This window comes from Litoreibacter ponti (genome assembly GCF_003054285.1).
Classification (GTDB): Bacteria; Pseudomonadota; Alphaproteobacteria; order Rhodobacterales; family Rhodobacteraceae; genus Litoreibacter; species Litoreibacter ponti.
This window is the reverse complement of the sequence record NZ_QBKS01000001.1, coordinates 2,276,002-2,388,761: the sequence shown is the minus strand read 5'-3', so window position 1 is coordinate 2,388,761 and position 112,760 is coordinate 2,276,002. Positions and strand designations below refer to the sequence as shown.

The following is a 112,760-nucleotide window of genomic DNA, read 5'->3' as shown; positions in this document are numbered from 1 at the left end:
ATTTCATGATGTGCTCGGCCCCGATGATCGCGGCTAGGAAGCTTTTGGGATTTCGGTTGAGCGTCGAGCAGATCATCAGCCCGCCCGGCTTCAGAAGCGTCTGGCATGCGGTCAGAAAGGCCAAGGGGTCGGCGACGTGCTCTACCACCTCCATGTTCAGCACGACGTCGAATTGCTCGCCCGACGCGGCAAGGCTCTCTGCCGTCGTATGGCGATAGTCGATCTCAAGGCCCGATTGCGCCGCATGAACCTGCGCGACCGGAATGTTACCGCCCGCCGCATCCGCTCCGACGACATCGGCGCCAAGACGTGCCATCGGCTCTGACAGCAGGCCGCCCCCACATCCGATATCAAGTATGCGCAGACCGGCAAAGGGCGCGTCACCGTTGAGATCGCGATCATATTCCGCGGCGATCTGGCTTGTGATATAGTCCAGCCTGCAGGGATTGAGCATATGCAGCGGCTTGAATTTGCCGTTCAGATCCCACCACTCGGCGGCCATCGCTTCGAACTTGGCCACTTCCGACGGGTCGACGGTATTTGTGCTCATGGTACGTCCTTGGATTCTTTTTCATCAGGCATGGTGCCCGGTGGGTCGTGGTTTATATAGGGTCTCATGGACCGATCGTCAGGACAAAACCGCGCTGTGTCGCACCTGTATCCCCCGCTTGATCCCTATGACCAGCGGATGCTGGACGTGGGCGAGGGCCACCGGATCTATGTCGAGCAATGCGGAAATCCCGATGGCATCCCGGTCGTCGTCTTCCATGGCGGCCCCGGCGGCGGGTGTAGCCCAGCGATGCGTCGCTACTTCGATCCGGCGGTTTATCGAATATTCCTGTTCGATCAGCGCGGATGCGGGCGGTCCCGGCCACATGCCAGCGTGCGCGACAACACCACCTGGCATCTCGTGCGCGACATCGAGTTGATCCGCGAGCGCTTCGATGTCGACCAGTGGATCGTATTTGGCGGCAGCTGGGGTGCGACGCTCGCGCTGATCTATGCGCAGGCGCATCCTGACCGGGTCGTGCATCTGGTGCTGCGTGGCGTGTTCCTGATGACGCAGGCAGAGCTTGACTGGTTCTACGGCGGCGGGGCCGGACAGTTTTTCCCCGAGCGCTGGAAACAGTTTGCCGACCTGATCCCGGCCGACGAACAGGATGACCTGATCGCGGCCTACAGCCGACGGCTGTTTTCCGGCGACTTGCCGTTAGAGACCCGCTACGCCCGCGCCTGGGCGGGATGGGAGAACGCGTTGGCCGCGCTCAACGTCGCAGGCGGGCACGGAGAGAGCCCCGCCGACTACGCCCGCGCCTTCGCGCGGCTGGAGAACCACTACTTCACCAACAAGGGCTTTCTGGAAAGCGACGGCCAGATCCTCGCCCGTCGCTCGGAAATCGAGCATATCCCGGCGACCATCGTGCAGGGGCGCTACGACATGATCTGCCCGCCCATTTCGGCCTACAAGTTGGCCTATGGCTGGGCAAAGGCGGATTTGCGCATGATCCGGGCCTCCGGTCATGCCCTGTCGGAGCCCGCAATTACGGCAGAGCTGGTTAAGATTACCGACGAACTTCGCGATAATGAGACCGTAAATCTCTGAAACCGTGAATTTTTCCCGTAAACCGGGTTTACAGCAGGTCTTCAGCCGTTACGCTTTGCTACCAATGGGGATAATTTCGGGATGCTCTGAGAACACGTGGCTGGTCTACTTCGCATCATTTTGCAGCGCCTGGCGCTTGGGGTCGTCACCCTTTTTGCAGTTTCCATTATCATTTTTGTGGCGGTTAACGCCCTTCCGGGCGATTTCGCGCAGGCCATTCTGGGCCAAGGGGCTACACCTGAGGCGGTCGCGGCGATCCGTGAGCAGCTTGGCCTCGATCAAAACGCGTTTACCCGATATGTCACCTGGCTTGGCGGCGTGCTGCGCGGCGACCTGGGTGTTCCCCTTAGCCAAGCGCTGTTTGCCGGCAATTTCGGCACGACCGCGACGGGGACGGATGTGATCACCGTTGTCGAGCAAATCGCGCCCCGGTTGAAGAATACTCTGTTCCTTGCAGGCGTCAGCGCGGCCATTTCGGTGCCGCTGGCGGTTGGCCTGGGTATCCTGACGGCGCTCTATCGTAATTCAGCCTTCGATAAGGCGATGAACGTCTCGACCCTATCGGCGATCTCCAGCCCGGAATTCTTCCTGGCCTACATCCTGATCCTGTTTCTGGCCGTGCTGAACCCGATCTTCCCGTCGCTCAGCAACATCTTCCCCGGCATGGAATTCAGCGACCGGTTGAACAAGACGATGCTGCCTGCCTTGACCCTGACCCTTGCCGTTACCGCGCAGATGATGCGCATGACGCGCGCTGCGATCATCAACCTGCTGGCGTCCCCCTATATCGAGATGGCCCGCCTCAAGGGTCTAAGCCCGATGCGGGTGATCGTGACCCATGCGTTGCCCAACGCCCTCGCGCCGATCATCACGGTGGTCGCGCTGAACCTTGCGTTTCTCGTGACCGGCGTTGTCGTGGTGGAGGTGGTCTTCGTCTATCCCGGTATCGGCCAGCTTTTCGTCGACTCGGTCAAGATCCGCGACATCCCGGTGGTACAGGCCTGCTGCCTGATCTTCGCGGCTGTCTATATTCTGCTCAACCTGACGGCTGACATCCTGTCGATCATTTCCAACCCACGTCTGAGGCATCCGAAATGAACGCGCTTGTTTGGATCATTGGCCTTTTGGCCGTCCTGTCAGCGTTTGGGTGGCTGTTCCGCTTTGCCGGGCAAAAGGCGACGGGCAACGCGCCCTATTTCCGCGATATGACCTTCGGCGTCGCCTTCGGCTACATGCTGGCTGCCGCGGCGCTTCTGTTCACGGTGTACTACTTCTTCCAGCCGCAAAGCGTCGACGGCGTGCCGCAAGCGGGCGTGATCTTCTTCCGCTGGGCCGTGCAGGGCTTGTTGATGTTCGCCGCCGCCGCATGGGTCTTTCGCACGATCTTTCGCAATGTGGGCACTGAAGCGAGCAAGAAGCTGTTCCGCTCCATGCCGCTGACCGCCGCCTTTGGCGTGCTGGTGATCATTGTTTACGCCATCGTTTCGATCTTTGCTGGCGTCATTGCGCCCCACGGTCAGGAAGAGGTTCTGGGCGCTGCCAATGTCGTTGCAGGCGGAAACCCGGCGCTGGGCGGCAATCCGGACTTCCCACTGGGCACCGACCAGATCGGTCGCGATATCCTGTCGCGCCTGATTTTCGGGGCGCAGAACACGGTGGGCATTGCATTCGTGACGACGTGCCTTGCGTTCCTGCTGGGCGGCTCGCTGGGCTTTCTGGCGGCGACACTGGGCGGATGGCTTGATCAATTGCTCAGCCGCGTCGTCGACGCGCTGATGGCGATCCCGGCCCTGATCTTCGCGCTGCTCTTGATGACCATCGCGACCGCTTGGGCGGGGAACGAGAAGTGGCAGGTGACGATCTACATGATCCTGATCATCGCGGTCATCGACTCGACACGGGTCTTCCGCCTGTCGCGCGCCGTGGGTCAGAATATCGTCGTGATGGATTATATCGAGGCCGCCAAACTGCGCGGCGAGGGGCTTGGGTACTTGGTCTTCCGCGAGATGCTGCCCAATGCCTACGCGCCGCTTCTGGCCGAATTCGGATTGCGGTTCTGCTTCGTGTTCCTGACGATCGCATCGCTGTCCTTCCTGGGTGTCGGCATCCAGCCGCCCTTCGCGGATTGGGGCACCATGGTGCGCGACCTGTCGCAGTTCATCAATTTTGCCGCTTTCGCGCCCAACGCTGCCGTAACGCCGTTGCTGGCCGCGGGTGCCATTGCGCTGCTGACCGTGGGGGTCAACTTCGTTGTGGACTGGATGCTGCACAAATCCTCGGGGCTGAAAGAATGAGCGATCCGCTGCTGAAAATTCGCGGCCTCAAGATCGAAGGCCGCTCTGACGAGACCTGGAACCCGATCATCAACGGTGTCGATCTTGACCTGAACAAGGGCGAGGTTCTGGGGATGATAGGCGAATCCGGCGCGGGCAAGTCCACGATTGGCCTCGCCGCCATGGGCTACACCCGCGATGGGGTCCGCATTTCCGAAGGCACAGTCGAATTTGACGGCGTCGAGCTGACCAAGGCATCGGCGGCGGTGAAGCGCGCGCTCCTTGGCAAGCGCATTGCATATGTTGCGCAGTCTGCGGCGGCCAGTTTCAACCCAGCGCATAAGCTGATGGACCAGCACACTGAAGGTCCGGTTCAGCACGGCGTTGCCGGCAAGGCCGAAAGCACGAAGGACGGGATCGAGCTTTATCGGCGCTTGCGTTTGCCCAATCCGGACGAGATCGGTTTCCGCTACCCCCATCAGGTCTCCGGCGGCCAGCTGCAGCGGGCGATGACGGCGATGGCGATGGCCTGCCGACCAGACCTGATTATCTTTGACGAGCCGACCACGGCGCTCGACGTGACCACCCAGATCGAGGTTCTGGCCTCGATCCGCGATATCGTCGATCAATTCGACACCGCGGCGATCTACATCACTCACGACCTAGCGGTCGTGGCGCAGATGGCCGACAAGATCAAAGTGCTGCTGAAAGGCGACGAGGTCGAAGAAGCCGACACCCGCACGATGCTGTCCCACCCAAAGGAGGACTATACCAAGTCACTATGGGCCGTGCGCAGTTTTGAGCGTCCTGCAAAGCCCGCGATCAACACGTCGGCAACGCCTGTCGTGAGCGTCTGCGGCGTGACGGCGGCCTATGGCAAGATCGACGTGCTGCACGATGTCAGCTTCGACATCCATGCGGGCCGCACGGTGGCCGTGGTGGGCGAAAGCGGTTCGGGCAAGTCCACGACCGCGCGCTGCATCACCGGGCTTTTGCCGCCGCGCATCGGGCATATCGAATTTGACGGGCAGAAGCTGCCCCTGAGCTACAAGAGCCGCAACAAGGATCAGCTGCGGCAGGCCCAGATGATCTACCAGATGGCCGACACCGCGTTGAACCCGCGCAAGAGCATTGGCGAGACCATCGGGCGGCCGGTTGAATTCTACCTCGGCCTCAAAGGCCGCGAGAAGCGCAAGAAGGTCGAAGAGCTGCTGGCCGAGATCGAGCTGGAGCCCACGCAATATATCGACCGGCTGCCATCCGAGCTGTCGGGCGGCCAAAAGCAGCGCATCGGCATCGCCCGCGCGCTGGCCGCGGAGCCGAAGTTCATCATCTGCGACGAGGTGACATCCGCGCTGGATCAACTGGTTGCGGAAGGCATCCTGAAGCTCTTGGCTAAGCTGCAGGACGAAAAGGGCCTCAGCTACATGTTCATCACCCACGATCTGGCGACCGTGCGGTCGATCTCTGACGAGGTGGTGGTGATGAAAGATGGCGAGGTGGTGGAGCAGGGGCCAAAGGCCGACATGTTCAAGCCGCCGCATCACGCCTACACCGATTTGCTACTCAGCTCGGTGCCGGAAATGGACCCGGACTGGCTGACCAACCTGCTCAAAGAACGCGGAGTTGATAACATCGGCGATGCGGCAGTTGATAAGATGTAGCACGAATCGCCCCCCACTCTGGGGCTGACAACACGGGCGGGGAAAGCCGCCTGATCTGACAACAATGGGAGAAAATGTATGTCACAGATTTCAAGACGCAGCCTGCTGAAGACAGGTGTTGCCGCGGGCGTTCTGTCCGCGACGGGCCTGCCGGTGCGCGCGCAAGCCAAGAAGGGCGGGCGCCTGCGCCTTGGCCTTGCTGGCGCCAACACATCCGACAGTTGGGACGGTCGGACGCATTCTGACAGCTTCATGATCATGTGCGCCCACGGTGCCGTGTTTGATTGCCTGACCGAAGTCAGCGCCGACGGGCAGCTCACCGGCGAGCTGGCGGAAAGCTGGGAAGCCTCTGCCGATGCCAAGACCTGGACCTTCAAGCTGCGCCAGGGCGTGACCTTCCACAACGGCAAGTCCTTCGGGGCCGACGATGTGATCGAGTCGCTCAACATGCACGTGGCAGAAGGCGCCAAGTCCGCTGCACAGCCGATCGTATCGGCCATCACCGAGATGAAGAAGCTGGGCGAGCACGAGATTCAGATGACGCTGAAGGCCGGCAACGCCGACTTCCCGTTCCTGCTGTCTGACTACCACATCATCATGTTCCCTGCGGGCCAGATTGACGAGGCGATCTCGAAGGGTATCGGCACGGGCCTTTACCAGGTCGAGTCCTTCGATCCCGGTGTCCGTTTCGTCGGCAAGCGCTACCCGAACCACTACAAGGGCGACAGCGCAGGGCACTTTGACGAGGTCGAAGTCATCGCGATCAACGACAGCTCCGCCCGGATGAACGCGCTGATGACCGGACAGGTCGATGCGGTGAACCGGGTCGACTTCAAGACCGAGGCCCTGCTGAAGGCCAACCCGATGGTCGAGATCATGGAAGTGACAGGCAACCAGCACTTCACCTTTCCGATGCTGACCGGCGCGGACCCCTTCACCAACCTGAAGGTGCGTCAGGCGCTCAAGCACTCCGTCAACCGCCAGGAACTGGTCGACAAGATCCTGCAAGGCCATGGCAAGGTTGCCAACGACCACCCGATCGGCCCCGCGAACCAGTATTTCGCTGCCGATCTGGAGCAGAACGACTACGATCCGGACCGCGCCAAGTCCCTGCTGAAAGAAGCCGGTATGGAAGGCCTGAAGGTCGATCTGTCAGCCGCCAACGCGGCGTTCCCGAACGCCATAGACGCGGCCCAGCTGTACCAGAACTCGGCCAAGGCATCCGGCATCGAGATCAACGTGGTCCAAGAACCCGATGACGGCTACTGGTCCAACGTCTGGCTGAAGAAGCCATGGTGTGCTTGCTACTGGTCCGGCCGTGCGACCGAGGACTGGATGTTCTCGACCGCCTACGAGACCGGTGTTCCGTGGAACGACACGGGCTGGGAAAATGCACGCTTTCAGGAGCTGCTACTGACCGCCCGCGCGGAGCTCGATAGCGCCAAGCGCAAAGAGATGTACACCGAGATGCAGATGCTCTGCTCGAAAGAAGGTGGCACGGTCGTGCCGATGTACGCCAACTATGTGGACGCGCATTCGTCGAAGCTGGCCAACTCGGGTACCATCGGCAACGTGTTCCAGATGGACAGCTCCCGCTTCATGGAGCGTTGGTGGTTCGCGTAAGCGCGCCGGTCTGAGAAATAAGAAACGCCCCGTCTGACCGGACGGGGCGTTTTTCTTTTTGGTGCGGACTTGGGCTTAGGCGCCTGCTGCTGCACGCTCCGCGTCGCGCTTTTTCCACGTGCGGTTCATCACCACATACATGACTGCCACGCCGCACAGGAACGCGCCGCCGCCGACCGAGGCCAGCATTGCAAAGTTGTAACCATCCATAACTCGTCTCCTTCCAGAATTGACAGGATGCACGGTTAAGGGGCGATTGGGGCGACTTTCCGACCAGATTACGGTGATTTAGGTGGTGCGGGCGCTGTTGATTTGGGGCTGAAGATTGACTCAAAAGGACATTTTCTTAGTGTTTAAGGCTTAACCACGATTCCAGCTTAAAGAGGATCAATTATGAGAGGACTTTTTCTCGCATCTATTTTCATAGGACTTTTTGTCAGCGTCTCATCCGCTGCGACATTCAATTCAGGTGTCCGAACCACGGCGGAAGATCTTGATACGACCGATATTAGGGTCGTGAACAACCAGGATCGCGGGGTCAGCAATTTTCTGAACCCCATTGATGACAGTCAGGCCGCGAGCCTCGGTCGCGCGGACGCAGCAGCCGATCTGGAGGTCGATCCGACCACGGGCATTTTCAAGCTCGGGTCAAGCGCGACATTCGGGCCAGGCGCACCTTTCAGAGGTCGTGCAACCAGCAGTGCGTTGATTAGCGTAAGCGAGAGTTTTTCAGCCACGACCGCCGGGCAAATTACCTTTCTGTTCGACTTCGATGGCATGCTGAGCGCAAGTGGCCCGAACAGTTCGACGTCCTTTAGCGCAACCCTTAGGGCAACGGCATTCGCCAGTGGCTCAAATATCTTTCAACGCCAAGAAGCGCGGTCCAACAACGTTGTCAGCTTCCTCGACGGGTCTTTGAGCACGATTGTCGGTGGAAGCGTCGCTCCGCCCGCGGACGTGATTTCGATAGATCAGGTGATTCAAGTCACGCTCGATCTGAATGCAGGCCAAAGCTTTGGTGTGCTTTTGAGCCTCAATAGTGGAAGCTCGGGAAGCGCAAATGGTGGGTCGGGCACCAGCGATTTTCTCAGCACAGGGTATCTGTCCTATGTCACGAGCGATGGGTTTAGCTTCACGCAAAACACACCCTCGTTCCTGAGTAACGCCGAAGGCCGTCCCTCGGACGAGCCGGAGCCTGATCCCGTGCCACTACCCGCCACCTTGCCGCTTCTGATCGCAGGTCTCGTTGGCCTGCGGGCACTTCGCAAACGGGCGGCTTAGGTCGAACTCCTGCAAGGCTGTAAATTGCAGCCTTGCAGACTCACGCGGGTTTCCGTATATCGCTGCTCAACAGCGGCGCGCTGGTCTCCACCCCCGGCGCCCACCGAATTCACCAACGGGCCGCGTGCCCGTTTTTTTGTGCTCGCAGAGGACTGCATGTCTGACCTGATCGCCAAAGCCGCCATCGACCGCCGTCTGGCCGAGATCGCCCAACCCGTCATCGAGGGGCTGGGCTATGAGCTGGTGCGCATGCGGCTGATGGGCGGCAAAACGGATGTCGTGCAGGTGATGGCCGACAAACCCGAAGGCGGGATCGAGGTCGATGACTGCGCCAAGATTTCCACCGCATTGTCTGCTATCTTCGATGTCGAAGATCCGATTGCGGGGGAATACAACCTCGAGGTTTCGAGCCCGGGCATTGATCGCCCGTTAACGAGACTTAAAGACTTCGAGATGTGGGATGGCTACGAGGCCAAGATCGAGACCGAAGAGCTGATCGACGGCCGCCGCCGCTTCAAGGGCCAGCTGGCCGGGGTCGAGGGCGACGAGGTTCTGATCACCATCGAAGAAGGCACAATTGGCCTGAAATTTGACTGGCTCACGGACGCCAAATTGGTGCTGACCGACGAGCTGATCCGCGACGTATTGAAGGCCCGCAAGGATGCGGGCGAGATAGATGAAACCCAGTTCGACGAGGTTCAACAGATCGTCGAAGGTGAAGGAGACTCTTAAATGGCAATCACATCAGCCAACCAGCTGGAGCTGCTGCAAACCGCAGAGGCCGTAGCCCGCGAGAAGATGATCGACCCGGAGCTGGTCGTCGAAGCGATGGAAGAGAGCCTCGCCCGCGCTGCCAAGTCGCGCTACGGCGCAGAGCTCGACATCCGCGTCTCCATCGACCGCAAGACCGGCAAGGCGACCTTCACCCGTGTCCGCACCGTGGTCGAAGACGATATGGTCGAAAACGACCGCGCAGAGCTGACCGTAGAGCAGGCCGCCGATTATCTGGACGACCCGAAAGTAGGCGACACGATTGTCGATGAGGTCCCGCCGGTCGAGATGGGCCGCATCGCCGCGCAATCCGCCAAACAGGTCATCTTGCAGAAGGTTCGCGAAGCCGAGCGGGATCGCCAGTACGAAGAATTCAAAGACAAGGCGGGCACGATCATCAACGGTCTGGTCAAGCGCGAAGAGTACGGCAACGTTATCGTCGATATTGGCCGTGGCGAAGCGATTCTGCGCCGCAACGAGAAGATCGGCCGCGAAGCCTATCGCCCCAACGACCGGATCCGCGTCTACATCAAGGATGTGCGCCGCGAGCCGCGCGGGCCGCAGATCTTCCTGTCGCGCACCGACCCGCAGTTCATGGCTGAGCTTTTCAAAATGGAAGTGCCCGAAATCTACGACGGCATCATCGAGATCAAGGCTGTCGCCCGTGACCCGGGCTCCCGCGCCAAGATTGCCGTGATCAGCTACGACAACTCGATCGACCCGGTCGGGGCCTGCGTCGGTATGCGCGGCTCGCGCGTGCAGGCCGTGGTTAACGAGCTTCAGGGCGAGAAGATCGACATCATCCCGTGGAACGAAGACCAGCCTACCTTCCTTGTGAACGCGCTGCAGCCTGCGGAGGTCAGCAAGGTGGTTCTGGATGAGGAAGCCGAGCGGATCGAAGTCGTGGTGCCGGAAGAGCAGCTGTCGCTCGCCATCGGTCGCCGCGGCCAGAACGTGCGTCTGGCCTCGCAGCTGACCGGTCTTGATATCGACATCATGACCGAGGAAGAAGAGAGCGCGCGCCGTCAGGCCGAGTTCGAAGAGCGCACCAAGCTGTTCATGGACACGCTGGACCTCGACGAGTTCTTTGCCCAGCTGCTTGTCTCCGAAGGGTTCACCTCGCTTGAAGAAGTGGCCTATGTCGAAGTCGACGAGCTGTTGGTCATCGACGGTGTGGATGACGACACCGCAGGCGAGCTGCAGGCGCGTGCACGCGACTATCTGGAAGCCCAAGCCAAGAAGGCGCTTGAAAATGCCCGCGAAATGGGGGCCGAGGACAGCCTGATTGAATTCGAAGGCCTGACACCCCAAATGGTGGAAGCGCTGGCAAAGGATGACGTGAAAACCCTTGAGGATTTCGCAACCTGCGCTGACTGGGAACTGGCCGGCGGCTGGACTACGGTGGATGGCGAACGCACCAAGGATGATGGCGTGCTGGAGCCGTTCGACGTGTCCCTCGAAGAAGCGCAGAACCTTGTGATGACGGCGCGCATTCAGCTTGGCTGGGTCGATCCGGCGGATCTGGTCTCCGAAGAGGCTGAGGGCGAAGAAGGCGAAGCCGCAGAGGAGGCCGAGGCCTGATCCCAGGCCTCGGGACACCGGTCATGAGCCGCGGCGGTCGAGATAAAACGGAAGACGGACCCGAGCGGCGCTGCATCGCCACCGGGGAGCTGCGTGATCCAGCGCGGATGATCCGGTTCGTGGTGGGCCCGGACGGCCAAGCGGTGCCGGATGTGTCCGGCAAGCTGCCCGGTCGCGGCATGTGGGTTAGCGCGGACAAGGACGCGCTGCAGGCCGCGATCAAGAAAAAGGCGTTCTCGCGCTCGGCCAAGGAGCAGGTCACCGTTCCGGACGACCTGTTCGCGCAGACCGAGACGCTGCTGGCGAAGCGATTGGTGAACCTGATCTCGCTGGCGCGTAAGGCCGGTCAGGCGGTGACCGGGTACGAGAAGGTGAAGGGCCTGCTGGAAACAGACCGGGCCAAGCTGCTGGTGCAAGCCAGCGACGGGTCCGAAAGGGGCAAATCGAAGCTCCACTCGCCGCCCGGAAAAGACGTATTTATTGGCTGTTTGACCGCTCAGGAATTGGGTTTGGCTTTCGGCCGGGAAAGTGTGATACATGGCGCCTTAACGGCCGGAGGACTCAGCAAACAAGTGCAAGCTGAGGGAATCAGGCTGAAAGGTGTCCGCGGACATAGCGGCGGAAAATCAAAATCCCGCCCGAAAGGAAAAGACGACGCATGAGCGATAGTGACGGCAAAAAACCCCTGGGCCTTAAAGGCGCACGTCCCGGCAACGTGAAGCAAAGCTTCAGCCATGGGCGCACCAAGAATGTGGTGGTGGAAACCAAGCGCAAGCGCGTTGTGGTGCCAAAGCCTGGCGGCTCCAAGCCTTCGATCACCGGTAGCCCGCAAGTGGGTGACCCGTCCAAGCGTCCTGCCGGCATTTCTGATGCGGAGATGGAACGCCGGATGAAGGCACTTCAGGCGGCCAAGGAACAAGAGGCAGCTGATGCCGCCCGCCGCGACGCGGAAGAGAAAGAGCGCGCGGCGGATCGCGAGCGTCGTCGCGCCGAGGCTGAGGCCAAAGAGCGCGAAGAGAAAGAGCGCGAAGACGCGCTGAAGGCAAAAGCCGAAGAAGATGCCCGCAAGAAGCGCGAGGCCGAGGCCGCCAAAAACGCACCGCCCCCGGCGGCTGCCGTGCCGGGCGAGCCTGCGGTCGCGCCTTCGGGTCCCCGTGGTGGTGGCAAAGCTGCGCCCACGCCCGCCCGCCGTGATCGCGACGACCGCGACAATAAGGGCGGCAAAGGTCGCGCCGATGATGGACGCCGCTCCGGCAAGCTAACGCTGAACCAGGCGTTGCGTGGCGGTGAAGGTGGTCGTCAGAAATCCATGGCCGCAATGAAGCGCAAGCAAGAGCGTGCCCGCCAAAAGGCGATGGGCGGCTCCGTCGAGCGCGAGAAGGTGATCCGTGACGTGCAACTGCCCGAGGCCATCATGGTCTCCGAATTGGCGAACCGTATGTCCGAGCGCGTCGCAGATGTTGTGAAAGCGTTGATGACCAACGGGATCATGGCAACCCAGACGCAGACCATCGACGCTGACACCGCCGAGCTGATCATTGAAGAGTTCGGCCATAACGTGGTGCGCGTGTCTGACGCTGACGTCGAAGACGTGATCAAGGAAGTCGAAGACGACGAGAAAGATCTCAAGCCGCGCGCCCCGGTGATCACGATCATGGGACACGTCGACCACGGCAAGACGTCGCTGCTGGACGCAATCCGCAACGCCCGTGTGACCGCGGGCGAGGCCGGCGGCATCACGCAGCATATCGGCGCATATCAGGTCGATCAGGACGGCAGCGAGCTGACCTTCCTCGACACACCCGGCCATGCCGCGTTCACCTCCATGCGGGCCCGTGGTGCGCAGGTGACCGATATCGTGGTTTTGGTGGTTGCTGCTGACGACGCCGTCATGCCGCAAACCATCGAGGCGATTAACCACGCCAAGGCCGCCGAAGTGCCGATGATTGTGGCGATCAACAAGATCGACAAGCCGGAGGCCAACGCTGACAAGGTCCGTACGGATCTGCTGCAACACGAGGTTATCGTCGAGAAGATGTCGGGCGACGTGCAGGATGTCGAAGTCTCTGCCCAGACGGGCCAAGGTCTGGACGAGCTGCTTGAAGCGATCTCGCTTCAAGCGGAAATTCTTGAACTTAAAGCGAACCCCGACCGCGCCGCCTCTGGCGCCGTGATCGAGGCGCAGCTCGATGTGGGTCGCGGTCCCGTCGCGACAGTTCTGGTTCAGAACGGCACGCTTCACCAAGGCGACATCTTCGTCGTGGGCGAGCAGTGGGGCAAAGTCCGCGCAATGGAGAACGATCAGGGCGCCCGCGTGAAGGACGCCGGTCCGTCCGTTCCTGTTGAGGTGCTTGGCCTCAACGGTACCCCTGAAGCAGGTGATGTGCTGAATGTGGTGGATACCGAAGCGCAGGCGCGTGAGATCGCCGAATACCGCGCTCAGGCCGCCAAGGACAAGCGCGCGGCCGCCGGTGCTGCGACTACGCTCGAGCAGCTGATGGCAAACGCCAAGGCGGACGAGAACGTGTCCGAGATGCCCATCGTGGTGAAGGCCGACGTGCAAGGTTCTGCCGAGGCCATCGTGCAAGCGATGGAAAAGATCGGCAACGACGAGGTGCGCGTGCGCGTCTTGCACTCTGGTGTGGGCGCAATTACGGAATCCGACATCGGCCTCGCCGAAGCCTCTGGCGCGCCAGTGTTTGGCTTCAACGTCCGGGCAAACGCCTCGGCGCGGAACACGGCGAACCAAAAGGGTATCGAGATCCGTTACTACTCGGTCATCTACGACCTTGTGGACGAGGTGAAAGCCGCGGCCTCCGGCCTGTTGTCTGCCGAGATCAAAGAGAACTTCATCGGCTACGCCGAGATCAAAGAGGTCTTCAAGGTCACCGGCGTTGGCAAGGTTGCAGGCTGTCTGGTCACCGAAGGTGTGGCGCGCCGGTCTGCGGGTGTGCGCCTGCTGCGCGACAACGTGGTGATCCACGAAGGTACGCTGAAGACGCTCAAACGCTTCAAGGACGAGGTTGCTGAGGTGCAATCCGGTCAGGAATGCGGCATGGCGTTCGAGGCCCATGACGATATCCGCCCCGGTGATGTGATCGAGATCTTCACGCGCGAAGAGGTCGAGCGCTCGCTCGATTGATCTGCGGGACCAACAAACAACAGGGCCGCCCTATATCGGGCGGCCCTTTGTATTTTCGACCTATCGGATTAACTTGAACCCTAGAACAGCAAACGGAGCAAACCCATGGGCATAAACGGCTTACTCGGACTGATCGTCTTCGCCCTCGATGTCTGGGCCATTGCATCGATCTTCAGCGCGAAGGTCGAAACAGGCCAAAAGGTTCTCTGGATCGCGCTTGTGCTGATCTTGCCATTGATCGGCTTCATCATTTGGTATTTCGCAGGACCGAAGCCCGCCAAGTGACGCTCTGGGCTGCGATAGTCAAAGCTTTCAAGTTCGGCAGCAATCTGCTGGATACGATGGACAGCCGTAACCTGAGCCTGATTTCTGCGGGCGTTGCGTTCTACGCGATGCTGGCCATATTTCCCGCGTTGGCTGCCGTCATTGCGCTTTGGGGCGTGTTTTCCGATCCGGCGTTCATCGACGATCAATTGACGCTGTTGCGCCAGTTTTTGCCCGGTGAGGCCTACAGCCTGTTCGAATCCCAAGCCAACCGCTTGATCAACGCCAACGACTCGACACTGGGCTATACCACGCTCGTCTCGATTGGCGCGGCGCTCTGGTCCACACGGGCGGGGGTGGCGGCGTTGATCCGTGGGTTGAATGCCGTCTATTCCGCGCCGCACCGTACCGGCATACGTCGCGCCTTTGCCGCGATGCTTATGACGCTTTGCCTCGTGGGCATGTCCCTTGTGGCATTGGCCTGCATCGTGATCGCGCCAATCGTGCTGTCGTTTCTGCCGCTTGGAAGTCTGACCGGGACCCTGTTCGAGGCACTGCGCTGGGTCCTTGTGATCTCTGTCGTCGTGTTGGGACTTGGATTGGTCTACCGCTTCGGCCCCAATCACAAGACGGAACATCTGCGCGTAGGCTGGCTATCACACGGCGCATTCGTCGCCGTGGTGATCTGGGGTACGGCGTCCTGGGGCTTTTCGCTCTACCTGTCCAACTTCGGCAAATACAACGAGGTCTACGGATCAATCGGCGCGGTCGTGGCGCTTTTGATGTGGTTCTACATCAGCGCCTGGGTGGTGTTACTTGGGGCGACCCTGAACTGCGAAATCGCGCGCCGCCGTCAAAGTAACAGCTTGGCCGCCTCGTAGCGGCTGAGGCTCTCGGCCTGCCGCATGACGGCTTCTACATCGGCGGCGAGGAACGGCACGCTCAGCGCGAAGCCGGGTATCTCTTCGCTATCCATCAGTGTCTCCGGCAGGGGCGGATCGATGAAGATGGTCGGCAGGCTTTGCACGGTGACGGCGATTGCGATCGCAGTCTGGGTGCCCGAGCTGCCATCCGTCATCACGAGGTCAGAGATCACGATGTGAGGCCGCGCTTCTTTCGCCTTGCACACCGCTTCCGCCAGGGACCGCGCGATGCCGACCACCCGGTAGCCGAGCTCCGCCAGGCAGTCGCACAATTCCAGCGTGATCAACGCGTCTCGCTCCAGGATCAACACCCGGCTGGGTGGAGCGCCGCGGTGGGCAAGTTCGGCGCGATTGAGAAGGCGAAATATGTAGGGGCCGGGGAGGTTGAAGATATGGCTCAGCTCCGCCAACGAGAACTCTTCCGTACGTTGCAACAAGACGACCTCCAAAGCGCGCGCGCGGGGCGTTGAGCGAGGGTCAGCCTTCCACGCCATCTGCAGTTGTCCAAAGAGTTGCGCTTTGAGCCGCGGGCCTGCGGGTTCCAATGTAAAGTCGGCCTGTGCAAGATCGACCAAAGCCCGACCGGCCATGGCGCTGCCGGTCAACGCCCGGGCGTACCGCTGTAAGAGCGGGATGGTCTTGACGACACCGTCTTGTAGATGCCGCTCGCGCAAAGTCGGCATGGAGGGGGATCAATCTGTCATTGGTAATGGGCGAACGGCACGCTCACTATAATCCCACGATTAACGCAGTCTTAATTCACTCAAGGGGCAGCGTACGGTGCCCGCTGAAACAGGAGTCAGGCGTCCCGCAGCGTGTCGCCTGTTGCAAAGATCGGCGAGATTTCGGTGCGCTTGGCGTGGGGCGAGGTCCCACGCGCCTCGGCCTCTGCCGCGATGATCTCCGCCGCGGCCTTGCCGATCTCGACCCGGCAGCTGTCCATCGTTGCCAGCCTGCGGGGCAGCCCGTCGATCAAATCAACCCCGTTGAACCCTGCCAGTCCGATCTTTCCGGGCACATCCATTCCCGCCTCAAGACAATAAAGCAGACCGCCCGCGCCGATCATATCATTGGAATAATACAGAAAATCGAGGTCCGGGTGGGCCTTGAGAATGTTTGCGGTCATCTCCCGGCCCTTTCCCAAGGCGGACCCTCCGGAGTAATACTCCTCAGCCGCGAGCGTGAGACCGTTTTCCTTCAACACGGCCTCGAACCCCTCGAAACGCTTCCGCGCGCGGTGGTCGAGCGGCATCTTTGTGCCGAGGAAGCCGATCTTGCGATAGCCTCGCTTCAGGATCTCAGTTGCGGTCTCGCGCCCTGCCCTGACATGAGAAATCCCGACGGCCGCATCGATGGCGTTCCCATCCACGTCCATGATTTCGACGATGGGAACGCCGGAGTTTTCCATCATCCGCCGCGCGGCGTCCGTGTGCTCGAGACCGGCAACGATCAAGCCGGACGGGCGCCAGGACAGCATCTCGAAGATCACGGTTTCCTCTTTTTCCGGCAAGTAGTCGGTCACTCCGACGACCGGCTGTAACGGCGTCGCGTCCAGTACCTTCGAGATGCCCATCATCACTTCCGGGAACACCATATTGGACAGTGATGGGATGATAACGCCGACGAGGTTTACGCGATTGGACGCCAGAGCTCCTGCGATCTTGTTGGGGACATAGCCAAGCTGGCGCGCTGCGTTCATGACTTTTTCCCGCGTCTTTTCAGACACTTCGCCACGGTTGCGCAAGACCCGGCTGACGGTCATCTCACTGACGCCCGATGCCTCCGACACGTCTCGCAAGGTGAGCTGGTGGCGGTAGTCGGGGCTGGAGCGTTCGGCCAATTTACGGTCTCGTTAACTTTCTTGGGTGACGCATGATAGCGCCAATACCGGCCCACTCCAAGCCGCAAACACCGCCACTTTTTGGTTGCCTGACAACAGCTTTCCCGCCCATACAATCCCCGCGCGGCCCCGTGGCTCAACTGGATAGAGCAGCCCCCTCCTAAGGGGCAGGTTGCAGGTTCGAATCCTGCCGGGGTCGCCATGTTTAGATCATCTTGATGGCGCCGGGTTCGACTGCGAGCATGTATCCCTTGCGGGCGATGTTCTTGATCAGCAGCTCGCTCATCATCTGATTGCCGAGATGATCCCTCAAGCGCTTGATGCGGGTGGCGCCGGCGGCCTCGTCGCAGTCTGCCTCAGACTTTCCGGAAATCATCGCTTCGATCTCCAGACCTGATAATATGTCGTCGTCCAGTCGCGCCTCTGCGAGCACGGACAGGGTCTCCAACGCCGCCTCGGTCAGCTTGAACTCCATGTCATTGATCTGCACGATGCGCTCGTCGCGGCTGACAACGAGCGAGTTCACCTGAATGCCGCTCTTCTCGATCTCGCTCAGACGGCGGGCGAGGGTCGTCAGGAACACGATGGATACCAGCGCAGTGATCAACAGCGCGGTGGCGAAAACCATGAGCACGAAGATTATGAATCTGTAAGATGCCAAGGTATCCGAGAACGCCGTGCCGCTTTGCGCGAGGATCTCGAGCAATCGGATCTCTCCGCCCCGCGTGAGCGCGTCATTTTCGACGAAGATCCGCTCCACACGCATATTGAAGGCGTTGGCGTCGGGCAGGTTCACGAATAAAACCAAAGCAGCGACGACAAGGATCGCCACCACAACGGTCATGCCGATCACGATCACCTGTGTCGGTGTCGGAGCCTTAGAAGCGAAGGAAGTATTGTCCGGCATTTGCCTGCCTCCGATCGAGGCCCCGGTCATCGAAGACCGAAACGATGTTGAGCAGGGTCCACCCGGCCGCTTGCAAGCGTGGGGCGACAGATTGTGCTGCCGCTCGGGCCGAACTGCAGGCGCTGTCGGGCAAGGCAATCACGCCGTAATGAAGCTGCAGCGGGTTGTCCTTCTTCGCTTTGTAATCGGCATAGCAGGCGGCGTGCACAGGTGCAGCGGCGAGCAGTCCGACTCCAAGCGCCATCGAGAGAATATAATGTTTCATGGGGTTTAGCATGGGGCCAGCGGCCCTGTTATTCAATATCTGCCCGCGGCGGGAGGGCCGGTTATCCGATAACGATGCGCTGACATTGAGTGACGCGCCACGGATGGCCGAGGCTGATCTTATCGCTCTCCTGCCGCAATGTTCGCGGCCCCAACGAAAAGGAAACCTGACCATGACCCGACAGTTCTTTGCCGCACTCTTGAGCCTTTCAATCGCACTGACCGCAGTCACGACAGCGCCTGCACGCGCGGACGATGATATTGCGAAAGTGCTCGCAGGTCTGGTGGCCTTGGGCATCATCGCCAAAGTCATCAACGACAAAGACAAGGATAAAAGGGTCACGCGTAGCCATCCCCAGACCCACGTATACAAGCCGCACAAGCCGCGCCGCGCCAAGGTTGCCCCGCAGCGCTGTCTGCGCGAGCAGTGGACTCATCGCGGCGTGCGCAACGTCTATGGCGCGCGGTGCATGAAGCGCCACGCACAGCACGCCTTGCCGCAGAATTGCAAGCGAGAGGTCGAAACCCGCAACGGCCTGCGCCGGTTCTATGCGCCGAATTGCCTGCGCCGCAATGGCTGGCGCGCCTGATCCATCCAATGATAATCGAGCAGGAGGGGCGTCCCGGTGTGGGCGTCCCTTTTTTACGGTTGGCGGGTGGGATGAAACGGTTGAATTGCTCGCCCATTTGCGGTCTCTGGCGACATGGGGATACCGGATTTCAGCCATGAGGCGGATTTGATAGCGCGCGGCATCGCCAATGTCGCCGGAACCGACGAGGCAGGCCGCGGACCGCTCGCCGGTCCTGTGGTGGCCGCAGCGGTCATTCTGGACCCAAACCACATTCCCGACGGGCTGAATGATAGCAAGAAGCTCAGCGCCAAGAAGCGGGAAGTCCTGTTCGCGCAGATTATGGAAACCGCTCGATGTTCGATTGCGCAGGCGAGCGTCGGAGAGATCGATGCTCTCAACATTTATCACGCGTCGCATCTTGCGATGTCGCGGGCCGTCGCCGGACTAGGCGAGGTGGGGCATGTCCTGGTGGACGGCAACAAGATCCCTGCTGGAATTTGCGTACCCGCGACGCCGCTCGTCAGAGGGGATGGCAGGTCACAGTCAATCGCTGCTGCATCTATCCTGGCGAAAGTGACGCGCGATCGCCACATGGATGCACTTGCGCAACAACACCCCGGCTATGGCTGGGAGAAAAACGCAGGCTATCCGACTAAGGGCCACATTTCTGCCCTAATTGAACTTGGTGTCACCCCACATCATCGGCGTTCCTTTAAGCCAGTCCACAATATCTTGTGTCATCCATAATTTTCAACCTGTTGAAATATAAAGATTTTGACAGCGAATCGCCTTTGACTCATCCTTAAGCCAACACAGCGTACAAGCCCGACAACGGGCACCAGCTTGAGGCAGTTGAATGGGAAAAATGACGAAGGTGGAGCGCGGAGCGCTTCCGCTGAACACTATTCTTGATGGCGATTGTATCGAGGCGATGCGAGCTCTGCCCGAAGCCTCGATCGATCTGATCTTTGCCGATCCGCCCTACAACCTGCAGCTGCGGGGCGATTTGCATCGTCCGGACAACTCCAAGGTCGACGCGGTTGATAATGACTGGGACCAATTCGCAAGCTTCAAGCGCTACGATGATTTCACACACGCGTGGCTGGCGGCCGCCAGGCGACTATTGAAGCCCAACGGTGCCATCTGGGTGATCGGATCTTATCACAACATTTTCCGCGTTGGGGCCGAGCTGCAGAACCAAGGCTTCTGGATGCTCAATGACGTGGTATGGCGCAAATCTAATCCAATGCCGAACTTCCGGGGCAAGCGGCTGACCAACGCGCATGAGACGCTGATTTGGGCGTCGAAATCCGAAGGTTCAAAATACACCTTCAATTATGAAGCGCTCAAGGCGCTGAATGAAGGGGTTCAGATGCGCTCTGACTGGGTGCTTCCGATTTGTACTGGCCATGAGCGTTTGAAAAACGAAAACGGTGACAAGGCGCACCCGACGCAAAAGCCGGAAAGCCTGTTGCACCGGATACTTGTTGCGACGACCAATCCGGGCGACGTTGTGCTGGATCCATTCTTTGGAACAGGCACCACGGGGGCTGTCGCGAAGAAGCTGGGCCGTGATTTCATCGGGATCGAGCGCGAGAAAGCCTATCGCGATGTGGCCGAAGCCCGCCTGAAGAACGTCCGCAAGTTTGACCGCTCCTCGCTTGAGGTCACGCAGTCCAAACGCGCTGAGCCGCGTGTGCCATTTGGGCAGCTGGTCGAACGCGGAATGCTCTCGCCGGGCGAAGAACTTTGGAGCCTCAATGGACGTCACAAGGCCAAGGTGCGTGCGGATGGCACATTGATCGGCGACGACGTGAAGGGCTCGATCCATCAGGTTGGTGCCGCGCTTGAGGGCGCGCCAAGCTGTAACGGGTGGACCTACTGGACCTTCAAGCGTGACGGAAAGAAGGTTCCGATCGATCTTCTGCGCCAACAAATCCGCGCCGAGATGAATTAGACGCATTATAGAGTTACCGCCTGTGCCTGCGGCTTCCCGCGGCACATAACTGCCCCGCCCTAACCCAAGGTGCGGGGCATTTTTTTCACGAGTCTTCACAGTTTTCGACTCTGGTCAGATCGGAGGGCACCGGATAACCTTCGGGACATATTGAGTGTTAACCAATTCTTGTGGCTGTTTCCGGATGTCTGACCTTTCCCGAATTGAGGCCGAGCTGTCCAAGCTCACCCGTGATCTGGGGGAGTTTCTTCTTTTGCCGCCTTGCGATCGAAGCACGCCGGGTTTTGCCAAGATCTGGCGTCCGATCTCGCGCTATCGCGTTGCGTTGCGCACGGCGTTGCGCGAACGCGGCTCGGCCTTGGCGAACCCCGGGGCGAACAGAGGCTCTGGCACTGAGATCGAGCGTCAGATGGCCTTCAACGCCGCAAGCCGGCGCTTACGGCTTTGGTCGCGGATCGAAGACATGGTTAACAAGCAGATCATGCCCGACCGCCGGTCCTTGATGCCGCCGGAAGAAGAGTTCATGAGCGGCGCCCACAATCACTATGTCAATCACCTGTACTCGGCCTTGCACACGCTCGCTCTGCCCTCGGCCGAGGCCCTGAAAATTCGCATCGCAGATGCCCATCCTGATATTGCCCTGCCCGCCACGCATTTCGAAGCGCTCATGAATGCGGCCTTTCGCATTTGCCGCGCCCAACGCCGCGAGCAACCGCCACGGTTTCTGGATGTCGGCTGCGGGGGTGGCACCAAGGTGTTCGCTGCGCTGCCCTTTTTCAAAGAGTCCCACGGACTTGAGAACAACCCAAGTCAGGCCGCCGTCGCAGCCGCGGTGCTCGAGCGTCTTGATGCGCCCAGAGCGAAGGTGATCGAAGGCGATGCCCGGGCTTTCGCGGAGTACAGCGATTACGACGTCATTTATTTCTTCCGCCCGATCAAGGATCCTGACGGCCTGCGCGACATGGAAGATCGTATCATGGCCCAGGCACGGCCAGGTACAATTCTGATTGCGCCCTACAATGGCTTCTCTGCAGAACGCGACGACATGCGGTGTTCAATGATCGTCCCGACCATGTACGTCGTCGGTATGGGTCCGACCCAAGTCGAAACGCTGCGCCAGCGGGCAGAGCTGATCGGGACGGAAGTTCCGGCCCACGATGCCGAATTGGATGCGTCACTGGGGTACTGGAGGCCGGTCGTCGCCGCCTCCAGCCAGAACGGCTACGCGCTTTAGCGGCACATATACACGTCTTCCCAATTCCGGTTCATCATCTCACGGCGGTGGGTATATTCCGCGCGCTGATTGCGGCGCGCGCAGACCCGATTGGCCGTGAGCTGCGTGCGTGCATGGGCCGTCATGGGATCGGCGGTCGGTGTGATCTGGACCTGAACTTGAACCGCCTCACCGGGTGTGCCGCCATAGAAGGACGAGACCGCAGGTTCGGTCACGCCGGGGTTGGACCCGGACCCACCTCCGCAGGCGACCAGAAGTATCGTGAGACCAAAGAACGCGAGTTTCCACATAACCGAACTACCTTTCCAAATCGAATTTGGGGGCAGTCTGGCCGATTCCCGTGAAGAAACCCTTTATCAGCGCGGCATTGGATTGGAGGCGGTCTTGTAGGCCGACCAATCGGTGATCTCTGGGTAGTACATCGCGCGCCATTTGCGCACGCGCGGGTTCATGATCCGGCGGAATACCGGCGGGACCATCGCGGCCATGGTCATGACCGGATAGCCGAAGGGCAATTGGGGCGCGTCGGCCTCGGTGTAGTTTTGCAGAAGCGGAAAGCGGCGGTCGGGTTTGTAGTGGTGATCCGAGTGCCGCTGCAGATTGATCAGCAGCCAGTTCGACGCTTTCTGAGCCGCGTTCCATGAGTGGCGCGGTTGCACGTGCTCGTATTTTCCGTCGCCAAGATGTTTTCGGGTCAGGCCGTAATGCTCGATGAAATTTACCAGCTCGAGCTGCCAGATCGCCACGAACGCCTGAAACAGGAACAACCCGACACCGGCCCATCCACCCAAGATCAGCGCCAGAAGCAGCATTCCACCCTGCAATGCCGCGTATCGGGCGAACGGGTTCTCAAGGCTGAGCGCGGGCAGCTTCTTGCGGGCCAGCATCGCCTTTTCGGCATTCCACGCGGAAATGAAGCATTCAACGACGACGCGTGGGAAGAAACGGAAAAAACTCTCGTTATAGCGCGCGGTGACAGGGTCTTTCGGGGTGGCGACGTAGCGGTGGTGAACAAGCAAGTGCTCGGACCGGAAGTGCGAATACATCACGGTCGCCAGCAGCAGATCGCCCATCCAACGCTCCAGCTTGTTTTTCTGGTGCATCAGCTCGTGGCTGTAATTAATCCCGACGGTGCCGCTCACGACACCGATGCCGAAAAACAGCGCGATCATCTCGAGACTGGATAGATGATCGGCCCGCGTCGCATAGGCGATCATTCCGAAGATCAGCACGAACTGGATCGGAAACCACAAAATGGTGATCAGTTTGTACCAGTACAGGTCATCCTCGGCGGTCTGAGGGTCGGCATTCTCAAGGTCGAGCCCCACGAGCGCATCAAGGACCGAAAACATCCCCCAGCCGTAGACGGGCAAAAGAAGCAACCACCACCCGCCCTGGCTTGCAGAAAGAATCGCCAACGGGATCATGCTTAACGACAGCCAAAAGGGTAGGGCAGCGGTAGGTTTGCGGACCTGCTCTGCGGTCAAAGTGGTGGTCATGGCGCCTCTCCCAAGCGATTTCCGACGTCTTGATGGTACGGGCAAAAGATTAACGTCTCAATTCACTCGAAGCGATGTTTCGCTACGTCATGCACCTTGCGCATGACCGTCGGCAGGTCCGAGGGGCGAAAATCGCGGGCAGAGACGAAAAATCCACGTGCGGGCGGCACATCGCTCGTCGCGCAGAAGACGTCGAGGATCAGGTGGAAATGGGTGAAGGTGTGTCGTACTTCTGCACCGACCTCATTCCATTCCACTTGCACCGGTGCTGCAGGATCGGGCGCGTCTGACCAGTCGGAGCCGGGCCAGCCCAACATGCCGCCCAGCAGACCCTTGTCGGGCCGAGTTTCCAGCAACCAATCGCCGCCCGAGTTACGCAGCACATAGGCAAAACCGCGCCGGATGGGTTTTGCCTTCTTGGGCAGTTTTCGCGGCAGTTCCGGCGCGATGCCGCTGGCGCGCCCGGCGCAGGGATCGCGCCATGGACAAATGCCACAAGCAGGGCTTTTGGGCGTGCAGATTGTGGCCCCCAAATCCATCACTGCCTGGGCGTAATCGCCCGCGCGTGTCTGGGGGGTGTGTTGTTCAGCCAACGCAATCAATTCTGGCTTCGCGGTGGGCAAGGGCGTTTCCACAGCGTGGAGGCGGGCCATGACCCGTTCGACGTTTCCGTCCAGCACTGTCTCTGGCAGATCATACGCGATGGAGGCGATGGCCGCGGACGTATAGGGCCCGATCCCCGGCAACGCCTGCAACCCCACCCGCGTCTTGGGGAAAATGCCGTTGTGCTCGGACGCGACGACGCGGGCGCATTTTAACAGGTTTCGGGCACGGGCGTAGTATCCAAGCCCGGCCCACGCCGCCATCACATCAGCGTCTTGGGCGCGGGCGAGATCGTTCACCGTCGGCCAGATCGTGGTGAATTTCACGAAGTATTCTTTCACCGCGGCCACGGTCGTCTGCTGCAACATGACCTCGCTCAGCCAGATGCGGTAGGGGTCCGGCGTGATCCCGGCAGCGCGGTCGGCAGGCGAGACCCGCCATGGCATCTCCCGCGCGTGACGGTCGTACCACGCCAAAAGCTCGTCCGAGGACGCGGTCTCACGCAAAGTTTATACCTCCGACATTCCGCTTTTCTCTGACACCCAAGTCATGAGAGGTTAAGTTCCGATGCAACTTAGGGGAAACACTGTGACTCGCAAGCCAGCGACATTCTCTGCGACCAAGCCGGGCGGGCCGCGCCGCGGCCGCAAGGGGTTTGCGTCGATGTCTGGCTTCCTCGAGCCGCAAATCCGCCGCGCCGGGGAGAAGCGTGGCTTCGCCGTGATGCGTCTACTCACCCACTGGACCGAGATTGTGGGCGAGGATGTCGCCCAAATGGCCCGTCCCGTCGATGTGGGCTACGGGCGCGAAGGCTTCGGGGCGACGCTGACCGTGCTCTGTACTGGCTCGACTGCGCCACTGATCCAGCAGATGTTGCCGCAAATCCGCGAGAAGGTGAACGCGTGTTACGGGTATTCGGCGATCAGCCGGGTGCGCGTGACGCAAACCGCGCCCACAGGATTCCGCGAAGGCCAAGCCGCCTTTGAGACCACGCCCAAAGCGAAACCCGAACCAACACCCGAGATAGTAGAAGCCAGCACCGCGCTGGCCCGCGACGTGGAAAGCGACGGCCTGCGCCGCGCATTGGAACAATTGGGTCAGAATGTCATGGCCCGAAAAATCAAGACCTGAGAAGGGGTATCAAGCAGATGAACCGTAACCTTTTGATCGCAATTGTGGGCGTGGTGGCAATAGGCCTCGGCGCATTTTTTGTCATGGGCAACAGCTCGAACGCCGTGCCCGGCGTCACCGCCGTGAACGCGCAAACCGCCGCGGCAGATATCGATACATCGGGGGTCATGGACCCGTTTTTGGGCGATGCTGATGCGCCGGTAACCGTGATCGAATACGCGTCCTTCACATGCCCACATTGCCGGACCTTCCACGAGAACGCCTTCAAGCAGATCAAGAAGGACTACATTGACACCGGCAAGGTGAAGTTCATCTTCCGCGAGGTCTATTTTGACCGCTACGGCCTGTGGGCCGGCATGGTCGCGCGTTGCGGCGGCGGAGATCGCTACTTTGGCATCGTCGATCTGATTTACGAGAACCAGCAGACCTGGACCCAAGGTGACCCGTCGACGATCGCGAACAACCTTCGCAAGTTCGGAAAGCAGGCTGGTCTGGATGATGCCACGATTGAGGCGTGCCTGACCGACGGCGAGAAGGCACAGGCGCTGACTGCTTTCTACCAGAAGAACGCACAGCAAGACGGTATTCAGTCGACCCCGTCTTTTGTGATCAACGGCACGACCCATTCCAATATGAGCTACGCCGATTTCCAGCGCCTGCTTGACGCGGAGCTTTAATCGAAAAGGCGGCTCAGCGCGATATCCAGCGCTGAGCTGTTTTCGAACTGCAGCCGCACGGGCACGGTCAGAACCTTGGCCCTAAAGCTGTCGGGCAATCGGGTCGCGTCCTTTTCCGTTGTTACCAACTGCGCGCGAAGAGCCATCGCCTCGCCTTCGAGCCGGATCATCAACGCCTGCGAAAGCGGTTGATGGTCGGCGAGAGCCTCTGACTTGATGACCTCCGCGCCCAGCGATTTGAGTGTCGCGAAGAATTTTTCCGGGTGGCCGATGCCCGCGAAGGGAAAGACGCGCGCGCCTTTCCACTCCATCCCCGTTTTCAACGGCTCCAGATGACCCTTGAGATGTGGGCAGGGCGGCGCGCCCCATGTATCCAGAAAATGAGCCTGAGCCTTGGGCGGTCCGAGACTGACCAGCAAGTCGGCCCGCGCGAGCCCGACATGGATTGGCTCGCGTAATGGCCCCGCCGGCAGAACCTTCCCGTTGCCAAAGCCCTTGGCCGCGTCGACGACGACCAGCTTCAAATCCTGTATGAGGGAAGGGTTCTGGAACCCGTCGTCCAGCACGATTACATCCGCCCCGTCGTCGACCGCAAGGCGCGCGGCTGCGGCGCGGTCGGGCGAGACCCAGACGGGCGCGAAGCCTGCCAGCAGCAATGGCTCATCGCCCACGGCATCCGCCCCGTGGCGGCGTTCATCGACCCGGGTCGGCTTATCGACTGAGCCGCCATATCCCCGCGAGACCACGTGTGGTTCACGACCCATCCCTATGAGCTTTTGCACAATGGCGATGACGGTCGGCGTCTTGCCCGTCCCGCCCGCATTGATGTTTCCCACGCAAACTACCGGCACCGGCAGCCGCTCCGGCGTGCCCCTGGCCAAACGTCGCGCCGTGCCTGCGGCGTAGAGCGCGCCGAGCGGGGATAACAGGGTTGCGGCCAAGCCCGGGGGACGGTGCCAAAAGAGTGGTGGCTGCATTAGGCCTTCTCCGTGGCGCGATCCAGCACCGCAGTAATCTCTTGCAAAGCGACCTCTGCCGCACGCGCGCCTTGGGAGCTGACTTCCCACGCGGCGTGGGCCATTTCGGCGGATTTGTGCGGCTCGATCAGATTGATGACCGCCTCGCCGAGGCTGCGTGCGTCATAGACCTTGCGTGCGGCCCCGGCCTCCCCCAGCCGCTCATAGATATCCTTGGCGTTCTCGATATGCGGCCCGTGAATGATCGCGGAGCCCAGCGTAGCGGGCTCATAGGGGTTGTGACCGCCGATTTCGACGAGTGACCCCCCAAGAAAGCTGAGAGGCGCGATCCGATACCAAAGCCCCATCTCGCCAAGCGTGTCGGCAAGGTAGATATCCATGACGGCATCCGGGTCCTGACCCTCAGAGCGCACCCCGACCCGCCATCCCTTGTCGCGCAGCATCTGCGCAATCTGGGGCGCGCGTTCCGGGTGGCGCGGGGCGATAATCAACAAAAGGCGCGGCGCGGCGCGGCGCGCGATCCGGTGGGCTTCCTGCGCCATCTCGTCCTCGCCGGGATGCGTCGAGGCGGCGAGCCAAACGGGGCGCGTCTCCAACGCCGTGGCGACCTTCTGGCGCAGCTCGTCGTCACAGGGCAGCGGTCCGCCACCGTCCTTCAGCGAGCCGTTCACCCTCACCTTGTCACGCGAAACACCAAGGCGCTGAAGATGCTGCGACGAGACCTCGTCCTGGGCCAGAAACAGCTCGAACCGGTCCAGCATCGCCCGCGCGGCGCCGCGCAGCCAGCGCCACTTCCGATAGGATGCATTCGACATGCGGGTGTTCAGCGACAACATCGTGATCCCGCGCCGGTGTGTCTCGACAATCAGCGCGGGCCAGAACTCGCTTTCGGTCCAGATCGCGATGTCGGGCTTCCAGTGATCGAGAAAGCGTTGCACGAAGGGCAGGGCATCGACGGGCACGAATTGATGCACCGTTTGGTCCGGGAGCCTCGCCTTCAGAATTTCCGACGAGCTGCGCGTTCCGGTCGTGATCAGCACATTGAGATCGGGTCTCTCGTCGATCAGGCTTTCGATCAGATCAAGTAGTGACAAGGCCTCCCCAACAGAGGCGGCATGAAACCAGACAAGCTCACCCATAGGCCGCGGGCTCGAGGCCACGCCCTTGCGCTCGTCAATTCTGTCAGGGTCTTCCTTGCCCTGCGCCAGCCGGGTCGCGAGCTTCCGCTCGGCGACCGGCCCCAGAAATCGAGAGACCCTGAGATAGAGCGACAGGATGGGCGAAAAGGCCATGCCGAGTGAACTAGTTGCCCAGTTCCTCGGTCGAGGAGGCGGCGGCCTCTTCGTCGCGGAGACGGTGAATATGGGCAATAAAATAGCGCATGTGGGCGTTATCCACGGTCCTCTGGGCCTCTGACTTCCAGGCATCGTAGGCAGAGGCATAGTCGGGGAACATTCCGACGATATGGATGTCCTCGACGTTCTTGAAAGCGTTTTTCGTCGGATCGACAAGCTCGCCACCAAAGACAAGATGCAGGCGCTGGGTCATGGGTTCGGCTCCGGTATTGGTGTGGTTTGGCGGCACTCTAGGCCAAGCATCCTGCGCGCAACAGGGCATATCTCAGGGGGCGGGTTTCAACCGGGCCTGCAGCGCTCCGTGCATGGCCTCACCCGCCGCATGGCAGCCTTTGGTCTTCGGGTGCGGATTGTTGAACCGAAGCGGCGCGCCCAGGCGGTCCGTCACCCGTCCGCCCGCTTGCCGCACGATCAGATCACCCGCAGCAATGTCCCATTCCCAGCAGTCGCGCAGGGTCAGCATGGCGTCGTATCGCCCTTGGGCCACAAGGCACAGACGGTACGCCAGCGACGGCCGAAATTTGCGCAGCATCGGGGGCGTGCCGCCCTGCCAATGCGTGTCATTGAAATTCGACTTGGCGGCGAGCACCGTTGCGCCGTCCAGCGCTGTCGTCTCTGTCGGCGAAATCATCTCGCCGTTCAACGTCGCCGGAGCGCCTTCGTGCGCGGCAAACATCAGATCCATCATCGGCAGGTAGACGGCCGCGGCAGTGACGCGACCTTTTTCGGCAATCGCCAGCGAATGCGAGAAATGCCGCTCTCCCGCGATGAAGGCGCGGGTGCCGTCGATGGGATCAACGATAAAGACCCGCTCATGGTCAAGCCGCGCCGCATCATCTTCGGTTTCTTCCGACAGCCAGCCATAGGTGGCCCGGGCCGACAACAGCTCAGACCTCAGCATCTTGTCGATGGCCAAATCGGCTTCGGTGACCGGTCCCGCGCCGTCATCCTTGTCCCAGACCTCCGGGTCGGACTTGAAGAAACGCCGTGCGATGTCACCACTTTCGCGGGCCGCGTCTATCAAAAGGTCCAGGTCTTCAGTCGCCGGCAAGGGTCAGCCCTTCGACCAGCAGGCTGGGCACGACCCGGGACAGGTGCGTGCGCGCGTCGTTGGCCGGCGTGATGTGGTGCAGCATCTCCAGCAGGTTACCCGCGACGGTACATTCATTCACTGCATATTGCGGCGCGCCATTCTCGACCCAGATACCCGACGCCCCTCGCGAATAATCGCCGGTATTTGGATTTATCGTCGAGCCGATCATCGACGTCACAAGCAGACCCGTGCCCATCTCGGCCATCAGCTGTTCCTTGCTTTGACTGCCTTGGGTCAATGCGATGTTGGAGATCGCGGGGCTCGGCGGGCCACTGGTGCCGCGGGCGGCCGATGCAGTGCTGGACATATCGAGTTTGCGCGCATTGGCCAGATCAAGGGTCCAGCCTTGCAGCACACCGTCCTTGACGATGTCTCTTGGCGCTGTCGCCAGCCCTTCACCGTCAAATGGCTTCGACCTGGATACGCGCGCCCGGTGGGGGTTCTCGGTGATGCTGAGGGTGTCCGGAAGGATCTGCTCGCCAAGCTTGCCCATCAGCCAGCTGGAGCCCCGCGCAATCATGGACCCGTTGGCGGCCACCAGCAAATGCCCGATCAGCGCCCCAGCGACACGCTCGTCGAACAGGACCGGATAGGCCCCGGTCTTGGGGCGCCGCGCCCCAGCGCGCTCCAACGTGCGCTCTGCCGCGGTGCGTCCAATGTGCTCCGGGCTTTCGAGATCAGCCTGAAAAATCCGGCTGTCGCCATAATAGTCGCGCTCCATACCGGTTCCCTCGCCGGTGATGGCGACGCAGGAGACGCTGCGGCTTGAACGCTGATACCCGGCCGAGAACCCATTGCTGGTCGCGAGATGAATGCGGCTTTGCCCGTAGCCTGCCGAAGCGGCCTGAACCTGGCTGATGCCGTCCACGGCCAGCGCCGCGGCTTCCGCGCGCTTTGCATCTTCTTCCAAGGTGGCCGCCGCAGGCTCTGGCGTCGGGTCGAAAAGCTCCAGCGCTTCCGCGGACGTGTTTTGGGCCAATTGGGACGCGTCTGCGAGGCCGATATTGGGATCCTCAGGGGCCTCTTTCGCCATCGCGACGGCCCGCTCGGCCATGGTTTGCAACGTGGCATCGTCAAAGAGCGAGGACGAAACGACTGCCTGTCGCTGACCGATCAGAACCCGAAGACCGATATCGACACCTTCCGACCGCTCGGCATGTTCGAGCTTGCCTTGCAGGACATCTATAGAGACCGAGGTGCCATCCAGCGCCAAAGCGTCCGCGGCATCGGCACCCGCGCGCGCGGCGGCACTCAGCATGCGGTCGGTAAGGGCTGCGAGGTCTTGGGACATGGGGTGGCTCCGGCTTGGGCGTGTCGCTAGCAGGTAGTCCGAAGCACCGGCCACTGCAAGGCGCGGGCTTGCAACCGGGCAAAAGGACAGGCCAGAGTGCGGCGAGAAATGAAGGGGAGGTATCATGGTTGATCTGACTGGAAAGACCGCGCTTATCACGGGCGCAAGCCGCGGGATCGGTGCCGACACCGCGCGCGTGTTCGCGCAAGCGGGTGCGAATGTCGTGCTGATCGCCCGCAGTGGCGACGATATTGCCTCGCTGGCCGCGGAAATCGGCGACGCTGCGCTAGCCTGCCCTATGGATGTTGCGATCTGGGACGACTGGACCAACACGTTAGCGCGGGCGAAGCAGGCTTTCGGCAGTATCGACATTCTGGTCAACAACGCGGGTGTCATCGAACCCATCGCACGGCTGGAAGAAACGGACCCTGACGCATGGTCGAAGCTGATCGATATCAACCTTAAGGGCATCTACTATGGGACCCGTGCCGTGCTGGACGATATGCGCGACGGCGGCTCGATCCTGAATATCAGCTCCGGGGCGGCGTCCAATCCGCTTGAAGGGTGGAGCGCCTATTGTGCGTCCAAGGCTGGCGCTGCGATGCTGACACGCTGTATTCACAAGGAACACGGCGACCGCATCCGGGCCATGGGGCTCAGCCCGGGGACGGTGGCCACCGAGATGCAGGTCGTAATCAAGGAAAGCGGGATCAACCCGGTCAGCCAGCTTGACCCGTCCGTCCATATTCCCGCCGACTGGCCTGCGAAGGCGCTGCTTTGGATGTGCGGGTCGGACGCGGATGAGTTTTGCGGCGAAGAGATCTCGCTTCGCGACGAGGGCATCCGCGCCCGCGTGGGCCTTGGAGCATGATCGAGGTGAGCCGCGAAGATGCTCTGTGGATTATCAAGATAAACCGCCCCGAAAAGGCGAACTCCCTCACCCGTCGGATGCTGCGCGATCTCGCGCTGACTGTAGAGGACGCCGCCGGAAAGGCGCAGACGATCATTCTGACCGGTGAAGGCAAGGTTTTCAGCGCAGGCGCAGATCTCGAGGCGGCCAAGCAGGGCCTTGCGGTCGATCCGATCTGGGAGCGTCTGTCGCGGGCAATTGCAAACTTCCCGGGCCTGTCCATCGCGGCGCTGAACGGGACCGTTGCGGGTGGAGCGATGGGAATGGTGCTGGCCTGCGACCTGCGGGTATCTGTGCCAGGGGCGAATTTCTTTTACCCCGTTATGAAGCTGGGTTTCCTGCCGCAACCCTCTGATCCGGGGCGCCTGGCCGCGCTGGTGGGGGTCTCGCGGGCGAAGATGATATTAATGGCGGGCGAAAAGATCGATGCGATGCAGGCCGAGGAATGGGGCCTCGTCGACCGCTTATCCGATGATCCGCTCAAGGCCGCGCGCAGCCTTGCGGAGGCCGCCATGGCCGCTGATCCAAGGCATGTAGCTGGGATAAAGGCGCTGTTGGATTAATCGGGACTTAAATAATTTTGCCAGTGCACGAGCCGCGAGGTGGAAAAACCCTTGCGTAACTACGATTAACAGACGTTATGGAAAACACTATCAGCATCTGTCGAACCATTGGCAGATCATGCTGAGGCGGCGACAGGAAAACCTAGCTTAGCGGGTCGATCTACTTCAAAACCTGTCCTCTTGCGCGAATTCGGATTCCATTCATTATACTGTGCGCAACGAAGGCACCTGCGTTTCACCGCTAGCGCATGTGCGAACGGGACCGGAAGCTGTGCCAAATAACGAGTCGAAGTCTGATAAAAAAATCCAAATTCTGAACGCCGCCTCAGATCTCTTGAAGCATCACGGCGTGCAGGCGCTGTCGTTTGAAAACGTTGCCGCCGAGGCGGATTTGTCTCGCCAATTGGTCCGGTATTACTTCTCTGATCTTGACGCATTGATCGTCGAGCTGTGCGATTTTCTCGCCGCCGGCTATCGCGACAGTCTGGTCGCGGGCATTGTGAATATCGGGGAAGTCGAACGGCTCAAGTTCTTTTTGGACTTCTTCTTCGATTTGGCCGAAGGGCATCCGATGCCGCGCAATCTGGAGGTCTACGATTCACTGGTGGCGTACTCGGTCGGGTCGCAGGCTTTGAAGGACCGGATGTGCAGCCAGTACAACGTATTGGGTCAGGTCATGATCCATGAATTGGCTATTGCGCATCCAGAGCTCGACAGCGCCGCATGCGAGGAACTGTCCTTCCTCTTTGTCTCCATGATGCATTCGCATTGGAGCTTTGTTGCCAGCCTTGGTTACTCCCGCGACCATAGCAGATTGACCCGGGCAGCGATGGACCGGCTTATCGCGTCTTATCTCGATAATCCGACCTTTGAGCGGGTGATGGAGAAACCCTGGTCGCGCGACGATTAAGTTTGCCCGCTGGGGTTGGCTCCTCAACCCTTCCGTTTCTTCCTGTTTCCGGGCCGCGCTCCGGGGGTGACGGAATGGAAATCCGGCGGGCGTTTTGAAACCCAACTGACGAACTTCGCCAACCGGGGATGCGCGCGCAGCGCTTCAAGGGTGTTGTAGTCGCGGGCGAGGTCGGCCTCGGTCAGGGTGGCGTGAACCTCGTTGTGGCAAATCTGATGAAGCAGCACGACAGGACCACCCTTGCCACCTTTGAGCTTCGGGATCAGGTGGTGCAGGCTCAGCTTCGCCCCGGGCGGGATCGGGCGCAGGCAGAGAGGGCAGATCGGCAGCTCATCCATGCAAAAGACTTCCTTTGGCCGCGGCCTCGGACTACTGAGGATGCTCAAGAGGAATAGGGCTATTGGGGGCCACGACCATGGAGAATTATCCATTTGTCGAGCAGATCATGGGCTACGCGGAGCCCGCGATAGAAATTGCGACGCGCTGGGCCACGAGCCCGGCGGCTTGGTCGCAATTCGCTTTGCTGATCGCGGCCTATTTTCTGGCGCTGCTGGTCAACCGCCGCCTGAGCCGCGCGTTTCGCGGGCTTTTGACGCCCGCGCCGGGTGCAGAGAACATTTTCGCCACCGCGCGCCGCTTCGTTCTGCAATTCCTGCCGTTGTTGCTGCCAGTGCTGGCCTATGCCTTTACGGCGGTGGGTGAGCAGATCGTCCGGTCGCTGTTTGACAGCGGCGCGGTGATTGCCTTTGGCAAGCGAGTGTTCCTGTTCCTGGCGGCGCGCATTCTGGTGCGCGATATCCTGACGGACCCGTTCCTGAAGTTGTTGGGCAAGTTCGTCCTGATCCCGATTGCCGCGCTCTATGCGGTGGGGTTGCTGGATGCGGCGTCGGTCTACCTGACGGAGTTCCGGGTCACGGTCGGCAACATCTCCTTCTCGTTGATGGCGCTGGTGCGCGGGCTGATCGCGGGCTCGCTGCTGTTCTGGCTGGGCCGTTGGTCGAACGACCAGAGCGCCGCGATGATCACCAAGCAGGAAGAGCTGCGCCCGGCGACGCGGCAACTGGCCGTTAAGACGGCAGAGATCGTGATCTTCGGCACCGCGTTCCTTCTGCTGATGAACATCATGGGGGTCAACCTTTCGACCCTGGCGGTGCTGGGCGGTGCGATTGGCGTGGGTCTGGGCTTTGGCCTGCAGAAGATCGCATCGAACTTCATCTCCGGCGTGATCCTGCTGCTCGAGGGCCAAGCGACAGTGGGCGACTACGTGGAGCTCGACGGGGGCGAGGCGGGCACGATCGTCAAGATGACCGCCCGCGCGATCATTCTGGAGACGTTCGATGGGCGCTGGATCGTGGTGCCGAACGAAGATTTCATCGTCACGCGGGTGACGAACTATTCCGACCAGGGATCGGCCAACCGTTACGAGGCGGCGTTCTCGGTCAGCTATGACACCGATATCAACCTTGTGCCGCCACTGATCGAAGCGGCAGTGCAGAAACACCCGGACATTCTGGAAGAGCCGTACCCGGCGGATTGCGAGCTGCGCGGCTTCGGCGACAGCGGCATCGACTTCGCGGTGGAGTTCTGGGTGAACGGGATCGACGACGGGCGGCACAAGTATGAGAACGACGTGTTGTTTATTATCTGGAACACGTTGAAGGAAAACGGGATCAAGATCCCCTATCCGCACCGCGTTGTGGAGTTCAAAGGCGAGATGCCGAAGTGAGCACAGCCTTGGTCGTGGGGGGCGGTCCGGCGGGGCTGATGGCCGCTGAGGTGATGGCGAAGGCCGGGCTGCGCGTGCGCCTGATAGATCAGAAGCCAAGCGTCGGGCGCAAGTTCCTGATGGCGGGCAAGTCGGGGCTGAACCTGACCATGGACAAACCGTTGGAGGAATTCCTGCAGCACCTGCCGGACTGGATACATCCGATGGTGTCGTCATTTGGTCCCGCCGCGGTCGTGGCCTGGGCACAGGAATTGGGGCAAGACGTATTCACCGGCTCAAGCGGGCGGGTTTTTCCGGTTGCGATGAAAGCCTCGCCCTTGCTGCGCGCATGGTTGGCGCGGCTTGATCAACTCGGGGGTGAGATCGAGACACGCACCGTTTGGGACGGCACGACGCCGGATACAGTGACGGTGCTGGCGATGGGCGGCGCGTCGTGGCGACGGCTTGGCTCGGACGGCGCATGGGTGTCGCGGTTTCCAGCGAGTGACTTGGCCCAATTCCAGCCCACCAACATGGGGTTCGAAGTCCCATGGTCATCCCACATGGAACGCCACTTCGGAACGCCTTTGAAGAATGTGGCCTTCGTCACGGAGGGCAAGTCGCACCGTGGCGAAGCGATCGTCTCGGCCCGCGGGATTGAAGGCGGCGGCGTTTACGCTGTGTCGGCTTCGGTGCGGGACGGCGCGCCTTTGATTATCGACCTGGTGCCAGACCTGAGCGTGGCAGAGGTCGAAGCGCGGCTGAATCGCCCTCGCGGCAAGGCAAGCATGTCGAACCACTTACGCAAGGTGCTGAAGCTGGATCCGCTGAAACTGGCGCTCCTGCAGGAGTTTGCACGGCCCTTGCCTGCCGCAGCGGCGGAGGTCGTCAAAGGGTTGGAGATCAGACACACTGGCCCGCGGCCGATGGACGAGGCCATTTCGACCGCCGGGGGCCTCAGGGCGGCGGCGCTCGATGAAAATCTGATGTTGAAATCACGATCCGGCGTCTTTGCCGCAGGGGAGATGCTGGATTGGGAGGCGCCAACCGGCGGATACCTGATTACTGCCTGCCTCGCGACGGGCCGCTGGGCCGGCGAGCGCGCGGCGGAGTACGCAGCGAACGGTGAATAAAGTTCGCGCGGACATGTCTGAACGGAAGGCATGCTGGATGAGGGCAGGCACGCTTTTTCCATTAAGAGTTTGTTACCTCGATTGCCGAAGGTCGAAATGCCTGTGGGTTTACCTTCAATGTCAAACATCTTGTTGGGTAGGTGTAAGTCGTTGACCCAGAAACATAAAGACTGGAAGAGATCTGATTTCGCTGGTCGCGAAGTCTCTTAACAAAGGGTTGAAGTTCGTGCGTGTTTGCCTGATAGCTACCGCCATAAGAGCCTACCACATGTGTCAGGCTGCAGTATTTCGGAGACCAACGGGTACTTTATCCTCGGTTGCGTTCGACATCACTTGATGAGACTGAAACCCCAAAGAATTTGGCGATGAACCATGATATTTGATAGGAGCTTCTACCTCGCGCAAAATCAGGATGTCCACGAAGCGGGCATCGACCCTCAGAAGCACTTCAAAGCGCATGGTCGGGCGGAGTTGCGCAACCCGCATCCGCTGATTGATCTGAAATATATTGCCAGCCAACTTGAAGGCTCTGACAGCGATCCACTGGATGCGCTTTCAAGTTCGGGCTCTCGCGTGAACCCAAGTCCGATTTTCGATGTCTCGTTTGTTGCTGATCAATTGGGCTTGGGATCTGAAAAGACGAGCTACGATATCCTGGAGGCATTCCTTGATCTGCAAGATCGAGATGCGATCAGACCAAACCTGCTGTTCTTGCCTGCGTTCGTCGCCCGACAGATCGAGGTCCCCGAAGGCAGCTCAGCTCTGGAGCAATATCTCGCGGCGGGATGGACCGCGCTTCCGGTGCATCCGCTTGTTGAATTTGACCGAATTTCTGGCTCTGGTCCTCACGGTTTGTCGGAAGCCGATGGTCGTACAATGCTGGAAGCATTGCTGACCAAAGATCTGGGTCTCAGGGCTAGTTGCTCGCCGCTCTTCGATGCCGCCTACTACGCAGCGCACTCAGGATGTGAAGAGGACACTCTGGTCGGATGTCTGACGCACTACTTACGGGAGGGGGAGAACAGAGGTCTCCGTCCAAACCCATACTTCAATCCGCGAACATATGCGGACGCATATATGGGGGGCGGATCTACTTCCGGCGCTTTGGAGCATTACGCGTTAAATGGTCGGGAGCCTCATATAACTCTCGTGCCTGATTTCAGTCATCGTTTTTATCATGCGAGAAACCCAGGCGTTGATGCCTACTCCAGAACGCCTCTGGATCATTATTTGAGACACGGGTTGGACGAAGGGCGCATCCGTCAGCCTTCGCCACCTTGGCTAGACGACTTCGCATCATGGGATTTTGTGCGTGACGACGTCCGATCTGCCTTCTCTGAGGCGCGCACTGCGACGCCGCAGGTTTGCGTCGTTATCCCTGTCTTTGATCAGTTCAACTACACGTTGCGTTGCGTTTGGTCGATTTTGAAAGCCAAGGAGCAAACGCCCATCGAGATCATTATTGCTGACGACGGCTCGACGGATGAGACGGAGCAGTTTTTCGGGTCGCTGCCCGGGCTGACCTACTTCCGCAACCCCGAGAACTTGGGCTTCTTGCGCAATTGCAATGCGGCTGCTGCGCAGTCCAAAGCTCCGTTTGTTTATTTCTTGAACAATGATACCGCCGTCCTTCCGGGTTGGATCGACCGACTGATGGACACGATGGACCGTATTCCCGAGGCCGGGCTGGTCGGGTCGAAATTGGTCTATCCCAATGGGCTTTTGCAAGAGTCGGGCGGTATGATCTGGCGCGATGGTGGTGGTGCGAATATCGGCCGTTATTCTGACGCAAGCGAGCCTGGTTACAATACCCTTCGCGATGTTGACTACGTGTCCGGTGCAGGCATCATGGTCCGACGGACGGCGTGGGACCGTTTGGGCGGATTCGATGAGCGTTATGTTCCCGCCTATTGCGAAGACAGCGATCTGGCGATGGCGCTGCGTCAGCACGGCTACCGCGTGCTAGTGAACCCGAGTTCCGCGATCGTCCATTTCGAAGGCATATCCTTGGGGCGGTCAGTACAATCAGGCATCAAGTCCTACCAAGTCGTCAATCAGCAGAAGTTGCGGGAGAAGTGGGAATTTGCCCTAGAGCGTCACTTGCCCGCTCAACAAGAAGACCCGAGGGAGCTGGGCGAAAATCTGCGCCCGCGCATTTTGATAATCGATGCTGTCACGCCTCGGCCGGATCACGACGCAGGATCGGTCACCAGCGTTTGGTTTATGAAGCTATTGGTGCAACTTGGCTACGATGTCACCTTCGTTGCCCAAAACCTTCTGCGGGATGGCCACTACAGCCAAGCTTTGCAGGATGAAGGCATTGAACTTCTCTACATGCCCTACGTCACCAATCTGGAGACGTATATTCGCAACTATGGCCACCGGTTTGATCTCTTCTTTCTTTATCGGGTCTCGGCGGGAGGGCATTTTGCGAGATCGATCCAGCGTCTTTACCCCAAGACACCGATCATTTTCGATACTGTCGATTTGCATTTCCTGCGGATGGAACGCGAGGCCAAGTTAGGTGGATCGCGCCCCGAAGAGTTGGCACATGCAAACGAGGTCAGACGCATGGAGCTTGGGCTGATCGAAACGACGAATGCCACGATAATTCTCTCGCAAGCCGAACGAGAGGTGCTCCAGAAATTGGGTCATACGGCGTCGCTGAGTGTCATCCCACTTGTTCTGGAAAGCCAAAGAGATGTTGCGCCTCGCAAAGGTCGCACGGGCATCGCTTTTGTAGGGGGGTACCAACACACCCCGAATGTGGATGCGGTGGTCAGCTTCATCGAAGAAATCTGGCCAGACCTGCACGAAGCTTGCCCCGATCTCATATTTCACATCGTTGGGTCACACCCGCCTGCGGAGATTTTGGAGCTTGAAGGGGCAAACGTGATCGTTGAGGGCTTTGTTGAGGACCTTGATGGTTTCTTGGCACAACGGATCGCAACGATTGCGCCGCTGAAATATGGCGCAGGTATCAAAGGGAAAATCGGCTCGTCGCTTGCTGCTGGTGTTCCATGTATTGCCACGACTATCGCGGCCGAAGGCATGGGGCTGGAAGACGGCAAAGAGATACTCATAGCGGACGGAGCTTCGGCCACGATCGACGCCGTAAAAAATCTGATAAAGGACGACAAGGCTTGGAAAGCCTTGTCTCAGGCAGGTCTGAAGTTTGTGGACCGAAACTTTGCGCCGCGCGCAATTCGTAGACAATTGTTTGAGCTATTCGCAAAAGCTGATGTCGTCCCGTTCCGGGGCACCTGTCCTATATCCGGCATGCGAGAAACGAGGCGTTTCGATAGCTGGGACAGACCGAAAAGCTTGCGTTCCGGACCTGACGGCTCCGACGTGGCCGAACGTGTGCTGGCACAGGCGTTGATCTCCAGCTTCCCAGATGCGGGATCTTCATTGCATGATTGGCAGAAAGCACCCACCCAGATATTTGTTCAGGGGGAGTGCCCGGTTCTTGAAAAAGCCCTGAGCGAAAAAGGCGCACTCTCGGAGCTGGAAACAGCAGGATGTGTAGTGGTTGAGCTCGAACTGAGTAATCAAACGGCCACGAGCATCTCAGATATTCTTATGACGCTCCCGTTGGGGGTTTCTGAATTGAAGCTGGCTTGTACTCCGAAGCGTGAAACTCATGCAGAAAGGGTCATTGCCGACGCTGAAGCAATTTCGGAGATCGTTTTTGCACTCAAGGCCTCGGAGCATTGGGACGTCCGAACTGATCGGTTTGCGCTGCCTGATTGTGCGCTCACGGGAACGGTGCTGATCGAAGCGCGGCGAAGACACTCGCCGGATGGAGAAACCTAAATGACATTTGTCTGCCGCGCCCGTGCGCCGTTGCGTCTTGGACTTGCCGGAGGCGGCACAGATGTCTCGCCTTATTGTGACACCTACGGCGGCGCAGTCTTGAACGTGACGATCGGCAGGTATGCTTATGCTTCGATAGCCAGCCGCAAAAAGGGTGAAGGTGTTTCGTTCAGGTCTTTGGACCTAGACGAGAGTGAGGTTATGCCCGACACCGAGCTACCATCGGTGAATGAAGGTTTGGTTCTTCATCGCGCTGCCTATCGTGTCATGATGGAAAAATACCGAGACGGAAAAGCGCTCCCGCTTGAGATTACGACGCATGTCGACAGTCCGATGGGCTCCGGACTTGGGTCATCATCGGCGTTGGTCGTTGCGATCATCGAAGCCTTAAGAGAAGCGTTGTCGGTTCCTTTAGGTGAATACGACGTCGCGCATTTGGCATTCCATGTCGAGAGAGAGGTCGCAGCGCTGGATGGCGGTCGGCAAGACCAGTTTGCGGCTACTTTTGGTGGCGTGAACTACATGGAGTTCGGCGCGAAGAATCAGGTCATCGTGAATCCCCTGAGAGTGTCGCGTCAGATATGGAACGAATTGGAGTCGTCCCTGGTCCTTGCCTTCTCAGGTATCAGCCGGTCGTCGGCAAAAATCATCTCCCATCAGGCCAAGGCGGCTACCAAAGATGCTTCGAAGTCACTTGAAGCGATGCATCAACTCCGTGCGGACGCCCTGGATATGAAAAATACTCTGCTGACCGGCGATCTGAGATCAATGGCCTCGATACTACAGCATAGTTGGGAGGCGAAAAAGCGCACGTCTGACCTGATCTCAAATGCGCAATTGAATGGCCTTTATGACAGTGCAATCTCTGCAGGTGCCATGGCGGGAAAAATATCAGGAGCTGGCGGCGGTGGTTTCATGTTCTTCTTGGTGGATCCTATGAACCGGGGTCGCGTGATGTCGACGCTGTCGGAGGCTGGATGTCAGGTTTCCGGGTGCCACATGGTGTCAACCGGCGCCGAATCTTGGCGGCTTCCGCAGCCCGTCTCATTCAACAATTAGGGCTTCTCCTCTATGGATTATGAAACTGTTATTCGCGAGCGTTTTCGGGAAACTGCACAGAACTACGAAAAACTGACCGCCAATGCGGAGCAGATTCAGAAGGTTTCTCTGGAGATCGTCGCGCGCATGCGGCGCGGGGGGTGTGTATATTTTTGTGGGAATGGCGGCTCGGCCGCAGACGCGCAGCATTTGGCCGCAGAGCTTCAGGGTCGCTTCTTGCATGACCGCCGGCCTCTTTCCTCCATCGCTTTGACTACGAATACGTCGACGTTGACTGCAATCGGAAATGACTACGGGTATGCGCAGATTTTCGATCGCCAGCTACGCGGTTTGGGCCAAACGGAAGACGTTTTGGTGGGGTTGTCGACGAGCGGCAATAGCGAGAACATCATGCTGGCCATGGCGACGGCCCGAGAGATGGGAATATACGCCGTTGGCTTGACCGGTAGCACGGGAGGCGCAATGGCTGATGCCTGCGATACCTGCATCCGTGTGCCCGCGGACCACACTGCGCGCATTCAGGAAATGCATATCGCCGTTGGCCACATGATGTGCGAAATCGTCGAACAGGAACTGATGTGATACGTCACGCCGTCATTCTTGCGGGCGGCAGGGGGACGCGTCTGGGCAAACTGACAGACGCGACCCCAAAACCAATGATGAATGTGGCTGGCCGCCCTTTTCTGGAGCATCTTGTTCGTCATCTTGTTTGCGAAGGGATGAGACGGGTCACCGTGATCGCCGGTTATCTTGGCGAACAGATTGAAGCGCATTTTGCAGAAACGAAAATCCCGCGCTGCGAGGTCGACGTTCTTATCGAGCCGGAGCCGCTGGGCACCGCGGGAGCACTCCGGTTCGCAAAGGATCACCTGTCCGATCGCTTCTTTCTACTTAACGGCGATACGTTCTTCGACGTTCCGCTTGCGATGCTTGGTTTGGACATCGAAAAAGAAGACCCTGTGGCGTGTATAGCCCTGCGGCGGGTCAGTGATCCCGGCCGATATGGGGTTGTGCTTTGCGACGGCGCGAGGGTGAGTTCTTTCTCGGCGAGACCGAGGGAAGGCGCCGGGGCCGCAGACATCAACGGCGGTATCTATTTGCTTCACAAGCGCATTCTCCAAGATATCGGGAAAGGATTTGTTTCACTGGAGAACGACGTTTTCCCCAACTTGGTCGATCAGAATCTTGTAACAGCGAAGTCGTTTGACGAGGTATTCATCGACATCGGGATTCCCGACGATTTGGATCGCGCAGGGAAAGTTGTTCCAGATGCCATGGCTAGGTCGGCTTTGTTCCTTGATCGCGACGGTGTCATCAATAAGGACATTAATTACTTGCACCGCATCGAAGACTTCGAGTGGATCAATGGTGCCCAAGAGGCCATTCTGTGGGCCACGCAGATGAGAATGCATGTGTTCGTTGTCACGAATCAGGCGGGCGTCGCGCGCGGATTTTACGGCGTAGACGACGTAGAACGCCTGCACAGCTGGATTGAAGACCAAGTTTGCGACATAGGTGGTCGGATTTCCGATTTTCGCTTCTGTCCCTATCATGTCGATGGGGTCGTGCCCGAATTCACGGGGCCTCATCCTTGGCGGAAGCCACAGCCTGGAATGTTGCTTGACCTAATCGAGCACTACGCGGTGATCCAAGATCGCTCGATCATGATCGGAGACAACGCCAGCGATGTGCAGGCTGCCGAAGCAGCAGGCATCCGGGGTGTGTTGTTCGAAGGCGGAAACCTGGCGGACGTGGTGAGGTCAGTTACATGAAGAAGGCGCTTTTTCTCGGGGCAAGCGGGTTTCTGGGCCAATGGATGCAGGCGTATTTACGTGACAAGTATGACCTGAGTATTCCTCAGCGCAAGACGTGGGACCTTACGGACAAAGCCAGCTTGCGCGCATTGATCGACGAGACTTCACCGGAGATTGTGCTGAACTTCGCGGCCTTGTCCCATACCGGATCTGCGACCGAGGATCTCTACAGGATCAACGCTCAAGGTCATCTAAACCTGCTTGAGGCGCTGAGCGAAAGCGCCTTTTCGGGACGGCTGTACTTCGTCTCGACCGCGAACGTGTATGGTGCAGCACCTCAGAACCCGTTGTCTGAAACGGATCGGCCACTACCGCTTAATCACTATTCTTGCGCCAAGCTCCTAGCGGAGCATTACTGTGCCATGATGGCCGGGGATGTGGACACAGTGATCATCCGCCCATTCAGCATCATCGGCGTGGGCCAAGCGGAGACGTTCTTACTTCCAAAGTTGATCCGAAACTTTGTGGCCAAGTCCGAAATTATCGAACTCGGCAATTTGGGCGTCGAGCGCGACTTCATTGATGTGCGCGATTTTTGCGCGATGATGGAGGCCGTTCTCGCCGCGGACGCTCCACCGCCCCTGATAAACTTCGCGAATGCAGAGGTCGTATCGATACAGACCATCTTGGATATGTTGGGCGAGATATCGGCTCACAGGCCAGAAATCCGGATCAACCCCGATTTCATTCGTGCGCGGGACATCCTCTATCAAAGAGGGGACAACTCCCTGATCCGCTCACTCGGCTACGCTCGTAAATACTCTATGGAGGATACCCTGCATTGGCTGTATGCAGAGGCCCAAATGAAAACAGAGAGACCATGACAAAACGCGCCTTGATCACTGGTATTACGGGAATGGTGGGCTCTCACCTGACCGACTTCCTTCTAGAAAACACTGACTGGGATATCTGGGGTGTCGCGCGCTGGCGCAGCCCGATGGATAACCTCAATCATCTTTTGCCTCGCATCAACGACAAGGATCGTGTCTTTCTGCAATATGCAGACCTTAGGGATGAGCTTTCACTGTATCAGGCGGTGAAAGTCTCTCAGCCTGACTATGTCTTCCATCTTGCGGCTCAAAGCTTCCCGCGCACGAGCTTTGATGCCCCTCTGGATACCATGGACACCAACATTCAAGGGACCAACCGTCTCCTTGAGGCCATTCGCCAACAGGAAATGGACCCGGTCATTCATGTTTGTGCGTCTTCGGAGGTCTTTGGCCGCGTGCCAAAGGAGAAGCTCCCAATCGACGAGGAATGCACGTTCCATCCGGCCTCTCCGTACGCGATCTCGAAGGTCGGCACCGATTTGGTCGGACGCTACTATGGCGAAGCCTACGGTATGAAGGTCATGACGACACGGATGTTTACGCATACCGGCCCCCGGCGTGGAGACGTGTTCGCAGAGTCGACATTCGCCAAACAGATCGCGCTGATTGAGGCTGGGCGAATTCCGCCTGTCTTGAAGACAGGTAATCTCGATAGCTTGCGAACGTGGGCCGACGTACGTGATGCGGTTAGAGCCTACTATCTGCTGGTGACAAAGGATCCGATCCCAGGCGAGTACTACAATATCGGGGGAACCTACACCTGCTCTGTTCGTGAGATGTTGGACGCCCTCTTGGCTATGTCGACGGTAAAGGACATCAAAGTTGAAACAGATCCGGACCGATTACGGCCAATCGATGCGGATTTGCAGGTTCCCAACACAGCAAAGTTTGAAGCGCACACTGGCTGGAAGCCGGAAATCGGATTTGAGCAAACGATGACTGATCTGTTGAACTATTGGCGTGAACGTGTCTCCAGTTCGACGAACTTTCTGACACGTTAGTGTTTTGGGAAATAAGCTGAATCCGCGCGGTGTTGCATCCAAGACAAGCTTGAGAATTGGCAGACTTGGATTTGAACGACGCTCTAACAAGAGGTTATGGGACAAGAAATGACAATGTATGACTCGGTGCCCGACATTGCGTGCAGATATGAGCGGTACGATCCGAAGACGCTGCAGCCAGAAAACGACAGCACCTTTGTTCGCCTGATTGAGACTGGATGGACTGAAGAGACATTCCAAGGAAAGTCCGTTCTTGATATCGGTTGCAACTCGGGGGCTCTCTCACTTTTCGCCCACAGCCTCGGCGCTTCGAAGATCCAATCTGTGGATGTTATGCCGGAATTCACCGAGTTTTTCTCGGATGTTGTAAGTTCTCACAAGTTGCCAATTTCTGTTGAGAAAATTGGCTTGAACGCCCTGTCGCCTGAAACCAACAACGCAGATGTCGTGCTGTGTATGGAAGTTCTGCATTGGATTGTTCATCAGGGCGGCACTCTGCCCGAAAGTATCGCGCACCTGGCGAGTTTGACCAATGAGACACTCTTTATTGAAACACCGTGGGATATAGACGAGCCCTCGATTGCAAACCGCAAAGGTTATCCCACCGAGAACTACGATATCGAGCTCATAATTCGCGGTCTGGCAAAACACTTCAAGACCGTGAAAATCGAGCGGTTCATGACCTATTTTGGAGAAATGGAGAATTCAAAACGGGTTCTGATTTCTGCAACTGACAAATACGCGCAATCGCTTCCGCTCCAGCATTGGACCAACGCCAATCAGTCTGGAATTTCTCTATCTCGCGGGGTGAACCAATCTTCTTTGATCACAACCAGCAAAGGTCCCAAAGTTCTGAAAAGCATCCCCAAGAACAGCGCTTTCGTGCGGCTTGGAGATGGTGACGTCGAGAAGCTGGGGCAATTTCTAACCAAGCGCGTGTCCAATTCAGTCATCGTTTCGCCGGAACGCATTGATGGCGCGTTTCGGAAAAAAGAGAGTGACGGCGAGACGTATATGATATTCCCATTCTTGGGATTGCTGAGCGACTACTTTCCCAAGCGAGTGACGCCGAAGGCTGCTAAAGATCCGATGGGGCTGGCCCTAAAACTTTTTCAGCATTTTTCGCTCGCGGATGATGAAATCCTAGGGCCGCTTCAACGTGTCTTCGGACAGTTAAGCGCGCCACGGCACGACGAACTGCCATCAGAGTTTGTGTCAAAATTGGAGGCGGCTGGTCTGAATCCTTTTTTGGATCAAATTACCCAAGATCTGGACGACTACGATCTTGGTCTCGAGGACGGGCTGTTACACAACGACATGCAGAACGGAAATTTTATTCTGACAGCCCGAAAGGCTGATCGGATTGTTGACTTAGACATCTTGCGTGCTGGCCCGGCCTATTCTGACATCATCTCTTGCGCGCTTCACACCGGGGCCAATGAGGAAGAACTTGTTTCGACACTTTCTGAAGCCGGTAAGACCTTTTCACGACAGGTTTCCAGTTTCGATTTTGCGTTTAGCGCGGCAACGAGTATTTTGTGGTTGAGGGCGAGGGTCAAGCAAGGTGCGCCTTTGGAAGACCGACCAATCGAACGCTTTATTTCAGGTTTGCAGCTTCAAGCAAAGCTGTATGAACAAATGAAAGCGTAGATATTGCGAAGTACCCGGGCGTCATTCTGTTGCGGCGCGGAGAGCCGTGCGAAGGCTTGCCAGAATATGACCATCATGCAGAAGGCCCGTCGAAAGTGCACTGACGGGCCTATCCGACGCTGAAATAATCGCGAATTTCTGGTGTTGTAGACCTCGAGTATTCTCATAGGCGAGGAAGCCGTTCCGTTCCCAGAAACTCTGATTTGGCGTTATTGCGCCGTCAGGGCCACTCATGACGGACCCGCACACGAAGCGTTGATAGTTCATTTCCGAATAAGCAAAGTGTCGACCTACCAAATCCTGAAACTCTTCGATGCTCAGCTCCTTTTCGTGAAAAGGATTATTCTCGTTCTCCGCACCGGGTCGCTTCGCGTCTGGTGTGGAAATTATGAGTGTCCCTCCCGGGGCTAAGACTCGCGCGAGTTCAGCCATAAATGCGTCTTGCGCATCGATATGCTCGATCGTTTCAAAGCAAGTGATTACATCAAATTTCTTTGACGGAATATTGAGGTCTTCCCGAATATCCCCACAGGCGAAGGAAAGCTCTTCTCTGCCGTATATACGATTGGCTCTGACAATAATCTCTTGGTCGATGTCGATGCCCAGAACGCTTGAAGCGCCTGCATTCCGCATCAAGGCTGCGCCGTACCCTTCGCCACAGGCAATATCGAGGACAGTTTTTCCTTCCACAAGCTCAAGAACGGAAAGATACCTGTGGAGATGTTCCGACAAGAGACCTGTCGTAATCCAAGGGGTGCAGCGCTCGCCTGTGAATTCAATCTTCTCGCGAGGCGGGGCCAAGGATACTTTTTTGATGTCGACCACCTGTTGACCTTTCCTGATAATCGTCCCGATCAAATTTCCAAACCCGGCGCACCGGCTCGTTTTACTTGGCTACTTTCGCCCGCACATTACTCTCAGTTAGCCGCATGATAGTACAGGTCCTCGCTCTGATCTTAGCTGAACCGTCTCCCTTTTGCGCAAACTCAAATCTACTTGTGCTCAAGGACCGCGTTTTCGCGTTGACTGAAGCCCTCCGGATGCATGATTTACAGCCCTTTCAAAGCGGATTTTCTCAGTGCATCTGACCTTCTCAAAGCATCTGGTCCGAGCCGAATGAGTATGTTGTGTAAGGTTGGTTGTGACCGAGTTTTCGGAGCGATACGGATGATGCTACGCCGCAGGAAATCGTTAAATTTGAACGGAACAATCCGATCGCAATCCGACGGGGCGAACAGCGCCAAGGCGCGGAGGCTAGGTGACAGTGGAGACTGCCCCTGCTACAGGTCGCGGCGATAGATCGAGGAGAGATCAACAGTGCATGTTCAGGAAACGCAGTTGGATGGCGTCGTGGTTCTGACGCCCAAGCGGTTTGGCGACGAGCGCGGCTATTTCTCCGAAGTATGGAACAAGAAAACACTGGAAAAATTGGGTATCGTTGCGGATTTCGTCCAGGATAACCATTCGCTCTCCGTGCCGGTCGGGACCGTGCGCGGCCTGCATTTCCAGTCACCACCCCACGCTCAGGACAAACTTGTGCGTTGCGGTGCGGGGGCCGTTCTCGACGTCGCGGTTGATATCCGCAAAAGCTCACCGACCTACGGAAGGTGGGTGGCAGAAGAGCTGAGCGCGGAGAATGGAAAGCAACTTTTCGTTCCCAAGGGTTTCCTGCATGGCTTCGCGACTTTGGCCCCAAACTCCGAGCTGCTTTACAAATGCTCGGATGTCTACGCACCTGACTGCGATGGGGCTGTCCACTTTGCGAGCCCGAGCCTTGACATCGACTGGCAACTGGATGCGGAACAGGCGATATTGTCCGAGAAAGACGCGGCGGCAATCGACTTTGCCGATTTCGTTTCGCCATTTGAATAAGGGTCTTTGCACATGAAAATCATGGTGACCGGCGGGGCGGGCTTCATTGGGTCCGCGGTCGTGCGACAGGCAATCCGCGACGGGCACGAGGTGGTGAATGTGGATGCGCTTACATATGCGGCCTGTCTTGCCAATCTTGAGCCCGTCGGCAACGCCAAAGGATACGTGTTCGAGAAGGCCGACATCTGTGATGCGCCAGTTATGCAGGCTTTGTTCGACAAGCATAAGCCCGATGCGGTCATGCACCTCGCGGCTGAAAGCCATGTGGACCGGTCGATCGACGGGCCGCAGGCTTTCATGCAAACCAATATTATGGGCACCTTCACGCTGTTGCAGGCGGCTCTGTCCTACTGGAACGCGGCGGGGCGCCCCGAAGGATTCCGGTTCCACCATATCTCGACCGACGAGGTCTATGGCACGCTTGGGGACGAGGGCCAGTTTTCCGAAGACACGCCTTACGCACCGAATAGTCCCTACTCGGCCTCGAAGGCGGCATCTGATCACCTGGTGCGCGCCTGGGGGGAAACCTACGGCCTGCCCTTCGTGCTGACCAACTGCTCCAACAATTACGGCCCGTACCAATTCCCCGAGAAGCTGATACCCGTCGTCATCCTCAATGCGTTGGCGGGCAAGCCCATCCCCGTCTACGGCGAAGGGCTGAATGTGCGCGACTGGCTCTATGTGGAAGACCACGCCGACGCTCTGCTGACGGTGCTGCAAAAGGGCGAGAACGCACGGACCTACAATATCGGCGGCGAGAACGAGGCGCGCAATATCGACATCGTAACGATGATCTGCGGCCTGCTTGACGAGCTGCGTCCGAAAGAGGCCCCTTACGCCGATCAGATCACCAATGTCACGGACCGCCCGGGCCACGATTTGCGATACGCGATCGATCCCGAGCGCATTCGCACCGAGCTGGGGTGGCGGCCCTCGGTGACGTTGGATCAAGGTCTGAGAAAGACTGTCGAATGGTATCTTGCCAATGAAGACTGGTGGCGTGCTTTGCAGGAGCGGCAGGGTGTCGGAGAGCGGTTGGGCAAGGTCGGATGACGATCCTCGTTTTTGGAAAGACGGGTCAAGTCGCGCGACATCTGGCGAATAGCCCAGATGTCAGGTGTGTTGGCCGGGATCAGGCTGACTTGGAAGATCCTGCGGCATGCGAAGCTTTGATTGCCGCCACCAAGCCCGCTGCCGTCATCAACGCCGCGGCTTTTACCGCTGTAGATGACGCAGAAGAGGATGAAGCCAGAGCCACGCTTATCAATGGCGATGCACCTGGCGCCATGGCGCGGGCCTGCGCAACTCTTGATATCCCCTTCATTCAGATTTCCACCGACTATGTTCTCGATGGGAAGGGAAGCGCCCCGCATTTGCCTGAGAGTCCCACGCGGCCCTTGAACGCCTACGGTCGGAGTAAGCTGGCGGGAGAGCAACAGGTGCAGGCCGCAGGTGGACGCTACGCAATCCTCAGAACCTCTTGGGTCTTTTCTGCGCACGGGGCCAACTTCTTGAAGACAATGCTGCGATTGTCACAGACGCGCGATTCACTGACCATTGTAGGTGACCAAGTCGGTGGGCCGACGGCTGCGGGATCGATTGCTTCAGCTTGCCTGTCAATGGCAAAGCAGATGCGCGGTGCAGATGGAGCCTCCAAAGCCGGGATCTATCATTTCAGCGGCGCGCCAGATGTCAGCTGGGCTGATTTTGCCCGCGCGATCTTTGCCGAAGCGGACCGACACATCGCGGTAACTGACATTCCTACGGCGGAATACAAGACGCCGGCTATACGCCCGTTGAACTCACGGCTCGACTGCAGCGACACTGAACGTGTCTTCGGAATCAAGAGGCCAGACTGGCGCAAAGACACTGCAGATATCGTCGAGGCTTTGACCTAGGCCCCCAGTTGCCTCTACAACGCGATTTGGCTCCGGTCGACACAGAAAAATTGAAAAGTAGATCACCATGACACAACGCAAAGGCATCATCCTTGCAGGTGGCTCCGGCACGCGCCTCTTTCCGATCACACAAGGCGTGTCCAAGCAATTGATGCCGATCTTCGACAAGCCGATGATCTATTATCCGCTCAGCGTGTTGATGCTGGCGGGTATCCGCGAGATTGCGGTGATCACGACGCCAGAGGATCAGGCTCAGTTCCAGCGGCTCCTGGGCGATGGCAGCCAATGGGGTGTATCGCTAACCTTCATCGTGCAACCGAGCCCCGATGGATTGGCGCAAGCTTACCTTCTGGCAGAGACATTCCTTGATGGCGCGCCAAGCGCGATGGTACTCGGTGACAACATCTTTTTCGGCCATGGTCTGCCTGAGTTGTTGAGCGCTGCGGACGACAAGACCACCGGTGGAACCGTATTCGGGTACCGAGTAACAGATCCTGAGCGCTACGGCGTTGTCCAAACGGATGCGAGCGGTAAGGTCGTCGACCTCGTCGAGAAGCCGAAAGTTCCGCCCAGCAACTATGCCGTGACCGGATTGTACTTCCTCGATGGCACCGCGTCTGATCGCGCACGCTCGATTTCTCCGTCGGAGCGCAACGAGCTGGAGATCACCGCTCTTCTCCAGACATACCTCAAGGACGAGCTTTTGACGGTTCAGCGCATGGGCCGCGGCTTTGCCTGGCTCGACACCGGAACCCACTGCAGTCTCTTGGACGCGGGCAACTTCGTGCGCACGCTTCAGTCCCGTCAAGGGCTGCAAACCGGCTGCCCCGAAGAGATCGCATATGAGCATAAGTGGATCGATGCGAACCAATTGCGTAAGCAGGGCGAGCTATACGGAAAATCCGACTATGGTACGTATCTGCTTTCGCTAATTGGTTAAAACCGATTGAGGGCGAGCGCGGCTAGTAAGCCAAGCTGTCCAAGAAGACCTTGACGGTACAAACCCGGGTCACGGGTGAGGGACAGCCGTTTGACAAGACCGGCGTCGCGATATTTCACGACTTGCTCCAACACTGCGCGGTTTTCCCTGGTCAGCACTGAAGCGCAAGATTGCAAAGCGGAGAGGTTGGCCGAGTTCCAGTGCCGGTAATCCCCCCGCACCATCCGGCGCATTCGCTTGAGTATCGGTGTAATACCGGTAGCGCTGCCAATTTCATTTCCAGTGTGTTGGCGGTAATCCAGACAAGGCTGCTGATCGAAGATCACCTCCCCCCCTGCGCCTGAGATCACTTGATAAAGCCACCAATCATGTACCGGCACGCGCATTGTGGATGAATAGGCGCGTTGCACTGTGCGGAGTGCAGCGTTGTTCATGACCATCGTGTTTCCGCCCGCGAAGTTCTGGCCAAGTGCATGGCGAAATCCCAATGGTACGTGGGTCACGCGCGACATTCTTTTGCCCTCCAGCTCGGCATTGCAAACCCAGGTTGCGGCGCCGTACAGGGCGGGGGTCTTGCCGTATGCCTTCAGTACACTCGCTGCTCGTGCCAATTTCTCGGGATGCCAGATGTCATCTTGATCCGAGAGCGCAACCAAACCCGTCTCAGGATGAACCTTTGTCAGCGTGGCCAGAAAATTGGTGGAATATCCCTGTCTCGGGCCTTCGAATTGTATGACCTGACCGCGGTTCCACTGATCCGAAAATGCCTGTGTGAGTGAAACGGTCGCGTCGGTGGAGCCGTCATCAGATGCGATAATTAAATCGGGCGCCATGCTTTGCACCGCAATACTGTCGAGCTGCGCCGGCAGGAACTTTGCACCGTTGTATGTGCACAAAACCACAGTGCAGTCACTGGCCGGTGCTTGGTTCTTCGCTTGGTCCTGCATTGATTTGTCCCGATCTCGAATCCGCCACATTTGGAGGATGCCGCAGATGGTGTCAAATCAACGCGCTTTGCATGCTCTGTGGTCGATGTGAGCGCGCTCAATACAGTTAAAAACGCGCTGAAACGCCTTGAAATAGCCAGGATGCCTTAGGCTATTTTTCTACCATTCCGAAGACAGTGCGGGTGCGAGATTTCGGGGTGAAAAATGCAACTATCTTCAACGGCTGTGATCCTGCCAAATGGATTCGATCCGCTTTCCCAAGTTGATGACCTTGCCGTCTGGGAGGCAGGCGGAAGAGTATTCTTAGTCGCTGGCTATAGCGGTAACACGTCCCTTGCGAGTTTTGAGGTGTCCGCCGGCGGTGGATTTCAGCAAACTGGGTGGATCGGGATTTCCGGATCATCTTCTGTCGGTGGTAACGGTCGCATCCTAGCCTCTGACACCGGATCCCTATCCATCACAGGATTGAACGGTGGGCATCTCGGCACAGTTGCATTGAGCGAGGCAGGGCAGTTAAGCGTCGGACCTCGGATCGAATTGGGCGGAGATCACAACGGCGCAGTCACGGACTACGTCACAGCGGACATTTCAAACGGGCAGGTCGCTTATTCCATAGTCGCTGGCGGTACTGCGGTCCATGTCGATCTCATTGGGGCCGCTGGTGATGTCACTTCTGGCGGTTCTGTTGAACTGGACGCGAGCTCATTCGGCGGTGACCCCGTCATGCTGCGCGACCTTACTTTGGTGCAGGCTGGAGGACAGCAATACCTGATCGCAACAGCATCTGGCGCAGATTCAGTAATCAGCTTTGAGATAGGTGCGGATGGGGGCCTGTCTCAGGCAGATTTGGCGGGAGCCCCGACCGGACTTGGCCTAAATACACCGGAGGTCGTTTTGGGCGTGACTACGGGGGGGGCCGCTCTGCTTCTTGTGGGTAGCATGGAAAGCGCATCGATCACCGTTCTGGCGGTCGGACCCGAAGGAAGTCTGATCCCCTTGGACCATGTCAGCGATACGGCCTCGACGCGGTTCGACGATCTCTCCGCGATGGCAACACTTGAGGTCAACGGATCGCAGCTAGTTTTTGTGGGTGGGTCGGACGGGGGGATCAGCGTCCTGCAGCTCTTGCCCACGGGCAGATTGATACATTTAGACAGCCTCGCGGACACTGAAGAGACATCATTGCAAAACATTGGATCGATCGCGACGACCGTGAATGATGGAGTGATCCAAGTCTATGTTTCAAGCACCGCTGAGGAAGGAATCAGTGTTCTGGAAGTTGCGGTTGATGACCTTGGTCTAACCCTTGTTGCAGATTCACACGGCGATAGCCTGACTGGTGGGGCGGCGGACGATGTTATCGTCGCCGATGCTTTCGAGGTGGAGCTGACAGGTGGTGGTGGAATGGACAGTTTCGTCTTCGATGTCGGGTACGAGACAACTGGGGACCTTGGGCACATTACAGATTACCAGCCCGGAATGGACAAAATCCTGTTCCCTCAGTTTGCCTTGCTCAGCAACCTGTCCCAGTTGCAGATCACGCCGACCGCCAATGGAGCACTATTGGAATACGGCTCTTTTAGCCTGACGGTGACTAGCGCCTACGGCGACTCTCTCAGCGAGACGGATTTCCCGGCTTCAACTTTTTTCGAGTTGGACCACAATTATGTTGGCAACGCGCCTGGAATTCCGGAAACAAATCCAGAGCCAGAGCCAGAGCCAGAGCCAGAGCCAGAGCCAGAGCCAGAGCCAGAGCCAGAGCCAGAGCCAGAGCCAGAGCCAGAGCCAGAGCCAGAGCCCCCGGTGCCACCAGGACTCGATCCATCGAGACCCGTTGGTGAGTCTCTGAGTGGTACTCCGGGGAATGACACCCTCAATGGTGGCGACGGCGACGACGTAATCGACGGCGGCGCGGGGAACGATACCCTGAACGGCAATGGTGGCAACGATACCATTTGGGGCGGGAACGGCGCGAATACGATAACGGGTGGGACTGGCGACGATCGCATCTATGGTGGCGTTGACGAGAACGACTTGCGCGATGAGATTTTCGCGGGATCAGGAAATGACTTTATCGATGGAGGATACGGAAACGATCTGGTCTACGCCGGAAGCGGGGATGACGTCCTGATTGGTGGCTTCGGTGCTGATAAGCTGATTGGGCAATCCGGGAACGATGTTATCACTGGCGGACCATTGAGCGACTTGATCTTCGGAAATGATGGTGATGACTTCATCAACGGTGGATTTGGTCATGATCGTGTCAATGGCGGAGATGGCGCAGACACGTTCTACCATCTTGGGGTCACGGGTCATGGGTCCGACTGGATACAAGATTTTGACGCATCAGAGGATGACGTGCTCGCAGCGGCTATCATGGTAGCCACAATCGAGGATTTTCAGGTGAACTTCGCGGACACCCCAAATGCTGGACAGGACGGCGTAGCGGAAGCCTTCGTGATCTATAAACCCACTGGACAGGTCTTATGGGCGCTTGTCGACGGAGAGGAAAATGACGAACTGATGATCCAGATTGGCTCAAGTAGCGAACAATTCGACCTGCTATCGTAATCAGCGCGGTTTAAATCTGGAAATTTTGGCTTTAACTTCAACCTTATCCGAGTCCCTTGCGATGCTGAGGTTATTGCCGTGGTTTCTTTTTCTGATCCGCTCTTCTCGAGCCAATGGCACCTGAACCTCATCAATGTTCGAGATGTCTGGCGGGATTATTCGGGAGAGGGCGTTGTCGTTGGAGTCTTCGATGATGGCGTCGATTTCAACCACGAGGATCTGGATGACAACTTCGATGCACGTCTGAATATTGTTACAAACGGGTTCAACTGGAACCCGTTCCCCAACACAATGGAAAACGGGCATGGGACGGCTGTCGCTGGTCTGATCGCGGCAGAGGCTGGAAATGGCCGTGGGGGCGTTGGTGTTGCGCACGGTGCCACGATCGGTGCGGTGGATGTATTCGACGACGTTGATTTGAACGGATTGGATGCGGAAAGGGCGCTTTATCACACGTCGAATTTCGACATCGCGTCGAACAGTTGGGGCTATACGCCGCTGTTCTTCGAACTCAGTCCTTACGACGATTTTGCTTCGAGTATCATTCCTGCGTATCAGAACGCCGCAGAGGTAGGACGTGGGGGCCTAGGAACCGTGATCGTTCAGGCCGCGGGGAATGATACGTTGAATGTGCAAGGGTCCGGCGAACACACGACTCGATTTGCCATCACGGTCGCCGCAACCGATCGGAACAACTGGGTGGAGGATTATTCCAATTACGGAACCGGCATTCTGATCTCCGCTCCTTCCGGTTCAGTGACAACTGATATTTCTGGCCGAGGCGGATACGCGAATGGAAATTACACCACCGCATCCGGACCCAGTGCCTTCGGCGGAACATCGGCGTCGACTCCGATTGTATCTGGCGTCATCGCCTTGATGCTTGATGCCAATGAGCAATTGGGGTGGCGCGATGTAAACTCGATCCTCGCAATGTCGGCGAGCCAAACGGGATCCACTTTCGGCAGTACGCATAGTGGCTTTGAGCAAGGGGATTGGTTCGCCAACGCGTCTGGCAATTGGAACGGCGGGGGCGCGACTTTCCACATGAGCTACGGGTATGGAATAGTTGATGCCTTGGCCGCAGTCAGAATGGCTGAAGCCTGGGTCCACATGACCGATGGCGCTGCGACGTCGCTCAACGAGGTGTCACGAAGCTATTTCAACGGCACGGATGTGCGGATTCCGTCGATCGGATCGATCGAGTCATCGATCATGGTCACCGATGAGGACATCGAGATTGACTACGTAAATGTGACGGTATCGATCCGACACTCCTATGGCTCGAATCTAGAGGCCTTTCTCGTCTCTCCGTCTGGGCAGGAATACATGTTGTTCCAAAACCCAGGACACAGCCAGACTATGGATTATGGCTGGACGTATACACTCGGCGTGGCAGCTTTGGTCGGCGAAAGTTCGCTTGGCGAATGGACGCTTCGGATTGAGGATGAAGTGAGCGGTTACAGTGGGACGCTGCGAAGCTTCGAATTGGAATTCTATGGCACGCAAGCCGATAAGAACGATATCCACCATTTCACAAATGACTTCTTGGAAGTGGCGACGGTCGATCCGGATAGAAGAACTATCACTGATACCGATGGTGGGATCGATTGGCTGAACATGGCCGCGGTGTCACGCAACATCGTCGCCGATCTGGATCAATCCATTCAGGTCTCGGCAGAAACTTGGGTAAATCTGACAGCCGGACAATTCGAAAACATTTTTTCGGGCGACGGCAACGATGTCTTGACCGGATCAACTGGCGCAAACGAAATCCACAGCGGCAGAGGCAACGATATCATTTACGGCGGTGGTGGCGCAGACACGATCTATGGCGGCGATGGGTTTGACCGGATCGAGACGGGTGCAGCCGACGACTTTATCTTCGGCGGTGATTCAGCTGCCGACCTGCGAGATGAGATCAAGGCGGGAGCTGGTGACGACTATATCGACGCCGGGTATGGAAACGACGAGGTCTATGGCGGAGCCGGAGATGATACCATTCTTGGCGGCTTTGGTGTCGACAGGTTGATCGGACAAGCGGGCAATGATGTCATAACGGGGTCGGCCTTCAGCGACTTGATTTTTGGTGGCGACGGTGATGACTTCGTTAACGGTGGCTTCGGAAGTGACCGCATCAACGGCGGCAACGGCGCCGACGATTTCTACCACATTGGTGTTCTTGGTCACGGGTCGGACTGGATTCAGGATTACGACTCAGCCGAGGGGGATGTCTTGTTGTTCGGAAATTCGAGCGCGTCCGTCGATGAGTTCCAGGTCAACTACGCTGAAACTGCGCGAGCTGGCTTGGCGGGGGATATGGAGGCGTTTGTAATTTATCGTCCAACCGGCCAAATCCTCTGGGCACTTATCGACGGCGACGTGCAGGACGAAATCAACTTGCAGATCGGCGGGGATATTTTCAACATAGCCTAAGTGCCTTGATCCTTGGGTATCGCCTGCGATGCCGTTTCTGTCTGGGCCGCCGCTTTGGCCGCGATACGAGGTTTGCCGATCAGCATGTTTTCGTAGTGCTCGACAGCCCGTTCAATACGCTCGTAGTAGAACAGTCTTCCGTTCTCTAGGACGGCACCTGAGGTGCAAAGTGTCTTCATCATTTCCATTGAATGACTCACAACGATGGCGCCGGCATGTTTCATGCGCTCTTTAAAGACCATCGAGCTTTTTGCCCGGAAAGCCGCGTCGCCCACGCTTGTAACTTCATCCACCAAATAGGTATCGAACGGAATCCCCATTGATACCCCAAAGGACAGGCGCGACCGCATACCCGCGGAGTAGGATCTGAACGGCAGATCGAAATGATGACCAAGCGCTGCAAATCGGCGCACAAATTCAACAAGCTCGTCAGAGTCTACCCCGTAGATCCGTGCGACGAAGCGCGCGTTTTGTGCACCCGTCAAGTCGGGGTGAAAGCTGCCTGCGAACCCAACGGGATATGATACCCGTCCATGGCGGATAATTCTGCCGCTGTCAGGCTTTACGGTTCCGGCAATCATGCTGAGGAGCGTTGATTTGCCAGCGCCGTTACGGCCAAGCAGCGCGACAGACTGTCCTGCAGGGAAAACGTGGTGAATATTGTTGGCGACCACGGTCATCTTGCGTTTGCCGTGATAAGTCTTTGTGACGCCTTGCAGCTCGATCATCGAGGTCAGCCCCGGTCCCGAATACTGTAGTAAACGAGCGATGCGATTGTCCAAGACAGGAAAGAGAAAACAGCGATAAGCAGCAGGATAGCACCACGCTCGGGGTATTCCGCGCGTTCGGCGATGGAAGGCTTGAGATAGGCCGCAAGGTAGCGGCTTTGCCTTTGCGCCTGCGCGAGCGAGTTATCATAAGCGGCAAGAGCGGCGACATACGCGCTTTGCGAAAACTCGAGATCAACGTTCAGCCGCTCGAACTCACCGATGATGGACACATAATCCTCATCAATGCTGCTTGAGTTGGACCCAAATTTTGCCCGTTCCTCTTCAATCCTAAGCTGGATGACTTTGATCCGGTTTTCGGCCTGAACGATGCGCGGGTCGCTGGTCCTTGTCGTTTCGCGAAGAAGGTCGAGTTCGATCAAGGCTGTCGCAAACTGTTGTTGCAGATTGTTCAGGATACCCATCTGCCCCTGCAAATCAGCCTCCGGGTCGACGATCTGGGTGCGTGCCCGGAACTCTAGGATAGCCTGCCGCGCGCCTTTGAGCTTCTCAACGGCCAGATCAAGATCTTCCTTTGCGTAGCGGGTCGCATCAATCCGAGCGATGGCACTAAGCTCGTTAATCATCTCGGAGCTGTGCTGGAAGATCTTGTTGGCGATCTCGAAAGCTGTGTCGGGCTCGAAAGCCTTTACTCGAAGCTCGATAAGACCCGTGCCACTATCATAGAAAATCTTGACCATTCTGCCCCAATAGTCGGTGAGGTCTTCGATGGTCCCACCAGGCTTCAGGGAGAAGTATGGATCCTCGTCATAGTACTGCGAATACGTGGCTTGCAGGTCGACTTCTTTGTCTATGGCAGAAACAAGCTGCTGACTTTGAATGAACTCGTAGAGAATGTCGGTGTCGGACGAGCTTGCCCCAGAAAGGTTCGAGATGCCCCCAAGGATATCGACCGCTGAACTGGTTTCTTCGGCTCTGACGGTGAAGCCGACGGAGGAGGCGAACTGGTCTTTCGCTATGGCAAACAAGTAGAACGCCGCCACGGTGACCGGGACGATGAAGAACAGAATGAAGCTCGCAAAGAGCCAGACATGCCGCGTGCGACCACGTGCGAGCTGTGCTGTTGAAAAGGGTGCGTTTTGTGGGGTGGGCTTAGACATTCAGCGGTTGTGCTCCGATCGGCGCGTTGGCCATCGCCTTCTGTGTCTGTATAGTGCCGTTTCGAAGAGTTGTGCAATAAGAGCGGGTCTAACCTGATGGAAGCGAACGCAGGTGTCGGTCAGCCAAGATTTCGCACGATACGCTCAATCATGGCGCTCATGTTGCGCGAAATGTCCTCGACATACGGCCGATCGCCGGGGGGCTATCTTTGGGCGCTGCTGGAGCCCGTAGGTGCCATTGCGATCTTGTCTTTTGTTTTCTCTTTTGCTTTCAGGTCTCCGTCGCTTGGGGCGAATTTCCCCCTGTTCTATGCCACGGCGTTCCTGCCATTCATGATGTTCAACGATGTCTCGACGAGAATTGCCCAAGCTATTTTGTTCTCCCGCCAGTTTTTGAACTATCCGGCGGTCACTTTCATTGACGCTATTCTGGCGAGATTCTTCCTGAACACCATCACGCACATAATGGTCTTCTATATCGTCATGACAGGCATCCACGTGCTGTTCGATCTGAATTCGATCATCGACTACCAGCTGATGATCATCGCGCTTATCACAACTGCGCTGTTCGGTTTGGCGGTAGGGACGCTCAACTGTTACTTGTTTACGAAATTCACCGTATGGCGCTCTATTTGGTCCATATTGATGCGGCCCATGTTCATTATTTCAGGCGTCTTTTTCCTGTATGAGGACGTACCCAGCGAGCTGCGAGACTACCTGTGGTACAATCCGGTGATCCACCTGACCGGGATGATGCGCTCCGCGTTCTATGCGACCTACGACGCTAACTATGTGTCGACGGTATACTTGTACCTCCTGATCGGATCGTTGAGTACGCTTGGATTACTGCTGCTTGGGCGGTCTTACCGTGACCTGATCGAAAGATAGCCGCGCGCAGTTGAGCATTGAATCGCAAGCTGATAATCAACTCAGATCGACCAGATGAGAGCGCTTCCATATGCCATCGAAGACTATTGCGAAGCTGGTGAGCGCGTTAGGTTTTTTCGTCCCTCGACCGCTTCTCGATTACTACACTTTCCGCGTCTGGCGATCGAAGCATTTCGACCGGAATTTCTACCTTGGCGTCAACCAAGGCCTTAACCCGGTGTACCGCGCCTTTCCTGCTCGTCACTATGTCCGCTTTGGCGAGCCGATGGGATGGCAACCCAATCCTGACTTTTCGCCGGAGGCCTACAAGCGCCTCAACCCAGACCTGGACGACACCAGACTCAAACCTTTATTGCACTACATTCGGTATGGTGCGGAAGAACGGCGCGTTACCAAGGATCTGGTGACTGGGCCAAGCGCAGATCAGATCGGAACCCCAGATATACGCACGATCATCGCGACAGCCCAAGAGGCCAGCGCGCGTTTCGCGGTTCATGTTCACATCTACTATCTCGAGATGTGGTCGGGGTTTGCTGACACTTTGGCAAAAGTGGATATCGAGTTCGATCTGTTCGTGACGATCACGAAGTTCGGTGAAAGGTCGGAGGAGCTCAAGGCGGAGATCCTTGCGCAATACCCCGACGCCTTAGTTGTCTTCATGCCGAACCATGGCCGCGACATTTTTCCGTTCGTTCACCTAGTCGCTACAGGCTTGCTGACGCGATACGATGCTGTCTGCAAAATCCACACCAAGAAGTCTCCCCACCGCCAGGATGGCGATATTTGGCGCAACCATCTCGTGTCAGGATTGCTGCTTGGAGGCGAAACCGGAACGCATCTCAAGGCCTTCCTGAACGATCCGACTGCCAGCCTGTGGGTCGCGGATGGTCAGCATTATGATGATCCGGTTTGGTGGTCATCGAACTTTGCCCCGACTGAATATATCCTGCGCCGCGTGGAAATCCTGCCGCACCGCGATCGGCTGTCGTTCCCTGCAGGCTCCATGTACTGGCTCAAGCAGGACTTGATCTCGACCATTCGGGGCCTGTCTCTGACAGACAGTGATTTTGAGCAAGAGAACGGCCAAGTCGACGGGACACGCGCGCATGCCTTCGAGCGCGCATTGGGTCATATGGCTGAGGATGGCGGACATCAGATCGTCCAAACCTCTCAACTGAATCTCAATGTGGCTGCCTCAACGCCAGAGAAGCCGCGATATGTGTCGGCCTTCTACCTGCCCCAGTTCCATCGCGTTCCAGAGAATGATGCATGGTGGGGCAACGGCTTCACGGAATGGGTTGCCGCGTCCTCTGCCAAGCCGAACTTCGCGTCCCACCAGCACCCACAGATTCCGGGAACTCTGGGCTTCTATGATCTACGTCAGACAGAAGTGATGGGAGAGCAGGCGAAACTGGCGCAGGCAGCGGGCATCGACGCGTTTTGCACTTACTTCTATTGGTTCGATGGCCGCCGCATTCTGGAAAGCCCCATTGATCGGCTTCTGGATCGTTCCGACATTGATTTCCCGTTCTATCTCTGTTGGGCCAACGAAAGTTGGCGGCGCAACTGGGACGGCATGTCCGGCGAGGTCCTACTGGACCAGAGCTATAATGACGGATTCGAAGCGAATTTGGCTCGCGACAGCGCGGTCTACATGCGAGATGTGCGGTACCAAAGGCCAGACGGATCGCGGCCTCGCTTTGTGATATACCGTCCTGAGGATATGCCGAACCCTGCCGAAAGTATCGCTAAATTACGTCAGGCTTGGCGCGATGAAGGTATCGGCGATGTCGAGCTCGGCGCTGTAATTTTCCATATTGAGGGTGCTCAGCCTTTTGACGCAGCTTTGCTGGATTTCTGGGTTGAAATGCCGCCCCATAATCTTGTGACGCTCGATGATTATATCGTCGGAGGACCGAAGGAGCCGGAAGTTGATCTTCTTCCCGCACCGGGCTTCAAGGGGCTCATATACGGGTATCGCAATGTCATTGCGAATAGCGGTAGTCCCGAATACGTCTCGAAGCTGCCAGCGAATACTATTGCGAGTGTCATGCCGTCATGGGACAACACCGCGCGGCGTGGGAAGGCCGGGCATGTGGCGTGGGGTGCCAACCCCATGACCTTCAATCAATGGATACGCCAGACCTGCGAGACAAGAATAAGCGGTTCGTACCGACAAGAGATGTTTATCAACGCGTGGAACGAGTGGGCCGAAAAGGCCATGCTTGAGCCAACGCATCAATATGGCGACGCCGCTTTGAAAGTACTGTCAAAATGGACGTGAGCGCAGGCTGCTGGAACCAAATGTCGGTAACTCCGGCTGAATTGGTGCGCTAGAATGTCAAAGCTGGTTCTACATATCGGGACGCATAAGACTGCAACGACCACGATCCAGAGGTCGTTGCATCTGAACAGGACCGAAGCCTTCAAGGCTGGGCTGGTCTATCCCGATCTACCGAGACAGCACCACGGGCTTGTTGCGGACTGGATCAGATTGCCGGAGTTTTATCACTACCCGGCCGGAGCCAAGGCGCATTGGCAGCACATAACAAAAGTAAACTCCGGCACGGATAGGACGGTTCTGATCTCGACCGAGGAGCTGTCCCGTGGGACGCCGGACAATCAGGTCAATTTCAGCGAACTGCGCGAGCTTGTAGCGGCGTTTGACGAGGTCGAGGTGGTTTGTTTCCTGCGCGACCAGCTCAGCCTGATCCAGTCAATCTTCTTTGAAGTGTTTCGCAAGCACGGGAAGCTCGGTTGGAACAACTATCTGGCGCTTTGTTTCCGCGATCGCTTGGCCACTGGCGTTTTCCTCGATTACGGCAAGCTCTACGATTTGCTGCTGACGCACTTCTCAGAAGACGAGATCACGTTTTTACCGTTCCGTCCGAGTGGTCAGGCTGTCAGTCCTCTTAACGCTTTGCTTTCGCATATCGGCTTTTCCAACCTGATTGGCAAAATCAAGCAGGAGGATGCAAACCGCTCAGCGGAGCCGCTCGCGACATGGCTTTCCGTTCTGATCAATCATCCCGACGGCTTTGATGCCGATCTGGCGACGACCATTCTGCCTTTGTTCGACGGTAAGAAAACTTCGATGTACACCAGTGCGGAGGCGAAGCGGGTCGTGGATTTTTTCGAGCCGCTGAATGCAGCCTTTCTGGAGCGGTACCCCGGTTTGACCGCATCCGACCTGGCGATGCAGCAACCTCTTGAAGATGAGTATTTCTTCAGAGATCAAGTGAGAACCCCTGTCTGGATTGAACTCGCACGGCTGATGCGGAATGAAACGTCCTGATTTGGCATGAATAGCTTCGCAATCAGAGTGAGACGGAAACTAAGGCTCCTGCCCCAAAGCAAAGCTCTGGACATATACAAAGAGGCAACTGACGAGTTTCAGGAGTTCGAGCCACTCTTGGACTTTCACCAAGAGCATTTTGCCAATCAACGTGCGTCGGAGGCCGCTCTGTCGAGACAAAATGGAACGGTCGAAATCTTCCATGCAAGCCGAAACTACCCCGCTACGGTTGCAGTCGCTACCAGCGCAAAATTCCTCGATCTGTACAATTTCAGGGAAAGTTTTGTTGATCCGTCTGGCTTGAATGCGAGGCAACGCCAGCTTTTGCTTGCAACACAGAGGCGAATTGAGAAGCGCAATCAAAAGGCCGCTCTCTTCGAATACAACACGCCCTTGCACAATGAGCTGTCTAAGAGCGGCTTGTTGATCACTCCAAGCCACTTTGTCGGGGATCCAAGCGATCCTTTGCATCAAGACCTTCAGAGGCTGGGATATGCGGATGCAGCGTTCGATTTTGCGATCCACAGCGATGTGTTGGAGCATGTCCCGAACGCCCACGTCGCGCTTCGCGAGTGCTTCCGAATATTACGTCCCGGGGGGCGGTTGATTTTCACGACGCCGATGTTTCCGATGCAAAAAAACATGTTGCGGGCCGAAATAGATGATGCGGGAAACCTGATACGGCATCTGCCCGATGAGATACATGGAGACAACCTCACGGGCGGGATCCTGACATTCCATAATTTCGGCTGGGAACTGGTTGAGATCCTGCGAGAGATCGGGTTCACGGATGTTGGGGTCGAGGTTTGCGTAGAACCGAAGCTAGGACTTTTCTCAACGAATTGCCCGATTTGGACTAGCCTGGATCCCTTTCAGCCCGGGAATATGCTGCCGATCGTTTTGAAGGCTGTGAAGCCTCGCTAGTACCGGGACGCTTGCCAACCGCGCCTAGTTTCGCCGCAAGAGGCCAGCGCAAATCCTAGACGTCGCGACCTTGGATGAAGAGGCATTCATAGCGCTCCTCGGTCTGCTCGACGATATCTTCGATTTCGGCGTCCAACGCGCGGGTAATGGCGCGAGCGCGGCGTTGATCTTCTACTGCGGTAAGCTTTTCGGCCGCGCCGTCGACGGCGGCATTGAATCGCGTGTCGAGATAGACATGCGCCTCGCGGGCATGGGCCTTTGTCGCCTCGGGCGTCTCTTTTGGCGCGCAAGTATAGGTGAAGATGCTTTCGCCATCGCGGGACGCGAATGCGTATTTCTCACGATCGGGAAAGGCGGCTTCGATGATGGCCTGATCGGTGCAGCCGGCGAAAAGCGCCAGCATAACGAGCGCGATAGCTCTCATCAAAATCCCTTTCAGCTGGCGCGCGCCGCCTTGTAGGCCGGGCGCACTTTCAGCGTGTTCAAATAATCCGACAATCTGGGCTCCGTTATGCCAAATTTCGCCGTAATCGCCCAGCCAAGGCAGTGGCCCAGCACCACATCGGCGATAGTCAGCCGGTCACCCATCAGGAACGGCCCATCGCCCATCTGCGCGACGAGGCGGGACTGGGCTTCGGCGAACTCCCATTTGAGCGTGTCCTTGATCTCTGGCACGCGCTTGTCCTTTGGCAAAATGAAGCTATGGCGCGCAGCCGACCAGAGCACCGCGTCAAACTCATCGAGAATCAGGTTCGTGAAGCCGTCCTGGCGGGCGCGACCCAACGTTCCCGCCTTGAAAGTCATGCCGTCATGCTTGTCGGCGAGATACGTCATGATGGCGGTACTATCCGTCAGCACGGCCCCGTCATCGACCAGCGCGGGGATCTTTCCCGATGGGTTGTGCTCCAAAGCCTCAGGTGAATGCGGTCCTGCGTTGATTTGCTCGTAGGGTTGGCCAAGCTCCTCAAGCAGCCATTTGACCCGGAAGGCGCGGCTGGGGGTCACCCCGATCAGTGTATACATGTCGTTCTACCTTCCCATCATAGCCAGTCGGATCATCGCACGCTCCATCAGGGCCATTTGCGGCACGGGCTTGGCCGAGCGCAGCTGCAGGTCGGTGTCGGTCAGCACCTTGAGCGCCTGTTCCAGCTTGTAGACCCCCCATTTGCGCGCCTGCCGCGACATGCGCTCCTTGCGCATGTAAGGAACCGGAGGGCGGGCGCGGGCGAGGCCTGCTTCCGGACCTTTCGGGTCGGAGGCCGCGACATAGAGCTTGCGGAAATGCATGGTTGCCGCGATGCACAGGCGCACGGCGGCGATGCCTTGCGCTTCGAGCTTGGACAGGATCGGGCCGATTTCCTGGAACCGGCCTTCGGCGACGATGTCGATGGCATCGTCCAGCGCGGCCTCGGATGTGGCGGGGGCGCAATTGGCGATATCGTCGGAGCTGACCGGGCTCTGGTCGCGATACTTGTAGAGCGCAAGCTTCTCGACCGTCTGGCGGAAATCGCCGGGCTCCAGCACCCGACCCAGATCCATCAGGTCGCCCATCGCATCGGTGGGAATGTCGGTGATGCCGGCCTTCTTCAGTTCTGCCTCGATTTCGTCGCGACCCGGGGGGTCGGAATAGATCGCGGCGGCGTAGGAATTGTTGTGGCCCTCGAAGAGCTTGCGCAGGGCCGCGCGTGGGGTCAGCTGGCCTGCGGTGACGATGATCGTGGCATCGCCCTCGCGCCATTCTTCCAGCGCGGCCGCACAGGCCTTGGCCACGGTATCGGACGCGTCTTCCACAAAGGCGACACGGGCGCCAGGGAAGAAGCCCTGCGCCTTGATCGCATCGAGCAGCATAGCCGGGTCCTTGCGCAGCTCGGAGGCGGGGATGCGGGACAGGCGCATCTCTTCCTCGCCAGAGGGACCCACCAAGGCCGCGATAACCTCTTGCCGGCGCATGGCGATGCGCATGGCGTCGGGGCCGTAGATCAGCAGGCCCGCCCGGCGCGGATCGGGCTTGGCGAAGTAGGCACGGGCATCGCGGGGGGCGAGCTTCATGGTCAGAATTTGCCGGAGTTGATCAGTAGGTCCGAGGTGATCTTGTCGGCCAGCGCCACCATCAGGCGCGACTGTGCGTCCCGCTCGGCGGAGACGGTCGCGACCGGCTGGCTGGAGGCGGAATAGGCAGTGAACGTGTTCACCGTGCCTTTATAGACCTGCTCGCCTGACCCGATGTCGCGCAGAACATAAGTTGCCGTCCCCAGCAGGTTGAAGCGGGTGATATTGTTCTCGTCCGAGATGGCGAGGCCTTCCTCGCGCAAGCTCAGTACAACCGACATTCCGAATTGTGGCGCTTGCGGGCGGCCCAGCCGTTCTTCCAGTCGCGCGATCAGATCGAAGCTGTTGCGATCGGTAGGGGCGTCGACGACCACTTGCCCCCGCAGCTTCGTCGCGCTGCCGCCAGTTCCATAAACCGGCTCAAAGCCGCACGCGGCGAGCGCGGGCAGGGCAAGCAGCAGGAAGCGGCGGTTAAATGACGACATTGACGATCCGGCCTGGCACGACGATCAGCTTCTTCGGCGCATTGCCTTCCAGCGCCTTGACCACAGCATCATGCGCCAGCGCCAGCTTTTCAACCTCTTCCTTGGAGGCTTCGGCCGCGACGTCGATCTCGCCGCGCCGCTTGCCGTTGATCTGGATTGGCATGGTGATGGTGTCCTGCACCAGCAGCGCTTCGTCCGCCTCCGGCCAGGGCGCGTTGGCAATCAGGCCTTCGCCGCCCAGATGCGCCCAGATTTCCTCCGACAGGTGCGGTGTCATGGGCGACATAAGTTGCGCGAGCGTTTTGACCGCGGTGCGCTTGGCGCCCGGACCGGCCTTGGATTTCGAGATCGTATTGGCGAATTCGTAGATCTTGGCCACCGATTTGTTAAAGCCGAAGGTCTCGATCCCCAGCGTGACCTCACGGATCGCCTGCGCGGTGGCGCGTTCAAGATCGGTGTCGGTGTCGTCCCCGTCTTCCAGATCAGCGGCCAAGCGCCAGACGCGGCCCAGGAACTTCCACGCGGCCTCTGCCCCGGACGCGGTCCATTCGACGTCACGCTCGGGTGGGCTGTCAGACAGCACAAACCACCGCGCAGTATCCGCGCCGTATTGGTCGATGATGTCGACCGGATTAACCACGTTGCGTTTGGATTTGGACATTTTGGCTGAGGGAATGACCTCGACCGTCTCGCCGGTGGCGCGCAGGGTCGCGTTCGCCTCATCCACGTCTTCCGGCAAATGGTAGATCGGTCGGTTGTTCTCGTCGCGGGTCTGATAGATCGCGTGGGTCACCATGCCTTGCGTGAAAAGTGCGTCGAACGGCTCTTCGGTGCCTTGCGGCAGATGTCCGGTCTGCACCATCGCGCGGGCGAAGAAGCGCGAATAGAGCAGGTGCAGGATCGCATGCTCGATGCCGCCGATGTACTGATCGACGTTCATCCAATATGCCGCATCATCGATATTGGTCGGCGTTTCGGCGCGTGGCGCGGTGAAGCGCGCGAAATACCACGAGCTGTCCACGAAGGTGTCCATCGTGTCGGTCTCGCGCTGGGCGGGCTTGCCGCAGGACGGGCAGGCAACGTCGCGCCATGTCGGGTGGCGGTCGAGCGGGTTGCCTGGCACGGAGAAGTCGATCGGCTGGCTGCCTTCATCATAGGGCAGCTCGATCGGCAGGTTTTCTTTCTTCTCGGGCACCACGCCGCAGGTGTCGCAATGCACGACCGGAATGGGACAGCCCCAATAGCGCTGGCGGCTAAGCCCCCAGTCGCGCAGGCGGAACTTGACCTGCCCGGTGCCAAGATTGTTGGCCTCGAAATAGTCGATAGTGGCGTCGATGCCGTCCTGGCTGGTCGTCTCGGTTATCCCAGCAAAATGGTCGATATAGACGACCTTCTCGGTCTTGGCGGGGACGAGCGCTTCGTTCTCAACCTCGGTCTCGTCGCCGGGCATGTAGAAGGCGTTCTGCACGTCCAGCCCATATTTGCGAGCGAAGTCGAGGTCGCGCTGGTCGTGGGCCGGGCAGCCAAAAACTGCGCCGGTGCCGTAATCCATCAAGACGAAATTGCCGATCCAGACGGGCAGTTCGACCTCGTCGTAGATCGGGTGCTTGACCGTGATGCCGGTGTCGATGCCTTTCTTCTCGGCCTTCTCCATCGCGGCCTCGGTCGTGTCCATCTTGCGGCACTCGTCCACGAAAGCCGTCAGCTCGGCGTTGCCGTCGGCCAAAGCGCGAGAGACGGGATGTTCCGGCGAGATCGCAATGAAGCTTGCGCCGCGCATCGTGTCGGGGCGCGTCGAGTAGCACAGGATCGGCTCGCCGCCATCGGTGCGCTGGAACGGAATCTCGATACCGCGCGACTTGCCGATCCAGTTGGCCTGCATCAGCTTGACCTTGGCGGGCCAGTTGTCGAGCCCGTCGATGGCCTCTAACAGCTCATCGGCCATGGACGAGATGTCAAAGAACCACTGGGTCAGCTCGCGGCGCTCCACCGGCGCGTCGGAACGCCAGCCTTTGCCGTCGATGACCTGCTCATTGGCCAGCACGGTCATGTCCACTGGGTCCCAGTTGACCATCGCGTTCTTGCGGTAAACGAGCCCCTTCTCGAGGAAGTCGATGAACAGCGCCTGTTGCTGGCCGTAGTATTCCGGATCACAGGTGGCAAATTCGCGGGTCCAGTCGATGCTCAGGCCAAGTGGCTTCATCTGGTCGCGCATCGCGGCGATATTGCCGTAGGTCCAATCCTTGGGGTGGCCGCCTGACGCCATCGCGGCGTTTTCGGCCGGCATTCCGAACGCGTCCCAGCCCATGGGATGCAAGACCGAGAAGCCGCAGGAGGACTTGTAGCGCGCGATCACGTCGCCCATCGTGTAGTTGCGCACGTGCCCGATATGCAGGTTGCCCGAAGGATAAGGGAACATCTCCAGCACGTAGTATTTTTGCTTGGCGTCGTCGCGGGTGGCAAGGAAGGTCTGGGCGTCCTCCCAGGCTTTCTGCCATTTCGGCTCAACTGTGCGGGCGTTGTAGCGGGACATTTTTCTTTCCTTGAAACGTAAGACGCCGGGCTGTGATGGGCCCGGCGTCGGTCATACGTCTGCGCTGAGCGAAGGTCTAGAGCTTGCCGTCAGCGATGCGAAGCTGACGCGCGCGCGTCAGGATGGCGTCCTCGATGGCGCGGGTCGTGTCTGTCGCGACGGCCGCGCCGCCGGACCCTTGAAGCGACACGCGCAAAGAGCGCGCGTCGAGCGCAGGGTCCGTGATGAAGACAGTGGCGCGATAGGCCCGCGACGAGCCTTGCGGGCGCCCGTAGCCCATCGAAATGGTGCCGGTGAACGGATCAGCCGCCTGCACCGGCATGAAGTTCAAAACATCAAGAGATGCATTCCAGAGATACTTGTTCACACGCAGCGTGACGTTTGGGTCATCATTGTTGGCAAACAGGTCGAAGATGCTGTCGCCGCGTTCGGCGGCGGTCTGGGCCGCGGCGCTGTCGTAATCGCGGGAGAAGCCGTTTTGGTCGTTTTCGCGACGCTCGTTCTGGCCCGAGCCAAACAGACCGCGACCGCCACATGCGGACAGGCTGACCACAAGAAGGCCGCCCAAAATCAACTTGTATATACGGGTGTTTGCCATGCTCCGCCTGCCTTTACCCCTTGGTTTTATAGTGTCATATCGGAGCGCGCGGTTTGTCACAAGAAAGAATAGCGCGGCCGAATTTGGGCGCCGAAGACACAGTGTGGCCGTGTTGCATCAAATTCGCAGCTTGGTTTGTGGCCCGGCCCCGGCTGCTTGAAATCCACTCTCTAAAGCGTGAAACAGGCTGGGACTCAGTTCGGATTCCCTGAATTGAGGTGCACCAAGTTAACGAAACTCGAGGGAAAACGATGAAAAAAGTTCTCTTCGCATCTACCGCACTGGTCGCCTTCGGCGGCGCTGCTGTTGCAGATGTTGCCCTGTCCGGCCGTGCCGAGATGGGTATTGCCGACTCCGACTCCGGCGTTGCTGGCGAAAATGTAAGCACTCAGTTCTTCACTGATATTGACGTCACCTTCACCATGACCGGTGAAACCGACAACGGCCTGACCTTCGGCGCATCCGTCGATCTGGACGAAGGCGGCGACGGTTCCAGCGCGTCTGACGACAACACCGACGACGGTGGCGCAACGATCTTCATCTCCGGCGGCTTCGGCACCGTGACGATGGGTGACACCGACGGCGCAATGGACTGGGCCCTGACCGAAGCTGGTAACATCGGCAACGGCGGTTCTATCGCTGACGACGAAACCAGCCACGAAGGCTACCTCGGCTCCTACCTGGACGGCGCGTTCGGCCAGGACGGCCAGATCCTGCGTTGGGATTACTCCTCGGGTGCCTTCGGCGTAGCAATCTCCTTCGAGCAAGGCGATCGTGACCTCGGCGCAACCACTGGTGTTGCTGACGAGTCCGACGGTTTCGCATTGGGCTTCAAGTACGCTCTGGACCTGTCAGGCACGACCGTGAACTTTGGCCTGGGTTACCAGTCCATCAGCGACGCATCTGACGCCTCCGTGGCCGGTGCATTCGACGTCGACACCATCGGTGTTTCCGTCAACGCCGCCTTCGCAAACGGCCTGTCCGCAGGTATCGTGTTCAGCGACATCGACTCCGATGACGCAGGCAACACTTTTGATGGCGATCACATCGGTCTCGGCCTCGGCTACACCACCGGCGCGCTGACCCTGCACGCCAACTACGGTAAGTTCGAAGTCGACAACGGTGGCGAAGCCGAAGGCTTCGGTCTGTCGGCTGCTTACGACCTGGGCGGCGGTGCAGTTGTGCACTTCGGCTACGGCGACAGCGAAGTCACCGATGCGGCCGGTGCTTCCGTGGACTCCAGCAGCGTGTCCCTCGGCCTCGGCCTGAGCTTCTAAGCTCACGCTTACAGCTGATACGATTTGAAGAGCGGGCTTCGGCCCGCTCTTTTTCTTTTCCGGCCCTTTGGTCTTTAGCGCCGATTATGCGTTGCAAAAATGTGCCGGGGCCGTGCGATTATTCGCAAGGCCATTTCAGGGCCAAATTGAGGCGTGCTAAGAAGGCGCAGGGAAAGTGGTGATGAGTCGCCCCAAATTTCTAAGATTAAGGAAAACCGATGAAAAAAGTTCTCTTCGCATCTACCGCACTGGTCGCCTTCGGTGGCGCAGCTGTTGCAGATGTTGCCCTGTCCGGCCGTGCCGAGATGGGTATCGCGCAGTCTTCGAGCACGAACAGCGAAGTCGAAATGCAGTTCTTCACTGATATCGACGTCACCTTCACGATGACTGGTGAAACCGACAACGGCCTGACCTTCGGCGCATCCGTCGACCTGGACGAAGGCGGCGACGGTTCCAGCGCGTCTGACGACAACACCGACGACGGTGGCGCAACCATCTTCATCTCCGGCGGCTTCGGCACCGTGACGATGGGTGACACCGACGGCGCAATGGACTGGGCCCTGAAAGACGCGGGCAACGTCGGCAACGGCGGTTCTATCGCTGACGACGAAACGTCCCACCCGGGCTACCTTGGTGCCTACCACGACGGCGCAGCAGGCCAGGACGGCCAGATCCTGCGTTGGGATTACTCCTCGGGTGCCTTCGGCGTCGCAATCTCCTTCGAGCAAGGCGACCGCGATCTCGGCGCAACCACTGGTGTCGCAGACGAGACCGACGGCTTCGGTCTTGGCTTCAAATACGCTCTGGACCTGTCCGGCACGACCGTCAACTTCGGTCTGGGTTATCAGACCATCGACGGCCTGCCGATTGACGTTGACATCGTTGGTGTCTCTGTCGACGCAGCCTTCGGCAACGGTCTGAGCGCTGGTATTGTCTACACCGACGGCGATATCTTCGGCGTCGCAGACTCCGATCACATCGGTGTTGGCCTCGGCTACACCACCGGCGCCCTGACGCTGCACGCCAACTACGGCCAGTATGACTTCGGCGACGGCACCGAAGCAGACGGCTACGGTCTGTCGGTCGCATATGACCTCGGCGGCGGTGCAGTTGTGCACATGGGCTACGGTGACGGCGATAGCACCGCGACCGCAGCAGCCGCTCCGAGCGCTGTGACCAGCGGCGACCGCAAGAGCTTCTCGCTTGGTCTGGGCCTGAGCTTCTAAGCTTAGCGACCATTGCAGAAATTTGGAAAGAGCGGGCTTCGGCCCGCTCTTTTCTTTTGCGCCGCCCTATGTTGCAAGGAAGCAAGAACAGGAAAGGTCGTACATGTCCCTCTCTGAAATTCAGTCGCGCATCGCAGACGAAGAGCGCCGGGTCGGCCGCGCAGCGGGCAGCACGCAGCTGATCGCGGTGTCGAAGAAACAACCCAACGACAGGGTTGAGGCCGTCTTGAAAGAGGGTCACCGCGTTTTCGGCGAAAACCAGGTGCAAGAGGCCGCCGGCAAATGGCCTGAATTCCGCGACCGCTACGACAATGTAGAGCTGCATCTGCTTGGACCGTTGCAATCCAACAAGACCCGTCAAGCGATGGAGCTGTTCGACGTGATCCATACCCTGGATCGGCTGAAGCTTGCCAAGCGGTTTGGGATGATCCGCGATGAGATCGGAAAATGCCCTGACATCTTCATTCAGGTGAACACGGGCGCCGAAGAGCAAAAGGCCGGCATCTCGCCGGACGAGGTCGAGGCATTCGTGACCGAGTGCCGCGCGCTCGACTTGCCCGTCATCGGCCTGATGTGCATCCCACCTGTAGACGAAGAGCCGTCACTGCACTTCGCCTTGCTCGCCAAACTTGCTAAAAGCAACGGGCTGGAGAACTTGTCCATGGGTATGAGCGGCGACTTCGAGCGGGCCATCGCCCAAGGAGCCACCCATGTTCGGGTCGGGTCCGCCATCTTCGGTGAACGGCCTACCCCCGCACAATAAGGCGGCTCTGGGGTCGCAAACGCCGGGCGATCCACAGAAGGTCTTCGGGCGCGAAGGCAACGCACCCTTCGGTCGGATGGCGCGGCTTGCGCCAGCGATGCACAAAAATGGCCGAGCCGCGTCCGGGCACGGAATAGGGCCAATTCCAATCGGTAATTAGGATCAGGTCATAAAGAGGGTCGGCGCGGGACAGGCGCTCGTGGCTGAACGGATGAGGCGCGCGGACCATGTGATTGTAATCCGGATCGGCGCCGTCATCCGACCACAGATCGGACGGACCGATGGGCTTGGCCCAATCGGTGGGGCGCTCCATGCGGTCGGGACGATACAGCATACCGACGAACCGGTGCACACCCTCGGGCGTCGCGCCGTCACCTTCCTGCTTCCGGGCCGTGATGCCGCCTTTACCGATGCTGGACGCAAAGCTGCGCCCCATAAACCGTGTCCCCCACGGCCCGGTCACGACATCCAAGACGTTCAAAGAAGATGCCCGGACTTCGCGGCCTTGGTGGCGAGATACGCCGCGTTGTGGCGGTTTTCGCCCACCTTCAGGGGCACGCGTTCGACGACCTCAAGCCCATTGGCCTGCAACATGGCGACCTTGGCGGGGTTGTTGGTTAACAGGCGCACACGGCTGAACCCCATGCGCGTCAGGATACCCGCGCCAAGCCGAAAGTCGCGTTCGTCGTCCTCAAATCCAAGGCGGTGATTGGCCTCAACCGTGTCGAAGCCCTGATCCTGTAGCGAATAGGCGCGCATCTTATTAACCAGGCCAATTCCACGACCTTCTTGATTGAGATAAAGCAGCACGCCGTGCCCTTCGGCCCCCATCTGGGCGAGCGCGCCGCGCAACTGCGGGCCGCAATCGCATTTGAGCGAGCCCAACAGATCGCCGGTGAAGCAAGCGGAATGAAGCCGGGTCAGAACGGGCTTGTCGCGGGCGGGTTGGCCGATCTCGATCGCATAATGCTCTTCACCGCCATCTTCCGGGCGAAAGACATGGAGGCGGCCAGCCTCTGACACGTCCATCGGCAAACGGGCGCTGACGAGTGGCAACAGCGGGCTTGGGGTCTCCAGGGTCTGTCCAAGCGCATCCGCGTCTAGATGGGTCAGGTTCGCGGGGGGCGAGGTCGCGGGGGCCATCAAAACGGCCGGCAATAGTCGCGCGGATTTCGTCAGCGCAATTGCCAGCCGCGCGTCACGCGGATCGCCACCGCGCATGGAGTGCAGGGGGCCCTTCATCGGGGCGTTCAAATCATCCGCCGGATCCGCAATAGCGGTGATCCAAGACACGGGTGCGTCGCTAGGAACCCTGATCCGGGCAAGATCACCGTCATAGGCACGCGCTTTCAGGGTTGCCGCACGCCAATCCGTAATCGCAAGCGTCAAGTCCTGCCCGGACAACTGCAAGGCGCTGAGACGGGCGTCCTGCAAGGTCTCTGCGGCAAGCACAAGCGAGCCGCCGATCACAATGGGTACGCCCATCCGCAGGTCTGCGCGGGCACGGGCGACAAGCTCGGTTGTGTCAGGAGAGAGGGTCATCGGGGCCGCTTCTGTAACAATTCACGCCCCTTCCTACGCCAATCCACGGAAAGTTGAAACAATTGCGGCGATCGCGACACGAGCCCGTGAATAACGGCCGCGTGAGTTGTCTCGGACCGGGTCCGCACACATTTTAAGGGTAACAAGAGAGGAATTAGACCTATGGCAACGTTGAAGAAAATCCTTCTGGTAGATGATGACGAGGATTTGCGCGAGGCGCTGTCCGAGCAGTTGATCATGACCGAGGACTTCGATGTCTTCGAGGCCGGAAACGGTGCCGAGGCCATGCAGAAGGCCAAGGAAGCGATCTATGATCTCGTCGTCCTCGACGTGGGCCTGCCCGACACTGACGGCCGCGAGCTGTGCCGCCTGATGCGCAAACAGGGCGTGAAATGCCCGATCTTGATGCTCACGGGTCATGACAGTGACGCCGACACTATTCTGGGCCTTGATGCCGGTGCGAATGATTACGTCTCGAAGCCCTTCAAGTTTCCAGTGCTTCTGGCCCGTATCCGCGCCCAGCTGCGCCAGCATGAGCAGTCCGAGGACGCCGTATTCCAGCTTGGGCCGTATACGTTCAAACCCGCCATGAAGATGCTGATCACCGAGGACGAAAAGAAAATCCGCCTGACCGAGAAAGAGACAAACATCTTGAAGTTTCTCTACCGCTCGACCGATGGCGTGGTCGCCCGCGACGTGCTGCTGCACGAGGTCTGGGGCTACAATGCGGGGGTTACGACCCACACATTGGAGACACATATCTACCGTCTGCGTCAGAAAATAGAACCAGATCCGTCCAATGCCCGCCTTCTTGTGACCGAATCAGGCGGTTACAAACTGGCTGTCTGAAGATTCTTTGGAACCCCCTGGTTGCGACGGGGTTATGTTGCAACAACCTCCCTGTTGGACTTGGCCCGGGCTAGCGCCCGGGTCTTTTTTTGTGGTCAGATAGGGCATGTTCCGCCGCACCATTCTACCCGCATTTGGGCTTGTGCTACTGGCCCTTGCCCTGCTGGTCGTGGCCCTGCGCTTGTCCGCAATGCAACGAGAGACAGTCAGCCGTGACGATCTGTTGCCTGCGAGGGGCGAGATGGTGAACACCTCCATGGGCGCGGTCTATGTCGACGCCCGTGGGCCCGAGGAGGGGGTGCCCGTCCTGTTAGTGCACGGCTCTGTGGGATGGGCCGGGTTCTGGGGCGAGACCAGCGATGCGCTGGCTGCCGCGGGCTACCGGGCCATTGCCTTCGACCTGTCGCCCATGGGTTTCTCGGACCGCGATCCGAAGGCCGACTACACCCGCCCGCGACAGGCGCAACGCATCTTGTCCCTGATCCGGGCGCTGAATATCAAACCGATCCTGCTTGCCCATTCCTTCGGTGCCGGGCCGGGGGTCGAAGCGCTGATGGACACGCCAGATCGCTTTCGGGCGGCGGTGATTGTGGCGGGCGCCTTGGGGGTCGGCAGCGAGCCTGCGCCCTTGCCTGCTCCGCTGCGCCCCGCATGGGTCCGCGAAGCTGTCGTTTCGGCAACGATCACCAACCCGCCTGCGCTGCCTTACCTGCTTGCCATGTTCCTACATAAAAAGGATCGCGCAACGCCCGAATATGTGGACATCCTGACCACGCCCTACCCGCGCGAAGGCACCACTGAAGCAATCGCGGATTGGTTGCCAACTCTTCTGTCGACCGTACCTGAAGCACGCTCGATTGATCCCGAAGCCTATCCCAGGATTGATCTGCCGATTACCTTGATCTGGGGCGAAGAGGACACCGCAACGCCCATCGCTCAAGGCGAATGGCTGCGCGACACGATCCCAGGAAGCAGTTTGATCCGCCTGCCGGACTTGGGCCATATCCCGCAGATTGAGGACCCTGCGGTATTCCAAAAGGCGCTATTGGACGCGTTGGGTCAGCTCTGAGGCAGGCGAAGCCGCAGTGTGCCGTAAAGAAGCAATGCGACACAGACAATAGCGCCCAAGGTATAGGGCGCACGTAGGGCGAGATCTCGCCCGATGGGCTCTTCCAGCGCCGCCACAAGTGCGCCTGCGAAAAGCGCGCCTAGCGGGATCGAGCCCCATCCGAAGAAACGGTAGATCGAGTTCACCCGACCCAAAAGCGCATCGGGAATGACGCGCTGGCGTAAGGAGACGGTGACGACGTTCCATGTCATGCCTGCCGACATCTCGAGAAACAGCGCAAGGCCCGCCAGCCATGGGTTCGACGTAAGCGCGAGGATGATGAAAGGGATCGGGAAGCAGGCCAATGCGCCCAGCACGCAGGCCTGCGCACCGAAGCGCGCGGCGAGTTTAGGGCCAATCAGCCCTCCCGCGACGCCGCCTGCCGCGCCTGCTGTCAAAAGGAAGCCATAGCCCGTCGCTTCGAGCCCCATCTGCTCTTGCGCCAGCAGCACAAGCATCGTGGCGCTCATCATGGTGACAAAGTTCAGCACGCCCAACATCAGCGCAAGACGCAGGATCAACGCGTGCCCGCGCATCCAGTCAGCGCCTTCCTTCAGCCGTGCCCAGAAGCTGGTGGTGATCGCCGGAATGGCCTTGGGCATCATGGCGACCTGCCAAACAAGGAAGGCGGCAATGCCGAAGGTGGCGGCATCGACAAGGAAAGGAACTGGCACGGCGAGCGCAATCAAGACGCCCGCAACGGGCGGGCCGACAAATTGCCCCATGATCTGCTCAATGCTCCAAAGCTGACCGTTGGCGCGCTCCAGATCGTGGGTCTCCACGATCGAGGGCAGGGCGGTTTGCGCGGCGTTGTCTCGCACTACCTCGGCGCTGCCGAGCAGAAAAGCCGCCGCACACAGGCCAAGGATCATTGGTAGGGCGGCGCTTGCGTTGTCGTCGAAGGGCAAGGGCGGGGCCGACAGGATCAGGCCCACGACACCCAGCGTCAGGATCATCCGCAACACATCCGCGCTGACCATCAGCCGTTTGCGGTCCACCTGATCGGTGATCACACCCGCAGGCAGGGAGAACACCAGCCAAGGCGCCCGCGTCGCGGCGGCGACGGCGGCGATCAGGAACGGGTCGCGGGTGATCAGGCTGGCAAGCCACGGGAAGGCCAAGGCCGAGATGCCATCGCCCAAATTCGAGACCGCCGTCGCCGAGAACAGCAGGCGGAAGTTGCGATTGACTGCGATCAGCGACATGGGGGCGTTTCCTTGTGGCGGTGGTCGGAGCGTCGGACTAATCTGCCCCCAAGTCAAACCGGAGACTGTCATGCCGTTCACGCTTGCCACCTGGAACATCAACTCGGTCCGCCTGCGCGAGCCGATTGTGCTGAAGCTGCTGCAAGAAGAGGCACCGGATGTCTTGTGCTTGCAGGAATGCAAAAGCCCGGTCGACAAGATCCCGACCGAAGGCTTGAACGCGCTGGGCTACACCCACATGGTTGCGCGCGGGCAGAAGGGATATAACGGCGTGGCGATCATCTCGCGCCTGCCGCTGGTCGAGGTGGGGGCAGAGGACTACGCCTCCCTCGGCCATGCGCGCCATGTCGCGGCCAGGCTCGAGAATGGCGTGACGATCCACAACCATTACGTACCCGCCGGCGGCGACGTGCCGGACCGCGATGTGAACGAGAAGTTCGGCCAAAAGCTCGACTATCTGACCGAGATGCGCGACGCCTTCGCCGCCGAGAAGCCCCAGAAATCCATCCTTGTTGGCGATCTGAACATCGCCCCCCGGGAGGACGATGTGTGGTCCCACAAGCAGCTGCTGAAGGTGGTCAGCCACACACCCATCGAGGTGGAGCATTTCAACGACGTGATGGAGGCGGGCGGATGGTCTGACGTCACCCGTGCCGATATCCCCGAAGGTCTGCTATACTCATGGTGGTCGTACCGCGCTCGGGACTGGGATGCGGCGGATAAGGGGCGCAGGCTGGATCATGTCTGGGCCACGCCCGATATCAAGAACGCCGCGCACTCGTCGCGGGTTTTGCGAGACGCGCGGGGGTGGGAGAAACCATCCGACCACGCGCCCGTCTTTGCAACATTTGATCTTTAGGGCGCGAGTACGCATATAAGTTGCAAATCGTCCCACAGAAATTGAGGACCTGAATTATGTTAGAACTGAATGTAGGCGGCATGGGCGGGCGCGACGCGCCCTCGGACCTGATCAAGGACACCTCAGAGGCGACCTTTATGGTCGACGTAATAGACGCCTCGCACGAACAGCCGGTGATCGTGGACTTCTGGGCGCCGTGGTGCGGCCCGTGCAAGACCCTTGGCCCGGCGTTGGAACAAGGCGTCAAGGACGCCAAAGGCGCGGTCAAGATGGTGAAGGTCGATGTGGATCAGAACCAGCAAATTGCGGCACAGCTGCAAATCCAGTCGATCCCGACAGTCTATGCCTTCTACAAAGGCAAGCCGGTTGATGCCTTCCAAGGCGCGCTGCCCGGCAGCCAGATCAAGGCGTTCATCGACAAACTGATCGCCGAGAGCGGTGGCGAGGTCGACAATGGTCTGGCTGATGCCGTTGCGGCGGCGGAAGCGATGCTGGACGAAGGGGCCGCCGTCGATGCGGCACAGACCTTCGCCGCGATCCTCGGCGAAGAGCCCAACAATCCTGCCGCCTATGCGGGCCTCGTGCGCGCGCATCTCGCCATGGGAGAGTTGGACAAGGCCGCGGCGATGCTCGACGCGATGCCGGCAGAACTTGTCGGCCTGCCCGAGATCGACGCGGTGCTGGCGCAGATCGACCTGCTGCAAAAGGCCGCTGACACCGGTCCGGTCGCGGAGCTTCAAGCCGCGGTCGAGGCAAACCCGGATGATCATCAGTCCCGCCTCGATCTGGCCTTGGCACTGCACGCCTCGGGCGACGGGCAAGCCGCCGTCGACCAGCTTCTGGAGCTGTTCCGCCGTGATCGCGAATGGAAGGATGGCGCAGCCAAGACCGAGCTGTTCAACATTTTCGATGCGATGAAGCCGGAAGACCCTATTGTCTTGAATGGCCGCAGAAAACTGTCGTCGATGATATTTGCCTGAGGGCCCCCGCGGCCTACGTCGAAGGTCATGTTAAGTGCATCTGACCTGCCGGACACGATTCCGCTCTTTCCTTTGCCCGGTGCGCTGCTTTTGCCGCGCGCCCGGCTGCCGCTGCATCTGTTTGAGCCGCGATATCTTCAGATGTTCGAGGACTGCTTGAAAACGCAGCATCGACTGGTTGGCATGATCCAGCCCCACGACGGACCGGGCGGCAAAGCGCAGCTTCATGCCATCGGCTGCGCGGGTCGCGTCACGCAATTCTCGGAAACCGAAGACGGACGCTACATGATCACGCTGGCCGGGATATCGCGTTTTCGTATTCGCCAAGAGGTCACCGGCTTCAGCCCCTATCGCCGGGCCGAGGTCAGCTGGGACGGGTTCGAACGTGATCTGGGCTACGCGGAAACCGACGATGCGCTGGATCGCGAGAAGTTTCTCAATCTCTTGGGCCGTTTCTTCGACGCTCAAGATCTCAAGACGGACTGGGACAGCCTGAAAGACGCCGACACCGAGCTGCTAATCAACTCGCTGTCGATGCTTTGCCCGTTCGAGCCGGAGGAGCGGCAGGCGCTGCTGGAGGCCCCGTCGTTGTCGACACGGCGCGAAACCCTTGTCACACTGATCGAGTTCGCCCTACGCGGCGGATCAGGCGAGGAAGTGGTACAATGAGCGATCCGAAAACTGACCGTCACATGCTCGAGGGGCTCGTCTGCCCCGTGACGCAGGCGACCTTGGCTTATGATGCCGAGGCGCAAGAGCTTGTGTCGAAGAGCGCGAAGCTGGCGTTCCCGATCCGCGGCGGTATCCCGATCATGCTGGTCGACGAGGCCCGCAAGCTCGACTAAAGACGCTGGCCCTGTAACAGACGGGGCAGGTCACCGGTGAGGCCGGCGGCCTCGCGGATGAAGCCGCGGCGCAGGCCGGGCAGGGCATTGACCAGACTCATTCCCAGATCACGTCCAGCGCGCAGTATCGGGTTATCGTTTGAAAACATTGCGTTGAATGTATTTGTCGCAAGCGCCAATGTCGTTGTGTCGAACCGCCGCCATTGCGCATAGCGCGCCATAACCGTCTCAGAGCCGATGTCTTCGCCGCGCCGCTTCGCATCGACCACCACCTGCGCCAACGCGCCCACGTCCCGCAGACCTTGGTTCAAACCCTGCCCTGCAATCGGATGCACACCATGAGCCGCGTCGCCGACCAGCGCCAACCGCGTGTCTGTAAGCCGGTCCGCAATGGTCAGGTTCAAGGGATAGGTGAACCGTGCACCCGCCACATGCAGCTTCCCAAGAAAGTCGCCGAAGGCGGGCCGAAGCGCCTCGATAAACGCGTCATCATCAAGGGAAGACAGCTCCGCCGCGCGCGCGGGCGTCTCGGCCCACACGATCGAACTACGGTTGCCCGTCAGTGGCAAGATCGCCAAGGGACCCGCGGGCATAAAGAACTGGTGCGCCACACCGCCATGGGGCTTTTCGTGGCCAATTGCGGCGACCACCGCCGTTTGCTGATAATCCTTGGAGCTGCGCCCGATGCCTGCCCGCTCGGCCACACCGCTTCGTCGCCCGTCGCATCCCACAAGAAGTCGCGCACGCAGCGTTTGGCCTGAGGCGAGCTGCACCGCAGCACGGGATGCGTCGGTTGTCTGAGCCACAACCGTCTCCGGCGTCAGATGCGTGATCCGCTCGCTGGATGCGATGGCATCAAGAAAAGCACGGCGCAGGTGACGATCTTCGACCAAGAAGCCCATCGGGCCCTCTTCGATCTCGGCATGATCGAAATGCATCCAGAACGGTGCCGGACCTTCGCCCGCGCGACCGTCGGTGACCTTGATCTCCAACATCGGTTGGGCGTTTTCGGCCAGCCCGTCCCACAATCCCACGGCGCCCAGCAAGCGTTTTGAGGCCAAAGCCAAGGCGTAAGACCGCCCGTCAAAGACGTCCGATTGCAGTCGCTCCAGCGGTTGATTGTCGATCAGTGTCACGCTCAGCCCGCCGCTGGCAAAGGCGATGGCCAAGGCGCAGCCGTTCAGCCCGCCGCCTACAATCAAGATGTCGCTGTCAAATTTCATACTTGGCAATATGAGCGTGCGGTCGGGATTGTCCATGCGCTGTGCTGCCGCTACCGTCGCCTGAAAAGGAGTGCTGCAGATGTCCGAGACTTGGCTGAAAATGACTGCCTGCGATCTGGGCCGTGCCATTGGCGCGGGCGAGATCGACCCGGTCGCGTTGACCGAGACCTATCTGACCGCAGCCCGCACCCACGCCCAAACAGAGCGCATATACGCCCGCTTCACCGAAGACCGCGCCAGGGCCGAAGCCAAAGCCGCGGCGGTGCGTGCAAAGCTCGATCAACGGCGGAGCTTACTCGACGGTGTGCCGATCTCCTGGAAGGACCTCTTCGACACCGCGGGCATTGCGACCGAGGCTGGATCAGCCTTGCTCAAAGATCGAGTGCCGGAGCGGGACGCAGAGGTTTTGCGCAACGCGACCGCGATGGGGCTTGTCTGCATCGGCAAGACCCACATGTCGGAACTGGCCTTTTCCGGGCTTGGGCTGAACCCGGTCACAGCGACCTCGCCTTGTGTGAATGACCTCGATGCGGTCTCGGGAGGATCGTCGTCGGGCGCGGCCACGTCCGTTGCGTTTGGCTTGGCTGCAGCGGGAATTGGCTCAGACACCGGCGGATCGGTGCGCATACCGGCGGCTTGGAACGATCTTGTTGGCCTCAAGACCACAATCGACCGCGTGTCGGTCGAAGGCACGGTGCCGCTTTGCGCGCGCTTTGACACAATCGGTCCCTTATGTCGTTCGGTCGAGGACGCCGCGCATTTGCTGGCGGCACTCGAGGGCGGAACCCCGACCGATCTGACGGCCGCATCCTTGCAAGACGCGCGTTTGATGGTGCTCGAGACGGTTGCCTTCGACGATATCCGGCCAGAGCCGCTGGCAGGGTTCGACGCGGCGGTCGCGAAGCTGGAGGCGGCGGGTGCCATGATCGAGCGCCATGCTTTCCCAGAGATGGAAGAGGCGCTGTCTTTCTCGGGAACGCTATTCTCTTCAGAGGCTTACGGCATCTGGAAGGATGTGATCGAAGCAAATCCGGACCTGATGTTTGGCGAAATCCTGAACCGATTCCGCTCTGGCGCCGATGTGTCAGCGCCTGATTACGTGGCGGCGTGGCGCCGACTGGAGGAAATCAAGCGCAGCTGGAACGCATTTATCGCAGCCTATGACGCCGTGATCCTGCCGACCTCGCCGATTCTGCCGCCCAATGCAGAGCGGTTGATGACCGACAGCGATTACTACGTCACCGAGAACCTTTTGGCGCTTCGCAATACGCGGGTCGGCAACCTGATGGGGTCCGCCGGGATCACGTTGCCGACGGGTGTTCCATCTGCGGGCATCATGTTCCTCGGCTTGCCAAATTCCGAAGAGCGCCTGCTACGCCTATGTGCCGCCGCGGAAGCTGCGCTGGCCTGAGGGGCCAAAAAGTCACACGCGCCACGCGCACACGCCCAATTTGCAACACAATCTCTGGACCGCGCGGCGGGCCATGGGCTATCTTTTTGAAAAGCGGGGCGAAACGATCCCGATCCTGAGGCAGTCATAGTAGGTCCCAATGGACTTTCCCGAGCGGTTTTCGAACCTGCCACCATACGCATTTCCGCGTCTTCGGACGCTGCTCGCCGGGTTGGAGCCGGGCGGCGCGCCTGTGGACATGACAATTGGCTCGCCGCTGCACCCGTTCCCGCACTGGATCACCGACATCATCGCCGAACACGCGGCGGGTTTTGGGCCGTATCCGCCCAATGACGGCACGCCAGAGCTGCGCCAGGCCATCGCCGATTGGGCCGCGCGCCGCTACGGCGTCTCGCTGGACCCGGCGACGCAGATCCTGCCGCTGAACGGAACGCGCGAAGGGCTGTTCAACTCTTGCCTCGCGTTGTGTCCCGAAGAAAAGAACGGCCGCCCAGCGATCCTGATGCCGAACCCGTTCTATCAGGTCTACGCCGTCGCGGCGCTCGCCGTGGGTGCGGAGCCGATTTACGTACCCGCCGCGGCAGAGACAGGCTTCCTGCCGGATTTCGGCGCTTTGTCGAAAGACGTGTTGAACCGCACGGCGCTGGCCTATCTCTGCTCGCCCTCGAACCCGCAAGGGGCGGTGGCGACGCCGGATTACTGGGCCGAGCTTCTTGCTCTTGCCGAGACTTATGACTTCAAGGTTTTCGCCGACGAGTGCTATTCCGAGATCTATCGCGACACAGCCCCCATGGGCGCGCTCACTGCCGGCAAAGATCACGACCCCGAGCGGGTGATGCTCTTCAATTCGCTGTCCAAGCGCTCAAACCTTGCGGGTCTGAGGTCCGGATTTGCGGCAAGCGGACCGAAGAACATTCAGGCGATGAAATCGCTGCGCAACTACGCAGGCGCACCACTGGCGCTGCCGTTGCAACGCGTGGCTGAAAAGGTTTGGGCGGACGAGGCGCATGTCGAAGCCAACCGCGCGCTCTACCGCGAAAAGCTGGAATTCTGCGACGACCTGTTTGGCGATGTGCCGGGCTTCGTCGCGCCAGAGGCGGGCTTCTTCCTGTGGTTGCCGGTCGAGGACGGCGAAGAGATGACAAAGACTCTGTGGACCCAGACGGGCGTAAAAGTGCTGCCCGGCGCATATCTGGGCCGCGACTACCGGGGCACGAACCCCGGCAAGACATATATCCGGGTGGCCTTGGTCGCCCCAATGAACGAGCTGCAGCCGGGGCTTCGTGCCCTGAAAAGCTGTGCATACGGTTGAAGGTGAGGACGAAGAAAATGGCGTATCAGGCAAGACCACGCGATCCGTTTCTGGACAGCGACATGCAGGCCGCGATAGAGAAGCGGGGCAAAGAGATGTTTGGCCTCGCCATGCTGGTTGTGGGTGTGATGGTCACGATGATGCTTCTGTCCTACGTGCCAGAGGATCCGTCCTGGATGTCCGCCACCGACGAACCCGCGCAGAACTGGCTGGGCTATTTTGGGGCCTATCTGGCCTCGCCGCTGTTCATCATCGTGGGCTTTGGTGCTTGGGCTATTCCATTCGTGGCCGTGATCTGGGGCCTGCGTTTCATGCTGCACCGGGGCGAAGAGCGCGCGCTTGGCCGCTTGATGTTTGCGCCGCTGGCGGTTGCGCTGGCCTCTGTCTACGCGTCGACCCACGTGCCGGTGTCCGAGTGGACGCATTCCTTTGGTCTTGGCGGTCTGTTCGGCGACACGGTTCTGGGCGCGATTTTGGGCGTCGCCCCGATCAGTGCCACCTTTGGCCTTAAGGTCCTGGCGTTTATCGTTTTCTTCGGCCTGTTGTTCCTGTCGCTGTTCGTGCTGGGCTTTGACAGAGAGGAGATCAAGGCGGTCGCGCGCTTCATGTATGTCGGCATCGTTCTGACCTATGCCAGCATCATGCGCCTGCTGGGCGCGACGGGCAAAGGCGCAGTTTTTGCTGCGGTGAAGGCCAACGAGATGCGCGTGCAGCGCAAAGAGGCCAAGCTCGCCGCCGCTGCCGCTTACGAAGAGGACGCACCGATTGCCGGTCCGTCCCTGCGCCGCGCGCCGACCGTGCTGCACGCCCCGCAGCCCGAGATGGAGCCGCAGATCGAAATTGAGCAGCCAGCGCCTAAGCAAGGTCTTCTCGCCCGCTTGATGCCGCGCGATCCGGCGCCCGAGACGTTCGAGGACGAGGTGATGATCCACGATGATGTCTTGCCCGAGGACCGCATCAAGTCGAAGATCTCTGACGTCATCAAAAACCGTGGCCGCCGCACCAAGCCGCTGGAATACACTCCCGAAACCGGCGTGCGTGCCGAACCGCAGTTGACCCGCGGCCGTGGACCAGATGTCTTGCGCATAGAGCCTACGTTGCGTGCGCCTGACGCGGTCGAGGATGAATTGTTCGAGCCGGTTGCCGAACCGGCCCCGGCCACCCGCGTCTTCACGCCGGAGCCGAAGCCTGTCGTGCAGCAGCCTGTCCGCAAGCCGGTGGCGCCGTCCAAGCGCGCGCAGGCCGAAGCGCAGCCAGCGTTGCAATTCGAAGACAAGGCGTCCGAGTTCGAGCTTCCGCCGCTCAGCCTTCTGACCAGCCCGACGACCGTGACCCGTCATGTCCTGTCCGACGAGGCGTTGGAAGAAAACGCGCGCATGTTGGAAGCCGTGCTCGACGATTACGGCGTGAAGGGCGAGATCACGTCCGTGCGCCCCGGCCCCGTTGTCACGATGTACGAGCTGGAGCCTGCGCCGGGTCTGAAAGCCTCCCGCGTGATCGGTCTGTCTGACGATATCGCGCGCTCCATGTCCGCGCTGTCGGCGCGTGTGTCGACCGTGCCGGGTCGGACGGTCATCGGGATCGAGCTTCCCAACGAGAAGCGCGAGATGGTCGTGCTGCGCGAAATCCTGGCCGCGCGTGACTTTGGCGACGGCAATCAGAAGCTTCCGCTGGCGCTGGGCAAGGACATTGGCGGCGATCCTATCGTGGCCAACCTGGCCAAGATGCCTCACCTGCTGATCGCGGGTACGACCGGCTCCGGCAAATCCGTGGCGATCAACACGATGATCCTATCACTGCTTTATAAGCTGACGCCCGAGGAATGCCGCCTGATCATGATCGATCCGAAGATGCTGGAACTCAGCGTCTATGACGGCATCCCGCACCTGTTGTCGCCCGTTGTAACCGACCCGAAGAAGGCGGTAGTCGCGCTGAAATGGACCGTGGGCGAGATGGAAGAGCGCTACCGCAAGATGTCCAAGATGGGCGTGCGCAACATCGACGGCTACAATTCCCGCGTCAAAGACGCGCTGAGCAAGGGAGAGCTGTTCTCGCGCACCGTGCAGACCGGCTTCGATGACGAGACCGGCGAGCCGATCTTCGAGACAGAGGAATTCCAGCCCGAGGCGATGCCCTATATCGTGGTAATCGTTGACGAGATGGCCGATCTGATGATGGTCGCGGGCAAGGAGATCGAAGCCTGCATCCAGCGTCTGGCGCAAATGGCGCGGGCGTCGGGCATCCACCTGATCATGGCCACGCAGCGCCCGTCGGTCGACGTGATCACCGGCACGATCAAGGCGAATTTCCCGACCCGGATTTCCTTCCAGGTGACGTCGAAAATCGACAGCCGCACGATCTTGGGCGAGATGGGCGCTGAGCAGCTGCTGGGCATGGGCGACATGCTTTACATGGCTGGCGGCTCCAAGATTACCCGGGTGCATGGACCCTTCGTCTCGGACGAAGAGGTCGAAGAGATCGTCAACCACCTCAAAAGCTTCGGTCCGCCCGAATACATGTCTGGCGTGGTCGAGGGGCCGGATGACGAGAAATCCTCCGACATCGACATGGTGCTTGGGCTGGGTGGCAACACGGATGGCGAGGACGCGCTTTATGACACGGCCGTGCAGATCGTCATCAAGGACCGCAAATGCTCGACCAGCTATATCCAGCGGAAACTCGCCATCGGTTACAACAAGGCCGCGCGCTTGGTGGAACAGATGGAAGACGAAGGCGTTGTGTCGGCGGCCAACCATGTGGGCAAACGCGAAATTCTGGTGCCGGAGCAGCACTAGGCTTCATTGCGCCATGTTTCAGTAACGTGAAGGGCCGTGGGTTTAATCCCCCGGCCTTTTGCATATCTTGAGGGTATGATGATGAAACACCTGATCCTTGCCCCTGTGCTGTCGCTCGCTCTTGCGGTGCCGGCCGCGGCCGACAAGATCTCGCTTGGCGCGATCAATAAGTATCTCAACAGCTTCTCGACCGCAGAGGCGGAGTTCACGCAGATCAACGCCGATGGCTCGGTCACCACGGGTGACATTCTGATCAAGCGCCCGAACCGGATGCGGTTTGATTACGCCGCGCCCGACGACAGTCTGGTCATCGCCGGTAGCAACCGGGTTGCCGTGTTCGACCCCAAGTCGAACCTGCCGCCAGAGCAGTTCCCGCTGGCCCGGACTCCGTTGAAGCTGATCCTCGCGCGTCAGGTTGATTTCACCAAGTCGAACATGGTCGTGGGTCATAGTGACGATGGCACGGCCACGACGGTCACGGTGCAGGACCCGAAAAACCCGGAATACGGCAATATTCAGCTGAAATTCACCGACAATCCGGTGCAGCTGCGCCAATGGGTCATTACCAATGATGCGGGTCAGCAGACCACGGTCATCTTGGGTGATCTGAAAAAGGGCATCCAGATCGGTGCGGCGCCCTTCAGCATTCAGAACGAGATCAGAAAGCGCGGCCTGGACTAGGCCTTGCCACAACTGATCAGCTGGTAGCGATACATGTCCGAGCGGTCCGCGACCGCTTGGCTTACCCGCAGCAGCCAGCTTTTGCGGTTATATGAACCGCGCGCAAAGCCGGTGCGGCCCTCGTGATAGGCCAGATACTGATTGCGCGCGTCGTATTTCGAGATGCCCAGCCGCTCGTTGCTTTGGTGCATGTACCAGCCCATGAAATCGACCGCATCGCGGAAGCGGTCCCGCTTGGCGCTGAATTTTCGCTGATCCTGCTGGTATTCTTTCCAAGTGCCGTCCAGCGCTTGGCTATACCCAAAGGCCGAGCTTTGACGCCCCATCGGGATTACGCCAAGGGCGTAGCGGAACGGGGTGCGGGCATCGCCCACAAATTTGCTCTCTTGGTGGATCGTGGCCATCTGCACATGCACAGGGATACCCCATTTGCGCTCGACCTTCTTCATCTCGGTCAGCCAATTGGCGCGCTGCGAGACGATCGAGCAGGCATTGTCGAGGTTGCGCGGTGGCGCACTGCCTCCGCCGCCACATGCGGCAACAAGAAGAACGAACGCCAAAGCGGTGAAGACTTTTTTCATGGTACCTGCTCGCCTGATTGATTGGCTTTTTTCTTTGGGCAACCTTAGCGCAAAAAGCTCGCTGCGCAAAGCGCCCTGCGGTCGGAGATCAGACCAAAAACGCCAATGTGAGCGGGATATAGAGCACCGAAAGCAGCGTTGAGACGACGACAAGCCCCGCGACTGCGTCGCCGTCGGCCTCGTATTTCACGGCCAGAAGGTAAGAGGTCACGGCGACCGGGGTCGCGACCTGCAAGACGAGCACTGCGAAAGGCACCGGGTCCAACGCGAACCACACGCCTGCGGCCCATGCCGCCCCGATGCAAAGCGCGGCCTTCAAAACAGAAGTCACGATCGCCTTGGACACAGAGCGCGGTTTAAGGCGGGCCACGGCGACGCCCAGCGTGATCAGCATCATGGGGATAGCCATCTGGCCGACAAGCTCGATCGTGTTGGTCAAGAAGCGCGGTGTTTGCCAGTCCACCAGCATGAACAGCGCTCCGAGAAGTGTCGCGCCCACCAACGGCTCTTTGATCACCTTGGAAAGCGAGCCGCCGCCCGACACCAGCCAGACCCCAAAGGTGAAAGAATAAATCGCCATGATCGCGAATATAACGACGGCATAGCCCAGCCCCTCGTCCCCGAAGGCGAACAGCGCAAGCGGCAGGCCGAGATTGCCCGTGTTGCCGAAAATCAATGGGGCAAGGTACGTCCGCAGCTCCATTCGACCCAGTTTCACGATGATGAAACACCCTAGGGTTACAAGCCCGTAGGCCGCGACGGCAGCCAATGAAACAGTCGTCAGGGCGTCCGGGGCGATCTCTGTTTGCATCAACGCCACAAAGATCAGCGCGGGCACTGAAAGGGTCATCGCCAGCCGTGTGACGAACTCGATTCGGTAGTCAAATCCCAGTTTGACCCACGTGAACCCGATGGCTGCGAGCAGGAATACCGGAGCCACGATTTCCAAGACGGTTAAAATTAAGTTCACAGACTGTTTCCTTGAAAATGGCGGCGGATTGATGGACAAACCCCCGCCCGGGACGCTATCTACGGGTATAAGAGGTTGCAATCTAATGCTGAGAACTCAGGCCAAATACACGTTGGGCCAAATCGTGCGGCACAAGAAACATCCCTTCCGAGGGGTGATTTTTGACGTCGATCCAGAGTTTTCAAATACCGAGGAATGGTACGACAACATCCCTGTCGAAAGTCGTCCTCGCAAGGATCAGCCGTTCTACCACCTGCTCGCCGAAAACGATGAGAGCTACTATGTGGCTTATGTGTCAGAGCAGAACCTGACGCCGGATATGACCGGCGAGCCGGTTGATCACCCCGACCTGGGCGCCATGTTCGGCGACTATGACGGTCGGGGCAAATATCCGCTTCAGTTCGACTTCAACTAGTAGCCAATCGCGCAGCCATCCTTGCGCGGGTCTGACGCGCCTTGAAGCGTGCCGTTTTCGCGGTCGATCATGATCGCCTGTGCCCCGCCAATCGGCGTCTCGGGGATTGAGACGGTATGCCCCATATCCGCAAGTTCCTGGCGGACCTGATCTGAATAACCCCGCTCGACCTTCATGTCGCCCGCGTCCGAGAAGCTGCGTGGCGCGTCGATCGCTTGCTGCGGATGCTTGCCGAAATCCACCAGATTGGTGACAAACCGCGCATGGCCGTTGGGCTGGTATGCCCCGCCCATCACCCCAAACGGCATGATGACTTCGCCGTCTTTGCGCAGCATGCCGGGGATGATCGTGTGCATCGGGCGTTTGCCGCCCGCCGCCTCGTTCGGGTGCCCCTCTTCCAAAGTGAAGCCCGCACCGCGGTTCTGGAACAGAATTCCGAACTTGTCCGACGCGATGCCGGAGCCAAAGCTGTGAAAGATTGAATAGATCAGCGACACAGCCATCAGGTCTTTGTCGACGACGGTGATGTATATCGTGTCTTTGTGCACCTGCTCCGACAGTTTGACCGGATTTGCCATCGCCTTGGTCGGGTCGATCAGGGCGGCAAGCTCTTTGGCGGTCTCCATAGACAGCATATGGTCGACCCGCGTCATGTGGTCCGCATCCGACAGGAAGCGGTTGCGGGTGTCATAGGCAAGTTTTGCGGCCTCCGCTTCGATATGCGCACGCGCGGAGCCCACAGGATTGAGCGACGGCAGGTCGAACTGCGCCAGAATGTTGTTCATCAAGATCGCCGTCGCGCCTTGCCCATTGGGCGGATGCTCGACCAACTCCAGATCCTTGTATGTGCCGGCGATCGGCGTGGTGTAATCGCATGCCGTTGCGGCGAAATCATCCAACGTGTGCGATCCACCAGCGGCTTGCAGCGATGCCACCATGTCCTCGGCCACCTCGCCCTCGTAGAAGCCCGCGCGTCCGTGCTGCGCCACGCGCCGCAGGACCTCGGCTTGCTTGGGCGCGCGGAAGACCTGTCCTGCGCCGGGGGCTTTGCCATTGATCAAGTAGAAATCCTTGGCGGCGCCTTGCGGAGTCGCTTCGGCCTCGGCCCAATCGAAAGCGGTGCGCGGTCCGACCGCGATGCCCGCCTCCATGTAGTGGATTGCCGGGGCGAGAGTGGCCTTCAGGCCGATCTTGCCGTGGTCCTTGCTGAGCCTACAAAACGCGTCGATCGCGCCGGGTATCGTGACTGCGTCAGACGTGCTGATCGGGACGGTCGCAAGCCCGCGGTCGCGCATCTCGGCGGCAGATAACCCAGCGGGCGCGCGGCCGGAGCCGTTGAGCGCGATGATGTCATCCTCACCCGGTTTGGCGAGCAGCACAAAGCAATCTCCGCCGATCCCGGTCATCTGAGGCTCGCAGAGCCCCAACAAAACGGCCCCGGCGATTGCGGCGTCGACGGCGTTCCCGCCAGCCTCCAGAATTTGCACGGCAACTTTCGCGGCCAGCGGATCTGACGTGGCGCACATGCCATTCGTGGCAAAGACCGCCGAGCGGCCCGGCTGATGAAAATCGCGCATGGATGAAACCCTTCCCTGTCCTTCACGGCAAAGGATAGGCGCAGACCCAGGATTGTCCATGGGGCGCATAAGTGTCTGACATGTTGGGGGAGTTGGACTCGACGCCGCGCATCTGGGTGGGGGCTGATTAACGCGACGCCGAGTGAAGCCATGCAGCTACGAGACTTGTATCGTGTCAGACTGGGGCCGTGTGTGGGTGCCTTTGTGAAATCGCTTCGACCTTTTTGAGGCCAGATTATGGAGTGTTGCCAATCTGGCGACAATCAATGACTGGGATGGCGATCAGAACGCGATATTCGCAGGGTCCTCGTCACCCTCGTTCTTTCCACGCGTGCGGATCTGGGCGCAAAAGATGTTTTGAGACCCGATGCGGCGATATTCCATGTGCGATGACAGGGAGCGGATGAAAAACCAGCCGAATCCCCCCTCCGGCAGATCGTTCATTTCCTCCGGCAGATCTGGTTGATCCAGCTCTGGTGGCGTCAGGCCGGGCATTGGAATTCCATAATCGCGCGTCTCGATCGAGATCATATCATCCGTGCACAGGACGGAAATCGACAGCGACCCCAGATTTGTCCCTTGATAGCTGTGTTCCGCGATGTTGTTCATCACCTCCGCCAGCACGATCTCAGTGCTGATAATACCTTCAGACTGGGCGGGAAACTCAGTCTGCAGGCACCGCATGATCTCGATGATCGTGTCCCGGATTGCGAACGGGTCCGCGTTGATCGACTCCTCGAAATGGAGCCGCGGCGGAGACGACATGAAGGAATACCGGGCGACGTTGCTCACGCTGCATCCTGCCCTTTCGAGCCGTCATGGGACAAAGCGGTCGCCATATCGGTATGCAGCATGAACACCTTATCCATCCGGGTGAGCTTGAAAACCTTGTCCACCGTGGGCGTCAGCGTGCACAGCTCCAGCTTGCGACCGCCCAGAAGCTTCAGAGCCGCGACCATCGCGCCGAGCCCGCTACTGTCCATGAAATTGACCGAGCGCAGGTCCATCACGACGCGACCGTCATGGTCCGCAACGGCTGCACGGAATTCATCTTTCAGGTGGATCGCACTGGCTGCATCGATCCGGTTTTCGTCGACCTCAAGGATAAGAACACTTCCGTCTTTCCGCGCACTCAACATATTGGCTACTCCTGGCAATGATTGCCGAAGGGAGTAGACCTCAAAGGTTACCATCCGGTATTCAGGTCCCAACTGATCCACGCAAAAGGTAATTCAAAATGTCGGTATTAATCGTCGGCGCCAGCCGCACCCCGATGGCGGGATTTCAGGGCGATTTCGCGGCCGTCGATGCCCCCAGCCTTGGGGGCGTTGCGATCAAGGCGGCGTTGGAGCAAGCAAATCTTAAGACGGTGGATGAGCTTTTGATGGGCTGCGTGTTGCCTGCAGGCCAAGGTCAGGCGCCGGCCCGTCAGGCTGGCTTCGCGGCGGGCTTGGGCGAAGAGGTGCCTGCCACGACGCTCAACAAGATGTGCGGGTCCGGCATGAAGGCGGCGATGATGGCCTTCGACCAGCTCTCGCTGGGTCACGCCCAAACGATGGTCGCAGGCGGGATGGAGAGCATGACAAACGCGCCCTACCTGCTGCCGAAGATGCGCGGCGGGGCGCGGATCGGGCACCAGAATGTGCAGGATTCGATGTTTCTCGACGGGCTGGAAGACGCCTATGACAAAGGCCGCCTGATGGGCACCTTCGCCGAGGATTGTGCCGAATCCTTCCAGTTCACCCGCGAGGCGCAGGATGATTATGCGCTGCGTTCACTGTCGAATGCGCTCGAGGCGCAGCGGACCGGAGCTTTTGCGGCCGAGATCGCGTCCGTCGAAGTACGGGGGCGCACAAGTGTCACCGTCACCGAGGACGAGCAGCCGGGAAAGGCGCGTCCGGAGAAGATTCCGCACCTCAAGCCCGCTTTCCGGGATGGGGGTACAGTGACGGCCGCCAACTCCTCCTCGATCTCCGATGGGGCAGCGGCGTTGGTGCTGGCGTCTGAGGCCGCGGTCGGGGAACATGGCCTGACCCCGCGCGCGCGCATTCTCGGTCACGCAAGCCATGCGCAGGCACCGGGGTTGTTCACCACGGCACCGGTTCCCGCGGCGCAAAAGCTGCTCGACCGGCTCGGATGGTCCAAGGAAGACGTCGACCTGTGGGAGGTGAACGAGGCGTTCGCCGTGGTTCCCATGGCGTTCATGCATGAAATTGGGCTCGACCGGGACGTCGTGAACGTCAACGGCGGTGCCTGCGCGCTTGGCCACCCCATCGGCGCGTCGGGCGCGCGGATTATGGTCACGCTGCTCAATGCGCTGGAGACCCGCGGCCTGAAGCGTGGCGTGGCGGCAATCTGCATCGGCGGTGGCGAGGGCACTGCGATCGCGTTGGAGCGGGTATGAGCGTCGATTACGCAACGCTTGCCAAAACCATCGCAGCCCTGACAGAGGGTGAGACGGACGCAGTCGCCTTGATGGCAACGGTCGCGTGCGAAGTGCACCACGCGGACGCCCGGTTTGATTGGACCGGATTTTACCGCGTTGTTGGGCCGGAGATGTTGAAGATCGGCCCTTATCAGGGCGGCCATGGATGCCTCGTGATCCCGTTCTCGCGCGGGGTGTGCGGCGCGGCTGCGCGAACCGGCGAGGCGCAGTTAGTTCCCGATGTCGATGCGTTTCCGGGCCATATCGCTTGCGCCAGCTCAACCAAATCGGAACTGGTGCTGCCGGTGTGGAATGGCGAAGGCGCGCTGCTTGGGGTGTTTGACATCGACAGTGACCAGCCTGATGCGTTTACGCAAGAGGATGCGGATGCGTTGCAAGCGATCTTGAAAGGCGTCTTTGCGAACGCGGCCTAGGTGTCATAGGCCGCCTCTCCCATAAGGCTGGCACACGTAAAAACCCTTGCACGACTCGTGTATTTTCTGGCACGCATGAAAAATAGGATGAATTTTTCACGAGGCCAAGCCGTCCAGTGCGCCACACCCGACCCGAGACCACGAATACACTTGGTGCGGACCTGCGCGCGCTGCGCAAGGCGCGCGGCCTGACGTTGGCGGCCTTGGCCGACGCGCTCAATCGTTCCGTGGGGTGGATCAGCCAGGTGGAGCGCAACATCTCGGAGCCTTCCATCACCGACCTGCGCCATTTTGCGCGCGCGCTTGATGTGTCGGTCTCGAGCCTGTTCCGCCAGGAGGCCGCCGAGGCGTCTGAGCAGGGCTTCATCGTGCGCGCTGGCGCCCGCCGTCCCATAGGCTCACGCGCCGCGGGGCTGGTGGAGGAGCTTCTGTCCCCTGATCTGACCGATGATTTCGAGGTGGTGCATTCCACTTTCGAGCCCGGCGCGTCGCTGGATGAGCCCAACGCACGGCCCACGCAAGAGGTCGGGTACGTCACTTCGGGCAAGCTCGATATCGAGATCGGCGGCGTTTGGCATCGCCTGACCCGCGGTGACAGCTTTCGCATACGTGGCGAGGCGTATCGTTGGCGCAATCCCTACCCGGACCCGGCGGTCGTGATCTGGGTCATCGCGCCCCCGGTGTATTGAGCCATGAGTTGGGAAGGATGGGTCATATTCGCGCTATTTTGGGTGGTCTTCGTGACCACACCGGGCCCGAATGCGGTCAATTGCATCCAGAACGGCATGACACTTGGTTTCCGAAAGGCGCTTTGGGGCGTGCTGGCGATCCTGACACAGGCCACGCTGTTCATGTTGCTGTCCGCAGCAGGGGTCACCGCGATGCTGGCCTCCGTGCCGGAGGCGTTTTTCTATGGCAAACTGATTGGTGCCGCGGTGCTGATCTGGCTGGGTATGCGCGGCTGGCTGAACGCGGCAAGGCCGATCAAGGCAGACGACCGCCCGGGCGGCGTCTACCTGAAGGCGTTTCTGATCGCGACGATCAATGTCAAATCTGTCGCGGGCTATTTCGCGGCCTTCACCCAGTTCATCCAGCCCGACATCCCGGTCTGGGGCCAGATGTGGGTGATCATGCCCACGGCCCTGACCATCACGGCGGCCAGCTACCTGATCTACACGGCCATCGGTGCGGGCCTCGGGCGCGCGGCGATAGGCGCTGTGTTGAATGTGTGGGTGCGACGCATTATGGCCGCCTGCTTTGTCATCTACGGCGTGCTGCTCGGCAGCGCGTCCGCCCCCGGACGGCCCGCGTGATGCGGGCCATTTGCAACATCGCGGGCATCGCACCGCACCACGATCAAAAGGGAGAGACCCATGTCTGATTTTCCAACGACGGCCCGTGTCGTCATCATCGGCGGCGGCGTCGTGGGCACATCGACGCTGTTTCATCTGGCGCGCGCGGGGTGGACAGACTGCGTGCTGCTTGAAAAGAACGAGCTGACGGCGGGCTCGACCTGGCATGCGGCGGGCAACTGCCCGAACTTCGCGCCCAACTGGGCTGTGATGAACATGCAACGCTTCGGGCTGGAGATGTACCGCACCCTGGCTGACGACGTGGGCTACCCGATGAACTACCATGTCACCGGCTCTATCCGTCTGGCGCACGGCAAGGAGCGGATGCAGGAGTTCGCGAAGATATCTTCTCAGGCGCGCTACCAAGGCCTGACCATGGATGTCTGCACCCCCGGGGAGCTGCGCGAGCGCCATCCGTTCATGGAGACCCACGATCTGGAGGGCGGCCTTTGGGACCCGCTGGACGGCGATATCGACCCGGCCCAGCTGACCCAGGCGTTGGCCAAGGGCGCACGGGATGCGGGCGGGCGGATCGAGCGCTTCTGCTCGGTGACCGGGATTGACCGCGACGGCGACGAGTGGATCGTGAAGACCGAAAAGGGTGATGTCCGCTGCGAGAAGGTCGTCAACTGCGCGGGCTACTACGCGCAGCGTGTGGGCGAGATGTTCAAGCCCTTTGGCGGACGCACGGTGCCCATGGTGGTCATGTCCCACCAGTATTTCCTGACCGGCCAGCTGCCCGAGCTGGAGGCCTGGACGACGGAGAAGGGCCACAAGGTGCCCCTGTTGCGCGACCCGGACATCAGCTACTACCTGCGGCAGGACAAGAACGGACTGAACCTTGGCCCCTATGAGCGCAACTGCAAGGCGCACTGGGTCACTCCGGACGATCCGATGCCGGAGGATTTCTCGTTCCAGCTGTATCCTGACGATCTGGAGCGGCTCGAGTTCTATATCGAGGACGCGATGGCGCGGGTGCCGCTGCTGGGCGAAGGCGGGGTGGAGCGCAACATCAACGGGCCAATCCCCTATGCGCCGGATGGGCTGCCGATGGTCGGCCCGATGCCCGGCGTGAAGAACGCTTTCGAGGGCCATAGCTTCACCTTCGGCATCGCCCAGGGCGGCGGCGCGGGCAAAGTGCTGTCGGAATGGATCATGCATGGCGAGACGGAAATGGACATGTGGTCGGTCGACCCGCGCCGCTACACGGATTACGCCGATCACGACTATTGCCTGTCGAAGGCGCTGGAGACCTATGGCCACGAATATGCCATGCACTTCCCGCATCACGAATGGCCCGCCGGGCGCGACAAGAAGCTGTCGCCGAATCATGAAACGCTGCTCGCCTCCGGCGCGCAGATGGGCGCCTACAATGGTTGGGAGCGCGCCAATTGGTTCGCCAAGGACGGCGACGACACGTCCGAGGAGGCGACCCAGACCTGGGGGCGCAAGGGACCGTGGGAGCAGCGGATCAAGGAGGAGGTCGAGGCGGTGCGCGATCACGCGGGCGTTCTCGATATGCCCGGCTTCTCGCGCTACACGCTGACAGGGGCGGGCGCCGCCGAGTGGCTGCGCGGCCAGATTGCGGGCGCGCTTCCCAAGGTGGGCCGCATGAACCTAGGCTACTTCACCGACTCGCGGGGCCGTGTCGTGACCGAGGTCACGATCATTCGCTGGGGCGAGGATGATTTCTGGATTATGACCGCTGCCGTGGCACAGTGGCATGACTTCGAGTTCCTGAAATCCCGCCTGCCGGAAGATGGATCGCTGGCGCTCATCGATATCACCAAAGAGTGGTCCGCTCACATCCTGACGGGCCCGAAATCGCGCGAGATGTTGGCAGGCATCTCCGAAGGTGCCGATCTGGAACGCGGCTGGCTGTCCATGCAGGACGCCACAGTTGCGGGCAAGCCCGCCAAGCTGTTCCGCATCTCCTTTGCGGGCGAGCTGGGCTGGGAGGTGCACACCGCGTTCGACGACAGCCCCGCGGTCTATGACGCGATCCGCGCTGCGGGGGCTGTACCGTTCGGGATGTATGCGCTGAATTCGATGCGCATCGAGAAAGGCTACCGGACGTGGAAGGGCGATCTGTCTACAGATTACACTCTGTTGGAGGCCGGTCTCGACCGTTTCCTGCGTCTGGGCAAGGAGCAGGATTTCCCGGGCAAGGCCGCGCTGGCCAATGAGATGCAGCAGGGGCCGAAGAAAGGCTTCGTGACGCTGGTGGTCGAGGCGAACGGGGCCGACGCGCCCTACATGTCGCCGGTGTGGCATGGCGACGAGATCGTGGGTGAGACGACGTCGGGTGATTGGGGCTACCGGGTGGGTAAGTCCATTGCGCTTGGTGTCGTCAAATCGGAGGCCGCCAAGCCGGGCACCGAACTGCATGTCGAGATCTACGGCACGAAATGCCCCGCGGTGGTGCAGGAGGATGCGCCGCTATGGGATCCCGAAAATGAAAGGATCCGCGCCTGATGGATGTTGCGCCCTTGTCTGAGCGCGGGCCCGCCCGCCTCCCTTCCATGCTGCGCATGTCACCTTCGGTGGCAGCGCCGCTGCGCGGCGCTGGGGTCGCGCCATGAGCCTGACGATATTGGATGGCGGCATGGGGCAGGAACTTCTTGCCCGCTCGAAACGTGCGCCCACCGGGCTGTGGTCGGTGCAATTCCTGCTTGATGACCCTGATCTCGTGCGCGAGGTGCACCGAATGTATTTCGAGGCAGGCGCACAGATCGCCACGACAAACACCTATTCTGTCCTACCGGACCGGCTGGATCACCACGGGATTGGCGACCGGCTTGATGCGCTGGGCATTCTTGCGTGCACATTGGCCTGCGAGGCGCGCGACGCCCATGGGTCGGGGCAGGTGGCAGGCTCGCTTGGGCCCATCGGGTTCTCGTACCAACCCGACAAGGCGCCACCGGCGGAGCAGGCCGCCGAGGCCTATGCTCCGCTTGCGCTGCGCCACGCGGACTATGTCGACTTCCACCTTTTGGAGACGATGTCATCGGTAGAACAGGCACGCGGCGGGGTTATGGGCGCAAGCGTCACCGGCAAGCCGATCTGGCTTGCGGTCTCGGTTGACGACACAGACGGAAGCAAACTGCGCTCCGGCGAGCCTGTGGCCGACATCCTGCCGCTTGTGGCCGAGTTCGGCGTGGCCGCCATCTTGGTCAACTGCTCTGCGCCCGAGGCGGTCAGCCAAGCTGTTGAGCTTTTGCAAGGCACAACGCCCGTCGGGGCCTACGCCAACGGGTTTGTCGCTATCGCAAACAACTTCTCCGAGATCGGCGCGACGGTTGACCTATTGGAGGTGCGCGAGGACCTCGACCCGCCTGCCTATCTCGACTTTGCCAAGCGATGGGCCGCCTCGGGCGCGTCGATTATCGGCGGCTGCTGCGAGGTGGGCCCCGATCACATTCGCGCACTGGCGCAGCACTTCAAAGGATAGGCCAATGACCCTCCCCTCTTCTGCCCGTGTGGTCATTATCGGCGGCGGCGTCATCGGCTGTTCGGTCGCCTACCATCTGGCCAAGCAGGGCTGGACGGACATCGTCCTGCTGGAGCGTAAGCAGCTGACGAGCGGCACCACATGGCACGCCGCGGGCTTGATCGCGCAACTACGCGCGACAAAAAACATGACGAAGCTCGCCAAGTACAGCCAAGAGCTTTACGGCGATCTCGAGGCCGAGACGGGCGTTGCCACCGGCTTCAAACGCTGCGGCTCGATCACTGTGGCCCTGACTGATGAGCGCCTCGAAGAGATCAGCCGCCAGGCCGCCATGGCGCGCAGTTTCGGGGTGGAAGCGGAGCCGATCTCGCCCTCTGAGGTGAAGGCGAGATACGAGCATCTGAATATCGAAGGCGTTACCGGCGGCGTCTACCTGCCGCTCGACGGGCAGGGTGATCCGGCCAATATCGCGCATGCGCTGGCCAAGGGCGCGCGTCAGAACGGGGCGCTGGTCAAAGAAGGTGTACTGGTCACGGCCATCCAGAAGGAAGACCGCCGCGTTATCGGGGTCAGCTGGAAAGACAAGACCGGCGAGACGGGCCAGATCGCCTGCGAGCATGTCGTCAACTGCGGCGGCATGTGGGGGCACGGCATCGGCCGCATGGCAGGCGTGAACGTGCCTTTGCACAGCTGCGAGCATTTCTACATCGTGACCGAGGCGATCCCCGGCCTGACCCAGATGCCGGTGCTGCGGGTGCCGGATGAATGCGCCTACTACAAGGAAGACGCGGGCAAGATGCTGCTGGGCGCGTTCGAGCCGGTCTCGAAGCCCTGGACCCTCGACATCCCAAAGGAGTTCGAGTTTGATCAGCTGCCTGAGGATTTCGACCATTTCGAGCCGATCCTTGAGAATGCGGTCACCCGGATGCCGATGCTGGCTGAGGCGGGCATTCACACCTTCTTCAACGGTCCGGAAAGCTTCACGCCGGACGATGCGTACCATCTGGGTCTTGCGCCTGAGCTGGACAATTTCTGGGTTGCCGCGGGCTTTAACTCTATAGGCATCCAGTCTGCGGGCGGTGCGGGCCAAGCGCTGGCGCAGTGGATGGATGCGGGCGAGAAACCTTTTGATCTGGGCGACGTGGACATCAGCCGGATGCAGCCCTTTCAGGGTAACCGGACCTACCTGTTCGAGCGCTCCAAGGAGACGCTGGGCCTGCTGTACGCGGACCATTTCCCTTATTTGCAGAAGAAAACAGCCCGTGGCGTCCGGCGCACGCCGTTTCACAAGCACCTGCTGGACCGGGGCGCAGTGATGGGCGAACTCGCAGGCTGGGAGCGCGCCAACTGGTTTGCCCGCGCCGATCAGGAACCGGCCTATGAGTACTCGTGGCAGCGTCAGAACTTCTTCGACAACGTGCGTGAGGAGCACATGGCGGTGCGCCAAAACGTGGGCATGTACGACATGTCCTCCTTCGGCAAAATCCGGGTGCAGGGTCGCGCGGCCGAGGCGTTTCTGAACTTTGTGGGCGGCGGCGACTACTCGGTACCCGTGGGCAAGATCGTCTACACCCAGTTCCTGAACGCCAGGGCGGGGATCGAGGCGGATGTGACCGTCACGCGTCTGGGCGAATTCGACTACCTCGTCGTGACCCCCGCCGCCACGCGGTTGGCCGACCAAACCTGGATGGAGCGCATCGCACGGGCGCGGGATTTCGATGTGGTAATCACCGATATGACCGCAGCAGAGGGCGTGCTGGCCGTGATGGGACCTCGGTCGCGGGAGCTGTTGCAGGCGGTCAGCCCGAACGACTTCAGCAACGAGACCAACCCATTCGGCACCGCGCAGGAGATCGAGATCGGCATGGGGCTCGCCCGCGCGCATCGCGTGACCTATGTGGGCGAGCTGGGCTGGGAGATCTATGTCTCCGCCGATATGGCCGGCCATGTCTTCGAGACGCTGGCAGAGGCGGGCGAGCAGTTCGGCATGCGCCTGTGCGGGATGCACATGATGGACACCTGCCGGGTCGAAAAAGGCTTCCGCCACTTCGGCCATGACATCACCGCCGAGGACCATGTGATGGAGGCGGGGCTGGGCTTTGCGGTCAAGAAGGACAAACCTGACTACATGGGCCGCGACGCAATCCGCGCCAAGCAGGACGAGGGGCTGCAGATGCGCCTGTTGCAGTTCAAACTGACCGATCCCGAGCCGCTCTTGTACCACGCCGAGCCGATCCTGCGCGATGGCGAGATCGTCAGCTACCTGACCTCCGGCGCCTACGGCCATTTCGAGGGCGCCGCGATGGGCATGGGCTACGTGCCGTGTCAGGGCGAGACGCTGGCCGATGTGCTGGCCTCGAGCTACGAGATCGACGTGGCCGGGACCCGGGTGAAGGCAGAGGTGTCATCGAAGCCCTTCTATGATCCAACCTCGGAGCGGGTGAAGGTCTGACAACTGGGGCTTGCAACCGCGCCGTGCGGGTGCTGAATGTCGGGCATGGCGCAGGCAAGTGATCCTCCGGTCCAAGATGGCGACAGCGCGGCAGGGCTTGGCTTTGCCGTCAGCGCGTATTTTCTGTGGGGGTTCCTGCCCCTCTATATGAAGGCTTTGTCCCATGTGCCCGCGGTCGAGATCGTTGCCCATCGCGTGATCTGGTCTGTCCCCATCGCGGGGCTGGTCCTTGTCGTTTTGGGCCGCACGGCGGATATCCGGGCGGCGCTGGCCACGCCCTCTATGCTGGCGATGGGATGTGTCTCCGCAGCGCTGATCTCGATCAACTGGGGCATTTATATCTGGGCGATCGCTGAAGGTCAGACGTTGGAGGCGGCGCTGGGCTACTACATCAACCCTCTGTTCAGCGTGGCAATTGGGGCGATCATCCTGCGCGAACGGCTGACGCGGGCACAATGGGCGGCCATCGCGCTGGCCGCTGCTGCGGTGCTTGTGCTGACGCTGGATGCCGGGCGGTTGCCATGGGTTGCCATCGGGCTGACCGTCTCGTGGGGGCTTTATGCGTTGTGCAAGAAGTCGCTGCCCATAGGCCCAAATCAGGGCTTCCTGCTGGAGGTCCTGATCCTTGCGCCACTTGCCCTGGGCTATTGGGCTTTCATCGCGCAATCAGGTGACAGTCATTTCGACACCGACATGTGGATGCTTCTGGGCTGCGGGGTGGTGACGGCGGTGCCATTGCTATTCTACGCCAACGGCGCCAAGCGGTTGAAGCTGACCACTATCGCGATCCTGCAATATATCGCGCCGACAATGATCTTTCTGGTGGCGGTCTTCGTGTTCGGCGAGCCATTCGGCACCGCGCGCGCGATTGCCTTCCCGATGATCTGGGCGGCATTGGTTATGTACACGGTATCGATGCTGAGGGCGCGCAGATGATGGACGCTGACTACGCGCCGCCGGACGATCCGCTGGATATCCTTCACGAGGACGCCGAGCTGCTGGCGGTCAACAAGCCCGCCGGGCTACTTTCGGTGCCCGGTAAGGGCGCGCATCTGGCCGATTGTCTGATCGCGCGGGTGCAGGCGGTCTTTCCCATGGCCTTGCTGATCCACCGGCTCGACCGGGACACGTCAGGCGTCATGGTGTTTGCCCAGACCAAATCCGCCCAGCGGCATCTTGGCCTGCAATTCGAGAAGCGCCAGACCAAGAAAACCTACGTCGCGCGGGTGGCGGGCGAGGTGGCGGATAAAGAGGGCCTCATCTCTCTGCCACTGGTTGTCGATTGGCCGAACCGGCCATTGCAACATGTCGACTTTGTCACCGGCAAGGAGGCAGTGACCAATTGGCGGCGCTTGCGCGTCGAAGACGGCACGACGCGCATGCGGCTCATGCCCAAGACCGGGCGGTCGCATCAGCTGAGAGTGCATATGCAAGCCCTCGGCCACCCGATCTTGGGCGATCCGTTCTATTCCGACGATGCTGCGCGCTACCCGCGCATGATGCTGCACGCCGAGAGCCTGCGTCTGCGCCATCCGCAGGGTGGCCGCGGCATGCAGTTCAAGGCCAAGGCGCCTTTCTGAAAACTTCCCCTTCCCATTCTCAGCAAGACGCGGCACCCTACCGGCATTTGAAGCAGTCATTTTGAACGGAGGGAGCCGCCCATGAACGTCGGCGAAGGAATCAAGGCAAGCTCGATGAAACACTGGTCCCTGACGGGGCCGTCGCGCCTGGTGAAGGTGTTCAGCATCTCGGCGCGCAATTTCATGGGCAGCGAGAAGAACTCGAACAAAGATCACATTAGCGGCTACGTGACCGAGGAGCGGTACCTTTGGGGGCTGACCGCGACCGAGATCGAGATGAAGCTGGGTCTGCGCCCGTTCGAGTTGCGTCCTTTGGTCTATGTTTACGCGCTCGCGCGATTGCCGAGCTCTGACGAGGTGGAGTTCAAGTTCTCGGCCGGGTTTCCCGATGGCAAGCCCGTGGGGCAGGGGGCCGACAAGGACGCCTTTCACAAGGACATGATGCAGGCGCGGAAGGACTATGCGGACGGCAAGAACACCCATGGCCCGCAAGCGCGCTCGATGACGCCGGTGGTGCAGCTCTATGGTCCCGGCTCGTTCAAGATCCCGCAATGGAAGCTGATCGCCCCGGTGCCGGTGGGTCGCCAGATCGCGACCGTCAGCCCGACTATTGCATTTCCGCGCCCGAACGGATCGGTCAAGCCGTACACGCCACATAACCGTGGCGGGGTCTGAGGTCACGCCACCCCCTGTTAACGCAGGGGCCGCTCCCTTACATAGGGATTAACCGAGTCTCTCAAGAAAGGAGCGCTGCCATGGCATTGCGTATCAATGACACCATCCCCGACCTTACCGTCACCACCGATCAAGGCGAGATTTCACTGCATGATTGGGTGGGCGACAGCTGGGCTGTGATTTTCTCGCACCCCAAGGACTTCACGCCGGTCTGCACGACCGAGTTTGGTGCAGTCGCGCAGCTTGCCGATGAATGGGCCAAGCGCAACACCAAGGTTCTGGGCGTCTCGGTCGACGGGGTTGAGGATCACGTCAAATGGAAAGCCGACATCGAAAAGGTGGCGGAGGCGAAGGCCGAGTTCGCAATCGTCGCTGATGACGGGTTGGATATGGCCAAGGCCTTTGACATGCTGCCGTCCGAATACGTGCTGCCGGACGGGCGCACGCCCGCCGACAGTGCCACCGTGCGGTCCGTGTTCATCATCGGGCCGGACAAGCAGGTAAAATTGATGATGACCTACCCGATGACAGTCGGCCGCAACTTCGCCGAAATCATCCGTGCGCTGGACGGTTTGCAAATGTCTGCCAAGGGTGTAGCGACGCCTGCCAACTGGACGGTCGGCCAAGACGTGATTGTGCCGCCCGCAGTTTCGACCGAAGATGCGACCGCGAAATTTGGCGAGGTCACGACCGTGCTGCCTTACCTACGTACGGTGAAAGCACCCGGCTGATTTCTGTCAGGTCTGTTTACATCGCAAAGCCCGCTTCTGGCGGGCTTTGTTTTCTGTGGGCCAAGGTATCGGTGCAGGCGGCTTGACCGCCGTAGCTTGCCTTACAAGGGATGTCTGTCCGCGCGTGATTAGTGCAGGACCACCTTCGTGCCTTTGGGCACCCGCTGATACAAATGCGCGATATGCGCATTGGTCAGGCGCACGCACCCATTCGAGACGGCAGACCCGATGGTCCAGGGTGCGGATGTGCCGTGGATGCGCAGGAACGTGTCACCCCGACCCGGTGTAAACAGATACAGCGCGCGCGATCCAAGCGGGTTTTCCGGCCCACCGGGCATCCCATCTTCGAACTGCTTATAGGCCGCCGGATCCCGTTCGATCATGTCTTGGGTCGGCGTCCAGGATGGCCATTCCTTCTTGGCACCCACGGTGAACCTTCCGCTCTCGTAAAGGTCTGCCTTGCCGATGCCGCAGGCATAGCGCAGCGCGCGCCCCTCGGGCAGGGTCCAGTAAAGCGCGAAAGCGCGGGGATCGACGTGAATTTCGCCGGCCGGCAAATCGCCCTGAAGCGTAATCACGCGGGGCTTGTGTTCCTCGGGCATTGTCCAGCCCTTGCGCTGCGCCAAAGCGGGACTTGCCACCACGGCGGCAGCGGATGTGGTCAGAAATGTGCGGCGGTCGATCATTCTTATGTCCTCCTTACCCCTCTAAAACGTGACGAGAGGTGGCTTAGTTTCGTGACATTACCGGCGAATGTATGAAAAGGGCAATAACACGCGCGTGATCACGTGCCCTTGATCTTGGTCGTGGCCGATCCACCTCGCCACGTATGACGATGCAACACATTTTGACGGTGGCTCTGGCTGTGATGCAAGCTACCCCATTGCCCGCAGCGGAGGCGCAGATGCAGCTTGATCCAGATTGGGAATACGTGGCCGACGGCGTCATGGGAGGGGTGTCCCAAGGCCGCGCATCCAAGGCAGAAATCGCCGGGCGCGCTGCAATGCGGCTGACGGGACAGGTCTCGCTCGAGAACAATGGTGGCTTCGTTCAAATGGCTTTCGATCTGGGCGACGGGAGCTTCGATGCCAGCGCGTGGGACGGGATCGAGCTGCAGGTTTACGGAAATGACGAAGAGTATGATCTGCGCGTGCGCACCGACGAGCTGGAGCGTCCATGGCATTCCTTCCGCGCGGACTTTATCGCCCCGCCCAAGTGGACTACGATCCGCATCCCCTTCACCGCGTTTGAGCCGCATCGCACCGACAAAAGCTTCGATCCGGCACGGCTGCGCAGGATCGGCGTGCTAGCCATTGGCCGCGAGTTCGAGGCAGATGTCGCTGTCGCTACCGTCAGTTTCTATACGGAGTGACCCGGGCGTCGCACGGGGACGACGGATAGAAAAAAGCCCCGGGGTTTCCACCGGGGCCTTTCCAGTTCTTGATCTTGGTGGACGGCTTAGTCTGCCGTCTCTTCCTTCTTGATCTCTTCGCCGGTCTCCTGATCCACGACTTTCATCGACAGGCGGACCTTGCCGCGGTCGTCGAAGCCCAGCAGCTTGACCTTCACCTCTTGGCCCTCTTTCAGGACGTCCGAGGGGTGGTTCAGGCGGCGGTTCTCGATCTGGGAGACGTGCACCAGGCCGTCGCGCTTGCCGAAGAAGTTCACGAACGCGCCGAAGTCGACCAGTTTGACCACGGTGCCGGTGTAGATCACGCCTTCCTCGGGCTCTGCCACGATCGAGTGGATCATGTCATAGGCCTTCTTGATGGCCTCGCCGTTGGGGGACGCGATCTTGATGATGCCGTCGTCGTTGATGTCGACCTTGGCACCGGACACTTCCACGATCTCGCGGATGACCTTGCCGCCGGACCCGATCACTTCACGGATCTTGTCGGTGGGCACCTGCATCGTCTCGATGCGCGGGGCGTGCACGGAGAAGTCGGAAGCTTCCGACAGCGCCTTGTTCATCTCGCCCAGAATGTGCAGACGGCCTTCCTTGGCCTGTGCCAGGGCGGTCTTCATGATCTCGGGCGTGATGCCTGCGACCTTGATGTCCATCTGCAGCGAGGTGATGCCGTTCTCGGTACCGGCCACTTTGAAGTCCATGTCGCCGAGGTGATCCTCGTCGCCCAGGATGTCGGTCAGCACCGCGTAAGAGCCGTCATCTTCCAGGATCAGACCCATGGCGACACCGGCAACCGGCGCTTTCAGGGGCACACCCGCGTCCATCATCGACAGCGAGCCGCCGCAGACGGAGGCCATCGAGGAGGAGCCGTTGGATTCCGTGATCTCGGAGACCACGCGGATCGTGTAGGGGAAGTCGGTCGCGGCGGGCAGCACGGCTTGCAGCGCGCGCCATGCCAGCTTGCCGTGGCCGATCTCGCGGCGACCCGGAGGGCCGAAGCGGCCCACTTCGCCGACCGAGTACGGCGGGAAGTTGTAGTGCAGCAGGAAGTTCGACTTGTAGGTGCCCTGCAGGGCGTCGATCATCTGCTCGTCGTCGCCGGTGCCCAGCGTGGTCACGACCAGACCTTGGGTCTCGCCGCGGGTGAACAGCGCCGAGCCGTGGGTCCGGGGCAGCAGACCCACCTGGGACTCGATGGCCCGCACGGTGTCCAGCGCGCGCCCGTCGATGCGCTTCTTGTTCTTCACGACATCGCCGCGCAGCACGGTGGATTCGAGCTTCTTCAGTGCCGCGCCCAGGTTCTCATCCTCAAGCTGCTCTTCGCTCAGGCCCGCCTTGGCGGTTTCCTTCGCGGCAGAGACGGCCGCGGTGCGCTCTTGCTTGTCGGTGATCGCATAGGCTTCGCGCATGGCGGCTTCGCCCGAAGCTTTCACGGCTTCATAAAGCTCGGAATAATCCGGCGGCGTGAAGTCGAAGGGCTCTTTCGCGCAATCTTCCGCGAAGTCGATGATCAGGTCGATGGCCGGCTGGATCTGCTCATGGGCAAAGGTCACTGCGCCCAGCATCTCTTCCTCGGTCAGCTCGTAGGCTTCCGATTCCACCATCATCACGGCGTCTTTGGTGCCCGCCACAACCAGGTCGAGTCGCTGCTCGGGGTTGTTGCGCAGGTTGTGCATGTCGTCGAGTTCCGGGTTCAGGATGTACTCGCCATCCTCGTAGCCCACGCGGCAGCCCGCGATCGGGCCCATGAACGGCGCGCCCGAGATCGTCAGCGCGGCGGAGGCCGCGATCATCGCGACCATATCGGGGTCGTTGACCAGGTCGTGGGACAGCACGGTGCAGATCACCAGCACTTCGTTCTTGAAGCCGGGGACGAACAGCGGGCGGATCGGACGGTCGATCAGGCGCGAGGTCAGCGTCTCTTTTTCGGTCGGACGCGCTTCACGCTTGAAGAAGCCACCGGGGATTTTACCGGCGGCGTAGTATTTCTCGTTGTAGTGCACGGTCAGCGGAAAGAAGTCCTGCCCCGGCTTTTGCTCTTTGGCAAAGGTCACGGCGGCCATGACGGAGGTCTCGCCGTAGGTGGCAATGACGCAGCCGTCGGCTTGACGGGCAACCTTGCCGGTTTCGAGCGTCAGAGTTTCCTCACCCCACTCGATGGATTTTTTGGTCACATTAAACATGTATCGGATCCTTACAGGGAGCACTCCCGGCGTTCCGGGTCTCCCATTTCAATGGCGGCCCCATTGCCGCCGACCCCTATCCTCTGTGTGCGCCCGGGGTCCAAAGGCTTCACGTCTCAGATAGAGAGCGCATACAGGAGTTCGGACGCAATGGGAAGCGCTTAGGCCGGACCCTTCGCCGCATCCAGCAAGCCTGCCAGCAAAGGATGGGGGTAGCGCCGCCGCAGGGTCACGGCGAAGAAACGCTCCGACAGGTCCAGATCGAACGGCGCAGTCACAAGACGCCCGGCCTCAAGCTCGTCCGCGACCACGACGGACGGGGCCACGGCAATGCCCGCACCCGCGCGCGCCAGCAGGCGGACCATGGCCATATCGTCGACGTCGGCGACAATCCGGGGTGTCAGTTTCAGCCGATCCGCCAGCGCCATGAATCCCGCCCGAATATTCGTCTCGGTTGGCAGGATGAAGGGGGCATTCCGCATCAGCGCACCGAGCGTCTTGTGGCAAAGAAGCTCTGGCTTTCCATGCAGACCCACGGGCTGCTCTGCCACGCGGTGCGCAATGACGTCCTGACCTGCCGGAGGCTCGGTTGACAGGACCACGTCCAGCGCGAGGTCACGCAAGGCTGCAAGAAGCTGATCCGCGTCTCCGGATCGCAGGGTAATGTCGACGCCGTCCTGTCCCACCAACGGCGCGAGGAACTGCATCTGAAAGTTGCGTGACAGGGTCGATAGCGCCCCCACGCGCAACGGCGGCACCGCTTGCCCGCTGCGCTGCAATGTCGCCAGCAGCTCGTCGCCCGTCTCGAAAATGCGGTCGGCATGGTCGAGCGCGATGCGCCCTTCTTCCGTCAGCTCCAGCCGCCGACCGACCCGCTCGAACAACGGATGGGCCAGCCGCTCTTCCAGTTGCTTGATCTGGGTCGAGAGGGCGGATTGAGACACATTGAGCCGCTCGGCGGCGCGGGTGAGATTTCCCTCATGCGCGACCGCGCGGAAGTAACGAAGATGATGGTAATTCAACATATCCAGAAAATAGAACGTTCAATTCATAAAGATATATTTTTCTTCTATCAGACTGACGCTTATGTCCCGGTCAAGCCAAATTGATCGGAGACCGAAGCCATGGACTTGATCGTCGAAATCCTCACGACCATGGGCGCGCAGCTGCAAAAGCCAACGCTTGCCTTCTTGATCGGGGGTATGATGCTGGCCGCTCTCGGCTCCAAGCTGGAAGTGCCCGAGCCCGTCTACAAATTTGTGGTCATGCTTTTGCTGCTGAAGGTCGGTATCGGCGCTGGCATATCTGTGCGAGAGGCGGATCTTGTCTCGCTTGCCGTCCCCGCCTTGGCGGCGGCCATTGTCGGCATTGCGATTGTGCTGCTGGGTGCGCGGACGCTGGTGCGCCTGCGCGGCGTCAGTCCGATGGACGGGATGGCGACCGCGGGTTTGTTCGGCGCGGTGTCCGCATCTACGCTCGCGGCCTCCATGGCGGTTCTCGACGGCGAAGGGATCGTATATGAAGGCTTCATCGGTGCGCTCTACCCGTTCATGGATATCGCGGCGTTGGTCACAGCGATTGTGCTGGCGAAGTTAAGCGCGCAGCGGAAGACAGCCGCGTCTGTCCAAGGCGGGACACTGACGATGGGCGGCGGTAGGAGCGGCACGTCGGGCGGTTTCGACGGCGGGCTGATCAAATCGATCCTCGTTGATACGTTCCGCAGTTCTGCCATCTCCGCGCTGTTGTTGGGTCTGGCGCTGGGCGTGTTCGCGCGACCGGAAGCGGTATACGAGAGCTTCTACGAGCCACTCTTCAGGGGCCTCTTGTCGATCCTGATGCTGGTCATGGGCATGGAGGCATGGTCGCGCCTGTCGGAGATGCGCAAGGTCGCCCGTGCTTACGTGCTATACGGTCTGACCGCGCCGATTATCCACGGGCTGCTGGGGTTCGGCGCCGGGCTGGTCGCCCATCACCTGACGGGCTTCTCCGCCGGGGGTGTCGTGCTGTTGTCGGTGATGGCAGCGTCAAGCTCTGACATCTCTGGCCCACCGACAATGCGCGGCGCGCTGCCAGAGGCGAACCCGTCAGCCTATGTCGGCACCTCGACCGGCCTCGGCACGCCCGTGGCGATCCTGTCGATCCCGCTGTTCATGGCGCTGGCCGATTTCTTCATCGGTTTCTGAGGCGCAAAGAAAAAGGGGCCCTGCGGGGCCCCTTCAACATGGTGCGATACAGGCGCTTAGCGGCGAATGCCAAGACGCTTGATCAGGTCCTGATAGCGCGCGTCATCCTTGCCCTTGGTGTAATCCAGCAGCTTGCGGCGCTGAGCCACCATTTTCAGAAGACCACGGCGACCGTGGTTGTCTTTCTTGTGGGTCTTGAAGTGCTCGGTCAGGGTGTTGATGCGCGATGTGAGGATCGCAACCTGAACTTCGGGCGAACCGGTGTCGCCGTCCTTGGTTGCAAATTCCTTCATCAGGCGTGCTTTTTCGTCAGCAGTGATCGACATCGGGGTCTCCTTCAAAGGTTAAAGGTTATGGCGCGAGCCGGGATGTCGTCCAGCAAGGCCCGTGGAGCTCCGTGCTCGCGTACGAGCCGGATGCGGGCGTATAGGCAATATCGAATGGCTTGGAAAGCCTGATTCTTTCTCCAAGGCGTCCTGGCTCACAGTAAGGCCCCGGAAATCGTTAATTTTTTAACCAAACGCGTCGGACAAAAGCGCGGGCTGAGGTCAGTTGTTTTGCCTCGGGAAACAACGGCAAAAGAAAGTGCAAATTAAGGCTAAAAGATGGCGAAATAGCTGGCCGTGCGACGACTGCCTGACCTAAGATATTACCAGATGTTTAATTCTTGTTCCTCGGGGGAGTGAAACCATGTTTGGAGTCGTAGGCTTATTGGCCTTGGTCGGTGCGTTGGCGGAAGTGTTCAACGATGATGACAATAACACCTCGCCAGAGCCGCCAGAGCCCCCCGTGGGCCCTGAAGTCAACGAAATCGACGGCACCAACGGCGAAGACCTGCTTCTGGGAACGCTCGATGTCGACCTGATCCAGGGCAATGGCGGCGATGACGAGATCTCCGGACTCGCTGGTGACGACACGCTCGCGGGTGGTCAGGGCAATGACACGATCCGCGGCGGCGAAGGCCAGGACCTGATTCTGGGCGGCGTCGGGACCGACACGCTGGAAGGCGGATCGGACAATGACACCATTCAGGGTGGTGGCAATTCCGACAATATCCGCGGCGGCAGCGGCGATGATATCATCCTCGGGGAGAACGGGGGCGATACGCTTCAGGGCGACGGCGGCTCGGACGTGCTGGCTGGCGGCGCGGGCGAGGATCTGGTCGCAGGCGGGGCCGGGGACGATTTCGTGGATGGTGGCGATGGCGATGATGACGTGCGCGGTGGCGTCGGCAATGACGTGATCAGCGGCGGTCTTGGCGCCGACCAGATGAGCGGCGGGCAGGGCAACGACATCCTCACTGGTGTTTTTGACACGGACCTGCCCTTTGGCCCGCTGGAGGAAGACGCGGGCGACACCATGTTCGGCAACGAGGGCAACGATTTCTTCTTCATCGGCTCCTCCGACACCGCAACCGGCGGCGAGGGATCGGACCGGTTCGCGACGGGCACCTTCGTGCGCCCGGGCGAGGCTGGCGTTGTCACGGATTTTGACGCGGACGAAGACACCATTCAGGTGCATTATGACGGCTCTGCAGGCGACGCGCCCGAAATCAGTGTGGTCGCAAATGCCGATGGTTCCGCCAACATCCTGATGGGCGAGCAAATCGTTTTGACGGTCACCACCCCCGGTGATCTGGCCGCCGAAGATATCCTGATCGTCAAAACGCTGACTTTCTCGGATGCGGATACAGGGCTGGTCTTCCCGGAAGTTCCCGAAGCCGTGACGGACGAGGTCGCTGAAGAAGTCGCCGCTGATCCATCAGAGACCGCGCCCGAGACCATGGCGGACGAGGTTGCCGACGCGCCAGAGGCCGTTGACGTGCAAGTCGCGGTCGCAAGTTCGACCAATCCTCAGACCGAGGCCGCCGCGGCCTAAACCCGAACGTACCTCAGACGGTTCTGAAAAAGGCCCCGAAGCAGTCGATCACTGCTTCGGGGTTTTCTTCCATAACGAAATGCCCACTGACGCAGGATTGGTCGGTCACAACCTCGGCCCAGGCTCGCCACAGGGCGGCGGGGTCCCCGGTCTGCCCCGGAAATCCGCCCTCCGCCCAGAGGAACCGCAAAGGCGCCGTGATCTTGCGGCCCGCCTCCCGGTCTGCCTCGTCGAGGGCACGGTCCAAATACGCCCCGGCGCGGTAGTCGGCGCACATCGCGTGGATGCGCGCCGGATCGCGGGCCTGCACACGGTAGCTTTCCAAGGCCGCCGTTGGAAATATCTCGAGCGACTTGGCGTTCGTCCAGCTCTTAAGCGTATGGTCAATATAGGCGACGGGGTCGGCATTGATCATCCGCTCTGGCACGGGATGTGGCTGTGCGAGGAAGGTCCAGTGGTAGCCTTTCAGGGCCAGATCAGCGCCCCAGGCGCGCCAGAAATCCCCCGTCGGTACGATCTCTATGATCCCAAGCCGGTCCAGTCGCTCGGGGTGATCCAGCGCGAACCGGTAAGCCACGCGCCCGCCGCGATCGTGCCCAAGGACATGGGCGCGCTTGATCTCCAAGGCATCCAGGATGCCCACCAGATCCAATGCCATGCGCCGCTTGGAGTATGTGCTGTGATCGTGGCTGTCATCGTGCGGCGCATCGCTGTCTCCATAGCCCCGCAAATCGGGGATGATGCAGGTGAAGTCCTGCGTAAAGCTCGGCGCGATATTGGCCCAGCACATGTGGTTCTGCGGGTATCCATGAAGCATCACAAGCGCGGGGCCGGACCCACCGATATGAACGGACAGGCCAACGCCATCCACCTCGATCCTGCGCTTTGCGAACCCGGGGATCATGGATTTCTCTGCCATGCTGGCCTCCTTCTTGGTTATGCGACCCACAGCTCCGGCTGCTGTGCATAGGAAATATACAGCGGGTGCTTGGGATGCCCGGCCTTGCTGAGACCCAGATGGTAGAGCGGATCGCCCGTGGCGCGCATCAGGCGCTCGACGTCTGGCCCGCGATCAAGATGCGCACCATGGATGCCCCAGGCGCAGACCACCATGTCGCCCCAGCCACAGGCCTCTACGATTGCATCGTC

At 59.7% G+C, this 112,760-nt stretch carries 108 protein-coding genes and 1 tRNA gene (2 of these 109 only partly in view); 69 read left to right on the top strand and 40 right to left on the bottom strand.

The genetic code is table 11. From position 1 onward, the window contains the following. Positions 1-550, bottom strand: the 5' portion of a protein-coding gene (gene ubiG / locus C8N43_RS12115; protein ID WP_107845845.1) for a bifunctional 2-polyprenyl-6-hydroxyphenol methylase/3-demethylubiquinol 3-O-methyltransferase UbiG. 203 nt of this gene lie to the left of the window's left edge; 550 of the gene's 753 nt are visible here — the first part of the coding sequence; it begins with the start codon at positions 548-550; the stop codon falls past the left edge of the window. A 66-nt stretch (positions 551-616) separates the two neighbouring features. On the opposite strand from ubiG, the gene pip reads away from it, so the two are divergent. The 5 genes from pip (at position 617) to C8N43_RS12090 (ending at position 7,163) form a co-directional block, all read left to right on the top strand. Next, positions 617-1,603: a prolyl aminopeptidase gene (pip, locus tag C8N43_RS12110; RefSeq protein ID WP_107845844.1), complete on the top strand. Its 987-nt coding sequence runs from the start codon at positions 617-619 to the stop codon at positions 1,601-1,603. Between the two features lie 96 nt (positions 1,604-1,699). Further along, complete coding sequence (locus C8N43_RS12105; protein WP_107845843.1) at positions 1,700-2,701, top strand: ABC transporter permease; 1,002 nt, start codon at positions 1,700-1,702, stop codon at positions 2,699-2,701. Next, the gene (locus C8N43_RS12100; protein ID WP_107845842.1) at positions 2,698-3,897 is read left to right on the top strand and encodes an ABC transporter permease; all 1,200 of its coding nucleotides are present in this window, start codon (positions 2,698-2,700) and stop codon (positions 3,895-3,897) included. The genes C8N43_RS12105 and C8N43_RS12100 overlap by 4 nt, the downstream gene beginning before the upstream one ends. Continuing rightward, complete coding sequence (locus C8N43_RS12095; RefSeq protein ID WP_107845841.1) at positions 3,894-5,540, top strand: ABC transporter ATP-binding protein; 1,647 nt, start codon at positions 3,894-3,896, stop codon at positions 5,538-5,540. Before C8N43_RS12100 ends, C8N43_RS12095 begins: the two co-directional genes overlap by 4 nt. A 78-nt stretch (positions 5,541-5,618) precedes the next feature. Further along, a complete protein-coding gene (locus tag C8N43_RS12090; protein ID WP_107845840.1) occupies positions 5,619-7,163 on the top strand; it encodes an ABC transporter substrate-binding protein in 1,545 nt (514 codons plus the stop codon). Between the two features lie 75 nt (positions 7,164-7,238). On the opposite strand, the gene C8N43_RS19900 is transcribed toward C8N43_RS12090, so the two are convergent. Next, positions 7,239-7,373, bottom strand: a complete 135-nt coding sequence (locus tag C8N43_RS19900; protein ID WP_281257880.1) for a hypothetical protein — start codon at positions 7,371-7,373, stop codon at positions 7,239-7,241. 183 nt (positions 7,374-7,556) lie between these two features. Here C8N43_RS19900 and C8N43_RS12085 point away from each other — a divergent pair, with 183 nt between their 5' ends. The 7 genes from C8N43_RS12085 (at position 7,557) to C8N43_RS12055 (ending at position 15,083) form a co-directional block, all read left to right on the top strand. Further along, positions 7,557-8,444, top strand: coding sequence for a VPLPA-CTERM sorting domain-containing protein (locus C8N43_RS12085; protein ID WP_107845839.1), 888 nt, complete (start codon positions 7,557-7,559; stop codon positions 8,442-8,444). Positions 8,445-8,600: 156 nt separating this feature from the next. Further along, positions 8,601-9,176 (top strand): ribosome maturation factor RimP, encoded by a 576-nt coding sequence (rimP, locus tag C8N43_RS12080; protein WP_107845838.1) that lies wholly within the window; start codon positions 8,601-8,603, stop codon positions 9,174-9,176. Next, on the top strand, positions 9,177-10,796 hold the full coding sequence (gene nusA, locus C8N43_RS12075; RefSeq protein ID WP_107845837.1) for a transcription termination factor NusA: 1,620 nt from the start codon (positions 9,177-9,179) through the stop codon (positions 10,794-10,796). Between the two features lie 23 nt (positions 10,797-10,819). Next, positions 10,820-11,458, top strand: coding sequence for an RNA-binding protein (locus tag C8N43_RS12070; protein WP_107845836.1), 639 nt, complete (start codon positions 10,820-10,822; stop codon positions 11,456-11,458). Continuing rightward, positions 11,455-13,938, top strand: coding sequence for a translation initiation factor IF-2 (infB, locus tag C8N43_RS12065; RefSeq protein WP_107845835.1), 2,484 nt, complete (start codon positions 11,455-11,457; stop codon positions 13,936-13,938). Before C8N43_RS12070 ends, infB begins: the two co-directional genes overlap by 4 nt. 105 nt (positions 13,939-14,043) lie before the next feature. Continuing rightward, positions 14,044-14,223 (top strand): PLD nuclease N-terminal domain-containing protein, encoded by a 180-nt coding sequence (locus C8N43_RS12060; RefSeq protein WP_107845834.1) that lies wholly within the window; start codon positions 14,044-14,046, stop codon positions 14,221-14,223. Further along, positions 14,220-15,083: a YihY/virulence factor BrkB family protein gene (locus C8N43_RS12055; RefSeq protein WP_245912984.1), complete on the top strand. Its 864-nt coding sequence runs from the start codon at positions 14,220-14,222 to the stop codon at positions 15,081-15,083. The genes C8N43_RS12060 and C8N43_RS12055 overlap by 4 nt, the downstream gene beginning before the upstream one ends. On the opposite strand, the gene C8N43_RS12050 is transcribed toward C8N43_RS12055, so the two are convergent. Then, complete coding sequence (locus C8N43_RS12050) at positions 15,056-15,808, bottom strand: response regulator (RefSeq protein WP_107845833.1); 753 nt, start codon at positions 15,806-15,808, stop codon at positions 15,056-15,058. The genes C8N43_RS12055 and C8N43_RS12050 overlap by 28 nt on opposite strands. Positions 15,809-15,924: 116 nt before the next feature. Beyond that, positions 15,925-16,965, bottom strand: a complete 1,041-nt coding sequence (locus C8N43_RS12045; protein WP_245912983.1) for a LacI family DNA-binding transcriptional regulator — start codon at positions 16,963-16,965, stop codon at positions 15,925-15,927. A gap of 125 nt (positions 16,966-17,090) precedes the next feature. Between C8N43_RS12045 and C8N43_RS12040 the strand changes: the two genes are divergently transcribed. Then, positions 17,091-17,167: transfer RNA gene (locus C8N43_RS12040), tRNA-Arg, on the top strand. Positions 17,168-17,170: 3 nt separating this feature from the next. On the opposite strand, the gene C8N43_RS12035 is transcribed toward C8N43_RS12040, so the two are convergent. Continuing rightward, a complete protein-coding gene (locus tag C8N43_RS12035; RefSeq protein WP_211308585.1) occupies positions 17,171-17,872 on the bottom strand; it encodes a winged helix-turn-helix domain-containing protein in 702 nt (233 codons plus the stop codon). Then, on the bottom strand, positions 17,844-18,137 hold the full coding sequence (locus C8N43_RS12030; protein ID WP_107846345.1) for a hypothetical protein: 294 nt from the start codon (positions 18,135-18,137) through the stop codon (positions 17,844-17,846). Before C8N43_RS12030 ends, C8N43_RS12035 begins: the two co-directional genes overlap by 29 nt. Before the next feature lie 103 nt (positions 18,138-18,240). On the opposite strand from C8N43_RS12030, the gene C8N43_RS12025 reads away from it, so the two are divergent. The 4 genes from C8N43_RS12025 (at position 18,241) to C8N43_RS12010 (ending at position 21,899) form a co-directional block, all read left to right on the top strand. Next, the gene (locus C8N43_RS12025; RefSeq protein ID WP_146174213.1) at positions 18,241-18,726 is read left to right on the top strand and encodes a hypothetical protein; all 486 of its coding nucleotides are present in this window, start codon (positions 18,241-18,243) and stop codon (positions 18,724-18,726) included. 114 nt (positions 18,727-18,840) lie between these two features. Further along, entirely contained in the window at positions 18,841-19,455 is a 615-nt protein-coding gene (locus tag C8N43_RS12020) for a ribonuclease HII (RefSeq protein WP_107845831.1), read from the top strand. 109 nt (positions 19,456-19,564) lie between these two features. Further along, positions 19,565-20,665 (top strand): site-specific DNA-methyltransferase, encoded by a 1,101-nt coding sequence (locus tag C8N43_RS12015; protein WP_425437065.1) that lies wholly within the window; start codon positions 19,565-19,567, stop codon positions 20,663-20,665. A gap of 184 nt (positions 20,666-20,849) precedes the next feature. Beyond that, the gene (locus tag C8N43_RS12010) at positions 20,850-21,899 is read left to right on the top strand and encodes a class I SAM-dependent methyltransferase (RefSeq protein WP_107845830.1); all 1,050 of its coding nucleotides are present in this window, start codon (positions 20,850-20,852) and stop codon (positions 21,897-21,899) included. On the opposite strand, the gene C8N43_RS12005 is transcribed toward C8N43_RS12010, so the two are convergent. The 3 genes from C8N43_RS12005 to mutY all read right to left on the bottom strand — a co-directional run bounded on the left by C8N43_RS12005 (position 21,896) and on the right by mutY (position 24,507). After that, on the bottom strand, positions 21,896-22,189 hold the full coding sequence (locus C8N43_RS12005) for a hypothetical protein (RefSeq protein WP_107845829.1): 294 nt from the start codon (positions 22,187-22,189) through the stop codon (positions 21,896-21,898). The two genes, C8N43_RS12010 and C8N43_RS12005, sit on opposite strands and share 4 nt — an antisense overlap. A 66-nt stretch (positions 22,190-22,255) precedes the next feature. Continuing rightward, positions 22,256-23,398, bottom strand: a complete 1,143-nt coding sequence (locus tag C8N43_RS12000; RefSeq protein WP_107845828.1) for an alkane 1-monooxygenase — start codon at positions 23,396-23,398, stop codon at positions 22,256-22,258. Positions 23,399-23,460: 62 nt separating this feature from the next. Further along, positions 23,461-24,507, bottom strand: a complete 1,047-nt coding sequence (mutY, locus tag C8N43_RS11995) for an A/G-specific adenine glycosylase (protein WP_107845827.1) — start codon at positions 24,505-24,507, stop codon at positions 23,461-23,463. Positions 24,508-24,589: 82 nt separating this feature from the next. Between mutY and C8N43_RS11990 the strand changes: the two genes are divergently transcribed. Together C8N43_RS11990 and C8N43_RS11985 are read left to right on the top strand one after the other, a co-directional pair. Beyond that, on the top strand, positions 24,590-25,132 hold the full coding sequence (locus C8N43_RS11990; protein WP_425437064.1) for a DUF721 domain-containing protein: 543 nt from the start codon (positions 24,590-24,592) through the stop codon (positions 25,130-25,132). A 17-nt stretch (positions 25,133-25,149) separates the two neighbouring features. After that, the gene (locus tag C8N43_RS11985) at positions 25,150-25,809 is read left to right on the top strand and encodes a thioredoxin domain-containing protein (RefSeq protein WP_107845825.1); all 660 of its coding nucleotides are present in this window, start codon (positions 25,150-25,152) and stop codon (positions 25,807-25,809) included. Here the strand turns inward: C8N43_RS11985 and lpxK are convergent. The 5 genes from lpxK to C8N43_RS11960 form a co-directional block, all read right to left on the bottom strand. Then, positions 25,806-26,786, bottom strand: coding sequence for a tetraacyldisaccharide 4'-kinase (gene lpxK, locus C8N43_RS11980; RefSeq protein WP_107845824.1), 981 nt, complete (start codon positions 26,784-26,786; stop codon positions 25,806-25,808). The two genes, C8N43_RS11985 and lpxK, sit on opposite strands and share 4 nt — an antisense overlap. After that, positions 26,786-28,078: a 3-deoxy-D-manno-octulosonic acid transferase gene (locus tag C8N43_RS11975; RefSeq protein WP_107845823.1), complete on the bottom strand. Its 1,293-nt coding sequence runs from the start codon at positions 28,076-28,078 to the stop codon at positions 26,786-26,788. Before C8N43_RS11975 ends, lpxK begins: the two co-directional genes overlap by 1 nt. Positions 28,079-28,088: 10 nt before the next feature. Then, entirely contained in the window at positions 28,089-28,334 is a 246-nt protein-coding gene (locus C8N43_RS11970) for a DUF4170 domain-containing protein (RefSeq protein ID WP_107845822.1), read from the bottom strand. A 72-nt stretch (positions 28,335-28,406) separates the two neighbouring features. Further along, entirely contained in the window at positions 28,407-29,192 is a 786-nt protein-coding gene (locus tag C8N43_RS11965; protein ID WP_107845821.1) for a 3'(2'),5'-bisphosphate nucleotidase CysQ, read from the bottom strand. Next, positions 29,179-30,525, bottom strand: coding sequence for a TldD/PmbA family protein (locus tag C8N43_RS11960; protein WP_107845820.1), 1,347 nt, complete (start codon positions 30,523-30,525; stop codon positions 29,179-29,181). Before C8N43_RS11960 ends, C8N43_RS11965 begins: the two co-directional genes overlap by 14 nt. 124 nt (positions 30,526-30,649) lie before the next feature. Between C8N43_RS11960 and C8N43_RS11955 the strand changes: the two genes are divergently transcribed. The 3 genes from C8N43_RS11955 to C8N43_RS11945 all read left to right on the top strand — a co-directional run bounded on the left by C8N43_RS11955 (position 30,650) and on the right by C8N43_RS11945 (position 32,908). Then, on the top strand, positions 30,650-31,396 hold the full coding sequence (locus tag C8N43_RS11955) for an SDR family oxidoreductase (RefSeq protein ID WP_107845819.1): 747 nt from the start codon (positions 30,650-30,652) through the stop codon (positions 31,394-31,396). Further along, entirely contained in the window at positions 31,393-31,998 is a 606-nt protein-coding gene (locus C8N43_RS11950; RefSeq protein WP_107845818.1) for an enoyl-CoA hydratase/isomerase family protein, read from the top strand. Before C8N43_RS11955 ends, C8N43_RS11950 begins: the two co-directional genes overlap by 4 nt. 271 nt (positions 31,999-32,269) lie before the next feature. After that, positions 32,270-32,908, top strand: coding sequence for a TetR/AcrR family transcriptional regulator (locus tag C8N43_RS11945; RefSeq protein WP_107845817.1), 639 nt, complete (start codon positions 32,270-32,272; stop codon positions 32,906-32,908). A gap of 23 nt (positions 32,909-32,931) precedes the next feature. Here the strand turns inward: C8N43_RS11945 and C8N43_RS11940 are convergent, their stop codons facing one another. After that, positions 32,932-33,246: an HNH endonuclease gene (locus C8N43_RS11940; protein WP_107845816.1), complete on the bottom strand. Its 315-nt coding sequence runs from the start codon at positions 33,244-33,246 to the stop codon at positions 32,932-32,934. A gap of 77 nt (positions 33,247-33,323) precedes the next feature. On the opposite strand from C8N43_RS11940, the gene C8N43_RS11935 reads away from it, so the two are divergent. The 9 genes from C8N43_RS11935 (at position 33,324) to C8N43_RS11895 (ending at position 45,916) form a co-directional block, all read left to right on the top strand. Next, positions 33,324-34,634: a mechanosensitive ion channel family protein gene (locus tag C8N43_RS11935; RefSeq protein WP_107845815.1), complete on the top strand. Its 1,311-nt coding sequence runs from the start codon at positions 33,324-33,326 to the stop codon at positions 34,632-34,634. Then, positions 34,631-35,746, top strand: coding sequence for a TIGR03862 family flavoprotein (locus tag C8N43_RS11930; protein ID WP_107845814.1), 1,116 nt, complete (start codon positions 34,631-34,633; stop codon positions 35,744-35,746). The genes C8N43_RS11935 and C8N43_RS11930 overlap by 4 nt, the downstream gene beginning before the upstream one ends. A gap of 372 nt (positions 35,747-36,118) precedes the next feature. Further along, a complete protein-coding gene (locus C8N43_RS11925; protein ID WP_107845813.1) occupies positions 36,119-39,562 on the top strand; it encodes a glycosyltransferase in 3,444 nt (1,147 codons plus the stop codon). Further along, positions 39,563-40,621: a GHMP family kinase ATP-binding protein gene (locus tag C8N43_RS11920; RefSeq protein WP_107845812.1), complete on the top strand. Its 1,059-nt coding sequence runs from the start codon at positions 39,563-39,565 to the stop codon at positions 40,619-40,621. A gap of 12 nt (positions 40,622-40,633) precedes the next feature. Continuing rightward, positions 40,634-41,203, top strand: coding sequence for a D-sedoheptulose-7-phosphate isomerase (locus C8N43_RS11915; protein WP_107845811.1), 570 nt, complete (start codon positions 40,634-40,636; stop codon positions 41,201-41,203). Next, positions 41,200-42,393, top strand: a complete 1,194-nt coding sequence (locus C8N43_RS11910; protein ID WP_146174212.1) for an HAD-IIIA family hydrolase — start codon at positions 41,200-41,202, stop codon at positions 42,391-42,393. The genes C8N43_RS11915 and C8N43_RS11910 overlap by 4 nt, the downstream gene beginning before the upstream one ends. After that, positions 42,390-43,259 carry an NAD-dependent epimerase/dehydratase family protein gene (locus C8N43_RS11905; RefSeq protein ID WP_107845809.1) on the top strand — a complete coding sequence of 290 codons (870 nt, stop codon included), beginning with the start codon at positions 42,390-42,392 and terminating at the stop codon, positions 43,257-43,259. The genes C8N43_RS11910 and C8N43_RS11905 overlap by 4 nt, the downstream gene beginning before the upstream one ends. Next, entirely contained in the window at positions 43,256-44,266 is a 1,011-nt protein-coding gene (locus C8N43_RS11900; RefSeq protein ID WP_107845808.1) for a GDP-mannose 4,6-dehydratase, read from the top strand. The genes C8N43_RS11905 and C8N43_RS11900 overlap by 4 nt, the downstream gene beginning before the upstream one ends. Positions 44,267-44,374: 108 nt before the next feature. Next, a complete protein-coding gene (locus C8N43_RS11895; protein ID WP_158269973.1) occupies positions 44,375-45,916 on the top strand; it encodes a methyltransferase domain-containing protein in 1,542 nt (513 codons plus the stop codon). Positions 45,917-45,937: 21 nt separating this feature from the next. Here the strand turns inward: C8N43_RS11895 and C8N43_RS11890 are convergent, their stop codons facing one another. Next, positions 45,938-46,741, bottom strand: coding sequence for a class I SAM-dependent methyltransferase (locus C8N43_RS11890; protein WP_158269972.1), 804 nt, complete (start codon positions 46,739-46,741; stop codon positions 45,938-45,940). A 492-nt stretch (positions 46,742-47,233) separates the two neighbouring features. Between C8N43_RS11890 and rfbC the strand changes: the two genes are divergently transcribed. The 4 genes from rfbC to rfbA all read left to right on the top strand — a co-directional run bounded on the left by rfbC (position 47,234) and on the right by rfbA (position 50,626). Continuing rightward, the gene (gene rfbC / locus C8N43_RS11885) at positions 47,234-47,788 is read left to right on the top strand and encodes a dTDP-4-dehydrorhamnose 3,5-epimerase (protein WP_107845805.1); all 555 of its coding nucleotides are present in this window, start codon (positions 47,234-47,236) and stop codon (positions 47,786-47,788) included. A gap of 12 nt (positions 47,789-47,800) precedes the next feature. Beyond that, positions 47,801-48,841 carry a dTDP-glucose 4,6-dehydratase gene (gene rfbB / locus C8N43_RS11880; RefSeq protein ID WP_107845804.1) on the top strand — a complete coding sequence of 347 codons (1,041 nt, stop codon included), beginning with the start codon at positions 47,801-47,803 and terminating at the stop codon, positions 48,839-48,841. Next, the gene (gene rfbD, locus C8N43_RS11875; protein ID WP_107845803.1) at positions 48,838-49,686 is read left to right on the top strand and encodes a dTDP-4-dehydrorhamnose reductase; all 849 of its coding nucleotides are present in this window, start codon (positions 48,838-48,840) and stop codon (positions 49,684-49,686) included. The genes rfbB and rfbD overlap by 4 nt, the downstream gene beginning before the upstream one ends. Positions 49,687-49,753: 67 nt before the next feature. Continuing rightward, positions 49,754-50,626 carry a glucose-1-phosphate thymidylyltransferase RfbA gene (rfbA, locus tag C8N43_RS11870; RefSeq protein ID WP_107845802.1) on the top strand — a complete coding sequence of 291 codons (873 nt, stop codon included), beginning with the start codon at positions 49,754-49,756 and terminating at the stop codon, positions 50,624-50,626. On the opposite strand, the gene C8N43_RS11865 is transcribed toward rfbA, so the two are convergent. Then, entirely contained in the window at positions 50,623-51,573 is a 951-nt protein-coding gene (locus C8N43_RS11865; RefSeq protein ID WP_158269971.1) for a glycosyltransferase, read from the bottom strand. The genes rfbA and C8N43_RS11865 overlap by 4 nt on opposite strands. A 204-nt stretch (positions 51,574-51,777) precedes the next feature. On the opposite strand from C8N43_RS11865, the gene C8N43_RS11860 reads away from it, so the two are divergent. Continuing rightward, positions 51,778-54,144, top strand: coding sequence for a calcium-binding protein (locus C8N43_RS11860; protein WP_107845800.1), 2,367 nt, complete (start codon positions 51,778-51,780; stop codon positions 54,142-54,144). Between the two features lie 78 nt (positions 54,145-54,222). Further along, positions 54,223-56,580, top strand: coding sequence for a S8 family serine peptidase (locus tag C8N43_RS11855; RefSeq protein WP_107845799.1), 2,358 nt, complete (start codon positions 54,223-54,225; stop codon positions 56,578-56,580). Here the strand turns inward: C8N43_RS11855 and C8N43_RS11850 are convergent. Both C8N43_RS11850 and C8N43_RS11845 read right to left on the bottom strand, forming a co-directional pair. Next, complete coding sequence (locus tag C8N43_RS11850; RefSeq protein WP_107845798.1) at positions 56,577-57,308, bottom strand: ABC transporter ATP-binding protein; 732 nt, start codon at positions 57,306-57,308, stop codon at positions 56,577-56,579. The genes C8N43_RS11855 and C8N43_RS11850 overlap by 4 nt on opposite strands. A 5-nt stretch (positions 57,309-57,313) precedes the next feature. Then, positions 57,314-58,468 carry a KpsE/RkpR family capsule polysaccharide export protein gene (locus tag C8N43_RS11845; protein WP_107845797.1) on the bottom strand — a complete coding sequence of 385 codons (1,155 nt, stop codon included), beginning with the start codon at positions 58,466-58,468 and terminating at the stop codon, positions 57,314-57,316. Between the two features lie 96 nt (positions 58,469-58,564). Here C8N43_RS11845 and C8N43_RS11840 point away from each other — a divergent pair, with 96 nt between their 5' ends. The 4 genes from C8N43_RS11840 (at position 58,565) to C8N43_RS11825 (ending at position 63,575) form a co-directional block, all read left to right on the top strand. Beyond that, positions 58,565-59,356 carry an ABC transporter permease gene (locus C8N43_RS11840; protein WP_245912981.1) on the top strand — a complete coding sequence of 264 codons (792 nt, stop codon included), beginning with the start codon at positions 58,565-58,567 and terminating at the stop codon, positions 59,354-59,356. Positions 59,357-59,426: 70 nt separating this feature from the next. Beyond that, complete coding sequence (locus tag C8N43_RS11835; protein ID WP_107845795.1) at positions 59,427-61,640, top strand: glycoside hydrolase family 99-like domain-containing protein; 2,214 nt, start codon at positions 59,427-59,429, stop codon at positions 61,638-61,640. Positions 61,641-61,694: 54 nt separating this feature from the next. Then, positions 61,695-62,651, top strand: a complete 957-nt coding sequence (locus C8N43_RS11830) for a hypothetical protein (RefSeq protein WP_146174211.1) — start codon at positions 61,695-61,697, stop codon at positions 62,649-62,651. A gap of 6 nt (positions 62,652-62,657) precedes the next feature. Further along, positions 62,658-63,575, top strand: a complete 918-nt coding sequence (locus C8N43_RS11825; protein WP_107845793.1) for a class I SAM-dependent methyltransferase — start codon at positions 62,658-62,660, stop codon at positions 63,573-63,575. A gap of 55 nt (positions 63,576-63,630) precedes the next feature. On the opposite strand, the gene C8N43_RS11820 is transcribed toward C8N43_RS11825, so the two are convergent. The 6 genes from C8N43_RS11820 to C8N43_RS11795 form a co-directional block, all read right to left on the bottom strand. Continuing rightward, positions 63,631-63,999: a hypothetical protein gene (locus tag C8N43_RS11820; protein WP_146174210.1), complete on the bottom strand. Its 369-nt coding sequence runs from the start codon at positions 63,997-63,999 to the stop codon at positions 63,631-63,633. Between the two features lie 11 nt (positions 64,000-64,010). Continuing rightward, entirely contained in the window at positions 64,011-64,598 is a 588-nt protein-coding gene (locus C8N43_RS11815; protein WP_107845791.1) for a glutathione S-transferase family protein, read from the bottom strand. A 6-nt stretch (positions 64,599-64,604) separates the two neighbouring features. Further along, the gene (gene holA, locus C8N43_RS11810) at positions 64,605-65,624 is read right to left on the bottom strand and encodes a DNA polymerase III subunit delta (protein WP_107845790.1); all 1,020 of its coding nucleotides are present in this window, start codon (positions 65,622-65,624) and stop codon (positions 64,605-64,607) included. 2 nt (positions 65,625-65,626) lie between these two features. Then, positions 65,627-66,109, bottom strand: a complete 483-nt coding sequence (lptE, locus tag C8N43_RS11805; RefSeq protein WP_107845789.1) for an LPS assembly lipoprotein LptE — start codon at positions 66,107-66,109, stop codon at positions 65,627-65,629. After that, complete coding sequence (gene leuS / locus C8N43_RS11800; RefSeq protein ID WP_107845788.1) at positions 66,096-68,642, bottom strand: leucine--tRNA ligase; 2,547 nt, start codon at positions 68,640-68,642, stop codon at positions 66,096-66,098. Before leuS ends, lptE begins: the two co-directional genes overlap by 14 nt. Positions 68,643-68,718: 76 nt before the next feature. Beyond that, positions 68,719-69,240 (bottom strand): DUF3576 domain-containing protein, encoded by a 522-nt coding sequence (locus C8N43_RS11795; RefSeq protein ID WP_107845787.1) that lies wholly within the window; start codon positions 69,238-69,240, stop codon positions 68,719-68,721. A 251-nt stretch (positions 69,241-69,491) separates the two neighbouring features. Between C8N43_RS11795 and C8N43_RS11790 the strand changes: the two genes are divergently transcribed. From C8N43_RS11790 to C8N43_RS11780, 3 genes are all read left to right on the top strand, one after another. Beyond that, positions 69,492-70,517, top strand: coding sequence for a porin (locus C8N43_RS11790; protein ID WP_107845786.1), 1,026 nt, complete (start codon positions 69,492-69,494; stop codon positions 70,515-70,517). 218 nt (positions 70,518-70,735) lie between these two features. Beyond that, positions 70,736-71,743 carry a porin gene (locus C8N43_RS11785; RefSeq protein WP_107845785.1) on the top strand — a complete coding sequence of 336 codons (1,008 nt, stop codon included), beginning with the start codon at positions 70,736-70,738 and terminating at the stop codon, positions 71,741-71,743. 103 nt (positions 71,744-71,846) lie between these two features. Continuing rightward, a complete protein-coding gene (locus tag C8N43_RS11780; RefSeq protein ID WP_107845784.1) occupies positions 71,847-72,506 on the top strand; it encodes a YggS family pyridoxal phosphate-dependent enzyme in 660 nt (219 codons plus the stop codon). On the opposite strand, the gene C8N43_RS11775 is transcribed toward C8N43_RS11780, so the two are convergent. Continuing rightward, entirely contained in the window at positions 72,490-72,942 is a 453-nt protein-coding gene (locus C8N43_RS11775) for a L,D-transpeptidase family protein (protein WP_107845783.1), read from the bottom strand. The two genes, C8N43_RS11780 and C8N43_RS11775, sit on opposite strands and share 17 nt — an antisense overlap. Positions 72,943-72,983: 41 nt before the next feature. After that, complete coding sequence (gene ribA, locus C8N43_RS11770) at positions 72,984-74,048, bottom strand: GTP cyclohydrolase II (RefSeq protein ID WP_107845782.1); 1,065 nt, start codon at positions 74,046-74,048, stop codon at positions 72,984-72,986. Between the two features lie 162 nt (positions 74,049-74,210). On the opposite strand from ribA, the gene C8N43_RS11765 reads away from it, so the two are divergent. Together C8N43_RS11765 and C8N43_RS11760 are read left to right on the top strand one after the other, a co-directional pair. Further along, the gene (locus tag C8N43_RS11765; protein WP_107845781.1) at positions 74,211-74,897 is read left to right on the top strand and encodes a response regulator transcription factor; all 687 of its coding nucleotides are present in this window, start codon (positions 74,211-74,213) and stop codon (positions 74,895-74,897) included. Between the two features lie 106 nt (positions 74,898-75,003). Next, positions 75,004-75,966, top strand: a complete 963-nt coding sequence (locus C8N43_RS11760) for an alpha/beta fold hydrolase (RefSeq protein ID WP_107845780.1) — start codon at positions 75,004-75,006, stop codon at positions 75,964-75,966. Here C8N43_RS11760 and C8N43_RS11755 read toward each other — a convergent pair. Then, a complete protein-coding gene (locus tag C8N43_RS11755; protein ID WP_107845779.1) occupies positions 75,957-77,210 on the bottom strand; it encodes an MFS transporter in 1,254 nt (417 codons plus the stop codon). The genes C8N43_RS11760 and C8N43_RS11755 overlap by 10 nt on opposite strands. A 70-nt stretch (positions 77,211-77,280) precedes the next feature. On the opposite strand from C8N43_RS11755, the gene C8N43_RS11750 reads away from it, so the two are divergent. The 4 genes from C8N43_RS11750 to C8N43_RS11735 are packed head-to-tail and all read left to right on the top strand — an operon-like array spanning position 77,281 to position 79,894. After that, positions 77,281-78,069: an exodeoxyribonuclease III gene (locus C8N43_RS11750; RefSeq protein ID WP_107845778.1), complete on the top strand. Its 789-nt coding sequence runs from the start codon at positions 77,281-77,283 to the stop codon at positions 78,067-78,069. A gap of 56 nt (positions 78,070-78,125) precedes the next feature. Continuing rightward, on the top strand, positions 78,126-79,049 hold the full coding sequence (gene trxA / locus C8N43_RS11745; RefSeq protein WP_107845777.1) for a thioredoxin: 924 nt from the start codon (positions 78,126-78,128) through the stop codon (positions 79,047-79,049). Positions 79,050-79,076: 27 nt separating this feature from the next. Continuing rightward, complete coding sequence (locus tag C8N43_RS11740; protein ID WP_107845776.1) at positions 79,077-79,718, top strand: LON peptidase substrate-binding domain-containing protein; 642 nt, start codon at positions 79,077-79,079, stop codon at positions 79,716-79,718. Beyond that, on the top strand, positions 79,715-79,894 hold the full coding sequence (locus tag C8N43_RS11735; RefSeq protein ID WP_107845775.1) for a Trm112 family protein: 180 nt from the start codon (positions 79,715-79,717) through the stop codon (positions 79,892-79,894). Before C8N43_RS11740 ends, C8N43_RS11735 begins: the two co-directional genes overlap by 4 nt. Here the strand turns inward: C8N43_RS11735 and C8N43_RS11730 are convergent. Next, positions 79,891-81,153 carry a UbiH/UbiF/VisC/COQ6 family ubiquinone biosynthesis hydroxylase gene (locus C8N43_RS11730; RefSeq protein ID WP_107845774.1) on the bottom strand — a complete coding sequence of 421 codons (1,263 nt, stop codon included), beginning with the start codon at positions 81,151-81,153 and terminating at the stop codon, positions 79,891-79,893. The two genes, C8N43_RS11735 and C8N43_RS11730, sit on opposite strands and share 4 nt — an antisense overlap. A gap of 43 nt (positions 81,154-81,196) precedes the next feature. Between C8N43_RS11730 and C8N43_RS11725 the strand changes: the two genes are divergently transcribed. From C8N43_RS11725 to C8N43_RS11710, 4 genes are all read left to right on the top strand, one after another. Continuing rightward, positions 81,197-82,528 carry an amidase gene (locus C8N43_RS11725; protein WP_107845773.1) on the top strand — a complete coding sequence of 444 codons (1,332 nt, stop codon included), beginning with the start codon at positions 81,197-81,199 and terminating at the stop codon, positions 82,526-82,528. A gap of 139 nt (positions 82,529-82,667) precedes the next feature. Further along, on the top strand, positions 82,668-83,840 hold the full coding sequence (locus C8N43_RS11720; RefSeq protein ID WP_107845772.1) for an aminotransferase class I/II-fold pyridoxal phosphate-dependent enzyme: 1,173 nt from the start codon (positions 82,668-82,670) through the stop codon (positions 83,838-83,840). Positions 83,841-83,857: 17 nt separating this feature from the next. Beyond that, on the top strand, positions 83,858-86,635 hold the full coding sequence (locus C8N43_RS11715; protein WP_107845771.1) for a DNA translocase FtsK: 2,778 nt from the start codon (positions 83,858-83,860) through the stop codon (positions 86,633-86,635). Between the two features lie 75 nt (positions 86,636-86,710). After that, on the top strand, positions 86,711-87,316 hold the full coding sequence (locus tag C8N43_RS11710; protein ID WP_107845770.1) for a LolA family protein: 606 nt from the start codon (positions 86,711-86,713) through the stop codon (positions 87,314-87,316). Here C8N43_RS11710 and C8N43_RS11705 read toward each other — a convergent pair. Together C8N43_RS11705 and C8N43_RS11700 are read right to left on the bottom strand one after the other, a co-directional pair. Further along, the gene (locus C8N43_RS11705; RefSeq protein ID WP_107845769.1) at positions 87,313-87,897 is read right to left on the bottom strand and encodes a transglycosylase SLT domain-containing protein; all 585 of its coding nucleotides are present in this window, start codon (positions 87,895-87,897) and stop codon (positions 87,313-87,315) included. The genes C8N43_RS11710 and C8N43_RS11705 overlap by 4 nt on opposite strands. 88 nt (positions 87,898-87,985) lie before the next feature. After that, on the bottom strand, positions 87,986-88,867 hold the full coding sequence (locus tag C8N43_RS11700; RefSeq protein WP_107845768.1) for an AEC family transporter: 882 nt from the start codon (positions 88,865-88,867) through the stop codon (positions 87,986-87,988). A gap of 85 nt (positions 88,868-88,952) precedes the next feature. Between C8N43_RS11700 and hspQ the strand changes: the two genes are divergently transcribed. Continuing rightward, complete coding sequence (hspQ, locus tag C8N43_RS11695) at positions 88,953-89,282, top strand: heat shock protein HspQ (protein WP_107845767.1); 330 nt, start codon at positions 88,953-88,955, stop codon at positions 89,280-89,282. Here the strand turns inward: hspQ and C8N43_RS11690 are convergent. The 3 genes from C8N43_RS11690 to C8N43_RS11680 form a co-directional block, all read right to left on the bottom strand. Continuing rightward, on the bottom strand, positions 89,279-90,859 hold the full coding sequence (locus C8N43_RS11690) for a gamma-glutamyltransferase family protein (protein ID WP_107845766.1): 1,581 nt from the start codon (positions 90,857-90,859) through the stop codon (positions 89,279-89,281). The genes hspQ and C8N43_RS11690 overlap by 4 nt on opposite strands. A gap of 282 nt (positions 90,860-91,141) precedes the next feature. After that, entirely contained in the window at positions 91,142-91,651 is a 510-nt protein-coding gene (locus C8N43_RS11685) for an ATP-binding protein (protein WP_107845765.1), read from the bottom strand. Next, the gene (locus C8N43_RS11680; RefSeq protein WP_107845764.1) at positions 91,648-91,998 is read right to left on the bottom strand and encodes an STAS domain-containing protein; all 351 of its coding nucleotides are present in this window, start codon (positions 91,996-91,998) and stop codon (positions 91,648-91,650) included. The genes C8N43_RS11685 and C8N43_RS11680 overlap by 4 nt, the downstream gene beginning before the upstream one ends. 98 nt (positions 91,999-92,096) lie before the next feature. Here C8N43_RS11680 and C8N43_RS11675 point away from each other — a divergent pair, with 98 nt between their 5' ends. From C8N43_RS11675 to C8N43_RS11625, 11 genes are all read left to right on the top strand, one after another. Continuing rightward, the gene (locus tag C8N43_RS11675) at positions 92,097-93,263 is read left to right on the top strand and encodes an acetyl-CoA C-acyltransferase (RefSeq protein WP_107845763.1); all 1,167 of its coding nucleotides are present in this window, start codon (positions 92,097-92,099) and stop codon (positions 93,261-93,263) included. Beyond that, entirely contained in the window at positions 93,260-93,718 is a 459-nt protein-coding gene (locus tag C8N43_RS11670; RefSeq protein WP_107845762.1) for a GAF domain-containing protein, read from the top strand. The genes C8N43_RS11675 and C8N43_RS11670 overlap by 4 nt, the downstream gene beginning before the upstream one ends. Positions 93,719-93,834: 116 nt before the next feature. Further along, positions 93,835-94,407: a helix-turn-helix domain-containing protein gene (locus tag C8N43_RS11665; protein WP_107845761.1), complete on the top strand. Its 573-nt coding sequence runs from the start codon at positions 93,835-93,837 to the stop codon at positions 94,405-94,407. Between the two features lie 3 nt (positions 94,408-94,410). Then, positions 94,411-95,031, top strand: coding sequence for a LysE family translocator (locus C8N43_RS11660; RefSeq protein WP_107845760.1), 621 nt, complete (start codon positions 94,411-94,413; stop codon positions 95,029-95,031). Positions 95,032-95,091: 60 nt separating this feature from the next. Beyond that, positions 95,092-97,545: a GcvT family protein gene (locus C8N43_RS11655; protein WP_107845759.1), complete on the top strand. Its 2,454-nt coding sequence runs from the start codon at positions 95,092-95,094 to the stop codon at positions 97,543-97,545. A 103-nt stretch (positions 97,546-97,648) separates the two neighbouring features. Then, on the top strand, positions 97,649-98,521 hold the full coding sequence (locus tag C8N43_RS11650; protein WP_107845758.1) for a homocysteine S-methyltransferase family protein: 873 nt from the start codon (positions 97,649-97,651) through the stop codon (positions 98,519-98,521). Between the two features lie 4 nt (positions 98,522-98,525). Beyond that, positions 98,526-100,973, top strand: a complete 2,448-nt coding sequence (locus C8N43_RS11645; protein WP_107845757.1) for a GcvT family protein — start codon at positions 98,526-98,528, stop codon at positions 100,971-100,973. A 45-nt stretch (positions 100,974-101,018) separates the two neighbouring features. After that, positions 101,019-101,909, top strand: coding sequence for an EamA family transporter RarD (rarD, locus tag C8N43_RS11640; protein WP_107846342.1), 891 nt, complete (start codon positions 101,019-101,021; stop codon positions 101,907-101,909). Then, positions 101,909-102,553: an RluA family pseudouridine synthase gene (locus C8N43_RS11635; protein ID WP_107845756.1), complete on the top strand. Its 645-nt coding sequence runs from the start codon at positions 101,909-101,911 to the stop codon at positions 102,551-102,553. Before rarD ends, C8N43_RS11635 begins: the two co-directional genes overlap by 1 nt. A gap of 81 nt (positions 102,554-102,634) precedes the next feature. After that, positions 102,635-103,228 carry a hypothetical protein gene (locus tag C8N43_RS11630; protein ID WP_107845755.1) on the top strand — a complete coding sequence of 198 codons (594 nt, stop codon included), beginning with the start codon at positions 102,635-102,637 and terminating at the stop codon, positions 103,226-103,228. 80 nt (positions 103,229-103,308) lie between these two features. Continuing rightward, complete coding sequence (locus tag C8N43_RS11625; RefSeq protein WP_107845754.1) at positions 103,309-103,959, top strand: peroxiredoxin; 651 nt, start codon at positions 103,309-103,311, stop codon at positions 103,957-103,959. Between the two features lie 128 nt (positions 103,960-104,087). Here the strand turns inward: C8N43_RS11625 and C8N43_RS11620 are convergent, their stop codons facing one another. Next, complete coding sequence (locus C8N43_RS11620) at positions 104,088-104,645, bottom strand: L,D-transpeptidase (RefSeq protein ID WP_107845753.1); 558 nt, start codon at positions 104,643-104,645, stop codon at positions 104,088-104,090. A 182-nt stretch (positions 104,646-104,827) separates the two neighbouring features. Between C8N43_RS11620 and C8N43_RS11615 the strand changes: the two genes are divergently transcribed. Beyond that, the gene (locus C8N43_RS11615; RefSeq protein ID WP_245912980.1) at positions 104,828-105,331 is read left to right on the top strand and encodes a CIA30 family protein; all 504 of its coding nucleotides are present in this window, start codon (positions 104,828-104,830) and stop codon (positions 105,329-105,331) included. 86 nt (positions 105,332-105,417) lie between these two features. On the opposite strand, the gene pnp is transcribed toward C8N43_RS11615, so the two are convergent. After that, entirely contained in the window at positions 105,418-107,550 is a 2,133-nt protein-coding gene (gene pnp / locus C8N43_RS11610) for a polyribonucleotide nucleotidyltransferase (RefSeq protein WP_107845751.1), read from the bottom strand. 161 nt (positions 107,551-107,711) lie between these two features. Then, positions 107,712-108,575 carry a LysR family transcriptional regulator gene (locus C8N43_RS11605; RefSeq protein WP_211308584.1) on the bottom strand — a complete coding sequence of 288 codons (864 nt, stop codon included), beginning with the start codon at positions 108,573-108,575 and terminating at the stop codon, positions 107,712-107,714. 99 nt (positions 108,576-108,674) lie between these two features. Between C8N43_RS11605 and C8N43_RS11600 the strand changes: the two genes are divergently transcribed. Further along, positions 108,675-109,733: a sodium-dependent bicarbonate transport family permease gene (locus C8N43_RS11600; RefSeq protein WP_107845749.1), complete on the top strand. Its 1,059-nt coding sequence runs from the start codon at positions 108,675-108,677 to the stop codon at positions 109,731-109,733. Positions 109,734-109,789: 56 nt separating this feature from the next. On the opposite strand, the gene rpsO is transcribed toward C8N43_RS11600, so the two are convergent. Further along, entirely contained in the window at positions 109,790-110,059 is a 270-nt protein-coding gene (gene rpsO, locus C8N43_RS11595; RefSeq protein WP_107845748.1) for a 30S ribosomal protein S15, read from the bottom strand. Positions 110,060-110,423: 364 nt separating this feature from the next. Here rpsO and C8N43_RS11590 point away from each other — a divergent pair, with 364 nt between their 5' ends. Then, positions 110,424-111,611: a calcium-binding protein gene (locus C8N43_RS11590; RefSeq protein WP_107845747.1), complete on the top strand. Its 1,188-nt coding sequence runs from the start codon at positions 110,424-110,426 to the stop codon at positions 111,609-111,611. Positions 111,612-111,624: 13 nt separating this feature from the next. On the opposite strand, the gene C8N43_RS11585 is transcribed toward C8N43_RS11590, so the two are convergent. Then, positions 111,625-112,530: an alpha/beta fold hydrolase gene (locus C8N43_RS11585; RefSeq protein WP_245912979.1), complete on the bottom strand. Its 906-nt coding sequence runs from the start codon at positions 112,528-112,530 to the stop codon at positions 111,625-111,627. A gap of 17 nt (positions 112,531-112,547) precedes the next feature. Beyond that, positions 112,548-112,760, bottom strand: the 3' portion of a protein-coding gene (locus tag C8N43_RS11580; protein WP_107845746.1) for a DUF1643 domain-containing protein. 297 nt of this gene lie beyond the right edge of the window; the window shows 213 of its 510 coding nt (coding positions 298-510); its start codon lies off the right edge, out of view; it ends in the stop codon at positions 112,548-112,550.

What these genes read in the sequence shown, in the direction of transcription:
- C8N43_RS11715 (WP_107845771.1), top strand. Translation starts at nt 83,858, where the DNA reads ATGGCGTATCAGGCAAGACCACGCGATCCGTTTCTGGACAGCGACATG.
- rarD (WP_107846342.1), top strand. Translation starts at nt 101,019, where the DNA reads ATGGCGCAGGCAAGTGATCCTCCGGTCCAAGATGGCGACAGCGCGGCA.
- rfbB (WP_107845804.1), top strand. Translation starts at nt 47,801, where the DNA reads ATGAAAATCATGGTGACCGGCGGGGCGGGCTTCATTGGGTCCGCGGTC.
- ribA (WP_107845782.1), bottom strand. Translation starts at nt 74,048, where the DNA reads ATGACCCTCTCTCCTGACACAACCGAGCTTGTCGCCCGTGCCCGCGCA.
- holA (WP_107845790.1), bottom strand. Translation starts at nt 65,624, where the DNA reads ATGAAGCTCGCCCCCCGCGATGCCCGTGCCTACTTCGCCAAGCCCGAT.
- C8N43_RS11585 (WP_245912979.1), bottom strand. Translation starts at nt 112,530, where the DNA reads ATGGCAGAGAAATCCATGATCCCCGGGTTCGCAAAGCGCAGGATCGAG.
- C8N43_RS11915 (WP_107845811.1), top strand. Translation starts at nt 40,634, where the DNA reads ATGGATTATGAAACTGTTATTCGCGAGCGTTTTCGGGAAACTGCACAG.
- rimP (WP_107845838.1), top strand. Translation starts at nt 8,601, where the DNA reads ATGTCTGACCTGATCGCCAAAGCCGCCATCGACCGCCGTCTGGCCGAG.
- C8N43_RS11850 (WP_107845798.1), bottom strand. Translation starts at nt 57,308, where the DNA reads ATGATCGAGCTGCAAGGCGTCACAAAGACTTATCACGGCAAACGCAAG.
- C8N43_RS11680 (WP_107845764.1), bottom strand. Translation starts at nt 91,998, where the DNA reads ATGTTGAGTGCGCGGAAAGACGGAAGTGTTCTTATCCTTGAGGTCGAC.
- C8N43_RS11625 (WP_107845754.1), top strand. Translation starts at nt 103,309, where the DNA reads ATGGCATTGCGTATCAATGACACCATCCCCGACCTTACCGTCACCACC.
- C8N43_RS11735 (WP_107845775.1), top strand. Translation starts at nt 79,715, where the DNA reads ATGAGCGATCCGAAAACTGACCGTCACATGCTCGAGGGGCTCGTCTGC.
- C8N43_RS11985 (WP_107845825.1), top strand. Translation starts at nt 25,150, where the DNA reads ATGAACCGTAACCTTTTGATCGCAATTGTGGGCGTGGTGGCAATAGGC.
- C8N43_RS11650 (WP_107845758.1), top strand. Translation starts at nt 97,649, where the DNA reads ATGAGCCTGACGATATTGGATGGCGGCATGGGGCAGGAACTTCTTGCC.
- C8N43_RS12030 (WP_107846345.1), bottom strand. Translation starts at nt 18,137, where the DNA reads ATGAAACATTATATTCTCTCGATGGCGCTTGGAGTCGGACTGCTCGCC.
- C8N43_RS11840 (WP_245912981.1), top strand. Translation starts at nt 58,565, where the DNA reads ATGGAAGCGAACGCAGGTGTCGGTCAGCCAAGATTTCGCACGATACGC.
- C8N43_RS11590 (WP_107845747.1), top strand. Translation starts at nt 110,424, where the DNA reads ATGTTTGGAGTCGTAGGCTTATTGGCCTTGGTCGGTGCGTTGGCGGAA.
- C8N43_RS11925 (WP_107845813.1), top strand. Translation starts at nt 36,119, where the DNA reads ATGATATTTGATAGGAGCTTCTACCTCGCGCAAAATCAGGATGTCCAC.
- C8N43_RS11845 (WP_107845797.1), bottom strand. Translation starts at nt 58,468, where the DNA reads ATGTCTAAGCCCACCCCACAAAACGCACCCTTTTCAACAGCACAGCTC.
- hspQ (WP_107845767.1), top strand. Translation starts at nt 88,953, where the DNA reads ATGCTGAGAACTCAGGCCAAATACACGTTGGGCCAAATCGTGCGGCAC.
- C8N43_RS12035 (WP_211308585.1), bottom strand. Translation starts at nt 17,872, where the DNA reads ATGCCGGACAATACTTCCTTCGCTTCTAAGGCTCCGACACCGACACAG.
- C8N43_RS11820 (WP_146174210.1), bottom strand. Translation starts at nt 63,999, where the DNA reads ATGAGAGCTATCGCGCTCGTTATGCTGGCGCTTTTCGCCGGCTGCACC.
- C8N43_RS11710 (WP_107845770.1), top strand. Translation starts at nt 86,711, where the DNA reads ATGATGATGAAACACCTGATCCTTGCCCCTGTGCTGTCGCTCGCTCTT.
- C8N43_RS11835 (WP_107845795.1), top strand. Translation starts at nt 59,427, where the DNA reads ATGCCATCGAAGACTATTGCGAAGCTGGTGAGCGCGTTAGGTTTTTTC.
- C8N43_RS11895 (WP_158269973.1), top strand. Translation starts at nt 44,375, where the DNA reads ATGACAATGTATGACTCGGTGCCCGACATTGCGTGCAGATATGAGCGG.
- C8N43_RS11775 (WP_107845783.1), bottom strand. Translation starts at nt 72,942, where the DNA reads ATGGGGCGCAGCTTTGCGTCCAGCATCGGTAAAGGCGGCATCACGGCC.
- C8N43_RS11790 (WP_107845786.1), top strand. Translation starts at nt 69,492, where the DNA reads ATGAAAAAAGTTCTCTTCGCATCTACCGCACTGGTCGCCTTCGGCGGC.
- C8N43_RS11635 (WP_107845756.1), top strand. Translation starts at nt 101,909, where the DNA reads ATGGACGCTGACTACGCGCCGCCGGACGATCCGCTGGATATCCTTCAC.
- trxA (WP_107845777.1), top strand. Translation starts at nt 78,126, where the DNA reads ATGTTAGAACTGAATGTAGGCGGCATGGGCGGGCGCGACGCGCCCTCG.
- C8N43_RS11660 (WP_107845760.1), top strand. Translation starts at nt 94,411, where the DNA reads ATGAGTTGGGAAGGATGGGTCATATTCGCGCTATTTTGGGTGGTCTTC.
- C8N43_RS11905 (WP_107845809.1), top strand. Translation starts at nt 42,390, where the DNA reads ATGAAGAAGGCGCTTTTTCTCGGGGCAAGCGGGTTTCTGGGCCAATGG.
- C8N43_RS12095 (WP_107845841.1), top strand. Translation starts at nt 3,894, where the DNA reads ATGAGCGATCCGCTGCTGAAAATTCGCGGCCTCAAGATCGAAGGCCGC.
- C8N43_RS11730 (WP_107845774.1), bottom strand. Translation starts at nt 81,153, where the DNA reads ATGGACAATCCCGACCGCACGCTCATATTGCCAAGTATGAAATTTGAC.
- C8N43_RS11955 (WP_107845819.1), top strand. Translation starts at nt 30,650, where the DNA reads ATGGTTGATCTGACTGGAAAGACCGCGCTTATCACGGGCGCAAGCCGC.
- C8N43_RS12025 (WP_146174213.1), top strand. Translation starts at nt 18,241, where the DNA reads ATGGCCGAGGCTGATCTTATCGCTCTCCTGCCGCAATGTTCGCGGCCC.
- C8N43_RS11760 (WP_107845780.1), top strand. Translation starts at nt 75,004, where the DNA reads ATGTTCCGCCGCACCATTCTACCCGCATTTGGGCTTGTGCTACTGGCC.
- C8N43_RS11830 (WP_146174211.1), top strand. Translation starts at nt 61,695, where the DNA reads ATGTCAAAGCTGGTTCTACATATCGGGACGCATAAGACTGCAACGACC.
- C8N43_RS11865 (WP_158269971.1), bottom strand. Translation starts at nt 51,573, where the DNA reads ATGCAGGACCAAGCGAAGAACCAAGCACCGGCCAGTGACTGCACTGTG.
- C8N43_RS11920 (WP_107845812.1), top strand. Translation starts at nt 39,563, where the DNA reads ATGACATTTGTCTGCCGCGCCCGTGCGCCGTTGCGTCTTGGACTTGCC.
- C8N43_RS12020 (WP_107845831.1), top strand. Translation starts at nt 18,841, where the DNA reads ATGGGGATACCGGATTTCAGCCATGAGGCGGATTTGATAGCGCGCGGC.
- C8N43_RS12090 (WP_107845840.1), top strand. Translation starts at nt 5,619, where the DNA reads ATGTCACAGATTTCAAGACGCAGCCTGCTGAAGACAGGTGTTGCCGCG.
- C8N43_RS12085 (WP_107845839.1), top strand. Translation starts at nt 7,557, where the DNA reads ATGAGAGGACTTTTTCTCGCATCTATTTTCATAGGACTTTTTGTCAGC.
- C8N43_RS11765 (WP_107845781.1), top strand. Translation starts at nt 74,211, where the DNA reads ATGGCAACGTTGAAGAAAATCCTTCTGGTAGATGATGACGAGGATTTG.
- C8N43_RS11755 (WP_107845779.1), bottom strand. Translation starts at nt 77,210, where the DNA reads ATGTCGCTGATCGCAGTCAATCGCAACTTCCGCCTGCTGTTCTCGGCG.
- C8N43_RS11655 (WP_107845759.1), top strand. Translation starts at nt 95,092, where the DNA reads ATGTCTGATTTTCCAACGACGGCCCGTGTCGTCATCATCGGCGGCGGC.
- C8N43_RS11825 (WP_107845793.1), top strand. Translation starts at nt 62,658, where the DNA reads ATGAATAGCTTCGCAATCAGAGTGAGACGGAAACTAAGGCTCCTGCCC.
- C8N43_RS11815 (WP_107845791.1), bottom strand. Translation starts at nt 64,598, where the DNA reads ATGTATACACTGATCGGGGTGACCCCCAGCCGCGCCTTCCGGGTCAAA.
- C8N43_RS11860 (WP_107845800.1), top strand. Translation starts at nt 51,778, where the DNA reads ATGCAACTATCTTCAACGGCTGTGATCCTGCCAAATGGATTCGATCCG.
- C8N43_RS11785 (WP_107845785.1), top strand. Translation starts at nt 70,736, where the DNA reads ATGAAAAAAGTTCTCTTCGCATCTACCGCACTGGTCGCCTTCGGTGGC.
- C8N43_RS12060 (WP_107845834.1), top strand. Translation starts at nt 14,044, where the DNA reads ATGGGCATAAACGGCTTACTCGGACTGATCGTCTTCGCCCTCGATGTC.
- C8N43_RS11675 (WP_107845763.1), top strand. Translation starts at nt 92,097, where the DNA reads ATGTCGGTATTAATCGTCGGCGCCAGCCGCACCCCGATGGCGGGATTT.
- C8N43_RS11935 (WP_107845815.1), top strand. Translation starts at nt 33,324, where the DNA reads ATGGAGAATTATCCATTTGTCGAGCAGATCATGGGCTACGCGGAGCCC.
- C8N43_RS11690 (WP_107845766.1), bottom strand. Translation starts at nt 90,859, where the DNA reads ATGCGCGATTTTCATCAGCCGGGCCGCTCGGCGGTCTTTGCCACGAAT.
- C8N43_RS12000 (WP_107845828.1), bottom strand. Translation starts at nt 23,398, where the DNA reads ATGACCACCACTTTGACCGCAGAGCAGGTCCGCAAACCTACCGCTGCC.
- lptE (WP_107845789.1), bottom strand. Translation starts at nt 66,109, where the DNA reads ATGTCGTCATTTAACCGCCGCTTCCTGCTGCTTGCCCTGCCCGCGCTC.
- C8N43_RS11950 (WP_107845818.1), top strand. Translation starts at nt 31,393, where the DNA reads ATGATCGAGGTGAGCCGCGAAGATGCTCTGTGGATTATCAAGATAAAC.
- C8N43_RS11670 (WP_107845762.1), top strand. Translation starts at nt 93,260, where the DNA reads ATGAGCGTCGATTACGCAACGCTTGCCAAAACCATCGCAGCCCTGACA.
- C8N43_RS11620 (WP_107845753.1), bottom strand. Translation starts at nt 104,645, where the DNA reads ATGATCGACCGCCGCACATTTCTGACCACATCCGCTGCCGCCGTGGTG.
- infB (WP_107845835.1), top strand. Translation starts at nt 11,455, where the DNA reads ATGAGCGATAGTGACGGCAAAAAACCCCTGGGCCTTAAAGGCGCACGT.
- C8N43_RS11750 (WP_107845778.1), top strand. Translation starts at nt 77,281, where the DNA reads ATGCCGTTCACGCTTGCCACCTGGAACATCAACTCGGTCCGCCTGCGC.
- C8N43_RS11780 (WP_107845784.1), top strand. Translation starts at nt 71,847, where the DNA reads ATGTCCCTCTCTGAAATTCAGTCGCGCATCGCAGACGAAGAGCGCCGG.
- rfbA (WP_107845802.1), top strand. Translation starts at nt 49,754, where the DNA reads ATGACACAACGCAAAGGCATCATCCTTGCAGGTGGCTCCGGCACGCGC.
- C8N43_RS11970 (WP_107845822.1), bottom strand. Translation starts at nt 28,334, where the DNA reads ATGACCCAGCGCCTGCATCTTGTCTTTGGTGGCGAGCTTGTCGATCCG.
- C8N43_RS11605 (WP_211308584.1), bottom strand. Translation starts at nt 108,575, where the DNA reads ATGTTGAATTACCATCATCTTCGTTACTTCCGCGCGGTCGCGCATGAG.
- pnp (WP_107845751.1), bottom strand. Translation starts at nt 107,550, where the DNA reads ATGTTTAATGTGACCAAAAAATCCATCGAGTGGGGTGAGGAAACTCTG.
- C8N43_RS12070 (WP_107845836.1), top strand. Translation starts at nt 10,820, where the DNA reads ATGAGCCGCGGCGGTCGAGATAAAACGGAAGACGGACCCGAGCGGCGC.
- C8N43_RS11960 (WP_107845820.1), bottom strand. Translation starts at nt 30,525, where the DNA reads ATGTCCCAAGACCTCGCAGCCCTTACCGACCGCATGCTGAGTGCCGCC.
- C8N43_RS12050 (WP_107845833.1), bottom strand. Translation starts at nt 15,808, where the DNA reads ATGCCGACTTTGCGCGAGCGGCATCTACAAGACGGTGTCGTCAAGACC.
- C8N43_RS11975 (WP_107845823.1), bottom strand. Translation starts at nt 28,078, where the DNA reads ATGGCCTTTTCGCCCATCCTGTCGCTCTATCTCAGGGTCTCTCGATTT.
- C8N43_RS11795 (WP_107845787.1), bottom strand. Translation starts at nt 69,240, where the DNA reads ATGGCAAACACCCGTATATACAAGTTGATTTTGGGCGGCCTTCTTGTG.
- C8N43_RS11615 (WP_245912980.1), top strand. Translation starts at nt 104,828, where the DNA reads ATGCAAGCTACCCCATTGCCCGCAGCGGAGGCGCAGATGCAGCTTGAT.
- nusA (WP_107845837.1), top strand. Translation starts at nt 9,177, where the DNA reads ATGGCAATCACATCAGCCAACCAGCTGGAGCTGCTGCAAACCGCAGAG.
- leuS (WP_107845788.1), bottom strand. Translation starts at nt 68,642, where the DNA reads ATGTCCCGCTACAACGCCCGCACAGTTGAGCCGAAATGGCAGAAAGCC.
- C8N43_RS11705 (WP_107845769.1), bottom strand. Translation starts at nt 87,897, where the DNA reads ATGAAAAAAGTCTTCACCGCTTTGGCGTTCGTTCTTCTTGTTGCCGCA.
- C8N43_RS11940 (WP_107845816.1), bottom strand. Translation starts at nt 33,246, where the DNA reads ATGGATGAGCTGCCGATCTGCCCTCTCTGCCTGCGCCCGATCCCGCCC.
- C8N43_RS11600 (WP_107845749.1), top strand. Translation starts at nt 108,675, where the DNA reads ATGGACTTGATCGTCGAAATCCTCACGACCATGGGCGCGCAGCTGCAA.
- lpxK (WP_107845824.1), bottom strand. Translation starts at nt 26,786, where the DNA reads ATGCAGCCACCACTCTTTTGGCACCGTCCCCCGGGCTTGGCCGCAACC.
- rpsO (WP_107845748.1), bottom strand. Translation starts at nt 110,059, where the DNA reads ATGTCGATCACTGCTGACGAAAAAGCACGCCTGATGAAGGAATTTGCA.
- C8N43_RS11645 (WP_107845757.1), top strand. Translation starts at nt 98,526, where the DNA reads ATGACCCTCCCCTCTTCTGCCCGTGTGGTCATTATCGGCGGCGGCGTC.
- C8N43_RS19900 (WP_281257880.1), bottom strand. Translation starts at nt 7,373, where the DNA reads ATGGATGGTTACAACTTTGCAATGCTGGCCTCGGTCGGCGGCGGCGCG.
- C8N43_RS12005 (WP_107845829.1), bottom strand. Translation starts at nt 22,189, where the DNA reads ATGTGGAAACTCGCGTTCTTTGGTCTCACGATACTTCTGGTCGCCTGC.
- C8N43_RS11630 (WP_107845755.1), top strand. Translation starts at nt 102,635, where the DNA reads ATGAACGTCGGCGAAGGAATCAAGGCAAGCTCGATGAAACACTGGTCC.
- C8N43_RS12100 (WP_107845842.1), top strand. Translation starts at nt 2,698, where the DNA reads ATGAACGCGCTTGTTTGGATCATTGGCCTTTTGGCCGTCCTGTCAGCG.
- C8N43_RS12010 (WP_107845830.1), top strand. Translation starts at nt 20,850, where the DNA reads ATGTCTGACCTTTCCCGAATTGAGGCCGAGCTGTCCAAGCTCACCCGT.
- rfbD (WP_107845803.1), top strand. Translation starts at nt 48,838, where the DNA reads ATGACGATCCTCGTTTTTGGAAAGACGGGTCAAGTCGCGCGACATCTG.
- C8N43_RS11720 (WP_107845772.1), top strand. Translation starts at nt 82,668, where the DNA reads ATGGACTTTCCCGAGCGGTTTTCGAACCTGCCACCATACGCATTTCCG.
- pip (WP_107845844.1), top strand. Translation starts at nt 617, where the DNA reads ATGGACCGATCGTCAGGACAAAACCGCGCTGTGTCGCACCTGTATCCC.
- C8N43_RS11725 (WP_107845773.1), top strand. Translation starts at nt 81,197, where the DNA reads ATGTCCGAGACTTGGCTGAAAATGACTGCCTGCGATCTGGGCCGTGCC.
- C8N43_RS11900 (WP_107845808.1), top strand. Translation starts at nt 43,256, where the DNA reads ATGACAAAACGCGCCTTGATCACTGGTATTACGGGAATGGTGGGCTCT.
- C8N43_RS11740 (WP_107845776.1), top strand. Translation starts at nt 79,077, where the DNA reads ATGTTAAGTGCATCTGACCTGCCGGACACGATTCCGCTCTTTCCTTTG.
- C8N43_RS12015 (WP_425437065.1), top strand. Translation starts at nt 19,565, where the DNA reads ATGGGAAAAATGACGAAGGTGGAGCGCGGAGCGCTTCCGCTGAACACT.